This is a genomic window from Roseibium denhamense, from assembly GCF_009711415.1.
GTDB lineage: Bacteria > Pseudomonadota > Alphaproteobacteria > Rhizobiales > Stappiaceae > Roseibium > Roseibium denhamense.
Genome location: NZ_SMLZ01000109.1, coordinates 115344 through 215984, shown reverse-complemented (window position 1 = coordinate 215984; position 100641 = coordinate 115344). Strand labels below are relative to the sequence as shown.

General features: G+C 57.1%; 99 protein-coding genes (1 of these 99 cut by a window edge). 59 read left to right on the top strand and 40 right to left on the bottom strand.

Features of this window, described 5'->3' with window-relative positions:
* Positions 1–203: 203 nt before the first annotated feature.
* The 19 genes from E1180_RS13380 (at position 204) to hypE (ending at position 19225) form a co-directional block, all read left to right on the top strand.
* A complete protein-coding gene (locus tag E1180_RS13380) occupies positions 204–1940 on the top strand; it encodes an ABC transporter substrate-binding protein (RefSeq protein ID WP_155191678.1) in 1737 nt (578 codons plus the stop codon).
* A 140-nt stretch (positions 1941–2080) separates the two neighbouring features.
* Positions 2081–3145 carry an ABC transporter ATP-binding protein gene (locus E1180_RS13375; RefSeq protein ID WP_155191677.1) on the top strand — a complete coding sequence of 355 codons (1065 nt, stop codon included), beginning with the start codon at positions 2081–2083 and terminating at the stop codon, positions 3143–3145.
* Between the two features lie 11 nt (positions 3146–3156).
* Entirely contained in the window at positions 3157–4245 is a 1089-nt protein-coding gene (locus E1180_RS13370) for an ABC transporter ATP-binding protein (RefSeq protein ID WP_155191676.1), read from the top strand.
* Positions 4245–5111: a carbohydrate ABC transporter permease gene (locus E1180_RS13365; protein WP_155191675.1), complete on the top strand. Its 867-nt coding sequence runs from the start codon at positions 4245–4247 to the stop codon at positions 5109–5111. The genes E1180_RS13370 and E1180_RS13365 overlap by 1 nt, the downstream gene beginning before the upstream one ends.
* Positions 5112–5122: 11 nt before the next feature.
* Positions 5123–5920 carry a carbohydrate ABC transporter permease gene (locus tag E1180_RS13360; protein ID WP_155191674.1) on the top strand — a complete coding sequence of 266 codons (798 nt, stop codon included), beginning with the start codon at positions 5123–5125 and terminating at the stop codon, positions 5918–5920.
* Complete coding sequence (locus E1180_RS13355) at positions 5920–6198, top strand: DUF2160 domain-containing protein (RefSeq protein ID WP_155191673.1); 279 nt, start codon at positions 5920–5922, stop codon at positions 6196–6198. Before E1180_RS13360 ends, E1180_RS13355 begins: the two co-directional genes overlap by 1 nt.
* Positions 6199–6308: 110 nt before the next feature.
* A complete protein-coding gene (locus E1180_RS13350; RefSeq protein WP_155191672.1) occupies positions 6309–6704 on the top strand; it encodes a BlaI/MecI/CopY family transcriptional regulator in 396 nt (131 codons plus the stop codon).
* Positions 6691–7842 carry a M56 family metallopeptidase gene (locus tag E1180_RS13345; protein ID WP_155191671.1) on the top strand — a complete coding sequence of 384 codons (1152 nt, stop codon included), beginning with the start codon at positions 6691–6693 and terminating at the stop codon, positions 7840–7842. The genes E1180_RS13350 and E1180_RS13345 overlap by 14 nt, the downstream gene beginning before the upstream one ends.
* A gap of 123 nt (positions 7843–7965) precedes the next feature.
* Positions 7966–10293: a carbamoyltransferase HypF gene (gene hypF / locus E1180_RS13340; RefSeq protein ID WP_244314054.1), complete on the top strand. Its 2328-nt coding sequence runs from the start codon at positions 7966–7968 to the stop codon at positions 10291–10293.
* Between the two features lie 187 nt (positions 10294–10480).
* Complete coding sequence (locus E1180_RS13335) at positions 10481–12361, top strand: NAD(P)H-dependent oxidoreductase subunit E (RefSeq protein ID WP_155191670.1); 1881 nt, start codon at positions 10481–10483, stop codon at positions 12359–12361.
* The gene (locus E1180_RS13330) at positions 12358–13086 is read left to right on the top strand and encodes a 2Fe-2S iron-sulfur cluster-binding protein (RefSeq protein WP_155191669.1); all 729 of its coding nucleotides are present in this window, start codon (positions 12358–12360) and stop codon (positions 13084–13086) included. The genes E1180_RS13335 and E1180_RS13330 overlap by 4 nt, the downstream gene beginning before the upstream one ends.
* Positions 13083–13667, top strand: coding sequence for an NADH-quinone oxidoreductase subunit B family protein (locus E1180_RS13325; RefSeq protein WP_155191668.1), 585 nt, complete (start codon positions 13083–13085; stop codon positions 13665–13667). The genes E1180_RS13330 and E1180_RS13325 overlap by 4 nt, the downstream gene beginning before the upstream one ends.
* 19 nt (positions 13668–13686) lie before the next feature.
* Complete coding sequence (locus E1180_RS13320) at positions 13687–15129, top strand: Ni/Fe hydrogenase subunit alpha (RefSeq protein ID WP_155191667.1); 1443 nt, start codon at positions 13687–13689, stop codon at positions 15127–15129.
* A gap of 10 nt (positions 15130–15139) precedes the next feature.
* Entirely contained in the window at positions 15140–15598 is a 459-nt protein-coding gene (locus tag E1180_RS13315; protein WP_196220591.1) for a hydrogenase maturation protease, read from the top strand.
* A complete protein-coding gene (hypA, locus tag E1180_RS13310) occupies positions 15591–15932 on the top strand; it encodes a hydrogenase maturation nickel metallochaperone HypA (RefSeq protein WP_155191665.1) in 342 nt (113 codons plus the stop codon). The genes E1180_RS13315 and hypA overlap by 8 nt, the downstream gene beginning before the upstream one ends.
* Positions 15932–16759 (top strand): hydrogenase nickel incorporation protein HypB, encoded by an 828-nt coding sequence (gene hypB / locus E1180_RS13305; RefSeq protein ID WP_155191664.1) that lies wholly within the window; start codon positions 15932–15934, stop codon positions 16757–16759. The genes hypA and hypB overlap by 1 nt, the downstream gene beginning before the upstream one ends.
* An 11-nt stretch (positions 16760–16770) precedes the next feature.
* Positions 16771–17040 (top strand): HypC/HybG/HupF family hydrogenase formation chaperone, encoded by a 270-nt coding sequence (locus E1180_RS13300; RefSeq protein WP_155191663.1) that lies wholly within the window; start codon positions 16771–16773, stop codon positions 17038–17040.
* The gene (hypD, locus tag E1180_RS13295; RefSeq protein WP_155191662.1) at positions 17037–18191 is read left to right on the top strand and encodes a hydrogenase formation protein HypD; all 1155 of its coding nucleotides are present in this window, start codon (positions 17037–17039) and stop codon (positions 18189–18191) included. Before E1180_RS13300 ends, hypD begins: the two co-directional genes overlap by 4 nt.
* Positions 18192–18235: 44 nt before the next feature.
* Positions 18236–19225: a hydrogenase expression/formation protein HypE gene (gene hypE / locus E1180_RS13290; protein WP_155191705.1), complete on the top strand. Its 990-nt coding sequence runs from the start codon at positions 18236–18238 to the stop codon at positions 19223–19225.
* Between the two features lie 69 nt (positions 19226–19294).
* On the opposite strand, the gene E1180_RS13285 is transcribed toward hypE, so the two are convergent.
* The 9 genes from E1180_RS13285 to E1180_RS13245 form a co-directional block, all read right to left on the bottom strand.
* Positions 19295–19564 carry an amphi-Trp domain-containing protein gene (locus E1180_RS13285; protein ID WP_155191661.1) on the bottom strand — a complete coding sequence of 90 codons (270 nt, stop codon included), beginning with the start codon at positions 19562–19564 and terminating at the stop codon, positions 19295–19297.
* Positions 19561–20916 (bottom strand): metallophosphoesterase, encoded by a 1356-nt coding sequence (locus E1180_RS13280; RefSeq protein ID WP_196220590.1) that lies wholly within the window; start codon positions 20914–20916, stop codon positions 19561–19563. Before E1180_RS13280 ends, E1180_RS13285 begins: the two co-directional genes overlap by 4 nt.
* Positions 20917–20936: 20 nt before the next feature.
* A complete protein-coding gene (locus E1180_RS13275) occupies positions 20937–21638 on the bottom strand; it encodes a histidine phosphatase family protein (protein ID WP_155191660.1) in 702 nt (233 codons plus the stop codon).
* Positions 21635–22735, bottom strand: a complete 1101-nt coding sequence (locus tag E1180_RS13270; RefSeq protein WP_155191659.1) for an HprK-related kinase B — start codon at positions 22733–22735, stop codon at positions 21635–21637. Before E1180_RS13270 ends, E1180_RS13275 begins: the two co-directional genes overlap by 4 nt.
* Positions 22732–23622, bottom strand: coding sequence for a GAK system ATP-grasp enzyme (locus E1180_RS13265; RefSeq protein WP_155191658.1), 891 nt, complete (start codon positions 23620–23622; stop codon positions 22732–22734). The genes E1180_RS13270 and E1180_RS13265 overlap by 4 nt, the downstream gene beginning before the upstream one ends.
* Positions 23615–25249, bottom strand: coding sequence for a phosphotransferase (locus tag E1180_RS13260; RefSeq protein WP_155191657.1), 1635 nt, complete (start codon positions 25247–25249; stop codon positions 23615–23617). The genes E1180_RS13265 and E1180_RS13260 overlap by 8 nt, the downstream gene beginning before the upstream one ends.
* Positions 25242–25727, bottom strand: a complete 486-nt coding sequence (locus E1180_RS13255; RefSeq protein ID WP_155191656.1) for an NUDIX domain-containing protein — start codon at positions 25725–25727, stop codon at positions 25242–25244. The genes E1180_RS13260 and E1180_RS13255 overlap by 8 nt, the downstream gene beginning before the upstream one ends.
* 190 nt (positions 25728–25917) lie before the next feature.
* On the bottom strand, positions 25918–26820 hold the full coding sequence (locus E1180_RS13250) for a glucosamine kinase nucleotide-binding domain-containing protein (protein ID WP_155191655.1): 903 nt from the start codon (positions 26818–26820) through the stop codon (positions 25918–25920).
* Between the two features lie 149 nt (positions 26821–26969).
* Entirely contained in the window at positions 26970–27848 is an 879-nt protein-coding gene (locus E1180_RS13245; protein ID WP_208997125.1) for a MurR/RpiR family transcriptional regulator, read from the bottom strand.
* Positions 27849–27987: 139 nt separating this feature from the next.
* Between E1180_RS13245 and E1180_RS13240 the strand changes: the two genes are divergently transcribed.
* The 7 genes from E1180_RS13240 (at position 27988) to E1180_RS13210 (ending at position 36049) form a co-directional block, all read left to right on the top strand.
* On the top strand, positions 27988–28782 hold the full coding sequence (locus E1180_RS13240) for an N-formylglutamate amidohydrolase (protein WP_155191654.1): 795 nt from the start codon (positions 27988–27990) through the stop codon (positions 28780–28782).
* Complete coding sequence (locus E1180_RS13235; RefSeq protein WP_155191653.1) at positions 28775–29371, top strand: TRAP transporter small permease subunit; 597 nt, start codon at positions 28775–28777, stop codon at positions 29369–29371. The genes E1180_RS13240 and E1180_RS13235 overlap by 8 nt, the downstream gene beginning before the upstream one ends.
* Positions 29371–30711 carry a TRAP transporter large permease gene (locus E1180_RS13230; protein ID WP_155191652.1) on the top strand — a complete coding sequence of 447 codons (1341 nt, stop codon included), beginning with the start codon at positions 29371–29373 and terminating at the stop codon, positions 30709–30711. The genes E1180_RS13235 and E1180_RS13230 overlap by 1 nt, the downstream gene beginning before the upstream one ends.
* A 138-nt stretch (positions 30712–30849) precedes the next feature.
* A complete protein-coding gene (locus tag E1180_RS13225) occupies positions 30850–31899 on the top strand; it encodes a TRAP transporter substrate-binding protein (protein WP_155191651.1) in 1050 nt (349 codons plus the stop codon).
* 150 nt (positions 31900–32049) lie between these two features.
* On the top strand, positions 32050–33417 hold the full coding sequence (locus E1180_RS13220) for a glutamine synthetase family protein (protein WP_155191650.1): 1368 nt from the start codon (positions 32050–32052) through the stop codon (positions 33415–33417).
* Positions 33418–33461: 44 nt separating this feature from the next.
* Positions 33462–34850: an aldehyde dehydrogenase family protein gene (locus E1180_RS13215; protein ID WP_155191649.1), complete on the top strand. Its 1389-nt coding sequence runs from the start codon at positions 33462–33464 to the stop codon at positions 34848–34850.
* 35 nt (positions 34851–34885) lie between these two features.
* Positions 34886–36049 (top strand): iron-containing alcohol dehydrogenase, encoded by a 1164-nt coding sequence (locus E1180_RS13210; protein ID WP_155191648.1) that lies wholly within the window; start codon positions 34886–34888, stop codon positions 36047–36049.
* A 205-nt stretch (positions 36050–36254) separates the two neighbouring features.
* On the opposite strand, the gene E1180_RS13205 is transcribed toward E1180_RS13210, so the two are convergent.
* From E1180_RS13205 to E1180_RS13190, 4 genes are read right to left on the bottom strand one after another with little or no spacing between them, the layout of a single operon-like run.
* Positions 36255–36731 (bottom strand): DUF6505 family protein, encoded by a 477-nt coding sequence (locus tag E1180_RS13205; protein WP_155191647.1) that lies wholly within the window; start codon positions 36729–36731, stop codon positions 36255–36257.
* A gap of 4 nt (positions 36732–36735) precedes the next feature.
* Complete coding sequence (locus E1180_RS13200; protein ID WP_155191646.1) at positions 36736–37437, bottom strand: biotin/lipoate--protein ligase family protein; 702 nt, start codon at positions 37435–37437, stop codon at positions 36736–36738.
* Positions 37434–38525, bottom strand: a complete 1092-nt coding sequence (locus E1180_RS13195) for an Mrp/NBP35 family ATP-binding protein (RefSeq protein WP_341873558.1) — start codon at positions 38523–38525, stop codon at positions 37434–37436. The genes E1180_RS13200 and E1180_RS13195 overlap by 4 nt, the downstream gene beginning before the upstream one ends.
* A gap of 1 nt (position 38526) precedes the next feature.
* On the bottom strand, positions 38527–38721 hold the full coding sequence (locus E1180_RS13190; protein WP_155191645.1) for a DUF6494 family protein: 195 nt from the start codon (positions 38719–38721) through the stop codon (positions 38527–38529).
* A 113-nt stretch (positions 38722–38834) separates the two neighbouring features.
* Between E1180_RS13190 and E1180_RS13185 the strand changes: the two genes are divergently transcribed.
* A complete protein-coding gene (locus tag E1180_RS13185) occupies positions 38835–39575 on the top strand; it encodes a hypothetical protein (protein WP_208997124.1) in 741 nt (246 codons plus the stop codon).
* Positions 39576–39591: 16 nt separating this feature from the next.
* Here E1180_RS13185 and E1180_RS13180 read toward each other — a convergent pair whose 3' ends face one another.
* Complete coding sequence (locus E1180_RS13180; protein WP_155191644.1) at positions 39592–41556, bottom strand: 4Fe-4S binding protein; 1965 nt, start codon at positions 41554–41556, stop codon at positions 39592–39594.
* Positions 41557–41723: 167 nt separating this feature from the next.
* Here E1180_RS13180 and E1180_RS13175 point away from each other — a divergent pair, with 167 nt between their 5' ends.
* The 9 genes from E1180_RS13175 to E1180_RS22645 all read left to right on the top strand — a co-directional run bounded on the left by E1180_RS13175 (position 41724) and on the right by E1180_RS22645 (position 50443).
* Positions 41724–42293 (top strand): DUF3305 domain-containing protein, encoded by a 570-nt coding sequence (locus tag E1180_RS13175; protein ID WP_208997123.1) that lies wholly within the window; start codon positions 41724–41726, stop codon positions 42291–42293.
* Between the two features lie 10 nt (positions 42294–42303).
* Entirely contained in the window at positions 42304–42996 is a 693-nt protein-coding gene (locus E1180_RS13170; RefSeq protein WP_155191643.1) for a DUF3306 domain-containing protein, read from the top strand.
* Positions 42997–43057: 61 nt separating this feature from the next.
* A complete protein-coding gene (locus E1180_RS13165; protein WP_155191642.1) occupies positions 43058–43666 on the top strand; it encodes a TorD/DmsD family molecular chaperone in 609 nt (202 codons plus the stop codon).
* Between the two features lie 61 nt (positions 43667–43727).
* Positions 43728–43928, top strand: a complete 201-nt coding sequence (locus E1180_RS13160) for a twin-arginine translocation pathway signal protein (RefSeq protein WP_155191641.1) — start codon at positions 43728–43730, stop codon at positions 43926–43928.
* 108 nt (positions 43929–44036) lie between these two features.
* Positions 44037–46931 carry a formate dehydrogenase subunit alpha gene (locus tag E1180_RS13155; RefSeq protein ID WP_155191640.1) on the top strand — a complete coding sequence of 965 codons (2895 nt, stop codon included), beginning with the start codon at positions 44037–44039 and terminating at the stop codon, positions 46929–46931.
* A gap of 12 nt (positions 46932–46943) precedes the next feature.
* Positions 46944–47549, top strand: coding sequence for a formate dehydrogenase FDH3 subunit beta (fdh3B, locus tag E1180_RS13150; protein ID WP_155191639.1), 606 nt, complete (start codon positions 46944–46946; stop codon positions 47547–47549).
* A gap of 131 nt (positions 47550–47680) precedes the next feature.
* Complete coding sequence (locus tag E1180_RS13145) at positions 47681–48907, top strand: formate dehydrogenase subunit gamma (protein WP_155191638.1); 1227 nt, start codon at positions 47681–47683, stop codon at positions 48905–48907.
* A gap of 85 nt (positions 48908–48992) precedes the next feature.
* Positions 48993–50318, top strand: a complete 1326-nt coding sequence (locus E1180_RS13140) for a c-type cytochrome (RefSeq protein ID WP_208997122.1) — start codon at positions 48993–48995, stop codon at positions 50316–50318.
* Positions 50315–50443: a hypothetical protein gene (locus tag E1180_RS22645; RefSeq protein WP_280115247.1), complete on the top strand. Its 129-nt coding sequence runs from the start codon at positions 50315–50317 to the stop codon at positions 50441–50443. Before E1180_RS13140 ends, E1180_RS22645 begins: the two co-directional genes overlap by 4 nt.
* A gap of 37 nt (positions 50444–50480) precedes the next feature.
* Here the strand turns inward: E1180_RS22645 and E1180_RS13135 are convergent, their stop codons facing one another.
* The 8 genes from E1180_RS13135 to E1180_RS13100 all read right to left on the bottom strand — a co-directional run bounded on the left by E1180_RS13135 (position 50481) and on the right by E1180_RS13100 (position 57929).
* Positions 50481–51431, bottom strand: coding sequence for an NAD(P)H-binding protein (locus E1180_RS13135; protein WP_155191697.1), 951 nt, complete (start codon positions 51429–51431; stop codon positions 50481–50483).
* Positions 51432–51610: 179 nt separating this feature from the next.
* Positions 51611–52447 (bottom strand): ABC transporter substrate-binding protein, encoded by an 837-nt coding sequence (locus E1180_RS13130; RefSeq protein ID WP_155191636.1) that lies wholly within the window; start codon positions 52445–52447, stop codon positions 51611–51613.
* A gap of 20 nt (positions 52448–52467) precedes the next feature.
* A complete protein-coding gene (locus tag E1180_RS13125) occupies positions 52468–53259 on the bottom strand; it encodes an ABC transporter ATP-binding protein (RefSeq protein WP_155191635.1) in 792 nt (263 codons plus the stop codon).
* Entirely contained in the window at positions 53252–53959 is a 708-nt protein-coding gene (locus E1180_RS13120; protein WP_155191634.1) for an ABC transporter permease, read from the bottom strand. Before E1180_RS13120 ends, E1180_RS13125 begins: the two co-directional genes overlap by 8 nt.
* A gap of 136 nt (positions 53960–54095) precedes the next feature.
* The gene (nagA, locus tag E1180_RS13115) at positions 54096–55247 is read right to left on the bottom strand and encodes an N-acetylglucosamine-6-phosphate deacetylase (RefSeq protein WP_155191633.1); all 1152 of its coding nucleotides are present in this window, start codon (positions 55245–55247) and stop codon (positions 54096–54098) included.
* Complete coding sequence (locus E1180_RS13110; RefSeq protein ID WP_155191632.1) at positions 55247–56275, bottom strand: SIS domain-containing protein; 1029 nt, start codon at positions 56273–56275, stop codon at positions 55247–55249. Before E1180_RS13110 ends, nagA begins: the two co-directional genes overlap by 1 nt.
* A 9-nt stretch (positions 56276–56284) precedes the next feature.
* Positions 56285–57043: a GntR family transcriptional regulator gene (locus E1180_RS13105; RefSeq protein ID WP_155191631.1), complete on the bottom strand. Its 759-nt coding sequence runs from the start codon at positions 57041–57043 to the stop codon at positions 56285–56287.
* Positions 57033–57929: a glucosamine kinase nucleotide-binding domain-containing protein gene (locus tag E1180_RS13100; RefSeq protein ID WP_196220589.1), complete on the bottom strand. Its 897-nt coding sequence runs from the start codon at positions 57927–57929 to the stop codon at positions 57033–57035. The genes E1180_RS13105 and E1180_RS13100 overlap by 11 nt, the downstream gene beginning before the upstream one ends.
* 149 nt (positions 57930–58078) lie before the next feature.
* Between E1180_RS13100 and E1180_RS13095 the strand changes: the two genes are divergently transcribed.
* From E1180_RS13095 to E1180_RS13070, 6 genes are all read left to right on the top strand, one after another.
* On the top strand, positions 58079–58972 hold the full coding sequence (locus tag E1180_RS13095; protein ID WP_155191629.1) for an N-acetylmuramic acid 6-phosphate etherase: 894 nt from the start codon (positions 58079–58081) through the stop codon (positions 58970–58972).
* Between the two features lie 47 nt (positions 58973–59019).
* Positions 59020–60273: an ABC transporter substrate-binding protein gene (locus E1180_RS13090; RefSeq protein WP_155191628.1), complete on the top strand. Its 1254-nt coding sequence runs from the start codon at positions 59020–59022 to the stop codon at positions 60271–60273.
* Positions 60274–60354: 81 nt separating this feature from the next.
* Positions 60355–61269, top strand: coding sequence for a carbohydrate ABC transporter permease (locus E1180_RS13085; RefSeq protein ID WP_155191627.1), 915 nt, complete (start codon positions 60355–60357; stop codon positions 61267–61269).
* A gap of 12 nt (positions 61270–61281) precedes the next feature.
* Complete coding sequence (locus E1180_RS13080) at positions 61282–62121, top strand: carbohydrate ABC transporter permease (RefSeq protein ID WP_155191626.1); 840 nt, start codon at positions 61282–61284, stop codon at positions 62119–62121.
* Positions 62118–63146 carry a Gfo/Idh/MocA family protein gene (locus E1180_RS13075; protein ID WP_155191625.1) on the top strand — a complete coding sequence of 343 codons (1029 nt, stop codon included), beginning with the start codon at positions 62118–62120 and terminating at the stop codon, positions 63144–63146. The genes E1180_RS13080 and E1180_RS13075 overlap by 4 nt, the downstream gene beginning before the upstream one ends.
* Before the next feature lie 4 nt (positions 63147–63150).
* Positions 63151–64149 carry an ABC transporter ATP-binding protein gene (locus E1180_RS13070; protein WP_155191624.1) on the top strand — a complete coding sequence of 333 codons (999 nt, stop codon included), beginning with the start codon at positions 63151–63153 and terminating at the stop codon, positions 64147–64149.
* 6 nt (positions 64150–64155) lie between these two features.
* Here the strand turns inward: E1180_RS13070 and E1180_RS13065 are convergent, their stop codons facing one another.
* Both E1180_RS13065 and E1180_RS13060 read right to left on the bottom strand, forming a co-directional pair.
* Entirely contained in the window at positions 64156–64866 is a 711-nt protein-coding gene (locus E1180_RS13065) for a copper homeostasis protein CutC (protein ID WP_155191623.1), read from the bottom strand.
* The gene (locus E1180_RS13060) at positions 64853–65779 is read right to left on the bottom strand and encodes an ROK family protein (RefSeq protein ID WP_155191622.1); all 927 of its coding nucleotides are present in this window, start codon (positions 65777–65779) and stop codon (positions 64853–64855) included. Before E1180_RS13060 ends, E1180_RS13065 begins: the two co-directional genes overlap by 14 nt.
* 323 nt (positions 65780–66102) lie before the next feature.
* Between E1180_RS13060 and E1180_RS13055 the strand changes: the two genes are divergently transcribed.
* Positions 66103–66783, top strand: coding sequence for a GntR family transcriptional regulator (locus E1180_RS13055; protein ID WP_155191621.1), 681 nt, complete (start codon positions 66103–66105; stop codon positions 66781–66783).
* Between the two features lie 51 nt (positions 66784–66834).
* Here the strand turns inward: E1180_RS13055 and E1180_RS13050 are convergent, their stop codons facing one another.
* Genes E1180_RS13050 through E1180_RS13020 form a run of 7 tightly spaced genes read right to left on the bottom strand, consistent with a single transcriptional unit; the run spans position 66835 to position 72763 of the window.
* Positions 66835–67710 (bottom strand): dioxygenase family protein, encoded by an 876-nt coding sequence (locus tag E1180_RS13050; protein WP_155191620.1) that lies wholly within the window; start codon positions 67708–67710, stop codon positions 66835–66837.
* 11 nt (positions 67711–67721) lie between these two features.
* Complete coding sequence (locus tag E1180_RS13045; protein ID WP_283404408.1) at positions 67722–69029, bottom strand: TRAP transporter large permease; 1308 nt, start codon at positions 69027–69029, stop codon at positions 67722–67724.
* Positions 69026–69586: a TRAP transporter small permease subunit gene (locus E1180_RS13040; protein WP_155191619.1), complete on the bottom strand. Its 561-nt coding sequence runs from the start codon at positions 69584–69586 to the stop codon at positions 69026–69028. The genes E1180_RS13045 and E1180_RS13040 overlap by 4 nt, the downstream gene beginning before the upstream one ends.
* A 36-nt stretch (positions 69587–69622) precedes the next feature.
* Positions 69623–70708 carry a C4-dicarboxylate TRAP transporter substrate-binding protein gene (locus E1180_RS13035; protein ID WP_155191618.1) on the bottom strand — a complete coding sequence of 362 codons (1086 nt, stop codon included), beginning with the start codon at positions 70706–70708 and terminating at the stop codon, positions 69623–69625.
* Between the two features lie 31 nt (positions 70709–70739).
* On the bottom strand, positions 70740–71198 hold the full coding sequence (locus E1180_RS13030; RefSeq protein WP_155191617.1) for an OsmC family protein: 459 nt from the start codon (positions 71196–71198) through the stop codon (positions 70740–70742).
* Between the two features lie 6 nt (positions 71199–71204).
* Positions 71205–71885, bottom strand: coding sequence for a malonic semialdehyde reductase (locus tag E1180_RS13025; RefSeq protein ID WP_155191616.1), 681 nt, complete (start codon positions 71883–71885; stop codon positions 71205–71207).
* Entirely contained in the window at positions 71882–72763 is an 882-nt protein-coding gene (locus E1180_RS13020; protein WP_155191615.1) for a fumarylacetoacetate hydrolase family protein, read from the bottom strand. Before E1180_RS13020 ends, E1180_RS13025 begins: the two co-directional genes overlap by 4 nt.
* Positions 72764–72868: 105 nt before the next feature.
* Here E1180_RS13020 and E1180_RS13015 point away from each other — a divergent pair, with 105 nt between their 5' ends.
* Positions 72869–73255, top strand: a complete 387-nt coding sequence (locus E1180_RS13015; RefSeq protein WP_155191614.1) for a YciI family protein — start codon at positions 72869–72871, stop codon at positions 73253–73255.
* Positions 73256–73363: 108 nt separating this feature from the next.
* On the opposite strand, the gene E1180_RS13010 is transcribed toward E1180_RS13015, so the two are convergent.
* Positions 73364–74020 carry a GntR family transcriptional regulator gene (locus E1180_RS13010; RefSeq protein ID WP_155191613.1) on the bottom strand — a complete coding sequence of 219 codons (657 nt, stop codon included), beginning with the start codon at positions 74018–74020 and terminating at the stop codon, positions 73364–73366.
* Positions 74021–74159: 139 nt separating this feature from the next.
* On the opposite strand from E1180_RS13010, the gene dctP reads away from it, so the two are divergent.
* The 13 genes from dctP to E1180_RS12945 all read left to right on the top strand — a co-directional run bounded on the left by dctP (position 74160) and on the right by E1180_RS12945 (position 88500).
* The gene (gene dctP, locus E1180_RS13005) at positions 74160–75146 is read left to right on the top strand and encodes a TRAP transporter substrate-binding protein DctP (RefSeq protein ID WP_186009032.1); all 987 of its coding nucleotides are present in this window, start codon (positions 74160–74162) and stop codon (positions 75144–75146) included.
* Between the two features lie 68 nt (positions 75147–75214).
* On the top strand, positions 75215–75763 hold the full coding sequence (locus E1180_RS13000) for a TRAP transporter small permease (RefSeq protein WP_008195858.1): 549 nt from the start codon (positions 75215–75217) through the stop codon (positions 75761–75763).
* Positions 75763–77079 carry a TRAP transporter large permease gene (locus E1180_RS12995; RefSeq protein ID WP_155191612.1) on the top strand — a complete coding sequence of 439 codons (1317 nt, stop codon included), beginning with the start codon at positions 75763–75765 and terminating at the stop codon, positions 77077–77079. Before E1180_RS13000 ends, E1180_RS12995 begins: the two co-directional genes overlap by 1 nt.
* Positions 77076–78353, top strand: a complete 1278-nt coding sequence (locus E1180_RS12990; RefSeq protein WP_155191611.1) for a malonyl-CoA decarboxylase — start codon at positions 77076–77078, stop codon at positions 78351–78353. Before E1180_RS12995 ends, E1180_RS12990 begins: the two co-directional genes overlap by 4 nt.
* On the top strand, positions 78334–79851 hold the full coding sequence (locus E1180_RS12985; RefSeq protein ID WP_155191610.1) for a malonate--CoA ligase: 1518 nt from the start codon (positions 78334–78336) through the stop codon (positions 79849–79851). Before E1180_RS12990 ends, E1180_RS12985 begins: the two co-directional genes overlap by 20 nt.
* A 260-nt stretch (positions 79852–80111) precedes the next feature.
* On the top strand, positions 80112–81095 hold the full coding sequence (locus E1180_RS12980; RefSeq protein WP_155191609.1) for a tripartite tricarboxylate transporter substrate binding protein: 984 nt from the start codon (positions 80112–80114) through the stop codon (positions 81093–81095).
* 113 nt (positions 81096–81208) lie between these two features.
* A complete protein-coding gene (locus E1180_RS12975) occupies positions 81209–81703 on the top strand; it encodes a tripartite tricarboxylate transporter TctB family protein (protein ID WP_155191608.1) in 495 nt (164 codons plus the stop codon).
* A 1-nt stretch (position 81704) separates the two neighbouring features.
* Complete coding sequence (locus E1180_RS12970) at positions 81705–83222, top strand: tripartite tricarboxylate transporter permease (RefSeq protein ID WP_155191607.1); 1518 nt, start codon at positions 81705–81707, stop codon at positions 83220–83222.
* A 25-nt stretch (positions 83223–83247) separates the two neighbouring features.
* Complete coding sequence (locus E1180_RS12965) at positions 83248–84441, top strand: CaiB/BaiF CoA transferase family protein (protein ID WP_155191606.1); 1194 nt, start codon at positions 83248–83250, stop codon at positions 84439–84441.
* Complete coding sequence (locus E1180_RS12960) at positions 84438–85217, top strand: citryl-CoA lyase (RefSeq protein WP_283404407.1); 780 nt, start codon at positions 84438–84440, stop codon at positions 85215–85217. Before E1180_RS12965 ends, E1180_RS12960 begins: the two co-directional genes overlap by 4 nt.
* Before the next feature lie 154 nt (positions 85218–85371).
* Positions 85372–86043, top strand: a complete 672-nt coding sequence (locus E1180_RS12955) for a response regulator transcription factor (protein ID WP_283404406.1) — start codon at positions 85372–85374, stop codon at positions 86041–86043.
* Entirely contained in the window at positions 86036–87436 is a 1401-nt protein-coding gene (locus E1180_RS12950) for a sensor histidine kinase (RefSeq protein WP_155191605.1), read from the top strand. Before E1180_RS12955 ends, E1180_RS12950 begins: the two co-directional genes overlap by 8 nt.
* Positions 87433–88500, top strand: coding sequence for an ABC transporter substrate-binding protein (locus E1180_RS12945; RefSeq protein WP_155191604.1), 1068 nt, complete (start codon positions 87433–87435; stop codon positions 88498–88500). The genes E1180_RS12950 and E1180_RS12945 overlap by 4 nt, the downstream gene beginning before the upstream one ends.
* A 12-nt stretch (positions 88501–88512) precedes the next feature.
* Here the strand turns inward: E1180_RS12945 and E1180_RS12940 are convergent, their stop codons facing one another.
* From E1180_RS12940 to pdxR, 7 genes are all read right to left on the bottom strand, one after another.
* The gene (locus E1180_RS12940; RefSeq protein WP_155191603.1) at positions 88513–89811 is read right to left on the bottom strand and encodes an NAD(P)/FAD-dependent oxidoreductase; all 1299 of its coding nucleotides are present in this window, start codon (positions 89809–89811) and stop codon (positions 88513–88515) included.
* Between the two features lie 10 nt (positions 89812–89821).
* On the bottom strand, positions 89822–91444 hold the full coding sequence (locus tag E1180_RS12935) for a GMC family oxidoreductase (RefSeq protein ID WP_155191602.1): 1623 nt from the start codon (positions 91442–91444) through the stop codon (positions 89822–89824).
* 8 nt (positions 91445–91452) lie between these two features.
* On the bottom strand, positions 91453–92313 hold the full coding sequence (locus tag E1180_RS12930; RefSeq protein WP_155191601.1) for an ABC transporter permease: 861 nt from the start codon (positions 92311–92313) through the stop codon (positions 91453–91455).
* Between the two features lie 11 nt (positions 92314–92324).
* The gene (locus tag E1180_RS12925; RefSeq protein WP_155191600.1) at positions 92325–93191 is read right to left on the bottom strand and encodes an ABC transporter permease; all 867 of its coding nucleotides are present in this window, start codon (positions 93189–93191) and stop codon (positions 92325–92327) included.
* On the bottom strand, positions 93191–94312 hold the full coding sequence (locus E1180_RS12920) for an ABC transporter ATP-binding protein (RefSeq protein ID WP_155191599.1): 1122 nt from the start codon (positions 94310–94312) through the stop codon (positions 93191–93193). Before E1180_RS12920 ends, E1180_RS12925 begins: the two co-directional genes overlap by 1 nt.
* 144 nt (positions 94313–94456) lie before the next feature.
* Entirely contained in the window at positions 94457–95533 is a 1077-nt protein-coding gene (locus E1180_RS12915) for an extracellular solute-binding protein (RefSeq protein WP_155191598.1), read from the bottom strand.
* 111 nt (positions 95534–95644) lie between these two features.
* Positions 95645–97132 carry a MocR-like pyridoxine biosynthesis transcription factor PdxR gene (gene pdxR / locus E1180_RS12910; protein WP_155191597.1) on the bottom strand — a complete coding sequence of 496 codons (1488 nt, stop codon included), beginning with the start codon at positions 97130–97132 and terminating at the stop codon, positions 95645–95647.
* Between the two features lie 131 nt (positions 97133–97263).
* On the opposite strand from pdxR, the gene E1180_RS12905 reads away from it, so the two are divergent.
* Together E1180_RS12905 and E1180_RS12900 are read left to right on the top strand one after the other, a co-directional pair.
* Positions 97264–98370 (top strand): mandelate racemase/muconate lactonizing enzyme family protein, encoded by a 1107-nt coding sequence (locus E1180_RS12905; RefSeq protein WP_155191596.1) that lies wholly within the window; start codon positions 97264–97266, stop codon positions 98368–98370.
* Between the two features lie 3 nt (positions 98371–98373).
* Complete coding sequence (locus tag E1180_RS12900; protein WP_155191595.1) at positions 98374–99867, top strand: aldehyde dehydrogenase family protein; 1494 nt, start codon at positions 98374–98376, stop codon at positions 99865–99867.
* A 74-nt stretch (positions 99868–99941) separates the two neighbouring features.
* On the opposite strand, the gene E1180_RS12895 is transcribed toward E1180_RS12900, so the two are convergent.
* Positions 99942–100641: the 3' portion of a GGDEF domain-containing protein gene (locus E1180_RS12895; RefSeq protein ID WP_155191594.1), read on the bottom strand. It continues 224 nt past the right edge of the window; only the last 700 of its 924 coding nucleotides appear in the window; the start codon falls outside the window, past its right edge; its stop codon occupies positions 99942–99944.

The window sequence follows — 100641 nt, the reverse complement described above, 5'->3', positions numbered from 1 at the left end:
AAAGAAGGCCCTCTGACCTTCGAAAACTTGACTTTTTCTGCGGCGTATTTTTTCAGAAAAGTCAATAAAAACAATATTTTGATCAATCTTGCCTCTCCCTTGTCCGTCTACTAAAATTTTAGTTTGACAACCCTGTGACATTGTGGCCATCTAGTGGCAGCCGTTGAAATGCGGCGCGATAATCTCACGGGAGGAGACTTAAGATGCGTAAGTATCTACTCTCCGCAGTAGCAGCTGGTGCTGTGCTTGCGGGTGTCGGGTCTGCTTTTGCCGACGAAGAGGCGGCAAAAAAGTGGATCGACCAGGAATTCCAGCCATCCGTACTGACCAAAGATGAGCAGCTTGCAGAGATGCAGTGGTTCATCGAGGCGGCTGAGCCGTTCAACGGTATGGAAGTCAATGTCCTGTCCGAAGGTATTCCGACTCACTCTTATGAGTCAGAAGTTCTGACCAAGGCATTTGAAGAAATCACCGGCATCAAGGTGAACCATCAGATCCTCGGTGAAGGTGAAGTTGTTCAGGCTGTGCAAACCCAGATGCAGACCGGCCGGAACCTCTATGATGCATATGTCAATGATTCCGACCTGATCGGTACGCACTCCCGTTTGCAGCTCGCCGTGAACCTCACCGACTGGATGGCAGGCCCTGCAAAAGACGTGACCAATCCTGGTCTTGATCTTGACGACTTCATGGGCACCCAGTTCACCACCGGTCCGGATGGTGACCTGTATCAGTTGCCTGACCAGCAGTTCGCGAACCTTTACTGGTTCCGCAAAGACTGGTTCGACCGTGAAGATCTGAAAACCGCTTTCAAGGAAAAGTACGGTTATGATCTGGGTGTTCCGGTCAACTGGTCCGCATACGAGGACATCGCCGAGTTCTTCACAAACGATGTGAAGGAAATCGACGGCGTCCAGATCTACGGCCACATGGACTACGGTAAGCGTGCTCCGGATCTTGGCTGGCGCATGACCGATGCGTGGCTGTCCATGGCAGGTGCTGGCGACAAGGGTGAGCCGAACGGCATCCCTGTCGACGAATGGGGCATCCGCATGGAAGAAGGCACCTGTAACCCGGTTGGCGCATCCGTGTCCCGTGGTGGTGCCGCAAACGGTCCGGCTGCGGTCTACGCGATCCGCAAATGGGACGAGTGGCTGCGCAACTATGCGCCTCCAGGCGCTGCAAGCTTCGACTTCTACCAGTCTCTGCCGGCGCTCAGCCAGGGCAACGTTGCTCAGCAGATCTTCTGGTACACCGCGTTTACCGCGGACATGGTCAAGCCGCAGTCCGAAGGCAACAACACCGTGGACGAAGAGGGTGCTCCGCTGTGGCGTATGGCTCCGTCCCCGCATGGTCCTTATTGGGAAGATGGCCAGAAGGTCGGTTACCAGGACGTGGGTTCCTGGACTATCCTGAAGTCCACTCCGGAAGACCGTGCAAAAGCTGCTTGGCTCTACGCTCAGTTCGTGGTTTCCAAGACAGTTGACACCAAGAAGAGCCACGTGGGTCTGACGTTTATCCGCGACAGCACCGTCAACCACGAGTCCTTCACCGAGCGTGCTCCGAAACTCGGCGGCTTGGTTGAGTTCTACCGCTCTCCTGACCGTGTTGCCTGGTCCCCGACTGGCGTCAACGTTCCGGACTATCCGAAGCTGGCCCAGATCTGGTGGCAGCAGATCGGTGACGTGAACTCCGGTGCCTTCACGCCGCAAGAGGCTATGGACCGCCTCGCTCAGGAAATGGACACCGTCATGTCCCGCATGCAGCAGGCTGACGAACGCGCCAACGTCTACGGTGGTTGCGGTCCGCGTCTGAACGAGCCTCAGGATCCTGAGTACTGGCTGTCCCAGCCGGGCGCTCCGAAGGCGAAACTTGCTAACGAGAAGCCTCAGGGCGAGACCGTTAACTACGACGAGCTGGTTGCCCGCTGGCAGCAGTAAGCTCCTCGGAAACCTAAACTCTACACAAGAACCGGACCGGGGCATGTGTCCCCGGTCCACTACCGATCCGAAAGTGGCAGACCTGCGGAATCCATAGGTTCCGCCTGAAGAGGTGCTGCCCGGACGCGGGCGCGATATCCATGTCTTTAGAATTAAAAAACGTCAGCAAACGCGTGCGTGGCATTTGCCATGTCAAAGAAACCAGCCTGACGCTCAAGCCAGGCCACTTCAATGTCTTGCTGGGTGAAACAGGCGCAGGCAAAACCTCGCTTATCAAACTGATGGCTGGCCTCGATGGCTTGGCATCCGGTCAAATCATCCTCAACGGCAAGGATGTCTCCAAACTGTCGGCGCAAAAGCGCAACATTAGCCTCGTGCACCAGTTCTTCGTGAACTATCCGCACATGTCGGTGTTCGACAATATTGCCTCCCCGCTCAAGATTGCCGGGGTCGCCAAGTCGGAAATCGCAGGGCGTGTTGAAGAAGCTGCCGGCTTGATGAAGCTCGCGCCCTATCTCAAGCGGAACCCGCATGAGCTGTCCGGCGGACAGCAGCAACGGTGCGCGCTTGCCCGCGCCATTGTGAAAGAAAGCGATGCCGTTTTCCTGGATGAGCCGCTCGCCAACCTCGATTACAAGCTGCGGGAAGAGCTGCGTGATCAGCTGCCCGAGCTCTTTGCCGGGCGCGGTGCCGTGGTTGTTTACGCGACTTCCGAGCCTGAAGAAGCGTTGCTCCTCGGCGGTCACACGGCCCTGATGACCGACGGAAACGTCGTCCAGTTCGGCCCGACCTCGGAAATCTACCGCAACCCGAAAGATCTCGACGCGGCGAAGGTGTTCTCCAATCCGCCGATCAACACGGCGAATGTGGTCAAGCAGGGCGATACAGTTGTCCTCAGCGATAGCGTTCGCTGGACGGCGACGGGGGCCGTGGCAAGTCTGAAGGACGGACCCTACACCCTTGCAATCCGCCCGCATCACGTTCTACCGGTCGAAACGCCGGAATGCTCGGTGCGCCTTGAAGGCCACGTGCAGGTGACGGAACTCAGCGGTTCTGAAAGCAGCGCGCATTTCGATATGGGCGGCCAGTCCTGGGTGTCCCTGTCGGCCGGTGTGCATCCGTATTTCGTCGGCGAGGTTCACGCATTTTATCTTGACCCGACCCACTGTTTCTTCTTCGGCGCCGACGGCGCGTTGGCCGCATAAGGAGAGGACCTATGGCACAAATCAAACTCTCAAACCTGCGGCACAGCTATCACCCTGATCCGAAGGGTGATGCAGACTACGCCTTGAAAAAAATCGATCTGACCTGGGAAGATGGCGGAGCCTACGCGCTGCTCGGGCCATCGGGTTGCGGCAAGTCCACGCTGCTTAACATCATCTCCGGTCTACTGGTCCCGTCCGAGGGCAAGATCCTGTTCGATGATCAGGATGTCACGACCCTACCGCCGGCCAAGCGGAATATTGCGCAGGTGTTCCAGTTCCCGGTGATCTACGACACGATGACCGTTTACGACAATTTGGCGTTTCCACTTCGTAACCGCGGCCGCGATGAAGACATCATCAAGAAGCGGGTCACCGGCATTGCCGAAATGCTCGAAGTGACGGACATGCTGAATGTCCGGGCAGCCAACTTGTCTCCCGACAACAAGCAGAAAATCTCCATGGGCCGCGGGCTCGTGCGTGAAGACGTCAATGTTGTCATGTTCGATGAACCGCTGACCGTGATCGATCCGCATTTGAAATGGAAGCTCCGGTCCAAGCTGAAGGAACTTCACCAGCGGGTGAAGGCCACAATGATCTATGTGACGCACGATCAAACCGAAGCGCTGACATTCGCTGACAAGGTCGTGGTAATGCAGGACGGCGAAATCGTTCAGATGGGCACACCTGTCGAGCTGTTTGAACGCCCGACCCATACATTCGTTGGCCACTTCATCGGATCGCCGGGCATGAATGTGCTTCCGTGCGATGTCAAGGAAGGTGCTGCCTTCTTCGGCGATGCGCAGGTCGCCTTGGAAGGGCCTGCTCAAGGTGTCGCGAACGGAGCTGCCGAAATCGGTATCCGCCCGGAATTTGTGACCATTGAAAAGTCCGGTGCCGGAGTGTCTGCCCAAGTTCGGAAAGTGTCCGATGTCGGCCGGCACAAGGTCGTCGAGGCGATTGCCCACAATCAGCGCATCCATGCGATCCTTGAAGGGGAAGCGCCGTCTGCTGGCGAGGCCGTCACCCTGTCGTTCAAACAATCCCAGACGCGTCTTTACAAAGATGGCTGGCTGGCGAGCACTCCGGGGGAGGCAGCCTAATGAAAACGCAAAATCAACGGGCGTGGTTATTCGTTCTGCCGGTTCTGTTCCTGGTGGCGTTCAACGCGCTCATCCCGATGATGACCGTTGTGAACTACTCGGTTCAGGAGACCTTTGGTGACAACCTTTTCTTTTGGGAAGGCCTGCGCTGGTTTGAAGAGGTCCTTCGGTCGGAACGTTTCCATAACGCGCTCGGACGTCAGTTCTTCTTCACTTTCATGATCCTCATCATCGAGGTTCCGCTTGGTGTGGCGATTGCGCTTGCGATGCCGCGCAAGGGACCTTGGGTTCCGGTCTGTCTGGTCCTCATGGCCTTGCCGATGCTGATCCCGTGGAACGTGGTTGGCGCGATGTGGAACATCTTCACTCTTCCGGACATCGGCCTGCTCGGCTACTTCCTGAACCATGTTGTCGGAATATCCTATGACATGACACAGGATCCGGTGGCGGCTTGGGTAACCATCATCGTCATGGATGTTTGGCACTGGACGTCGCTGGTCGTGCTGCTTGCTTATGCTGGTCTCGTGTCGATCCCGAACGCCTATTACCAGGCTGCCGAGATTGACGGGGCTTCCAACTGGGCCGTCTTCCGTTTCATTCAGCTGCCCAAGATGAAAACGGTTCTGACGATCGCTGTGCTGCTCCGCTTCATGGACAGCTTCAACATCTATACCGAACCGTTCGTTCTCACCGGTGGTGGTCCGGGCAACTCGACCACGCTGCTGTCGATCGACCTCGTGAAGATCGCCCTTGGTCAGTTCGACCTTGGTCCCGCAGCTGCCATGTCTCTCATCTACTTCGCCATCACGTTGTTCGCCTCCTGGCTGTTCTACACGGTGATGACGAAAGACGATAATAAAGCTTGAGGAGAACCATCATGAGAATGAGAAGCCTGGTTCCCATCCTGTACATCCTCTTCCTGATGCTGCCGATCTACTGGCTCGTCGCGATGAGTTTCAAAACCACGAACGAAATCCTGTCCGGATTCTCGCTCTTTCCGCAAACGTGGACGTTCGATAACTATATCGAGATCTTCACGGACCCGACCTGGTATTGGGGTTACATCAACTCCATTATCTACGTGACGCTGAATACCGTCATCTCGGTGACCGTGGCGCTTCCGGCAGCGTATGCATTCTCACGCTATTCTTTCGTGGGCGACAAGCATCTGTTCTTCTGGCTGCTGACAAACCGGATGGCACCGGCAGCGGTCTTTGCCCTGCCGTTCTTCCAGCTTTATTCGGCCGTTGGCCTGTTCGACACGCACCTCGCCGTCGCACTTGCTCACTGCCTGTTCAACATTCCGCTCGCGGTCTGGATCCTGGAAGGCTTCATGAGCGGGGTGCCGAAAGAACTGGATGAGACTGCCTATGTGGATGGCTATTCCTTTCCGCGGTTCTTCATGACCATCTTCCTGCCGGCGATCAAATCCGGCGTGGGTGTGGCGGCATTCTTCTGCTTCATGTTCTCCTGGGTGGAAATGCTGCTTTCCAAAACGCTGACGGCGGTTGAGGCCAAGCCGATTGCCGCAGTGATGACCCGGACAGCATCATCGGCTGGATACGAACTCGGGCTTCTGGCCGCCGCCGGAACGCTCACCATTATTCCGGGCGCGATCGTCATCTATTTCGTGCGTAACTACATTGCCAAGGGCTTTGCCCTGGGGAGGGTCTGATGTTTGAATGGATGGCTTGGACCTGGCCGACAGCGCTCTTGTTCGTCGGCATCTTCTCGGCAATTGGCCTCTTGACAGTGCTTGAAGTTCGCTATCCCGGTGGGCATGAACGGCAGGGTGTTCTGGGGCTCACCACGACCCGGGGCGACCGTCTCTTCATCACTTTGCTTGGCACAGCCTATATCTTCCTCGCCTGGCTGGCGTTCATAGGCGGACTTCTTTGGTGGCCATTGGCCATCAGCATCGCCTGGGGCGTGTTCTGCTTCTGGAAAGTGTAACCAAACACGGGCCAGCCCTTCTGTGCGGAAGGGCTGGCTAAATTCTTTGCTTTCGTGCAAATCTGTCAGACGTAAGCCCGTATCAACATCGCAACTGGTGCAGCAGGGAAATGGCAAAGCGGAAAAGTAACGAGTTTCTGACCGAAGTCGAACTTGAGTTCATGAGCGAGCTCTGGAAGATCGGCGAAGGGTCTGTGCGGGATCTGCAGGCATGCCTCCCGCCTCAGCGCAAACTCGCATACACCTCTTGTGCCACAATCATGCGTATCCTCGATGAAAAGGGCTTCGTGGACAGCCGCAAAGAAGGCAAGACATTCATCTATTCCCCTCGGTTGACCAAAGACACCTACCAGTCCCGTTCTCTCAGAAATCTCTCAGAAAAACTGTTCGATAGTACGCCTGCATCCATGGTGGCGCGGCTTGTCGACGAATACGAGCTTTCGGAGAATGATTTGGAGGAAATTAGGGCGTTGCTGGACAGGAGGAGGACAGATGACGCTGACTAACCAGATCTTCGATATTTATATCGATCTGAACATAACACTTGGCCTTGCGGTGGTGTTGTGGGTAATCGCAAAGCACATCGGCAGCCGGTTGGGCCTAAAGCTCGCTTTTCCTGTTCAACTGTCGCTTCTCAACACTGTGCTTGTTCTCGTTTTCTTATCCCCGCTTGGGGTTCTGGCATTTGCGCATCTTCATTCGGAAGGCGCTGTTCCGGCCTATATGGCGGTGAACCTCTCCGATTATGCCGTGTCCCAGTATCTGCGCGGCGGGATTGCCCTTCCGGCAGAGGAGTTCCAATCTCTGCTCGGTTTCCGCGCCTGGTTGACTGAGAGTATCGTCACCGCTGCGCCGGGCATTGGATTGGGGATTGCAGCCGCCTTCGCGGCAAGTGTCGCTTTCGGGATCGGAAAACTCTTCTTGAGCCTGACCCGGCTTCGGCGCCTCCTGGCGGAGAGCCATCACTGGCGCAGCCATGGCCGTCTTGTGCTCAAGCTGTCCGACACCGTGGCAACACCGTTTTCAGCACGCGGGATCTTCAAGAACTATGTTGTGGTTCCAACCGAGATGCTGGCATCGCCGGAGGATGTGAAGATGGTGCTGAAGCATGAGTACCAGCACATCCGGCAAGGGGACCTCGTCTGGGAGATGGTGCTTGAGATCGTGCGCCCGCTCTTTTTCTGGAATCCAGCCTTCTTCTACTGGAAACAGGAAGTGGAAACCATCCGGGAGCTGGCGTGCGATCAGGCCGTTGCGGAACGGCGCGGCGTTGACCTTAAATCTTACTGCATGTGCTTGTTGCGTGCGGCCGAATTCGGCGTGCGCCGCCGGCAGGAACAACTTGGCGGCAAGCGGGTGGCGATCGCCACGGTCGCTCTTCTGGATGTTCATAAACGGCTCTTCCGCAAGTCGCCTGCGAACAAACTCCGGAGCCGGGTCGAGGCGCTTCTTGAAACACGCTCGCTGCGCCCGCACTGGAGTGTTCTGGCCTTGGTGGTCCTGCCTGTGGCCGGCGTCATCCTGATGGCCGGTGTTGCCTTGCAAAAGCCTGCGGACTGGAGCCAGGACCGGCTGATGCTGTCGGCAATCATCAATCTGGAACGCTTGGAAACGATCAATACGCTGGCGCAAAGACCGGACTGATTTCCTCCAATAGCCTGATCGAGCGCGCCTTCACGGCGCGTTTTTTTTGAAATCCATCTTGTAGCAGTCACGCCTTCTGAGAGACATTAGACATCGTTTTCGTGACCAGATACCGCGACCCCATTGACCGAACTTCAGACATCCATGCCAGGCATTGGGCACTCGATACGCGTTAGCGGGCTCGTGCAAGGTGTCGGGCTCCGTCCCTTCGTCTGGCGATTGGCCTCCCGGCTTGGGCTTAAAGGCTCCGTCTTGAATGACGGTTCGGACGTTTTGATCGAGGTTTTCGGGTCCGAAGCCAATTTGAAGCAATTCAGCAGCTTGCTACTCGAGGATCTACCGCCATTGGCCCGGATAGATGCGGTCTCGGTTTCGGCTAAGACTTGCAATCCACCTGCAGGGTTCACCATTGCTGCAAGCGTGGACGGGAGCGCGCCTACGGGCGTGGTGCCAGATGCTGCGACATGTCCTCAGTGTCTTAAAGAGATTTTTGATCCGGCAAACAGGCGCTTCGGTTATCCGTTCACAAACTGCACCCATTGCGGGCCAAGGCTCTCCATCCTGCGCCAAATCCCATATGACCGCCCGTCGACATCGATGGCCGTGTTCGACATGTGCCGCAGGTGCCGGACGGAGTATGAAGATCCGGATGACCGGCGTTTTCATGCGCAGCCAAATGCGTGTCCGGATTGCGGACCCAGGCTTTGGTTTGAAGATCTTAAAGGAAACCGCGACGGGCAGGATGTCTTTGCCAAGGTTGCGAGGCGTTTGAAACAGGGTGATATCGTCGCAATCAAGGGTTTGGGTGGTTTTCAGATTGCCTGCGATGCGGGAAATTCAGAGGCGATCAAACGGCTTCGCCTTCGAAAGAACCGGCCACGCAAGCCGTTTGCTCTGATGGCGCGGGATATTGCCCAGGTCCGCCAGTATTGCCGTGTCAGCGAGAGCGAAGAATACATGCTCGCCGGCCCTGAAGCGCCCATCGTTCTCCTCGAAAAGGAGGGCGCGTCTCTGCCCAATGAGATTGCCTTCGAACAGCCGCGGCTCGGCATGATGCTGCCAAACACACCTTTGCATCATCTGCTTATGACGCAGCTTGACGTTCCGATCGTGCTTACGTCCGGCAATCTGTCCAACAATCCGCAGGAGATTAGTAACCATGGCGCAACACAGCGCCTTGGCGCCCTGGTCGACGGATTTCTCATGCATGACCGGGAGATCGTGAACCGGGTTGATGACAGTGTTCTTCAGTGGGAGAAGCGCGGGCCGGTCGTGATCCGCAGAGCGAGAGGATTGGCTCCAAGCCCGATAAGGCTCCCGGATAGCTTTGCGAATGCGCCAAAAGTGCTTGCGATGGGAGGGGAGTTGAAGGCAGCCTTTTGTCTTTTGAATGGCCGGAATGCGGTCTTGTCCCAACATATAGGCGATCTTGAAAATGCCGCTACATTTAAGGACTACAGGAAGGCTCTTCGGCTTTACTTGGAGCTCTATCAATTCAAACCTGACATCATCGCGGTTGACCAGCATCCCCAGTATCGTTCGACCGAATTTGGCCGCGAGCTTGCGGACGAGCTGGGAGCTGAGCTCGTAAAGGTTCAACATCACCATGCACATCTGTGCGCTGTCTTGGCTGAATGCCAAGCTGCGACCGAGCAGTGTCGGCCCGCATACGGCATTATCCTGGATGGATTGGGGTGGGGTCTGGATGGAACGGTTTGGGGTGGTGAGATTCTGCAAGGTGATTTCGCGAGCTTCCAGCGCCTAGGCCACCTCCAGGCGGTGCCAATGCCCGGAGGTGCTTCTGCAAGCGTGGAGCCTTGGCGCAATCTTCAAGCCCATCTCAGGAATTGTTTCGGAGTGTCATGGCGCGAGGTTCTTGCAGACCCTGTGTCTGTGGATCTGTTTTCCAGCCGGAGATCGGCTCTGCTCGACACGATGATGGAGAAGGGCGTCAACGCACCCGTTTCAACTTCTGCCGGACGCTTGTTCGATGCTGTTGCAGCGGCTCTGGACCTTTGCGTTGATCGCCAGAGTTTTGAAGGTGAGGCGGCCATGTTGCTGGAGGCAGCCGCTGCACCGTATGTGCCAGATGAAGCCGGTTATAAGGTGTTCCTAGAGCAAAAAGCGCTTCTGGAGATCGGTATGAAGCCCCTGTGGGAGCAGCTCTTGCAAGACAAGCGTAATCTGGTTGCAGATGGCCGGATCGCGGCACGGTTTCATTTGGGGCTAATTGATGCGCTTGAAAGTGGCCTCGCGGCGGTGTCCGGTTCGACACCTGGACATGTGGTTTTGTCCGGTGGTGTTTTTCAAAACCGTATCCTTCGGGAAGGCTTGAGGGATCGTCTTGAACAGGCAGGTTGGACCCTCCTCTTTTCCAAACAAGCGCCGTGCAATGACGGCGGGCTTGCTCTCGGACAGGCGGTTGCGGCTGCTGTCACCCGGGCGCACTGACCGCCGCCACGCGGTTCCACCGGCCGGCTGCCGGTACTTGATATGTCTCAAAGACGCTTCGGGCTATCTCTGCGACCTTTGGTTCAGGGAGTTTTGACAATGGCCTTCAGACTGCTCATGAGCCCAAAACGCGCGTATTCATCTGCCTTTGATGAATTGATCTGTGTTCAGGTCTGTGGGGTGCGTCATGGATAACGGGCAAGAACATACCAATGGCATTAAAGCTCCCTCATGTGATCTTGATCCTGCATCTGCGACGGTTATCGCAGAAATCTGCCAGCGCTTTGACAATGACAAACACCGCATGCTCGATATCTTGCGCGCCGTGCAGGATCGCTACAGGTGGATTGCTCCGGCTACAATGAACAAGATCGCCGAGGCCACAGATCTGACGCGGATCGAAGTTGAAGGTGTCGCGAGTTTTTATTCGTTTCTATCGCTGACACCAAAAGGCCGGGTCACCATCCGGCTGTGTGACGATATTGTCGACCGATACTCCGATCTCAAAGGGGTTACGGCCGCATTTGAAGAGGTTCTCGGGATCAAAGTGGGCGAAACATCTGCCGATGGTGCCTTTTCCCTTGAAGTGACACCTTGCATCGGCATGTGCGATCAAGCGCCTGCGGCCATGATCAATGATATTGTCCTGACCGGTTTGACACCTGAAACAGCGCGGTCCGCGGCAGAGGCCTTGCAGTCGGGAACTGCGCCTGAAACCCTTGTCAGTGACCGTTTCAATCACCTCAGCCCGCATGAACGGGCACTCCGGCAGGTGGACAACAATATTCGGCACGCCGGTGAGTGCCTGCTGGGCCCTGTTCCTGAAGACGCGGGCCTGGTCAAGGCGCTTTCGATGACGCCGGTACAAATCGTCAACCAAGTTGAGGCCAGCGGTCTTCGCGGGTGCGGCGGTGCCGGGTTCACTACTGGCCGGAAGTGGCGGTTTGCAGCATCCGAGACCGCCGAAAAGCATTTCATCATCTGTAATGCGGATGAGGGGGAGCCGGGCACCTTCAAGGACAGGGTTTTGCTCACCGAACGTCCGCACCTCTTGATCGAAGGCATGACAATCGCAGCCCGGGCTGTTGGAGCCAAGGAGGGTATCCTCTATCTGCGCGGCGAATATGTTTACCTGCGCGAGCTGATTGAACAGGTTCTCGAAGACCGCAGGTCACGCGGACTTCTTGGATCCGACATCATGGGCAAGAAGGGCTTCACCTTCGACATCAGGCTTCAACTCGGAGCGGGGGCGTATATCTGCGGTGAGGAGGGTGCGCTCATCAGTTCCTGTGAAGGTCTATCGGGTGAACCCAAAACCCGGCCACCGTTTCCGGTCAATCGCGGCTATCTCGGCTATCCGACAGTCGTCAACAATGTTGAGACCTTCTGCCATGCGGCGCGGATCCTCGACAAAGGAGCGGCGTGGTTTCATGACATGGGAACCGATGGCAGCCATGGGACCAAGCTCTTTTCCGTATCCGGTGATTGTCTGAACCCTGGCATCTACGAACTCCCCTATGGCCACACCATGTGGGAGCTTCTGGAGATTGTCGGCGGTGAGGACGCGACCGCTGTCCAGGTTGGCGGCCCGAGCGGTGCCATGATTGCCCGCGACAGCTTTCACCGCAAACTCACCTTTGACGATCTGGCAACGGGCGGGGCCATCATCGTCTTTAACGGTGAGCGGAACATTCTTGAGATCGTTGAATACTACATGTCTTTCTTCGTGCACGAGAGTTGTGGCTATTGCACACCGTGCCGCGTTGGAAATGTGTTCCTGCAAAAGGCGATTCAGAAATTCCAGAAGGGTCTCGCGAACCCAGAGGACATCGACTACCTCAAGGACCTGTCTGGCACCATCATCGAGACCAGCCGTTGCGGTCTTGGCATGACATCGCCCAATCCGATCTTGTCCACCTTGCAGAATTTTCCGCTGGTTTATTCCGCCGTTGTCAAGCCGAGCCAGGACGGCATCCGCGCCACCTTTGATATTCAGTCGGCTATTGAGAGTGCGCGCAAGATCGCTAAGCGCCGATCCTATATTTTTGACAGGGATTTCAGCCAATGAGCGATAACAGGCGTGAATCCAGTTTCGTCTTCACCATAGACGGTGTCGAGGTAAAGGCCTTTTCCGGTCAAACCATCATGGAAGCGGCTGATGAGGCCGGTGTTTATATTCCGCGCCTGTGTGACCATGAGGGCCTGCGTCATCAGGGCAGTTGCCGCGTGTGTACGGTCAAAGCCGGCGGGCGCTCGGTTGCGGCCTGTACGCAGCCTGCATCGCCTGGTCAGTCAGTCGACAATGAGACGGCCAGCCTTACCAAAATGCGGCGGGATCTGGTGGAGATGCTTTTTCATGAAGGCAATCACCTCTGCCCGATTTGCGAGGCGAGCGGAAACTGTGAGCTACAGGCCATGGCTTACCGGCTCGACATGACCGAGGCGACGCGGTTTCCGTATCTGGAGCCGTGCCGGGCGCTCGATGCCTCCCACCCGGATATTGCCCTTGATACGAACCGCTGCATTTCCTGCGGGCGCTGTATTCGCGCGTCTCAGGATGTCGATGGCAAAGGCGTCTTCGGATATGTCGGACGCGGCATTCACCGCCGGGTTGCCGTGAATGGAGAGAACCTTGCCGATACCGATGCAGAGGCGGCGGACCATGCAATGTCTTCAGAGGTATGCCCTGTCGGCTGCATCATTCGCAAACGGGTTGGATTTGTCACGCCGATTGGAGAACGTGAGTTCGACAAGGGGCTGATCGGTCACGAAATCGAGGAGAAGCGCAAATGAATGATCTTGCGCCGGCCCCTCACCGGAAGGCACGCATTGCGACGGCGTCTCTTGCCGGCTGCTTCGGGTGCCATATGGCCATCCTCGATATCGATGAGCGGCTCATTGATCTCATGAAGCTTGTCGATGTCGACCGTTCGCCCTTAACCGACAAGAAGCGGTTCACGGACCGCTGCGATATCGGGATCATCGAGGGCGGTTGCTGCAACGAGGAAAACGTTCATGTGCTGCACGACTTCCGCCGCAATTGCGATGTGCTGATTGCGCTCGGCCAATGCGCAATCATGGGCGGCCTGCCCGCGATGCGCAATGCGATCATGCACTCCGATGCGCCGCTTCGGGAATGTTTGGACGAGGCCTATATCACCGGAAAATACATCCGGAACACAACTCATCAGGTGCCGAATGACCCGGCTTTGCCGCTGCTGCTTGATGAGGTTTATCCGTGCGCGCAAGTCGTGGAGATCGATTTTCAGATCCCGGGTTGTGCACCCAGCGGCGACATAATTTTCGACACATTGGCCAAGCTGTTGAACGGCAAGTTCCGTGGCTTTGAGCCTGAGATGATCAAATTCGACTGAGGCGCGGGAGGAGACAAAAATGGGAGACCCCAGACTGATCGAAATCGCCCCGGTCACACGTGTTGAAGGCCACGGCAAGGTGACCATACACCTTGATGGCGAAAACAATGTCGACGAGGCCCGGCTTCATATTGTCGAATTCCGGGGTTTCGAACGGTTCATACATGGGCGTTTGATGTGGGAAGTGCCTGTCATCGTGCAGCGCCTGTGCGGCATTTGCCCTGTCAGCCATCATCTTGCGGCGGCCAAAGCCATGGACATGATTGTGGGGGTTGATCAGCTTACGCCGACAGCAGAAAAGATGCGCCGTTTGATGCATTACGGCCAGGTCATGCAAAGCCATGTCCTGCACTTCTTTCATCTGGCGGCGCCCGACCTCTTGTTTGGCTTCGGTGCTCCTGCGGAAAAGCGTAACATCTTCGAAGTTCTGAAAGAAAAGCCGGAGCTTGCAAAACGCGCGGTCCTGATGCGCAAATATGGGCAAGAGATCATTGAGGCAACGGCCGGTAAGAAGGTTCACGGTACAGGCGCGATTCCAGGCGGGATCAACCGCAATCTGCCCTTGGAGCGGCGGGATCATTTCCTCTCAACTATCGATGATATGATCGAATGGGCTCGCGATGCTCTGGCCCTTGCGCGCGGCTACACACTGGACAATGAAGAAATCGTCGCCGGCTTTGGCAATTTTCCATCCAACTACATGTCGCTTGTCCGCGAAGACGATGGTGCGCTCGATCTTTATCACGGCAACTTGCGTGCACTGACCTCAACCGGAGACGTGATATTCGATCAGGTCCCTTACACGCAGTATCACGAGCGCCTTGTCGAGGAGGTCCGCTCCTGGTCCTACATGAAGTTTCCGTTCATTGAGGCGTTGGGGCCGGAGGCCGGGTGGTACCGGGTCGGTCCGCTGGCGCGTATGAACACCGCAAGCTTCATCGATACGCCGCTTGCCAATGATGCCCACAAGGATCTGATGGGTGTCACGTCCGGAAACCCCAACAACTCAACATTGGCCAATCATTGGGCCCGGATGATCGAGGTGCTGCACTGCGTTGAAAAAATCCAGGACCTTCTTCATGACGAGGATCTTCAGGGCGACGACCTGATCGTGACCGGGGACCGCCGTGAAGAGGGTTTTGGTGTGATCGAAGCCCCGCGCGGAAATCTTATCCACCACTACAAGGTCGATCAGAATGATCAGGTCACCTATTGCAATCTCATCGTTTCCACGACCCACAACAATGAGGGCATGAACCGCGCCGTGAAGGATGTGGCGGTGAAGCACCTCTCCGGGCAGCCTGAGATCACGGAAGGTATGCTCAATCACGTAGAGGTAGCCATTCGGGCTTATGATCCTTGTCTGTCCTGCGCAACGCACGCGCTTGGCCAGATGCCGCTGCAGGTCGAGTTGTTCGGAGCCGATGGACACCTGCTCGACACCAAGGCCCAGTGCATATGAGGATCTTCAGATGCTTTTGATCGGATATGGAAATCCGGGGCGTGGTGACGATGGACTAGGCCCTGCCTTCTCGGAAAATCTCGAAGGACGCGGGATCAAGGGGCTGGATATCGATACCGACTACCAGTTGGTGGCCGAACATGCTCTGGCAATTGCAGACCATAATCTGGTGATCTTCGCTGACGCGGAGATGGGGTCGGAAACGGGGTTTTCATTCCGTGCGGCACGGGCATCCGCGCCTCAGACCCTTGGAAGCCACAGCCTTCATCCCGAAGCCGTGCTGGGCCTTGCCGAAATCCTTTATGGTGCGCGGCCCGAAGCCTATTTGCTCGGGATCACAGGTTACGAATTCGGCGCCGTAAAGGAGGGCCTATCCGATAGAGCGCAGAAAAACCTGAAGGACGCGGAGACGTTTTTCCTGAACTGGCTCGCAACAGAACGCCAGGAGAGGAAGTCCCGGCATGCATGAGGTATCGCTTTGCGAAAACATGCTGGAAATTCTCAAGGCCCATGCGGAAGCCGAGAGCTTCACGCGTGTTAAACGCGTATCGGTTGCCATCGGGCCGCTTTCCTGTGTTGAGCCGGAGGCCCTTCGGTTCGGGTTTGATGTGGTGATGAAAGGTTCGATTGCGGACGGCGCAGCACTTGAGATTGAGCAGACCCAAGCGGAGGCGCTCTGCCTGACTTGCATGGAAACGGTTCTCATTGGCTCCCGGCTTGACCCCTGTCCAGCATGTGGCGGAACCGAGCTTCACATGACGGGTGGAGACGGGCTGAAGATACGCGAATTGGAGGTGATGTGATGTGCACGGTCTGCGGCTGTGGCCCTGCCCATGATCAAGGTCATTATCACGGGAACAGCACCCAAAAAGGTGTCGACCTTCATTTCGGACACGGCACGGCCGGGGGGCATGTTCCCGGTGTCAGCCAATCGCGCCTTCTGCAGCTGGAAGCTGATATTCTCGGCAAGAACAAATCCTATGCAGAGAAAAACCGGGCGCTGTTGGCTCAGTTGGGCGTATTCGCGCTCAACCTCCTGTCCAGTCCGGGGTCTGGCAAGACGGCGCTCCTTGTTGAAACTCTGAAGCGCCTCCATGGCAAAGAGACCCTGGCCGTCATCGAAGGGGATCAGCAGACAGCCAATGACGCGGACCGGATCCGTGAGACTGGTGTCGCCGCCATTCAGATCAACACCGGCAAGGGCTGTCACCTGGACGCGCACATGGTGGGACATGCGCTTGAAAGCCTCCCGCTCCAGGACGGCGGCCTGCTGTTCATTGAAAATGTTGGCAATCTCGTCTGCCCGGCGGGCTTTGATCTGGGGGAGGCCCATAAGGTCGTCATCCTTTCCGTGACCGAAGGAGAAGACAAACCGCTTAAATATCCCGATATGTTCGCTGCCGCCGATCTTATGATCCTCAATAAGATCGATCTGCTGCCGCACTTGGACTTTGATGTGGCTGCTGCAATCGAAAATGCCCGGCGGGTCAATCGGAAGATACAGGTTCTGGAGGTGTCGGCGCGGACCGGTGAAGGTCTAGACGGATGGTTTACCTGGCTTGACCAGGCACGGACGAGGCAGATGGCTTTGAATTCCGGGCATTCGCAAACCGAACTTGCCGCTGAATAGGGGGCTCGCAGATGTGTCTTGCAATACCTGCCCAGGTTGTCTCCGTTGACAGCGAGGACATGGCGACCGTCGCGCTTGAAGGCATCAAAAAGCCTGTGTCGACCGCTCTTCTCGATGACGTCACAGTCGGTGATTACCTCCTGGTCCATGTCGGTTATGCTTTGCATAAACTCTCGGAAGAGGAAGCTGCCAGAACTCTTGAGCTGATGGCTGAGGCGGGAGTACTTGCCGAGGAATTGGAGGAATTGGCTTCATCCCAAGGTGCGGAGCCGGCGCAATGAAGTACATTCGCGAATTCCGGGATGGGAAACTGGCCCGCAAGCTTGGCAAGGCCATTGCTCAGGAGGCTGACCCCGGCCGCCGCTATAATCTGATGGAGTTTTGCGGCGGTCACACGCACGCCATTTTCCGATACGGCGTCCAGAATCTGGTTCCGGACAATGTGGAATATGTGCACGGGCCCGGCTGTCCGGTCTGTGTGCTGCCGGTCCGGCGCCTGGATGATGCGGTGGAACTGGCGCTCCGCCATGACGTGATCCTGACCACCTACGGCGACATGATGCGGGTGCCCGGCACCAAGCAGAAGAGCCTGATCAAGGCCAAGGCAGAGGGCGCTGACATCCGGATGGTTTACTCCACGCAGGATGCTCTCAAGATTGCACGGGAAACTCCGGACCGTGAGGTAATCTTTTTCGCCATTGGCTTTGAGACGACGACCCCGCCCACGGCCGTGGCGATATTGCAGGCAGAGGCGGAAGGCCTTGCGAACTTTTCGGTGTTTTGCAATCACGTGCTCACGCCGCCTGCAATCGCGCATATTGTCAATGCACCTGCAAAACCTGGCGAAGAGGCGGTTCGGATTGACGGGTTTCTGGGGCCTTCCCATGTGAGTTCCGTCATTGGCTGGGCCCCTTATGAACCGGCAGCGCATATCTTCAAGAAGCCGGTGGTGATTGCCGGGTTTGAACCGCTCGATGTCATGCAATCGACTTTGATGCTGATCCGTCAGATCAATGACGGCCGGCACGAGGTCGAAAACCAGTATACCCGTGTGGTGACGCGGACCGGAAATCAGAAAGCACAGGCATTGGTCGGAAAGGTGTTGGAACTGCGCGAAACATTTGAATGGCGCGGTCTTGGCAGCGTGCCGAAAAGTGCGTTGAAAATCCGCGATGCCTTTGCTGAATTTGATGCTGAGAAGCGCTTTTCCTTGACCCCGAAACAGTCTCGGGAAGTGAAATCCTGTGAGTGTCCGGCGATTTTGCGCGGGGTCAAGAAACCAACAGATTGCAAACTGTTCGGGACGGTTTGTACGCCAGACAATCCGATGGGAGCGTGCATGGTGTCCTCGGAAGGTGCCTGTGCGGCGTATTGGAGTTTCGGGCGCAAGCGCTCGGCAGGAAGTGCTGCGGCTCAAGGAGCCGCCGCGTGACCAAGACGCAGAAGCGGGATGGATTGCTGGCGGGGCAGGTCGACATGACCCATGGCGGCGGCGGGAAGGCGACCTCCGACCTGATTGAAACTCTGTTCTACAAGCATTTGAGCAACCCGGTTCTGGACCAGGGTCATGACGCGGCAGTGTTCGATGCGCCGCCCGGGCGGCTGGTCATGTCGACGGATGCACACGTCATTTCGCCGCTGTTCTTTCCAGGCGGCGATATTGGATCCTTGAGTGTGCATGGCACCTTGAACGATATCGCGATGGCTGGTGCGAAACCGCTCTCACTCACCGCAAGCTTTATTCTGGAAGAAGGTTTTCCCCTGGCTGATCTGGAACGCATCGTGATTTCCATGGCGGAGGCTGCGCAAGCGGCTGGGGTTCCGGTCGTCTCGGGAGATACAAAAGTCGTCGAAAAGGGAAAGGGCGACGGCGTCTTCATTACCACAACAGGTATTGGGGTCGTTTCCGAAGCGGTGGAGATTTCACCCCGTGCTGCGGTCCCGGGACAGGCCGTTCTCGTTTCAGGCCCGATTGGCAATCATGGCGTTGCGATCCTGTCGAAGCGTGAGAATCTGGAGTTCGAAACGGAGATTGTCTCTGACAGTGCAGCCCTGCATACCATGGTCACCGACATGGTTAAGGCCGTTCCCGGTATTGCGGTTCTTCGTGATCCGACAAGAGGCGGCCTGGCGACGGCACTTAACGAAATCGCGCATGCCTCAGCGGTCGGGATTGAGCTTTTTGAAGAGGATCTTCCGGTCGATCCGGACGTGGAAGCAGCGTGTGAGATACTTGGGCTCGATCCGCTATATGTGGCCAATGAAGGCAAATTGATCTGCATTTGCAATGCCGGCGATGCCGAAACACTGCTTGGCATTATGCACGCACATCCCAGTGGTCGGCAGGCAGCTGTTATTGGAACGGTCATCGGGGACCCGGACCATATGGTGGTCATGCAGACAGCGTTTGGTGGAAGCCGTGTTGTCGACTGGTTGTCCGGAGAACAGTTGCCGCGGATTTGTTAAAAACCAAGACTGGGTGCTTCCACGGGCAATGGGCTTGGCGGTCCTTCGTTTTGTGGCAGCGGCTCCCAGTCACTTCACTTTCAGTTTGCCACTGTCTCTCTTGTCGGACGTGTCGTTTGTCCAGGTGATCCTGAGATCAAGGCGCGACTGATCCTCTTCAGCCGTTGCCGTGACCCGCAGGTTTAAAAGACCGTTGGGTTCGAGAGTTATGCCACCCGTATCGTCCCCGAACTCCAATTCGCCTTTCTGTATGCCGCGCTTGATGGCATCGAGGAGCTTCTGGATCGATTTCTTGTCCTGAAGGGAATGATGCCGGAACCGGCCTTTGCGTTCCATCATGTGAGTGGCCTCTGCACCAGATGCAAATGTTCGGGATTAAACAGCTTAGCGTACGGATAGTCGCAACTGATCCCGAGGATATTGCCATCAGGATGAATGATTGTTGCCCCGGTGCCGATGCCGTCGAGCCCCTCGCTCTCGCGGGAATGCCGGTCAAGTGTGATATCGGCTTCAAGGTGAAGGAGGCCCTGTTTTGCAGACAGTTCCTGGCCATGATGGCGGTTCACGTGTCCATGGACCAGCATGCGAACGCCGCAGCTGTGCAAGTCACGGACACCGGCTTCGGTGAGCGGATGGTCCACAGGCCGGTATTTGGTGCGCATGAGATTGGCAAGACTGCCGGAGTAGAAGGTGAACGGTTCAGCGCGGCTTTCGGTGATGAACTGGGAGTTGATTTGTGCCGGTCCGCTCTTAGACAGTTGCCTTGCCATGTGATCGTCGATCCCGGCATGTACGAAGAGCAGGGACCCGGACCGGTGGACTGCCTTCATGGATTGGTAGAACCATGCATAGTCACCATGAGGGTCTACAAACAGCTCCCTGCATTTTAGTGCAGCGGCATAGAGTTCGCGGGCGCTAAGGCCAAGGTCGGATGCATTTTGAAAGAAGGTCTTGGTCTTTTTCCGCAGCCGGTTCAGTTCCTTGTCGATAGCGGCCGGTAGAAGGTGTTCAGCTGCTGCCTTTGGAAATGTCTTGAACCACTTTTTGCCGGGCAACATCTGTTTCCGGCATGTCTCTTCATCAGGCAAGTGCTTCAGATCCGTTTTGGGATCAACATGGAGATCAAAGACTTCCTTCATCAGCGGCAGGACCTTTTTGCCCATGCGCACGAACATGTGGGCACTGAGCGATCCGCGCTTCGCACCGAGTGACGCTAGTCCAAGCAAAAGGCGAAGATCATGGTTCCCAGCAAGCAGAACTGTGTCCGCACCTTTGTCCATCAAAGCCTTCAGGCTGGCGAGAAGGTCCAGATTGCTGGGCCCTTTGTCGAGGCAATCCCCGCCAATCACCACCTGGCAGGCCAGGCCGAAATCGGTGAGATGAAAATCGTTCAGCCCCAATCCGTAGCGGTGGGCGATGCCGCTTGCTTCAAGAGATCGAAGCAGGCTCTCCGCGTCCGCATGGACATCGGAGATAAAGACAATCGGCTTCTTGGGCCAAGTCCAGGGCCCCAGCGAGTTTGCCTCCGCCAAGCTGGAAATAAAATCGGAGGCAAGGGTTCCGCAGTCGTTGTCTGGCTCAGGCAAATCAAGTGGCCATGGAGTAACACGCGCAGGCAAAGTGTCCGGCAGACCCGGCCGGAACGACCGCGCTGGTATGAGCTGGTCAAGAGAACTGTCGATATTGGCCATGGATCATGTGTCCGTTGTGCTTAATCAAGTGGCGCTGCTTTGTGCGAACGCTGTTTCCAGTCTCCCGCTGCGTGGCTCCAGCCATTGTCCCTGGAGAACCGCAGCACAACCGGACGGGCGTGGTGCATGCTCAGGCTTTGAATTTCTTCAGGCCTTAGAACGTCAAGGTGGAGTGCCGCATGGCGGATTGAAGCGCCGTGCCCAACGAATATCTGGGCATTGGCACTCGTATCAGCGGCCAAGGTCTCAACCTCGGTCTCCAGCACCGCCGCGACGCGCCGCCCTGCCTCAATAAGGCTTTCGGCACCTTGAACCGGTAACTTGAAATGACTGTCTGATTTCCAGTTGGCCGGTGGCGGGGTAAAGCGCGGGTCGGTATCCAGGATGTCTTCAATCTCGCTGAGGGTCAGGTTCGCCAGCGCACCAACGCTTCGTTCCGCAAGGGCTTCCGTTTCCTCCACAATGAACTGAGATCCTGTCCCCATTGAAAGTGCAGGCAGCATTTGTGTTGCCGTTTGCCAGGCGCGCAATTGACGGGAGCACAGAACTTTCGTGCTCAATTGCCAGCCGTTTTCTTGAGCCAGAGACGCGATTTCAGCCCCGCAGGCTTCGGCCTGTCGGCTGCCGGTTTCGGTCAGGCCGTAGGGTTGCAAAGCGCTTGGTGTGTCCGGCCGCTGATGATAGTCGCCATGGCGGACCAGAATTGCGAACCGGTCTGTCATTGCGGCGCCCCCAGGAGCGCCCTGCCGGCATTAAAGAGACTGTCGAAGTCGATCATGCCGGTAACTTCCCAGACCTGAATGTTCTTGAGGGCTGACAGATAGGTCTCTGCCTTCAAATCCTGATCGTCTTCCCAAAATGTGCCATCGGGTTTTTGAAAAAATGGCCCCGGACTTTTCATGATGGCGGACAGCAGATCCGGCCGCTGGTTCAGGTCAACCTTTCTAACGTCCGTTGCCGAGGCGCTGTCACGCGACCAGTTCAGGACCCAGAAATCCGTGAGAACAGCGTTGTGCGATATCCGGCCCGGACCATAGATATCATCGATGAACAGGTCGTACTTTTCCTCCAGGTGCCAAAGTTCATCCGGCTCCATGTTCCGAAGTTCTTCTTCACGCTCTTCGTCCAAGATTCCGGAAAGGCGGGCATTGGTGACAATCGTACCTGGGTTGATGCGGGGCAGCTTCGGAACCCCGAGGGCATCTGCGTACTCCCCGCTGCTGCGGACGAGCAGCCGGTCGTTGGTGACGTATTGCGTACCGGCAATCTCCATCAACCGGAGCATTGTGGTCGATTTTCCGCCGCCTGACAGCCCTGAGATCGCCAGTCCTTTCTGCCGGGTGCGCACGGCGGCTGCATGACAGGCGACCCAGCCTTGACGCTGATGATGATTCAGGATTTGCGTGTTGACGAAGTTGATTACCTGATTGGGATGAGCCTCCGTTGGACCAAACGCGATCGCCCAATTCTCGGACTGCAAGAACTGTATCCCGGTTCGGATTTTCAGGATCAGGCGTCCGGCATCAATGTCGGCAATGGCATCCTTTCGTCCCGTTTTTCCTGGTTCGCGGGCCCAATCCCGGTATTTAACCGCGAAGGGAAGTTCGGCTTCTCCAAGGACGTAGACGATGCAATCTGGGTCTGCCGGCGGGACAATCACATGCTGAAAGTAACGGAGCAGTTCGGCAAGAAGCGTTGGAGAGACACAGCGGATCTCGATCACGAAACTGCCGGTTTTCAAACAGACAGCATCTGCATTTTGCGTCGATTGCACCGGCGCCAATGCATCCACCACGTCTTGGGACTGAATTCCACTCATGTTTGAACCTTCTTGATCACATGCTCCGCGTAAAGGCCGGCGGCATCGATTGAGGCGCCCTCCAATGCTCCCTTGAAGCCGCCAAATGCGGACACTTCGAATATGATCGGTCCGTCTTCCGTCAGGCCGACATCGACGGTCGTGAAGTCCAGGTCGAAGGGGGCTTGCGCCTTCCGTGCGAGTTCGATCAGGTCGGCGTCCGGTTCGAATGGTTCATACTTCCCGCCATGAAGAATGGTCGTGTTCCAGCTGTCTGTCTGTGCTACTCGCGCATAGGTGCCAAGATACTCGCCGCCCAGGAACACCATGCCGAGGTCACGGCCCGACAAATTGACCTTCTTCTGAAGATACATGACCGGATTGTGCGCCTGGAATGCGGTGATCCGGGCTTTCAAATCTGCCTCTGGAGTTGCGGCCTCCATAAGCGTCATGCCCCGGGCCTTGGTCGAAAAAAGCGGTTTGGAAACGGCGTTGCCAAACCGGTGGACCGCCGCCATGGCTTCGTCCGGGCTTTCGGTCACGACCGTTTCGGGCATTGGTATACCGGCATTGGACAGCGTGACCGTGCAGCTGAGCCGGTTGACGAGGCCGAGAATGGAAGCCGTCTTCGAGAAGATTTTGACGCCGGACGCTTCTGCAACGCGCAGCATTTCCAGGCGGTCCAGAGTTGCCGGGCTATACTCCTGGCTGATCTTTTTGATCACCAGCCCGTCCAATTCACACAAGTTCTGCCCGCCTGCCATCAGCGCCCGGCGCTGCAGATCAAGTGCTGTATCCGCCATGTCAACGACGCAGCGGAACCCAGTCCGCTTCTCAAGTGCATCTGCGAGCACTTCGGTGGACCATTTTCCGGGGATGCCGATCACGCCGATCCTGGGATTAGTCAACGAATATCTCCTTTATTCGAAGCCGAAACCGGGCTTCGTCTCCCAAGGGACAGTTAAGCGCCTGTTCAATAAGGTATTGGGCCCGAAGCCACATGCGCCGGGCATGCGACTTGTCGAAAATGAACCGGGTAGACGTTGCAAAAGACCGGGCGAGGCCAAGCGCAAGCCGGAATTCAAAAGTTGCATCGCCCTGCTTGCGCGCAAAGTTGCGCACCGAGGTGAAGAACGCTTGGCTGACCGTGTTGATCCTCTGCCGGGTTTCCTGTTCCAGCACCTGCAGCCGGTAGTTGGACACCATGAATACTGAAACATCCTGCACGTAATCCATATACCTGGACCGGTGCAGATCGATGAAATGGATGCGGTTCTCACCCGGATCGAAAATGATGTTGTCGATATTGAAGTCGCCGTGAATGTAGACCGAGAAGGGGGCTGCGACATGTGCTTCCCGTTCCGCTGCTTTTTCAATCAGCTTATCGAGGGATGTTAAACGCGCACCCGCGAAGTTGATCTCGCTATCCCGGAATTCCGGATGAACTCGGCGCACTTCACCCAGCCGCTTGGAAAGTTGTTGCATGCTTCCGAGGCCGGCAGGCTCTTTCGTCTTTGTCTGCTTCCACACATCTTTCAAGGTCTTGGACAGGGTCCTGAGCGCCTGTGTGCACAGGGCATCGGACTCGTTCAGGACGATATGCTCGAAGGTCAGGCCGGGAAGGTGTTCGATCAAAAGCGCCGCCGACTGGTTGCGTTTTTGATAGGCGAGAATTTTGGGCGCCAGGCCCGGATAGATGGAGTGCCAGCTTTCAACGCCTTGGCGTTCCTCTTTCACCTTGCTTTTTTCGCCGTCCTTGAAAACGGCTGCGACGGCTTCTGTCTTGCGGTCCCTGATCGCCGAAATGGAGCTTCCCGAACGGGTCTCCGCAATCGTCTCTATCTTTAAGTCCGAACCGGTAGCCTCAAGATCGGACATCAGGTTCTGAAGGGAGAAGTATCTCTCGAAATTGACCGCTTGCCCGATATTCGCTGAGATGAGTGCTTCGCTGATTGACTTCAGCGAGTCCCCCATCCGGCGGAACTCGCTTGCCACCAAAAGACTGTTAGCAATGTCGGCAGGCGCCTTGTCCGGATTGCGCATTTCATCCGTGTAGGTCTTGAAGAGTTTCTTGTATCCCGCTTCGATGCGGTCTTGTTGTTGTCCAATGGAAATCGCGGTTTCGCTGTCGCTTTTGACAAGCGCCTCTTCAACCTTGCCGACGCCGGTCCGGACATTGGTCACCAGCGCGGGATATCGCTCCGGGACAAGTGTCGAAAACTGATCGATCCGCTCAACATGGCGGAGGCACTGTCGGCACAGGTTCGCCAGTCTTTGGAGATCCGTCGCAATAAACTCCAGACTGCGCAGCGTAAGCTTTTTTCTGTTTTGCTTTTTCGCCGTGCCCATCTGGTAAAGGCATGCGGTGTGAATGCGGGTCTTCAGATTATGGGCATATCCCGCGCGGTCCATGATCCGGCGCGCTGTAGCAGCGGTCGGTTCCTTGAAGAAGGCTTCAAGTTGCAGAAGCTGACCATCGATTTCCGCGCACAGAAAATGTAAATTTTCCCGGATAGTCTTTGGGATATTAGTCATTGTAGTGTCCGAGATAGACCTTGTGCTCCCGCGTATCGCCAAGTGAAAACAGTTTTGTGACATACGCTGGCCGCAACTGTTCAAAACGATCCACTGGCAACCAGCATGTCCCGACCTGATGAGGGTCCGGATCTGGCCCAACGACTGGCCGGTATGACGGATCCACGGTGCACAAAAAGACAAAATCGAGCTGATGTTGTTTTTCCGGAGTGGCCGATTTTTGGCGGAAAACCTCAGCAACATGAATAAGATCGCCAACCGCGACCTCGGCGCCGATTTCTTCAACGCATTCGCGCTTCAGAGTTTCGTCAAGCCGCTCGCCCGGTTCTTGTTTGCCACCGGGGAGAGTGAAAAAATGACCTTTTTGCGGATGCCGTTTTTCTTGAACCAGCAAATAATTATCCTTGAGGATAAAGGCGCGTGGGGTTGCCCGGATGAGGGGACGGAACTCGGAGGGCCGTTGGCGTCTTTGGGCCATGTCAGGTCTCCTTGGGTTCCGTCTGGCGGCTGTTGAGTACCTTGTCCGCCTTAGCGGCAAGGCCAGTTTGTGCCGGTACTCGCCGCTCCTATGACCTCACATTAGATGAGTCGCGCAAAGCGTGCCATTTGAAGAGGTGCGCATGATGACCCTGTTGATAGCCCGCTTTACTCTGCGTGAAATGCTCAGGTCACGATGCCACGGATTTCCATTCGTCCGTCTGAGTGACGCTCAGCAATGCTGCCAACTCAAGGGCGCCATCGATTGCGGTTCCCTTTGCGTCCGTAAGATCCCGTGTGATTGTTTCCGGCAGGTAGGGCAAGTAGACCGGAGCGATGCTGTCGATCAGGCAGACCGGGTCGCCTTGCCTGTGCTGCAATGTTTCAAAACAGCGTTTTATATAAGTCGCGCCCAGCCGGAGGATGTATTTCGCATTCGCGTCATCTTGGGCAGCAGCATCGATAACGCGAGGTGCGAGCGCCGCGAAGTCGATAGGGCCCGCACTGCCGGAGAACTCCAGCAGCTTGGCAAGGTCACCGTCGAAGACATCCCAGCTGTCGAGGATCAACGGCGTCGCGCTGACAAAACCGTCTTCCGATTGCAGCATTCGGCGGAGCAGCTGCTGACCCAGCCAACAAGCCGATGCTTCCGCGCCAAGAACATGGCCGTACCCCCCGAGAAGCCGGACTTCCTTGTTGATCTGCCGTGCGGCAAAGGATTCAATGCCCACACCAGCAAGGCTGCCGTCATTCTCTCCCAAAGCGCCGATAACTGCACTGCGCCTTTCATCTTCGATAACGACATTGCTGAAAGGAAGGGCGCTTTTGATGGCATCCGCGATTTCCATATTGCGGACGCCGGCAAGCGCAATATAGGTGGGCACTCCTTGCAGTCTTGCTTCAAGCAAGCCGGATTTTTCAGACAGTGCCTTTAGTCCGCGCCGTATGCGGTCCACCGTCAGAAACAAACCGCGCCGGAAGTCCGCGCCATCGGCTTCATGATCAAAACGTCGGTCGGGTGTTTGCAGCGCAAAACGGCTCGAGCTACCGCTTACTTCGATTGCCAGACGGCTGGAATTATTGGCTGCAGACATAAGAGGGTTGCTAACTCACGGCTATGAATTTCTTACGCTGGGTCATTTTCTTAATCTGAAAACCTTGTGGGAGCGTTAAATCGGGCCGAACATCAAGTTTTTTGTTTATTGATATTTTTTGCGATGCGCTTCCTTCGCCCAGAGCACTTTCAGATGTCCGGTTGACCGGTTCTATGCTTGGTTTCCGGGTCATGCGTGTCGCGCAGCGCCTCAAGAGCGCGCATGCGCTCTAAGGAACGCTCTTGATTTTGGCGTGTCACTCCGGCGATCAGCACCTCTGCGATCGCCATTAGGGCGAGCGAGGAGTCCCATGGAGACGGGACCGCGACCCTCGCGGGCAACACGAAACTGGCAATCCGGCCAACCGGGTACATCCAGCTGTCAGTGATCAGGGCGACTTTCGCACCTTGCCGGGCGGCAGCCTCTGCGAACTGGATGATCTCAGCTTGGTAACGCCGGATGTCAAACACGACGATTACGTCTTTCGGCCCGATCCCCAAAAGCTGATCGAGCCAGTTTCCCTGCTGTCCTGCCACATGAATGACATTCGGGCGGACAATCCGAAGATGGGCGGCCATGTATCTGGCAAGCCCATCTGTGAACCGGCCGCCGATCAGATGTACGGTTTTGCGTTCATCTGCCAAAAGGCTGACAAGAGCGTCCAGCTCTCCAGCCGGCAGGTGGGCAAACGTTTCTCTGATGTTATCGAGAATCTGTTCCACATGAGGGTCGCCGGCCGGGGTTTGCGGCATTTGGGAGCTGCGCGCCAGCGGAGAGTTGAGCTGGCTTTCCAGCTCACTGCGGAGCTTATGCTGGAACGATGCAAAGCTGGAGTACCCAAGTCTTCCAACAAACCGCAGGATCGTCGGTGAGCTGACACCTGCTGCGTCGGCAAACTGTGCAACGGTCCCAAGGCCCTGGACCGGATAGTTTGCCATCAGTGCGTGGGCGGCTTTCTTCTCGGTGGCTGTAAACTCTTCCAGACGGTCGCGAATGTCGTCCAGAAGAGGCCTGTCCAGGTCCGCCATAATCTTTTTCCCACTGCGGCCAGAAATTCGTTTGACAGCGCCGCAAGCTGTGTATCAGATATTACAAGTTTTGGAGCTGACTGCAATCCTGTAACAAACGTTACAGATCAGATCTTGGCAGTTTTACGGGGAGCAATTTATGGGATCAGGCCACCAGTCCGGCGGAGTGACCCGTTTTGTGCAGGTCGACAACCGGCTTGGATCCAGTCCGCTTGTGCTTCTGTGCGACCACGCCTCCAATGCCATGCCTGCTCCCTACGACACGTCCCTTGGCATTCAAGAGGCTGACAAGACGGCCCATGTCGCCTGGGATCCGGGCGCGCTGGGCGTTGCCAAATGTCTTTCTGAACTTCTCGACGCGGCCTTAATCTATCCCACACTTTCGCGCCTGATTATCGACTGCAACCGGGATGAGAAGCGGGTGGATCTATGTCCGCCTTTGAGTGAAAACACGGTCGTTCCCGGGAACCAGGATTTGTCCGGAGATGAACGCAAGCAGCGGCTGGATCTCGTGCATCGCCCGTTCCACCGCGAGATTGCAGGGCTGCTTGATCAAAGAAGTGCTCAAAACCGGCCTGCCGCGGTTGTTTCAATTCATTCCTACACACCGGTTTTCAAAGGGCGGCACCGCCCCTGGGAGATCGGGTTGATCTATGACACGGACACGCGGCTGGCAGATCCAGTCTTGGCTGCGCTGAAGGCGTGTACCGGTCTGTCGGTCGGCGACAATGAGCCCTATGCGCCCTCAGATGGCGTCTACTATACGATCGACCGGCATGGCCAAAGCCGTGGGCTTCCGTGCCTCATGATCGAAATACGCAATGATGAAATTGCCTCTAAAGATCAGGAACGTAAGTGGGCTGAACTGCTTGCTCCCATGCTTTCAAGCGCTGTGAATGCGGCGACGGTGAAGGAGGCGCGAACAAATGCTTAGAGCCGCCCGTGCCTATGTCCGCGTCGTCGACGGCTTCAACAGAGGTCTTGGCCGGATCATCATGTGGGGCATCTTCGTGATGGCCGGGATCCTTCTGTGGTCCTCAGTGTCCAAAACGTTTTTCAATCCCTCCCTCTGGACCTTGGAAGTCGCCCAATTTGCGATGGTCGCCTACTATGTTTTGGGCGGTCCGTACTCGATCCAGCTGGGATCCAATGTTCGAATGGATCTGTTCTACGCCGAATGGAGCCCAAGGAAAAAAGCCTGGTTCGACGCCTTCACCGTGTTTCTGCTGATCTTCTATCTCGGCGTCCTGCTCTATGGCGGGTTGAGCTCGACAGCCTATTCGCTGGGATATTTCGGCAAGGAATTCATGAGTTTCTATGGCGAGCTGATCACCGCTTTTTTCACCGGCGGGCCGTCGGCAGCGGGTGAGGTCATCGGCTTTATCGAGCGGAGCCCGACCGCGTGGCGTCCGGTCTTGTGGCCTATCAAGGTGATTATGTGTTTCGGTTTTTTCCTGATGCTTTTGCAGGCGGTTTCTGAACTCATCAAGGACATTGCGACCATCCGGGGAGAGACAATCTGATGTCTTACGAGATGATCGCCATCCTGATGTTCTCATCGATGATGCTGATGCTGCTCACCGGGCAGCGGGTTTTCGGCGCCATTGGCGGTATTGCAGCCCTTGCAGCTCTTTTTCTGTGGGGCGGCGGCGGGCAGGACATTCCCTTTTCGGCCGCAATGAAGCTCATGAAGTGGTATCCGCTGCTGACGCTGCCGATGTTCATTTTCATGGGCTACGTTCTGTCTGAATCCCGCATCGCCGACGACCTTTACAAGATGTTCCACGTGTGGATGGGGCCGGTTTCAGGCGGGCTTGCCATCGGCACCATATTCCTCATGGTTTTGGTGTCCGCCATGAACGGACTGTCGGTCGCCGGTATGGCGATTGGGGCAACGATTGCGCTGCCGGAATTGCTCCGGCGCGGCTATGACAAGCGCATGGTCACAGGCGTCATCCAGGCAGGCTCGTCGCTCGGTATCCTTGTTCCGCCATCCGTTGTGCTGGTGCTTTATGCGATGATCGCCCGAGCCCCGGTCGGTCAGCTCTGGCTCGCTGGTGTCATCCCTGGCCTGATGATGGCAGCCATGTTTGTCGTTTACATCGCCGTACGCTGCAAGCTTCAGCCGAACCTGGGACCGGTCCTGCCGCCGGAGGAGCGGGACATCTCAAAGGGTGAAAAGTATAAACTCCTGCTTGCTGGCTTGCTGCCGTTGGTAATCTTCGCGGCCATGATGGTTCCGTTCGTGAATGGCTGGACCAGCCTGGTGGAGAGCTCGGCAATCGGTGCTTTGACGGCCTTCATGGCGGCGGTTTTGAAGCGGCGCATGACCTGGACCGTTTTTCAGACTTGCATGCGCAATACGCTCGGCATCAGCTGCATGTTCATGTGGATCATCTTGGCAGCCCTGGGCTTCGGCGCCGTTTTCGATGGGCTTGGCGCAGTAAAGGCGATTGAAAACCTGTTCACAAATCAGCTCGGTCTGTCGCCGTGGACAATCCTCATCCTGATGCAGCTGTCGTTCCTGGTTATGGGCACGTTCCTGGACGATACCGCGATGCTGGTGATTGTGGCGCCGCTTTATGTGCCACTTGTTGCTCGCCTCGATCTAGGGCTTGCTCCGGGCGATGTCCTGATCTGGTATGGCGTGCTCTACACCATCACGACCCAGATCGCCTATATGACGCCGCCCTTCGGCTATAACCTGTTCTTGATGCGCGCGATGGCGCCCAAGGAAATCACCATGCGCGACATCTACGGGTCTATTACCCCGTTTGTGCTGGTGATGATGCTTGCGCTTGCGCTCGTCATGGCTTTTCCGCAAATCGCCCTGTGGCTTCCAGACACCGTCTACGGGAAATAGGAGGACCGTCAGGCGCTGGTCGATGCGTGGACAATAATAAGAATTGCCTGGAAAACCGGGCTTCTGACAGCGGTTGAACAAGAGCCGGAAACCGGCCGGACCGCGAGGGTTGAACAGCAAACTTAAAGGGAACATGAGATGACCAACAGACGTGATTTTCTCAAAAAGGCCGGGATGGGAACCGCAGCGGCCGCTGGCGCAGCGACCTTGGCAGCACCTGCTGTCCATGGCCAGTCGCCGATTAAGTGGCGCATGCAGACCTATGCGGGTCCGGCGCTCGCTGAACATGTGATCAAACCGCATATCGACATGTTCAATCAGGCCGCTCAGGGCCAGATGGAAATCGAACTCTTCTTCGCAGACCAGCTGGTGCCGACGGGTGAATTGTTCCGGGCGATGCAGCAGGGCACGATTGATGCGGTGCAGTCCGATGACGACTCCATGGCCTCGCCGACAGAAGTGACGGTTTTCGGTGGTTACTTCCCGTTCGCATCGCGCTATTCGCTCGATGTGCCGGTGCTCTTTAATCAGTATGGCCTGAAGGAAATCTGGGAAGAAGAATACGCCAAGGTTGGCGTGAAGCACATTTCCGCAGGCGCCTGGGATCCCTGCCATTTTGCTACCAAGGATCCGATCCGGTCTTTGGAAGACCTGAAAGGCAAGCGTGTCTTCACGTTCCCGACCGCTGGCCGGTTCATGAGCCAGTTCGGCGTGGTTCCGGTCACCCTGCCATGGGAAGACATTGAGGTTGCGGTTCAAACCGGCGAACTTGATGGCATTGCATGGTCCGGGATCACCGAGGACTACACCGTTGGCTGGGCAGACGTGACCAACTACTTCCTGACCAACAACATTTCCGGTGCCTGGGCAGGGTCCTTCTTTGCCAATATGGAAAAGTGGAACGAGCTGCCGGATCACCTGAAAACCATGCTTCAGCTCGCAATGGACGCATCTCACTACTACCGTCAATGGTGGTATTGGGGCGGCGAAGCGGCTCTGCGCGTCAATGGCACAAAGATGGAGCTCACCTCCATTCCGGACGCCGAATGGCAACAGGTTGAAGATGCCGCAATGGTCTTCTGGGATGAGATTGCAGCGGAATCGCCGACCAAGGCGAAGGTCGTCGAGATCTTCAAGAAATATAACCAGGATATGCAGAAGGCAGGCCGTCCTTACCGCTATACCTAATGCACGCCCGGATCGGGTCTGGCCTTTACAGCCAGCCTGATCCATCAACTACCGGCCCGGATAAAAGCGTTTTGCAAAACGCGATAGAACCGTCCGGGCCGGGATTTTCCAATATAATATCAATATAACCGCCCGAAACGGACCTTCAGCATGTCTGGCAACCTGACTTTTGATGATCTGAAATCTCTGACTGCAGCCGGCGAAATCGATACGGTTCTTGCCTGTATCGTCGATATGCAGGGCCGCTTGATGGGCAAGCGCTTCCTCGCGCAGCACTTCGTTGACAGTGCTTATGAAGAGACGCATTGCTGCAATTATCTGCTGGCGACCGATCTGGAGATGTACACGGTTGAAGGATATGCGGCGACGAGCTGGTCCGGTGGCTACGGCGATTACGTGATGAAGCCGGATCTGTCGACCCTCCGCCGGCTGCCATGGCTGGACGGAACGGCGATGGTGATTTGCGATGTTCTGGATCACCACACGCACAAGGATGTGCCGCATTCGCCGCGCGCAATGCTGAAGGCTCAGGTTGCCAAACTGGAAAAACTTGGTCTGACGCCGATCATGGCGACCGAGCTGGAGTTTTTCCTGTTTGAAAAAAGCTTCGATGACATGCGCAAGAGCGGGTTCCGGGATCTGGAGCCAATCTCGGGCTACAATGAAGACTACCATATCCTGCAAACGACGAAGGAAGAGGAGGTCATGCGGCCGATCCGCAATGGCCTTTACGCTGCCGGTATCCCTGTCGAGAACACCAAGGGGGAAGCTGAGACCGGTCAGGAAGAGCTCAATATCAAGTATGCTCCGGCCCTGGATACGGCCGAGTATCACACCATTGCAAAAAATGCCGTCAAGGAGATTGCCTGGTCGAAGGGGCGTTCGGCGTCCTTCCTGGCAAAATGGCGCAGTGACAAGGTCGGTTCGTCGTCCCACGTGCACCAATCCCTTTTCGATAAGGAGGGCAACAACGTCTTCTGCGATGCAAATGGCGACCTTGGCATGTCCGAGACGATGCGGCACTACCTTGCCGGTCTGATCAAATATGCACCGGATTACACTTACTTTCTGGCGCCTTACATCAACAGCTACAAGCGGTTCCAGAAAGGCACATTTGCGCCGACAAAGACCGTTTGGTCTGTCGACAACCGGACCGCCGGCTTCCGCCTGTGCGGGGAGGGCACGAAGGGCCTCAGGATCGAATGCCGGATTGGCGGGTCCGATCTCAATCCGTATCTTGCCCTTGCCGTTCAGATTGCGGCGGGTCTCAAGGGAATTGAAGACAAGCTTCCTTTGGATCCACCGACCTCTGGCGATGTCTATGAAGCGCGGAAGGCCAAGGAGATCCCGCACACATTGAAGGAAGCGCGCGAGACCCTTCGCAAGTCGAAATTCCTGCGGGAAGCCTTTGGAGATGCGGTCATCGACCATTACGCCCGGGCGGCGGAATGGGAAATCGAGGAGTTTGACCGCGCTGTCACCGATTACGAGATTGCCCGCGGTTTCGAACGGGCGTAACAGGATCAATCTCCTCCAAGAGGATTGTTTAAAGAGAGCCAAACATGTCTGACGTGATCAAGTTGATCTCGCCGATCGATGGATCGGTTTACGCCGAGCGTCCCGCGCTTGCCGAAGCAGAGGTCGAAAGAGTTGTTTCCGCCGCAAAGACAGCCCAAATCGGCTGGTCGGCCCTGCCGGTTTCCGAGCGGGTTGCCTATTGTCTGAAGGCTCTTGAGGCGCTCAAGGCCATGAATGACGAGGTCGTTCCAGAGCTGGCCTGGCAGATGGGCCGCCCGGTCCGTTTCGGCGGCGAACTCGGCGGCACAATTGAGCGCACCGAGTACTGTGCCAACACCGCCGCAGAGGCGCTGGCCGATATCGAGCGGACTGACAAAGCCGGTTTCAAACGCTATCTGAAGCGCGTTCCGCTTGGCATCGTCATGGTGATCGCGCCATGGAACTATCCTTTCATGACGGCCATCAACACCATAATGCCGGCTCTCATGGCAGGCAATGTTATCGTGTTGAAGCACGCCGCTCAGACGTTGCTCGTCGGCGAGCGCCTCGCCAAGGCCTTCGAGATCGCGGGTTTGCCGAAAGGCGTGTTCCAGAACATCGTCCTGACCCATGCGGGAACTGAAAAGCTGCTCGGCTCCGGCCTGATCGATCATGTCAACTTCACCGGTTCCGTAGGCGGTGGACGTTCCATCGAAAAAGCGCTGGCGGGCACCTTCGCGACCCTGGGGTTGGAACTTGGCGGCAAGGATCCAGCCTATGTCCGTGCAGATGCGGATTTGGGCTATGCGGTTGAAAACCTTGTCGATGGCGCGTTCTACAATGCAGGCCAGTGCTGCTGCGGCATCGAACGCGTCTATGTGCATGAGAGCCTTTACGACAAGTTTGTCGAAGGCTTTGTGGACCTCACCAGCCAGTACAAGCTGGGCAATCCGCTGGATGAGGCGACGACGCTCGGCCCGATGGCGCAGGCCCGTTTCGCGGCCTGGGTGCGTGAACAAACCCAGGAAGCTGTGCGCAAGGGCGCTAAGGCGCATATCGATACGTCCAAGTTCGAGATGGACAAGGACGGCACGCCCTATCTCGCGCCGCAGGTTCTGACGGACGTCAATCACCAGATGTCGGTGATGCGCGAGGAGAGCTTTGGCCCGGTTGTTGGCATCATGAAGGTGAAGGACGATGCCGAGGCGCTCCAATTCATGAATGACAGTCCTTATGGCCTGACCGCGTCCATCTGGACCGAGGATGTGCAAGCCGCTGCCGAGATCGGAGACAAGATCGAGACCGGCACCGTCTTCATGAACCGGTGCGACTATCTGGACCCCGCGCTTGTCTGGACCGGCGTCAAGGACACCGGCAAGGGTGCAGCGCTTTCCGAAATCGGCTTCCACAATCTGACCCGGCCGAAATCCTTCCACTTCCGCGTCGACCACTGACGCGGCCCTTTCAGTCTCTGTTATCTGGTGCGCATATGAGCTCACTTCCTTCCGTAAACTGGTCATACCCAACCTCGATCCGTTTTGGTGCTGGCCGCATCAAGGAACTGCCCGAAGCGGTCAAGGCAACGGGCATGAAGAACCCGCTTTTGGTGACCGATCCGGGCCTTGCAGGGCTGCCGATGGTCGCCGAGGCCATCGAAAGCCTGAAGGCTGCTGGTCTTGAGGCCGCAGTCTTTTCCGATGTCAAACCGAACCCGCTTGGCAGCAACATTGAGGCCGGTGTCACCGCGTTCAAGGCAGGCGGCCATGACGGTGTGATCGCCTTCGGTGGAGGCTCCGGCCTGGATGCGGGCAAGGTCATTGCCTTTATGTCCGGCCAGACCCGGCCGATCTGGGATTTTGAAGACATCGGCGACTGGTGGACACGCGCCGATCCGGCCGGGATCGCGCCGATCGTTGCGGTGCCGACCACGGCCGGCACCGGTTCTGAAGTCGGCCGGGCGGGTGTCGTCACGAACGAGGAAACCCACACAAAGAAGGTGATCTTTCACCCGCAAATGCTGCCGGAAATCGTTATCTGCGACCCGGAGCTGACCACCAAGATGCCGCGCATCATCACCATCGGCACCGGCATGGACGCGCTTGCCCACTGCCTGGAAGCGTATTCCGCGCCGATGTATCATCCCATGTCCGAAGGGATCGCGCTGGAAGGCATGCGGCTGGTTCTGGAAAACCTGCCGAAAGTGGTGGCCGACCCGAACGACCTGGAAGCGCGCGGCCACATGATGAGTGCGGCGGCGATGGGTGCTGTCGGTTTCCAGAAGGGGCTTGGCGCGATCCACTCCCTGTCGCACCCGGTCGGCGCGCTCTACGACACGCACCACGGCATGACCAATGCCGTGTTCATGCCGTATGTGCTGCAGTTCAACAAACCGGCAGTCGAACAGAAGTTCGAGCGGCTTGCCGGGTTCCTCGGGATTTCAGGCGGCTATCAGGGTGTGCTCGACACGGTCCTGAAGCTGCGCGCCGATCTCGATGTGCCGCACACGCTGGAAGGCCTGAATGTGGGTGACGAAAAACGCGATCTGATTGCGGACATGGCGATTGTCGATCCGACCGCCGGCGGCAACCCGGTTGAACTCACCAAGGACGGCGCGCTCGAAATCTTCGACAAGGCAATTTCAGGTACAGTCTAGATCAGATTTGGGCGTTTCCTCCGAAACGCCCGATCATCCAGGTGGTCTGTTTTCAGCGTTTGAAGACGGGGCCTTTCCGGCCCCGTTTTTGTCTTTTATGAGGGCGTCACCACCAGAAGCACCGTGCTGCCGTCCATAGAGTCCTTGGTCATCCGCGATCATTTGCGAAGGGAGCTGCCAGGGCCAACCTCAGATGCCATCAGGATCAGTTCATGTCACCATGGACGGCGACAAGATCGAGTTCGGCGGCTTGCGGGGCAATCGCCGAGTAGCTCTCACGAACACCTTCCCCGGCAAGCTCGCGCTGAACTGCCAGAATCGTGTTTTCCGCATGATCCGCGCACAGGTCCGCCATATAGCTGAGTTCTTCCGCAGCAACACCCCTTGCAGCATCCACGGAAGGTGCTCCGTAAACATCAACAAAGTGCTGGGCGAGGCGGTCAACAAGCGAGCTGAATTCGGCTTCGCTAATTGGGGTCACGGCAACCAAGGTAACGCGGCCAAAAGTTTCCAACCCGAGCCAGCCGTTTGAAAAGGCCTGCTTGGCTTTTCCGGACAGGTCGGCATCTGTCCAGTCGGAAAACTCGAAGCCGCCGGACAAACACCATTCGCCCGTCCGGGCTGGAGAGAAATAGACATTCTTGTCGCTGTCATCGAGGTGGATCGCGCGGGCAAGGTTCATGGGTTCAGGTCTCCAGACGGCTTGAAAGCGGGATCACGATCGTTGCGTCACGCGTGCGCAACAGCATGCCGAAATGCTCATCAACACCTGTAAAAGTTCCGGTTTGATCGTCAATGTCAACAGGTTCGCCAATCTCCTGAACGAGACCCCGCCACTCTGCATGCACCGGGCGTGCACCCTCGTCCAGCCAGCGGTTGATCCAGTAAAGCGTATGGCGGACCCATGCTTCCAGAAGGTGGTCAGCGCTGACTTCGGCACACCCTTCTTCCGTAAGAGATGTCCGGTTCGGATCGTATCCCGGATCGGATTTTGACGCAGTAACGGACAGTTCAAGACCGACAATCAGCCAATCCGGTTCTGCTGCCGGGTCAGCCGTGGACGCTTTGACCCGGAACCGGCCGCAAACCGCCCCGTTTACGCGAATCTTGCCATCCCACCCCAAATGGACCGCCACTTCCGGAGGAGCTAGTGCACCAAGGGCTGCCTGGAACCCGAGACCGCATACCGGCAGCGCGGTCATCGCTTGTTCCAGCGGCATCTCGGGCGCAAAGACCATACTCGCTTTGAGATCCGGACCGGTCAGATTGTAAACGACCGTTCCTGAGTCCGTCCCGACAGTGGCAAGCGCAACGGCGCGCTCAATCGGGTCGGCCTGTCCCGTGACAGCCTCCCCCTGGAACAGCGGTGGAAATTGTAGATCGGTCATGCGTGCCCCTGCTCGACCAGCCGCGCCGCCAGGTCACGGAAAACACGTCCGTCTGCTGCCTCCGGATCAGCAAGTGTAGCCGGTGTGCCGCTGTCACCGGCCGTCCTGATTCCAAGGCTCAAGGGAACCTCCGCCAGCAAGGGCACACCAAGTTTGCCAGCTTCGGCTGCAACGCCGCCATGCCCGAAAATATGTTCCTCATGCCCGCATTTGGAACAGACATGGGTCGACATGTTTTCAATCATGCCAAGGATCGGGACGTGCATCTGGTGAAACATGTCGATGCCCTTGCGTGCATCGAGCAGCGCGATGTCCTGCGGTGTTGAAACGATGATCGCGCCGTCGACTATGAACTTCTGGGACAGGGTCATCTGCACATCGCCGGTGCCGGGCGGCAGATCAACAATCAGTATATCGAGCGCGCCCCACTGCACCTGTGACATCATTTGTTGCAGCGCGCCCATCAGCATCGGACCGCGCCTGAGAACCGCCTGGTCGCCCGAAGTCATAAGTCCGATTGAAATCAGCGTAACGCCATGATTGCGAAGCGGCAGGATCATCTCCCCGTCTGGTGACGTCGGCCGTCCGCTGACACCCAGCATCTTGGGTTGAGATGGCCCATATACATCCGCATCCAGAAGTCCAACTCTGCGGCCCTGTGCCGCCAGCGCACAAGCGAGGTTGGCAGCGACGGTGGACTTGCCGACGCCGCCTTTACCAGAGGCGATTGCCACCACCCGGTCAATGCCGGGAACCCGCTGCGGTCCGGATGTGCCGGGTGGCGCAGGCCGCTGTTTGATCGGCACCGGTTCGCTGGGTGCCGAGGGCTGCGCGGGCGCATCGCTATGGGCGGTCAGGACCACCTGCACGCTTTCGCAGTCTGGCAAATCCTGGAGTTTTTGCTCGGCTTCGCGGCTGAGTTCTTCCATTTGAGGCATGCGGCTTTGATCAACTTCAAGAACAAAGCGGACCGATTGATCGGCGACCCTGAGTGCCCGCATCATTCCCGAAGAAACAATATCCTCTCCGGTCATCGGATCCTGAACCGTTTTCAGGGCCGCCAGAACGGATTCCCGTGTGAGTGTCACGTCAGGACTGGCCTCCGATCTCTCCGCTTACCTCATGTTCGAGGCCGAGCTCCTCGATGGTTATAACGGCCTTGACCTTGTAGGTCTTGCCGTCGGAGCCCTGGTCTTTCCTGACAGCTTCTTCGATCGCCTGCTGCGAAGTAACTCCGACCTGCTTCAGAAACTTTCGCATCGACATATTGAAATCGTCGCTCATCTTCTCTCCCTTGTCATTGATGCCTGCATTGACGGCTTTGTGTTTGTGATCCTACCATTACGGTGCTGTTCAGCATCGTGAAGGAGGAGCGCGTGTGCTGCCGGATTGCCATTGTGGCCGCAGTTTTTGCCGTCCTTGTGCCGCTATTTGCGGTGCCTGCGCAGGCAGCATCGTCGTTTACATTAAGTGCGCCTGACAGCCTTGTCGAAAGCGGATTCTTGAAACATCTTCTGCCGCGTTTTTCGCTCAAGGCGAATACGCGGATAGAACTCGTCCAGGAAGACCAGCCGGCACAAGCTTCCTTGGCGTCTGATGGGAAGGGCAAGCCTGTCTTTTCAGGGCTTGGTACGACCTGGTACCTCCTGATCAATGATCCGGAGAGCGATGGGTTAGCAAAGTTCGCTGCATGGATTTCAAGCGATGTCGGTCTATCGACAATTGACGCCTTCAAACCTGCCAACGGCCAGGTTTTCGCGGCGGTTGTGCCTGACGATACGAATGAAGAGGTCGTTTTCCTGGAAGGTGATAGCGTTGCCGGGGAGAAGCTTGCGGTCGCCCATTGCGGACGCTGCCACATGGTGAACGAAGCGACCCGCCTCACCACGATTGGCTCTTCCCCCTCGTTTGCGGTCTTGCGTACGTTTAAAGACTGGCAATCGCGGTTTGAGACGTTTTTCGCTTTGCGCCCCCATCCCGCATTCACAATTATCGAAGATGTGACTGATCCGTTCGACCCAAGCCGGCCACCGCCGATTGCGCCGGTCCGCATGAGCCTGGAGGATCTGTTCGCGATCCTGGCCTTTGTGTCTCGCATTGAACCGGCCGATCTTGGGGCGCCGATCCAGTACCAGTGAGGCATGGCAGCTTGTCTCAATGATCCCGCCGCTTGCTGATATAGTCGTCGGTGGTGCGCACTTTCGGGCGTTCGCCCATGGCAAATGGATTGTTTTCGGAGTGGTAGACCGCGTTTACCCGGCAATCGTCACACATTTGAATGAGCCTTGAGGCGTCTGCGTTCTGGAACATGGAATGTTTCCCGGCGAGCTTCTCGGTCATACGCTCAACGGTCGAGCGAACCCCGAATGGCTTGCTGCATTCAATGCAATGAAACGGTTCTTCTTCCTTCAGAACGATAGGCGACAGAGCCGTGTTGGACAGGTTCAGCCGCGGATCCAGTGACAGGGCGTTTTCCGGGCAAATGCGGGTGCAAATGCCGCATTGCAGACAGGCGTCTTCCTGAAACTGGAGCTGAGGTTGATCCGGGTTTGCTTTTAAAGCTCCGGACGGACAGAGCGAGGTGCATGACATGCAAAGGGTGCAGGCTGCCTCGTCGAAGGTGACTGCACCATAGGGTGCACCGGCTGGCAATGGGATGAGTTTGTCTTCGTCGTAAAAGCTCTTTGCTGCAAGGCGTGTGACCTGCCTCCGTGTCCCCATTGGGAGCACGGGTGCTGAGCCAAGGGTAGTGTGAGGGTCGCGGTAAAGAAGCTCATCCAGCTGATCCGGGTCCACGGGATCGATCAAGCCGATCCGTTCGTCACCCGCAATTGCATTCGCCAGGTCAAGCTGTGCTGGCAAACCGTCTCTTTCCGTTGTTGGGGAAACCAGTATGGCCACACTCGCAAAACCGCTCGCGACAGCCGCAAGCGCTTCCGCATGTCCGAAAGAGGCAATCGCCTCGGTTTCGAAAGGAATTACATCCGCGGGCAGGCCTTTGCCGTAGCGGGCGCTCAACCGGATCATGTCTGCCCCATGTTCCTGATCGTGGACAAGAAGTCTTGGGGCTTTTTCGGACAGTTTACGCCATGCGCCAGAGAGCGTACTCAGGCGTTTCAAAGTCGCCGGTACCGGAGGGGCATCGTAGGAGATCGCACCGGATGGGCAGACCGCTGAGCAGCTGCCGCATCCAGCGCAGACCATCGGGTCCACGGCTATATGATCGCCGGACGGTGTGATCGCTCCGGTTGGGCAAAGATCAAGGCAGCGGGTGCAGCCGGTTTTTTGCGCTCTTGAGTGGGCGCACAACGCTTCGTTCAGTTTCACATAGATCGGTTTTTCGAACGTTCCGACCAGTTGAGAAGCCTCCAGCAGGGCCTTCGTGACGGATGGGGCATGGTGGGGGTCCGCCCGCAGATAGCCCTCCCGCTTGTGATCTGCGGGAAATAGTGGAGGGGCACGGCGCAGATCCAGCAAGATATCGCATTCGGTCCGGCCGCCGCTGCGCGGTTCCGTCCAGTTGAAGGGGCCGCGTCCACTGGGGATCCGCTCCTGGAGGCCGTTGAATGACAATTTGAAATGACCAAGGGCTCCGGAGGCCGATGCCAACGTGCCGAGGACGATGTCGAAGCGCCTGTCGTCGATCAAAGGGAGTTCTGCGTCTGGGGCAAGAAGAACAGTGACGCTGAGCAGCTCGCACAAATGCTCTGCTGCAGCTAGAGCAGGGGCCGCATCGCCAAGGATCAGGCAGGTTCCGGCCGAGGTGACATCAATAACTTTCGGGGCGTTTTCCGGCAGCAGTGCTTCAGCAATCAATGCCGCCATTTTTGGTGTTGGGCTAGCCGGATCATCCGACCATCCGGCCCGGTCGCGGATGTCGACAAAGCTGGGTGGAGAGACGACCAGTTCCGCAGCCAGATCTTCGAAAGTCTGACGCTCTTGCTGGCAAGCAATGACGACATCGCCGTTCTTCAGCTCGTTAGCCGCAGTGCCAATCTCTGCACGGCAAAGCTCGGAATAAACCCTTGAACAGCTGACACCGGTTGCCGCCCCAAGTTCGTCAGCAATGACCGATTGGGAACCACGGCAGTCACAAAGCAAAAGCCTTGTTTCTGTCATTTCAAATTTTCCTCTCCCCCCGCGGCCGGGCGTTCGTCTAGCGCACGTTTTCTTAATAGAAGAGGTCAGAAACCAGCCTCGTCAAGTACGACTTCTGCCGGGCTTGACGTTTGGGCTGCTTCCTGCACGTTAGCTACGCTAAGTAAAAACGGGTGGGAGGAGCGCCTGTGACAAAAGAACGTTCGGTCACGATGCCGATAGGCGTCGTGGTTCGGAAGGTGCGAGGTGTAACCCGATGGCAGAAATGGTCTTGGCGGCCGGTATCGGTTCTGCCTGGCGCAAGGCCCGCCAATTGGGACGTTTTGCGGACAGAAGGGGATGCCGTGGAGTATCATGCTGCAACCCTTTCGCTGGAACTGCATAGAACCGATACGGAAGCCTACCTTGCCGCGCTCGCCGATCGTACGCCGTCTATTTATGTGATCATGCGGCCGAGCGACGAAATCGAATCAGATGTCCCCCTTGACGTCATGCTCGTCACCGCCTCGGCCTTCGAGGGACAGGATTATGCCGACACGAGTGATGTGATGGTTGAGAAAGTTCCCATGCCGCCCGGCCTGATTGCCTGGGTGCAGGACTTTTGCGACCGCCACCATGAAGATGAGATTTTCACAAAACGGCGCCGAGACAAAAAGCGGGTCGATCTGGAAGAGGACGGCATTGGCGATCCCCGTATCCGCCAGCTCAGCGATGTCTACCGGTCCCCTGTCCGGACATCAAAGGATGTTTTGCAGTGAAGGGGGGAGCATGAGTGACGGCGAGACAAAGCCACAGGACTTCTGGTCCCGCCGTAAGGCAGCGGTTCGTGCCGCTGAAGCTGCCGAACAGGATGAAGCAGCAGCCGTAGCGGCTGCAGAAAAGCGGGCGGCGCTTAAAGACAAGCCGGATGCCGAAATCCTTGACGAACTTGAGCTTCCAGATCCCGATACCCTGTCCGATCAGGATGATTTCAAACCATTCTTATCGGACACCGTGCCCGAACGTTTGCGCAGACGCGCCTTGAGGCGCTTGTGGACTGTGAACCCTGTTCTGGCGAACGTGGACGGTTTGGTGGACTACGCCGATGATTTCACGGATGCGGCTACGGTCGTTTCAAACCTGAAGACCGTGTACCGGGTCGGAATGGGAATGTTCGACAAGTTCGCGGTGGAAGATCAGGTAGCGGCCGGTCCGGTTGAGGGCAGTGGCGAGGTTGATACACCACACCCAATGGAAGCTGGGCTCAGCAGCCCAGACATAAGTCTTTCTCAAGAAAATGCTGCGGCGCAAAAAGGCGAGGGACAAAATGAACCCGCATCTTTGCAATTGACGCAAGCAGATGCAATTGATCAAACTCAAAACGACGGTGCGGATTTATGTTATGATGCGCAATTAGAGCCAGTTGCAGAGACTTCAATGCTGGGCAATACTCGAAAGCGTATGAAGTTTGACTATTCATAAGACGAAAGTCTAGGTCAGGCGCATTAATGTGGCAGCTGCACCTTGGGGAGGACGGACACGGATGTCCGCAGCTTTAAAAGAATATGTGATAGATCCGGAGGACCGTGCGCGCGCGGACCTTTATGAATTCCTGGGTGTCCTGCTTGTTAAACCGGCGAGCAGCTTGCTCTTGGGCCAAGTCGCTAGCCTTGACGGAGATGAGACGGCCCTTGGCGAAAAGCTTACGGTGCTGTCCAAACTTGCTGCCGTTACCACAGAGCAGTCCGCGGAACGCGAGTTCAATGCGCTGTTTATCGGTCTCGGCCGCGGCGAGTTCCTTCCCTACGCCAGCCACTATCTGACGGGCTTCTTGAATGAGAAGCCGCTCGCCCAGCTGCGCGGGGATATGGCCGAGCTTGGTATCCAGAGAGCCGAGGGGCGCAAGGAGCCGGAAGACAACATAGCAACGCTGATGGAGATCATGGGAGGGATGATCCTCGGTCGGTTTGGACGTGTTGTATCTGTGGCGGAACAGAAGCGCTTTTTCATGACCCACATCGAGCCGTGGGCCGTGCATTTTTTCACTGACCTTGAAGCATCTGACAGCTCGGTTTTCTACGCGGCGGTCGGTGCGCTCGGGCGGCAATTCATGGAGGTCGAGAGCGAGGCTTTCTCCATGCTGTCCAATTAAACGTTCACGTTAGCATCTGAGGGCGGAACGATCCGTCCGATAGGAGAGGAGGATTGCTAAAATGAAACCACCTGAAAAGGCGGGGCCCCAAGACGGAGCCGATCGCCGTAACTTTCTAAAGCTGGCGGCGCTTTCAGCCCCGCTTGCGGCTGCCGCAACTGCGGTGGGAACAGCCGCCCAAGCTGCGGAACCTGATCTCACATCCGAAAAGATGCAAGACACGGCGCATACCCGCGCCTACTTCGACAGCGCCCGGTTCTAACTGGACCTTGTTGTTTATCCGGTCATGGTTGCGTGACGCCCGAGTGCCGGACACCAGACACACCAAACCCAGCCGTATCCAAAGGGATACAAGCAAGGTAGGGCCAAAATGCTTAGGAAAAAGACCAATGGGGTTGCGCGACGCCCCCAGGGTGCAAGTATCCTTAGAGACACTGCACATAAATCTGTCGACCGCCGGACATTCCTGAAGGGATCCGGTGTTGCCGTAGGCGGTCTCGCCGCCATCACCGCCACGGGCGGCTCCGTTACCCAAGCCAAGGCGCAAGCTGGAACCGGCGCGGTCAAGACTGTCAAATCGGTCTGTACCCACTGTTCCGTAGGCTGCACCGTCGTTGCTGAAGTCTCCAACGGCGTTTGGGTCGGACAAGAACCGGGCTGGGACAGCCCGTTCAACCTTGGTGCACATTGCGCAAAAGGGGCCTCTGTCCGCGAACACGCTCACGGCGAACGCCGCCTGAAATACCCGATGAAAAAGGAAGGCGGTGAGTGGAAGAAGATCAGCTGGGAGCAGGCGATCGATGAGATCGGCGACCAGATGATGACAATCCGCGAAGAAAGCGGCCCGGACAGTGTGTATTGGCTGGGCTCAGCGAAACACAACAATGAACAGGCCTACCTGTTCCGCAAATTCGCGGCCTATTGGGGGACGAACAACGTCGACCACCAGGCCCGTATCTGCCATTCGACAACAGTTGCAGGTGTTGCCAACACATGGGGTTACGGCGCCATGACCAACAGCTACAACGACATCCACAATTCCAAGGCGATCTTCATCATCGGCGGCAACCCCGCCGAAGCGCACCCTGTTTCGCTGCTCCACGTTCTGCGGGCAAAAGAGCAGAACAACGCGCCGATGATCGTGTGCGATCCGCGCTTCACGCGGACGGCGGCACACGCGGACGAGTTCGTCCGGTTCCGGCCTGGCACGGACGTTGCCCTCGTCTGGGGCATTCTCTGGCACATCTTCGAAAACGGCTGGGAGGATAAAGAGTTCATCCGGACCCGTGTTTGGGGCATGGATCAGATCAAGGAAGAAGTGGCCAAGTGGACCCCGGAAGAGGTCGAGCGGGTGACCGGCACCCCAGGCAGCCAGCTGAGGCGCGTTGCGCGGACGCTGGCAAACAACCGTCCGGGAACAGTCATCTGGTGCATGGGCGGAACGCAGCACACCAACGGCAACAACAACACCCGTGCTTACTGTATCCTGCAGCTCGCCCTTGGCAACATGGGCACAACAGGAGGCGGAACCAACATCTTCCGCGGCCATGACAACGTTCAGGGCGCGACCGATCTTGGTGTCCTCTCGCACACCTTGCCTGGCTACTACGGTCTCAGCGCGGGCGCATGGGGGCACTGGTCCCGCGTGTGGGGCGAAGATCTCGACTGGCTGAAGGGGAGGTTTGCAAAAACCACCGGTTCAGACGGCAAGGAGAAAAACCTGATGAACCTGACCGGGATACCGGTCAGCCGCTGGATCGACGGCGTTCTGGAGGATCCGGCGAACACGGATCAGCCTGACAAGGTCCGTGCAATGGTTCTGTGGGGTCATGCGCCGAACTCTCAGACACGCATGACGGAAATGAAAACCGCCATGGAGAAGCTCGATACGCTCGTCGTGATCGATCCGTTCCCGACCGTGTCTGCGGTCCTCCATGACCGGACCGATGGCGTGTATCTGCTTCCGGCATCCACGCAGTTCGAAACCTACGGGTCTGTCACGGCGTCCAACCGCTCCATTCAATGGCGTGAGAAGGTTGTTGAACCTCTGTTTGAATCCAAAACGGATCACGAGATCATCGGCCTCTTTGCGAAGAAGTTCGGATTCCACGACCGTTTCTTCCGCAACATCGCGCTGGAAGAAGACGGTATTACGCCGAACATTGAAGACACGACCCGCGAGTTTAACCGCGGCATGTGGACGGTCGGTTATACCGGTCAGTCACCGGAGCGGATCAAGCTCCATATGGCCAATCAGCATACGTTCGACCGGACGACACTGCAGGCCAATGGCGGTCCGGCGGACGGGGACTATTACGGCATGCCTTGGCCATGCTGGGGCACTCCGGACATGAAACATCCGGGTACACCGAACCTTTACGACATGTCCAAACCTGTCGCGGAAGGTGGTCTGAGCTTCCGGGCAAGGTTCGGCGTTGAGCGGGATGGTGAGAACCTTCTTGCCGATGGCGTGTCCAACCCGGGTGCGGAAATCCAGGATGGCTATCCGGAATTTACCATGCAGATGCTGATGGATCTGGGTTGGGACGGCGATCTCACGGATGACGAGCGGGCCGCGATCGATGCGGTTGCAGGACCGAAAACCAACTGGAAGACCGACCTTTCCGGCGGTATTCAGCGGGTTGCCATCAAGCATGGCTGTTCCCCGTTCGGAAACGCCAAGGCGCGCGCCGTCGTGTGGACCTTCCCGGATCCGGTGCCGCTTCACCGCGAACCGCTCTACACCAATCGCCGGGACCTCGTTGCGGATTATCCAACCTACGAAGACCGCAAGTTCTACCGTCTGCCGACGCTTTATGCATCGATCCAGAAGCAGGACTTCTCCCGGGATTATCCGATCATTCTGACATCAGGACGTTTGGTCGAGTACGAGGGCGGCGGCGATGAAACACGGTCGAACCCGTGGCTTGCCGAGCTTCAGCAGGACATGTTCGTCGAAATCAATCCGCGGGATGCAAACAATCTCGGGGTGCGGGACGGCGCTCAGGTCTGGGTGGAAGGCCCGGAGGGCGGCAAGGTCAAGGTGATGGCTATGGTGACCGAACGGGTCGGGGAAGGCGTTGCCTTCATGCCGTTCCACTTCGGCGGTCATTATCAAGGTGAGGACCAGCGGTCGAAATATCCAAAAGGAGCCGACCCCTATGTCCTCGGTGAGAGCACGAACACCGCTCAAACCTATGGCTATGACTCCGTTACCCAGATGCAGGAGACCAAAGCCACTCTCTGCAAGATCTCGGCAGCGTAAGGAGGAGACGCAATGGCACTTGGACAAGCGAGGGCTAAGTTCCTCTGCGATGCGGAGCGGTGCATTGAATGCAATGCATGTGTCACCGCATGTAAAAACGAGCATGAGGTGCCGTGGGGCATCAACCGCCGCCGGGTCGTGACCATCAACGATGGTAAGCCTGGGGAACGGTCGATCTCCGTGGCCTGCATGCACTGCTCGGACGCACCCTGTATGGCGGTGTGCCCGGTCGACTGCTTCTACCAGAACGAAGAAGGCGTGGTTCTTCACTCTAAGGACCTTTGCATTGGCTGCGGCTACTGCTTCTACGCCTGTCCGTTCGGTGCTCCGCAGTTCCCGCAAGCGGGGAATTTCGGGTCGCGCGGCAAAATGGACAAATGCACCTTCTGTGCTGGTGGACCGGAAGAAACGCATTCTACGGCTGAATTTGCCAAGTACGGCCGCAACCGGATTGCGGAGGGCAAACTGCCCATTTGTGCTGAAATGTGCTCGACCAAGGCTTTGCTTGCAGGTGATGGCGACGTGGTCGCGAACATCTATCGCGAGCGGGTGGTTGCGCGTGGCTTCGGTTCCGGCGCCTGGGGCTGGGGTTCAGCTTACGGTCAGAACGGCGGCTAAGCCCCTGACGGGGCCCGGCGACAAGCGGGGCCTTGTCACACAGTGCTTTCGGCATTTTGCGAACCACGTCGAGGGCGGCCCAGTTGCCGCCCTTGTCATTCTAAGCCCTTGGACTGGATGGGGACCTTTATATGATACGCTTTGCGCTCGTCTTGATGTTTTTGTTGGGATTGGCCTTTCAGGCGTCTGCTCAGGAGCTGCCAGCGCAACCGCCGGCACTGGCTGACCGGTCAGCAACCGGCGGCGCCCAGACACTTGAAGATATCTTGAAGCGCCAGCGCGGTGAAAAGGTCGACAATACATTCCGGAGCGGTGCAACCGGCGATCCTGATTCCGCCGCTGAGATGACCGGTCAACTCGGAACTCTGGGTGGCGTGTCCGATCCGGAGCTTTGGCGCGCGCTCCGGTTTGGCTCGGCGGATATTACCGTCACGTCCGGCGGTCTTCCTGCAACGGTTCTCATTCAGGATGGCGGGATGCGTTGGCTGCAATGGCGGGAAGGGCCAGTTGCAATCTACGGCGCATTTCTGCTCGCCGCGACGATTGCGTTTCTGGTCCTGTTTTATCTTTTGCGCGGTCGCATCCGCATTGACGGTGAAAAAACAGGTCAAACGATTACGCGCTTTAAGGCGGTGGAGCGGTTCGGCCATTGGTTGCTTGCAGGATCGTTCATCCTACTTGGGGTCACTGGCCTCATTACCCTGTTCGGACGGACTGTGATCATTCCGCTGATCGGACATGAAGCATTTTCACCAATCGCGATCGCGTCCAAGTGGATCCACAACAATGTGTCCTGGGCATTCATGCTGGCGCTGGTCATGGTTTTCGTTATGTGGGTTGTTCACAACATTCCAAGCAGGATAGACCTGAAATGGATTGCAGTTGGTGGCGGGCTCTTCAGCAAGGGAGTTCACCCGCCCGCCCGGAAATTCAACTTTGGCCAGAAGATGATTTTCTGGGGCGTGATTGTCCTTGGCACCTCTGTTTCAGCCTCCGGTCTTTCGCTGCTGTTTCCGTTCGAACTGCCTATGTTCGCCGCGACCTTCAAACAACTGAATGCTTTTGGCTTGCCTCAGCTTGTCGGGTTGGGTCCCTTGCCGGAGGTGCTGGCGCCGCATGAGGAAATGCAATACGCGCAGATTTGGCACACAATCGTTGCCTTTGTGATGATGGCCATGATCATTGCCCATATCTATATCGGCTCAGTCGGCATGGAGGGAGCCTATGACGCCATGGGGTCCGGCGAAGTTGAACTTCAATGGGCACGCGAACACCATGGTCTTTGGGTGAAGGAAGTCGAGGAGGCGGAAAACGGCGCCAAGGCCTCCCGCCCAGACGGCGCGGTTCCAGCTGAATAGCGTCACGACCGCCATGTGGATCCGTGTCACTTGCCGAAAAAACCTCCCTGGAAGATCAGGGTCGCTGCTGCCTGGGCTTCAGGCAGTGGCGCTCGGTTTTTCACTGGCCTGCGCCGCTGCCTCAGCGCCCGCGCGTGCCGCTGAGTTCTCCACGCTGAAGGGGCATGGTGGACCGATCATGGACATTACGGTTTCCGCCGATACCGGAATCGTCGCGACGGCGAGTTTTGACAATGCGGTCGGTATCTGGACCGGTCGGGATCCGGAATGGCTAGATGGGCACGAAGCCGCAGTTAAAACTATCCGGTTCCTCGGACAGACGAAGGCTGTTTCAGGGGCAGACGATAACAAATTGATCTTGTGGGATCTTGAAACTGGCCAGAATACCAAACTGGAAGGTCATACTGCCAAAATCATGGGTCTTGCCGTGTCACCGGAGTCCGGCTTGATCGCGAGTGCGAGCTGGGACGCGAAAGTCGGGCTTTGGAATGTGGAAGATCTAACGCCGGTCTTCCTGTCCGGTCATTCCGCGGGCGTGAACCAGGTCGCTTTCTCGATGGATGGAGCGTGGCTTTATTCTGCGTCGGTTGATGGCTCGATCATAGAATGGGACGTTGCCGCGCGCGCCGAAAAACGCGTGGTGGACCGCAATGGTTTCGGGATCAACGTTTTAGTATTGGGCGGGGAAGACTTCGGCTCGATCCCTTGGATTGCCTATGGCACGCAGGATGGTGTAACCCGTGTGATCGACCGGTATTCTGGTGCCCGCCTGCATGAGTTCACCATGGAGCGGCGGCCGATTCTTGCCATGGCACTCAGCCCGGACGGCAAGAAACTCGCAACGGGGGACGGGCATGGCTACATTACTGTCTATGACACCCGGACATGGTCCATCGAGACAGATTTTAAGGCAGCCTTGAAGGGTCCGATCTGGGCGCTTGCCTTCTCAAAGGACAATGCCGTTCTGCATGCCGGCGGGATTGAGAATATTGTTTATTCCTGGCCGGTGGACGGTCTTTCCAAATTCGATCCAATGGCCACCAAAACGCCGGATTTTTTGAAACTTCCGGAGACCATGTCCAACGGCGAACGGCAATTCGCCCGCAAATGCTCGGTCTGCCATACCCTGACAGCTGATAGCGGCCGGAAAGCCGGCCCGACGCTTTATCAGGTTTTCGGCCGCAAAGCCGGTGCCCTGCCGGGATACAGTTATTCTGAAACACTCATCAGGTCTGATATCATCTGGTCCGAAGATACGATCAACCAACTGTTCCTTGATGGGCCGGATCATTACATCCCCGGATCCAAGATGCCAATGCAGCGAATTGTTGAGCCCAAGGACCGGACGGATCTGATAGACTATTTGAAAGCGGCTGCAATGCCGAACACGTCTTCGGGAGACCTGGAATGAAAGCCATGCTGGCAGCCTTTGCGGCCACTTTCGTGATTGCCATCGGAGCGAGCCAAATGCTGGGGAACATGGGATTTTCCAGCGCGGAACAGGCAAGCAGCTCCTCCGTCCGGTTGAGCGACTAATTTTTTCGCGGGATCCTGCCCGATATCCGGTGAGGCTCTAAAAGACCGCGTGGTCGCGGCGTTCGTCAGCAATTTCCCCGGATACAAGTCTCTCGTAATGGTCAGACAGCGTTTCCGTGCCATATGCTTGCGTGGCATTTGCGTCATACCGTCGGGTTTTCTCATCCCATACCAGCATGGATTCCGTTGCGTAGTAGTGACCAATGCGCGCCAGCTCCGCCTTGGCCTTCAGGCTTGGAACGAGATATCCGCCCAATGACAAGCCGTTAGCAATGGTGGTGAGCAGCTTCGGCGGGACTTGCCGGAATTTTGGCGCCAGCTTCAGCTTTTCAAACAAGAGTTCTCCCTGATCCAGCGGTGTAAGGGCGTCTCCCGGCCCGCCAATTGGCAATATCCGGTCCTGCAGGGCGGGCTTGATCAGGCAGTCCGATATGAAAGCCGCCAGATCCCGGTTGCTGATTGGTTTGCAGGCTGTCAGGCGGCCGTTGCCAAAAACCAGAAAAGGTTTTCCCGCTTTCAGACGGTTGAGCTGACCGGACAGTGACTTGAAATATGCGGTTGGCCGGATGATTGAGTAGGTCAAACCGGAGGTGGTCAGTTCTGCCTCAAACGCAAGCTTTGCCTTCTGGAATTCCAGTTTTGGCTTTTGGACGCAGATTGCGGACAGAAGGATGAATTGGGGAACACCCACGTCCTTTGCAATCTTCAAAAGTGTTGAATTTGCCTTGTAGTCAATTGCCCAGGCATCGGCCGGGGTTCCGGTCCGTGATGCCAGGCAGGAAATGACGGCATCGAACGGCTCACTATTGAATATCTGATTGCGAAGGATTTCTTCGTCGCTGATATCGGCAGGGAGGAGTTTTGTGCCGGGCGGCATGGCAGCATCGGGTTGCGCGGAGCGCGGGCGTCCGACACAAGTTACCTGATGGCCCCGCGCCGACAACTCGGACAGAACCGCTTGGCCAATTGTCCCGGTCCCGCCGAACAACAACACGCGCGCGGGCGTGCTGATCTGCGGCGCTGAAGGCCGCGCATCTCCGGTGTCGACGTCCACTCAAGACCTCCGCGTGATGGGGTGGTCAGCATCAACGCGTCCGTCCGGTCTTGTCAAATGCCCCTAGCTGTTAAGAGCAGCAGCCTTGGATAACGCTATGCGACCTTGACCCTTCAGCTGGCGCCGCCGGTCGCATTTGGAAAAAAGAGCTGCTGCCCGTCGATTTCGAAGTCCGCAATCGCGGCCTGCCCAGCTGATGACAAAATCCAGTCGATGAAGCGCTGCCCATGGCCGGACTTCACATGGGGATGAACTTCCTGGTTCACCAGAATGATTCCGTATTGGTTGAATAATTCCGGGTCCCCTTGAAAGACGATCTTGTGGCCGCCCTTGTTACCGAAAGCGGTCCAGGTGGCCCGGTCGGTCAGAACATAAGCCCCCATGGCCGTTCCCGTGTTCAAGGTCGCCCCCATGCCCGATCCGGTCTCGCGGTACCACGTTCCGGAGGCCCCCGTCGGGTCCACACCGGCGGCCTGCCAAAGCCGGAGTTCCGCCTTGTGCGTTCCGCTGTCATCTCCGCGCGACGCAAACGGCGCTTTTGCTGATTCAATCTTGCGAAGGGCGTCAGCCGCAGTGTCCGCGTCTTCAAGGTTGGCGGGATCTTCTGCCGGGCCGACAATAACAAAGTCATTGTACATGACGTTTGATCTGGAAACGCCAAATCCGTCCGCCACAAACTTTTCTTCCGATGATTTGGAATGGACAAACAGGACGTCGCCATCGCCATTGACCGCATTGCGTATGGCTTGTCCCGTTCCAACGGCAACGACACGGACTTCAATTCCGGTCGCCTCCTGGAACTTGGGCAAGATATGATCGAACAGTCCCGAGTTCTGTGTGGAGGTGGTTGATTGGACCACAATGAAGTCTTGGTCGTCAGCTGATGCTGCAGAATGGAGCTGGCCCGCCAGCAACAAAGTGGCCAGGGCCCGGAGTGCGGTCTTGATCATTTAATCGTCCCCAATTCTGTTCAATAGCCTGCTTTGCTGCCGAGATAGATCCGGCCGTCGACCCAGGCTTTCACTGGTTCACTTTGCGGTGCTGTCAAAATGGTTTGCGCTGGCCCTGTTTCCGCAACTTCGCCGTCCTGCAGGAAAACCAGATCCTCGCCAAGGCGTTTTGCCTGCCCCTGATCATGGGTCACAAGCACGATTGTTACCCCCCGAGCGCTGGCCTTCATGATCAGTTGTTCAATGGCGGAGGTCGATGCCGGGTCAAGGTTCGCAGTCGGCTCGTCCAGGAACAGGATCTCGGGGTCGGTGGCAAGTGCACGGACAAGGGACAAGCGCTGCTGTTGGCCGCCGGAAAGGACGCGGGCAGGGCGCGTTTCAAGGTGGGCGAGGCCTGCATCATGAAGCGCTGCACGGATTTTGTCGGCTTTCAGTTTCCCGCGCAGACCGTGAACGCCGAGCGCAAAACTCAAATTTGCAAAGACCGACCGCCGCAGCAAAACGGGCCGTTGAAACACCATCGATTGGAATCTGCGGGCCTCAGAAGCGTTTGCCCTGCCTTTCCAGGTAATTGTGCCGGCGTCAGGTTTGATCAGGCCGTGCATCAAACGCAGCAAGAGGCTTTTGCCAGCGCCGTTCGGGCCCATAATCAACGTTCGCGAACCCTCTCTGATGTTCAGACTGACAGCGTTAAGAAGGACGGTCTTTTGAGCGGAGAATGTCAGGTCCTGCACCGTCAGAATGGGCGGACTGTGTGCCAAATGCGGGGCCGTTGACATGCTGCCTTCGGTTTCCGGAGAAAGATCACGCATAGGCGGTCCTCACGGCAGAAGCCCGCAGTGCCATAACCGCGGCATTCACGGCAAAGGCGATCACAAGGAGAATGAACCCCAAGGCGAGCGCCAGCTGCAAGTTCCCCTTGGAAGTCTCCAGCGCAATCGTAGTCGTCATGACACGGGTGACATGATTGATGTTTCCGCCAACGATGATCACGGCGCCAACTTCCGCAATTGCGCGGCCAAATCCGGCAAGTGCTACGGTCATGAGAGCATAGCGGCCGTCCCATAGGAGCGCAGCTAAACGGTCAGCTGCTCTGACGCCCATGGAAGCGAATTGCTCCGCATATTCGGTGTTCAGGTCTTCGATCACCTGCCGTGTCAGGGCCGCAACGATTGGGGTGACCAAAACCGTTTGCGCGATGATCATGGCCGTTGGGGTGTACAATAGCCCAAGCGGGCCCAGGGGCCCGGAAGCCGACAGTGTTAGGTAGACCAGCAGCCCGACCACGACAGGCGGTAACCCCATCATGGCGTTGAGCAGAACAGCCAGAAACGTTCGGCCCGGAAAACGGAAAGCTGCGACCGCCGCCCCAATGGGAAGTCCGATTAGGCATGCGATTGAGACAGCCGTAATGGTCACCTGCATGGACAGGCCGATGATCTCCAGAAGATCCGAATCGAGTGTGATGACCAGATGAAGCGCCTCAAGGAGTGCGCTCCAGAAGCTGTCCATTATTGTATTTCCTCCCAGTTCAAGGAAAAAATAACAGAAAAAGACAGAGATTGCATTCTGTTTTGGCCGGAGAATTGCCCCGGTCCGTCATTAAGCAAGAATGAAGAAGGAAAAAGGGCTGCGGGAGTTTCGGAAATTAGCCTGGTAAACCAGCCCGAAAGACGCTGCGAAGCTCCAGATCCGAAGACAGGTGGACAAAGTCTGCATTTGCGCCGTGCCGGAGCGTACCGATTTGTTCGCTCCTGCCGATCAAGGCAGCGGGACCGCTTGTGGCCATTGCGAGTGCTGTCTCAAGCGGAATACCGCACAGGTGAACAAGGTTCCGGATTGCTGTTGTCAGATCCAGGTGGGCGCCGGCCAGTGTACCGTCTTGTAGGGTCAGCCGGTTGTCCCGCCGTTCGATCTTCCGCCCGTTGAGAAGAAAATCGGTGATGGTCGAGCCCGCGGTTGCCATGGCGTCGCTCACCAGGAAAATATGCCCTGGGCCTTGTTTGGCCCGGATGGCACTTGCCATCGTGGCCGGATGAACATGGATCCCGTCAGCAATCAGTCCAGCAGACAAATCCCCAAGCTGAAGGGCAGCCCCCACGACACCAGGTTCGCGGTTTCCGAGCTGGCTTTGCGCATTGAACAGATGTGTCACGCACCTGGCACCTGCTGCCACGGCCTCTTGGCAGTCTGCAAAACGACTGTCCGTATGGCCGAGCGACACCAAAATGCCTGCTGCGCTTAAGGCGCGGATTTGCTCAGGTTTGACGCTTTCCGGCGCTACGGTGACCTTAAGGACAGGAAGTGACTTGGCAGCTGCCAGCAAGCTCTCAAGATCCGCAGGCTCCATTGGACGGATCAGATCGGCATCATGGGCACCTTTCCGGGCAACTGAAAGATGAGGGCCTTCAAGATGAAGCCCGGCAATGCCCGGGACGCCCTCCGAGATGGCTTGTTGCACAGCCTGAATGGCTGCCGCCGTCGTCTCACGTGTATCGGTGATCAGCGTTGGCAAAATCGATGTTGCACCAATCGATGCATGCGCCTCTGCGATTGTCTTCAGCGTTTCCAAAGCCGGGGCGCTGTTGAACATGACGCCGCCGCCGCCATTGACTTGCAGATCCACAAAACCAGGGGCAAGAATACCGCCGCCAAGATCTGTCACTTCCGCGCCCTCGGGAAGGTCCGCGGTAGCGCATATGCGAACGACCTTGCCGTCATGGACGCACAAAGCAGCATCGTCCTGAAAGCTCATGCCGTCGAAGATACGGGCGCCCTGGAAGGCATGGACCTGTTGCATCAGACCGTTTCCGTGACTTTGTTAAGATGCCTCGGGGCATCCGGGTCAATCTGCCGGGACGTCGCGAAGGCTTCGACCATGCAATAAAACGAAACGATCAGACTCAGGGCATCAGTGAGTGGGTGTCCGGTCCGAACCCTTTCAATTGAGGTTGCGGCCGAAACGGCCGAGGTTGTCGCGAACACTTTCGCGCCTTTTTCAGCCACGGCATCGGCTGTCTGGGCCAGCGCTGCCTCCGCCGCATCGTCAACGGCAAAACACAGTACTGGGAACCCTTCGCCTACAATGGATACCGGGCCGTGAAGCACCTCTGCAGACGAATAGCTTTCCGCATGAAGCTGGCAGGTCTCCTTGAATTTCAGGGCTGCTTCGTTGGAGATTGCAAGGACCTGGCCACGGCCGAGGGTGAAGAGAGAGGCGTGTGTGCCGATGGCGCTGCGCACTTCCGGCCAGGATATGTTGGTCGCCTGGTCCAAATGAGCTGGGAGGTCATTTATCGCGCGCAGCAGAGCGGCATCTTTTTTCCAGTTGGCGAGGAAAATGAGGCCCGCGACCGCCGATGTCACAAAGGTTTTTGTTGCCGCAACACTCAGTTCAGGGCCTGCGTGAATATCAAGCGTGTGATCACTTGCCTTGGCGAGGTCCGACCCTGGATGGTTGGTCAGGGCAAGGGTCAACGCGCCGTCTTGGCGCGCAGAGCGCGCCATTTCGACGATGTCCGGGCTCGTGCCGGATTGGGAAACGCCGATGCAAAGGCTGCCGGACAGCTTCAGGGGGGCTTTGTAAAGGGACGCGATCGACGGGCCAATGGACGCAACCGGTGTTCCTAGAAGGACCTCGGCGGCATATTTCAGATAGGTGCAGACATGGTCTGACGATCCGCGTGCCACAGTCACGATGAACTGCGGGTCGAGCGTCCGCGCAGCTTCAGCTGCAACTTGGATATCTGCAGACCCCATGGTCAGCAACCGGTCGACGGCCGAAGGGATCTCCCGGATTTCACGGTACATTTTGGTTTGGGAGGACATGAGGCGCTCCTAGGTGTGAGCCAGCTGCAGCTCTGCGACAAAGTCGTAGGCGTCGCCGCGGTAAATGGATCTGGTAAATTCAACAACACGCCGGTTGGCGAGGTAGGATGTGCGCTCAATACGCAGGCCTGCCGCGCCAATAGGGACGCTTAATAGCTCCGCATCATCCTGTTCCAGATTGATTGCCGAGATCTTCTGGATCGCACGCTCGGGCCGGTTCCCATCCTTGTCGAGCACTTCATAAAGCGATTTTTCGACGAGATCCGGATTGGGCAGGATATCGGCCGGCAGGGATGCGCGCTCGATCGCCATCGGTTTGTCATTGGCTGTCCGCAATCGCGACAAGCGGGCTACCTGTTCGCCAGATGACAGGGCGAGGGCGATCACTTCATCCGGGGATGGCGTGAACAGGCCGCGTGTCAGCCATTCGGCCCGGGAGGAAAGACCGCGCCGGGCCATGTCTTCAGTAAAAGAAGTGAGCCGTGAAAGAGATTGCTCGACTTTGGGTGTGCCATCTGAGACGAAGCTGCCCGATCCCTGGCGCTGAACAATGATGCCCCGGTCAACGAGATCCTGCATGGCGCGCCGGACAGTTACTCTAGAAAGGCCGGTCAAGGTCGCGATTTCGCGCTCCGCTGGTAACGGCGCATTTGCCTTCAAGAGGCCGGATTGAATGCTGTCCTCCAGACGCCGGCGCAGCTGCACATATCTCGGGCCCTGTGCATTTTCCATCCAGCTTTCCGGATTCAGAAAGTCCTCAATGCTCATGGACCCGTTCCTCCCTGATCGGTTCAAGCTGGCCTGCCAAGTGCAGGCATCCATCGAGCGCGGATCCTTCCGGCTGCGCAAGGTTTGCGGCAATGTGTGGCGGGAGGTAGGGCCGGTAGTGGCTGGCAAGACCTCCCAGCAGACATACCTTTTCTCCCTCTTGCCAGCCGAGAACCCGCAGACTTTGAATAATGTACTGGGCGCCCGCTTCCATGAGCGCCAGCGCGTTGGGATCTCCGCTGGTGGCGGCGTCGACAATCTGCGGTGCGAATTTGGCGAAATCGGCAGGCCGGGCTGATTGGCCGAAAGCGAGAACGGTTTCAAGGTTGCTGTCAAAGCCGGACCAGACAGTCTCCAGAAGGGCTGAGGGCGCGACGGCATTGTCCCGCCAATAAAGAAGGCGCTTCAGGAGTTCCTTGCCGAGCCAGCATCCAGATGCTTCATCACCGAGGTCGGCACCATACCCGCCCATAAAGCGGATGCCAGTCTGGTCCTGCCGCGCCAAGAACGAACCGGTGCCGACGCCGGCAACATACCCGTTGCCGTTTTTCAAAGCGCCGGCAACAGCGCTGCGTCTGTCGTCTTCAACACTGAGCCGGTTGAGTTTTACGGCGCCCGCGATCTGGTCTGCCTTCTCTTGGGTGGTCACTCCGGCCAATCCGGCGAATGCCGGAATATTCCAGAAGACATCGGGCTGCAGATCCGCTTTTTCAAACAGCTCACTCAGGCCAGCATTCAGGACATTAATTGTTGCCTGCAGATCAGAATGAGCATTTGCGCTCCCAAGGGATGTGCGAAGCACCTTGTCCGGTAATTGCAGGGCAAAGCGGCAGGTGGTGCCGCCGCCATCTATGCCGATGCGAATTGGGTTAACTGGTCTGCTCATAAAAATACCTTTACAATACCAATAAGAAATTTGAAACCCATAAATTGCTCGATAAGCGCGATTTTCGAACAAAAATGTCTTTCTGAAAATTAAATGGTAGACAAAAGGTATTTTAAAGGTATTTAATGGTCCCATTGAAGGAGGACTTGATGGCCGTGAGTGACTTGCCCGAAACCGAAAAGCTGCATGAGGACGCGCTCGGAATAGATGTGCGTCCTGCGCTTGATGTCGCGGGTGGTCTTCTGGCTGGTCAGCAAGAGGCGGTCCGTGCCGTGGCCGGGGCGTTGCCTCAATTGGTGGCTGCTTCCGAAGCAATGGTTCACGCAATCCGTGGGGGTGGCCGCCTTGTCTATGCCGCCGCAGGGTCGTCCGCACTTATGGCGCTTGCGGATGCAGCTGAGCTGCCTGGAACATACGGTCTCGATCTCAGCCAGGTTCGCTTGTTTATGGCGGGCGGTGTTCCTGTTAATGGATCGATGCCCGGCGGGACTGAGGATGATCATTCTGCGGGCGAGCAGGATGCGGGCGCCGTGACGCCCTCTGATCTTGTAATCGCACTAACGGCGAGCGGGACGACGCCTTATCCGATGGCATTTGCCAAAAAGGCCCGTTCCATCGGTGCGAAGACGATTTGCATTGCCAATAATCCGGACGTGCCGATTTTCGAATTTGCCGATGTGGCGATTGCTTTGCCGACACCGCCGGAAGTGGTCGCCGGTTCGACGCGTATGGGTGCGGGGACAGCGCAAAAGGCGGCACTCAACATCATGTCGACCCTGATGGGAATTGGCCTTGGGCACGTGCATGACGGCATGATGGTCAATCTAATTGCAGACAATGCAAAACTGCGTGAGCGTGCTGCCGGTATCGTTTGCCGGATTGCCGGGGTGGATCGGGCGCAGGCGCAAAGAAGTCTTGAAAAATCGAATTGGGCAGTAAAGCCGGCCGTCTTGTTGGCGTCGGGTGCGACTTCCCTTGACCAAGCTGAAAATCTGCTCGCCAGAACAAACGGACAATTGCGGGCCGCTTTGCAGCATATCTGACGCTGAGGCCTTCCGGGAACGGGCCGCAGGAATAGTAGGAGGACACTATGTCAAACAAATCCCTGATTGTTACGCTACTCGCAACCACGCTTTTGAGCGGCCCAGCCTTCGCTGAAGATGTCACCTTGACCATCGAGAGCTGGCGGAACGATGACCTGACCCTCTGGCAGGACAAGATCATTCCGGCTTTTGAAGCTTCTCATCCGGGCATCAAGGTAAAGTTCACGCCGTCCGCTCCTGCGGAATACAATGCCGTGTTGAACTCCAAACTGGATGCGGGCAGCGCCGGTGATCTGATTACCTGCCGCCCGTTTGATGCGTCCCTGGCGCTTTACGATGCTGGCCATCTTGCCGATGTCTCCGGTCTGGAGAACATGTCCAACTTCTCCGACGTGGCAAAGTCCGCCTGGCAGACGGATGACGGGTCGGCGACCTTCTGTGTTCCGATGGCCTCCGTGATCCATGGCTTCATCTACAACAAGGAAGCCTTTGAAGAAGTCGGTGTTGAAGTTCCTCAGACCGAGACGGAGTTCTTTGCAGCGCTGGACAAGTTCAAGGAAGACGGCTCCTACATTCCCCTTGCCATGGGCACAAACGACCAGTGGGAAGCGGCAACGATGGGCTACAACAACATCGGGCCGAACTACTGGAAAGGTGAGGAAGGGCGTCTTGCGCTGATCAAGGGTGAACAGAAGCTCACTGACGATCAATGGGTCGCGCCGTACCGCACGCTTGCCAAGTGGAGTGACTATCTCGGGGACGGCTATGAAGCCCAAACTTATCCGGATAGCCAGAACCTGTTCACACTCGGACGCGCCGCAATTTATCCGGCGGGTAGCTGGGAAATCACTGGCTTCAACGCGCAGGCTGATTTCGAGATGGGCGCATTCAAGCCGCCGGTCCAGAATGAAGGGGATACCTGCTACATTTCGGACCATACCGACATTGCCATCGGTTTGAACGCCAAAAGTGAGAATGCGGATGCTGCGAAGACCTTCCTGAACTGGGTCGGTTCTGAAGAATTCGCGACGATCTATGCAAACGCGCTGCCGGGCTTCTTCTCCCTGTCCAGCTTTGATGTCGCGATGGAAGATCCGCTGGCTCAGGAATTCGTTTCCTGGCGCGGTGAGTGCGAGTCCACCATCCGCTCCACCTACCAGATCCTCTCCCGCGGCACGCCGAACCTGGAGAATGAAACCTGGGGCGCCTCTGTTGCGGCCATCAAGGGCACCAAGTCTGCTGAAGACCTCGGTAAGGAACTTCAGGACGGCCTTGCCAGCTGGTACGAGCCGCAGCAGTAACCGGCCTTCACGCAATAAGGCTCCGGACGGTCCGTCCGGAGCCATTTTATTAGCCAGCTCTTAGTTGAGTGGGGGAGTGGCATGAAATCGCCTCGCATAAAAAGCCATGTGATCGTGTTTCTGGCGCCAGCCGTGCTGGTCTACACGGCCATCATGATTTTTCCGCTGTTCAATACGTTGCGGCTCGCGCTCTACACGGAAGCCGATCAGGTGCGCATGTTTGTCGGACTTGAGAATTTCCGCACGCTGTTCGGTGATCCACGCTGGTCCGAAAGCTTCTGGAATGCGCTGGCGAACAATTTCTGGTTTTTTGTAATTCACATGCTGGTGCAAAACCCGATTGGCATTGCGCTTGCCGCCATTCTCAGCCATCCGCGCCTGCGCTTTGCCGCTTTCTACCGCTCCGCCATATTTGTTCCGACCATCCTGTCCTTTGTCATCGTTGGGTTTGCCTGGAAACTGATCCTGTCTCCGATCTGGGGCATTGCACCGGACCTGTTAAGCGCTGTCGGCCTCAAAAGCTTGTTCGCGCCTTGGCTGGGTAAGGAAGAATATGCTCTTACGACACTGGCTTTGATTTCCGTGTGGCAGTTTGTCGGCATTCCAATGATGCTGATTTACGCAGCGCTTCTGTCGATCCCGGAAGAGGTTCTCGAAGCGGGCGAGGTTGACGGCATTACCGGAATGGCCGCTTTCTGGAAGATCAAGCTGCCGCTGATCCTGCCCTCGATCGGGATCATTTCGATCCTGACCTTTGTTGGAAACTTCAACGCATTCGACCTGATCTATACAGCTCAGGGCGCGCTTGCCGGTCCGGATTTCTCAACGGATATCCTCGGCACTTTCATGTACCGCACGTTCTTCGGGTTTCAGCTGCAGCTTGGAGATCCGCATATGGGGTCGGCCATTGCGACAGCCATGTTCGGGATCATCCTGGTCGGCGTGTGCATCTATCTCTTCGGTATTCAAACGCGCTTGAAGCGCTACCAGTTCTAAGGAGGGCCTGACATGAACAAAGCCCGCCAAAACCCGCTGAATGCGGTTGCCGCGCATGGCGCGCTCATTCTCTACACACTGATTGCGCTGTTTCCGGTCTTCGTGATCCTGATCAACAGCTTCAAGACGCGGAAGGCGATCTTCCGGGAGCCTTTGGCGCTGCCCGATGCCGACAGCTTTTCAATGATCGGCTATGAAACGGTCATGAAACAGGGGGACTTCTTTCTCTACTTCCAGAACTCCCTGATCGTCACCGTCGTCTCCCTGTTTTTCATCCTGCTGTTCGGTGCGATGGCGGCCTTTGCGCTGTCGGAATACAGGTTTCGGGGCAATACGCTGATGGGCCTATACCTCGCGCTCGGCATCATGATCCCGATCCGGATCGGAACCGTCGCGATCCTCGACCTGATGGTCCAGACCGGTCTTGTGAACACGCTGATGGCGTTGATCCTTGTCTATACCGCACAAGGTCTGCCGCTCGCAGTGTTCATTTTGTCGGAATTCATGCGCCAGGTTTCAGAAGATCTGAAGAATGCTGGCCGGATTGACGGCCTCAGCGAATACACGATTTTCTTCCGGCTTGTTCTTCCGCTTGTGCGGCCCGCCATGGCGACCGTTGCCGTCTTCAACATGATCCCGATCTGGAACGATCTCTGGTTCCCGTTGATTCTGGCTCCGGCGGAAGAGACCAAGACGCTCACACTCGGGAGCCAGGTGTTCATCGGGCAGTTCGTAACCGACTGGAATGCGGTTCTGTCTGCCCTGTCCCTCGCCATTCTGCCCGTCATGATCCTTTACGTGATCTTCTCCCGTCAGCTGATCCGCGGCATTACATCGGGAGCTGTCAAATGATCTGGGTTCTCGTTATTGGTCTGGGGAATATGGGCTTGAGCCATGCTCTGGCCCACACGAAAGGAACTTCCAAACTTGCCGGACTGGTGGCGCGGGGCCCGCGCCCCGATCTACCGGAGGCCTTGAGCGATGTTCCATACTTCACCGATGTCGATCAAGCGCTAGCCGCGGCAAAACCCGACCTGGTGGTGATCGCGTCTTACACCGAATCCCACAAACCTTATGCGCTTAAAGCGCTGCGGTCCGGTGCGCATGTCTTTTGCGAGAAGCCATTGGCCGCTTCCGTGGACGATGCGCAGGAGATCGTGGATCTGGCGGTAGAGACCGGCCGCAAGCTGATGATCGGTTACATCCTGCGTCATCATCCAGGATGGGTGAAGCTGGTTGAAGAGGCCCGTGCGCTGGGCGGGCCGTATGTGTTCCGGATGAACCTCAATCAGCAAAGCAGAGGGCCTACCTGGGAAACTCACAAGTCTTTGATGAAGTCTGTCAGTCCGATTGTCGACTGTGGCGTTCATTATGTCGATGTCATGTGTCAGATCACGGACGCAAAGCCGGTCAAGGTTCATGGCATGGGGGTCCGCCTGTCCGATGAGATTGCGGCCGACATGTATAATTACGGCCATTTCCAGGTGACGTTCGAGGACGGCTCTGTTGGCTGGTATGAGGCGGGTTGGGGCCCAATGATGTCCGAGACCGCCCATTTTGTGAAAGACATCGTCACCCCGAACGGGTCGGTCTCTATCACCGACGTCAAGGATGAGGGCTCCGATGATGTCGATGGCCATACGTCTGCCGGCAAGCTTCTTGTCCATACACTGACAGGTGACCGGCTGGTCAGTTTGCCCGATGAACCGGGCCATCAGGACCTATGTGATGCGGAACAAGCCGCAATGATCCGGGCCATCGAAGATGATATCGATCTGACCCGCCACATGAATGACGCCGTGCAATCCCTACGCATATGCCTTGCCGCAGACGAAAGCATCCGCACCGGCGTTGCTGTAGACCTTTCTGGAGCTTGATCCCATGACCGCTCTTCAACTTACCGATCTCAACAAGTCTTTTGGCGCGGTGCATGTGCTCAAAGATATCAACCTGACTGTGGAAGAGGGCGAGTTTGTAGTCTTTGTCGGCCCGTCTGGATGCGGCAAGTCCACGCTTCTTCGCGTTATCGCGGGCCTTGAGGATGCAACCAGCGGCGAAATCCGGATCGGCGCGTCTGTGGTGAATGACACACCTCCAGCCAAGCGCGGCATCGCCATGGTGTTCCAATCCTATGCGCTTTATCCGCATTTGAACGTGTGCGAAAACATGTCGCTTGCGCTCAAGCAGGAAAAGCAGCCCAAGGCGGAGATCGAAGCACGTGTTGCGGAAGCGAGCCGCATGCTTTCCCTCGACCCTTATCTTGATCGCCGTCCTGCCGAACTGTCCGGGGGGCAACGCCAGAGGGTCGCGATCGGGCGTGCAGTGGTGCGCCAGCCGCAACTGTTTCTGTTTGACGAACCGCTGTCCAACCTGGATGCCGCATTGCGGATGAACACCCGCCTAGAGATTGCAAAATTACACCGCCAGCTTGAAGGTAGCATGATCTATGTGACCCATGATCAGACCGAGGCAATGACCCTTGCCGACAAGATCGTAGTGCTGCGCGATGGCCGGGTCGAGCAGGTTGGAAGCCCGATGGACCTTTACAACAATCCAGCCAACCGGTTTGTCGCAGAGTTTTTGGGCTCACCATCCATGAACATCGTTCCGGCCACGCGGCTTGGCGGCTCGGATGGCGAGCAGGTGGGCATCCGTCCGGAGTATGTTCATATTGGTGACGCCGGGGCGCTCGCAGGATCCGTCATTCATGTGGAGCATTTGGGCGGCGACACCAATGTGATTGTCGATATTGGAGAAGAGGCGCCGTTCACGGTTCGCCTGTTCGGCCAATTTGACATTGAGGCAGGCGCAACAGTTCAGCTTGGCTTTGATGAGGCGAAAACCTATCGCTTCGACGCGGCAGGGTCGCGCCTGTCGTAAAAAGGCTTAGCGGCATTTGTCCTTGAGTGCACGGACGGTGTGTTCACAGGTTTGCTCTACGCCGGTCAAACTGAAACCCAAATCGATCTCGGCCTTGGGAGCGTGTGCTAGGGGTTTTCCGGCAGATGCATGGAGTTCGCGCGCGCCGGTGTGTCTTAAAATCTGAGCCGCATTGTCCGGTGTTACGCCAGAGCCCGGCATAATCGACAGGCCGCTTGGTGCAGCGTGGACAAGATCCCGAAGGTCATCTAGCCCGTCCACAGCGCTTCGTACGCCGCCGGATGTCAGGATGCGCTCAAAGCTAAGGTCCCTTGCAGGGGCCAGGATGGCGGTTCTTGAAGGGAGAAGATCGACGACCCGGTGAAGGGTTTTGCCGAGATCACCCGCAGCAGCGCAAAGCCTTTGCAATTGGTCCAAAGCAAGGCCCTCAGATGACCCTGCACCGAACACGGCTCCGGCAAGCCCGAAGGCGCGAACCTGAGCGATTTCCTTTTCCATCCCGGCTAATTCCGCATCCGAATAGAGAAAGCCGCCCGCCCGGGGGCGGACCATCACGTAAACGGGTATGGGACTTTCCCTGGCTGCATGAAGCAGTGCGAGCGATGGCGACAAACCTCCAATCGCAAGAGCCGAGCAGAGTTCTATCCGGTCCGCACCTCCGCGTATTGCGGTTCGCAGGCCGTCAATTGTGTCGACACAAATCTCAAGTCTCGCCATGACGGACCATGCTCTTCTGATTATCCGCAACCATCTGTGAGGCATGAATACCGGCCCCGAGCAGGGCAGCTATTGAGCCGGTGGAGGCAGGCCGTATTCCTGGAGCGTTTCCGCCTGCAAGGCATCTCAGCCGAAGTTCCTGTTCAAGTGCGTTCAGCAGCCGGCTGTTTCCAGAAAGGCCACCACCCGCCACAATGATGGAGGGATCGAAGATGTTCACGAGATTAGCCAGCGCACCGCCGACAATATCGAGATAGACATCAAGGGTTGTTCCAGCATCTAGGTCACCTTGTTCCCAGGCTTTTAGGATCTCGAAAGAGGACTGCCGATGGGATGAGAGGTGGGTATGGAGGCGTTCCAGCCCCCGCGCGCCGCCAAAGACATCCAGGCAGCCGGTTTGCCCGCAGCCGCAGGACCAATCCGGCAGTGCGAAGCCGGTTCGTGCTGCGCTCGCAGGGCCGTGGCCCCATTCCCCGGCAATGCCCTGTTCGCCCTGAAAGCATCTGCCATTTATCACTAGAGCACCACCAATTCCGGTTCCGAGAATGATCCCCAGCACGATGTCGTGCTGAGCGTTGTCTTCAGAGTGTGCTTCGGCCAGCGCAAAAGCCTTTGCATCATTGATCAAAAACACAGGTTTGCCGGTAACGGCTTCCAGGTCTGATGCAAGCAGTTTGCCGGAGAGACAGGGAATGTTGGCCGCGCGGACCGTGCCTGCTTTTGGATCAACAACGCCGGCAATGGAAAGTCCAACTCCTGACGCCCCGGCGGCTGTCATCCGTGCCAGAAGACGGCAGAACTCGAAATAATCTTGGGTCGGGGTCGGTTCGGTCTCGATAGGGGAAACGCCTGACCCCGCCACATACGCGCTGCCGGCGACCTTTGATCCGCCAATGTCAAAGACGCTGATCATATTGGTTGGTGACTGCCTTCTGATACGTGCCGATGGAGTATAGCAGACAGCGTCCAATTATATGTTTTTAAATACGAAAACTCGGTTTTAAGGGTCAATTTTCAACAAGGTTCGTACCGACTGTTTATCTGAAGTTATGCGCTCTGTTTCCGAAACGAAGGCGCCGGGTGCGGGTAGAGGATGGCCCCTCTCTTAAATATCCCGATCAGACCGCATCAAAAGATGTTCAAGAGGATCGGCTGTACTGGAAATTACGTAGATGATGACCTAAAACAGATATAGGTAAAACTAGAATATCTGGAAGAAAATCGATATTATCTGATATGGCTATCGCAACGAATTCCGATACGACGCAAGAAGCTTCGGCAACGCACCGGGCCTACCTGATGATCCGCCGGATGATCCTGGTTGGCGAGCTCGCGCCTGGGGAGAAGCTGAAGATCGAAACCTTGCGCAAGATCCTAGATATGGGCGGTTCTCCCATTCGGGAGGCTCTGACGCTCCTGGTATCGGATCTGCTGGTCGAACGGCTCGACCAGCGTGGCTTTCGAGCGGCGGAGATCAGTGCACACAACTTTCAGGAAATTCTCAACCTGCGCTGCCATCTCGAGGAGATTGCCTTGCGGGAAAGCCTGAGGGAGGCCGATCACGCCTGGGAAGACCGCCTTGTGATCAGCCACCACCGGATGATGCGTGAACCGCGAACCAATGTCGAGCGCTTCGAGGAACTGCACAAGGCGTTCCATATGAACCTTTTGAGCGGCAGTCATTCGCCGGTCCTGCTCAAGTTCTGTAACCAGCTTTACGACCTGAATATCCGGTACCGCTATCTGGCGGGTAAGGATCTGAGTTACGCGAGACGCGATATCGGCAAGGAACATACGGATATCATGAATGCGGCCGTCGACCGGGATGTCGAGACGGCATGCCGCTTGCTGCTCGATCATTACCGCAATACTGGCGCATTCCTTGAAAAGCATTTCTCGCAGGAAGCGGCAGAGTAGCCGGCATCCAGCGGTCCGAACCATGAAAGATCGTCAGTTTGGGCACTAGTGTCAGACAGCTTCCCTCACAAGGACAAGATCGAACGCGGCTATCAGATAAGGGCCGTCGACCTTACCGGACAATTCGAAACCTTCCGGCGGAAACGAGCCTGCCGGTTGCTCGACATAGGTCATGATCAGATCTTCTCGGACGCCGAACACCGTGTCCTCATCAAGATAAGGGTCGTCGTCGGGAAAAATCTCGGTCACCAGAGGCGCATAACCAGGCGCGGTTACGATGTAGTGCAGGTGAGAGGGCCGCCAGGGGTGACGGCCGCTGGCCCGCAGGATATCGCCAACTGGTCCGTCGCTCGGAACAGTGTAGCTCACTGGCTTCACGGTTGTGAACGCATAACGGCCGTCCTGCCCAGTCGTTTGAATGCCGTGAAACGAGTAAGTGTCCTGGTCCGGATCCTGACTGGAGTAAAGTCCGTTGGGGGCGGTCTGCCAGATATCAATTTTTGCGCCGGCAATCGGATTTCCATCCGTGTCACGAACGGTTCCTTCTGCAAGGAGGACCTGTTCCTGGAAGTCTCCACGCAAGTCGCCTCCTATGGCCAGAGGAGGCGATCCCGTTATGTGAAATGGCCCAAGCACGGAAGACGAAGTTCCGTTAGGGCTGGAATGCAGCATATCGACGAGGGACGACAGGCCGAGCACATCGGACAGCAAAACAAATTCATGCCGTTCCGCATCGGAAATGGCGCCGGCTTTTTCCAGGAATTCAATGCCCATGCGCCATTCTGCGTGTGTAAGCTTGGTCTCCCGTGCAAAAGAATGCAGGTGCCGGACCAGACTTTCCAGGACTTCCCTAAGGCGTGGGTCCGTGTCCGGACCGAAATAGCTCATGAAAACGTCGGTGATGTTGTCTTTGGTGACGCGGCGCATGAGGTCCTCTTCTAGTTCAATATGGCCAGGCTGAGCGAGGGCCAGCGGATCAGGGCGATCAGAACAACGAGCATGACCAGGGCAAAGGGGAAGGCTCCGACAAACACGTCTTTCAACGAAATCCTGGGATCATTGAGGGTCGCCTTGATCACAAAACAGGAAATGCCGAGCGGTGGCGTCAGAAGTCCTATTTCCGCACCGACCACGGTTATTATGCCGAACCACACAAGCGACAGACCCATCGGCTCGACCAGCGGCAGGAACAGCGGCACGACAATCAGAATGATCGATGCTGTGTCCAGGATCGTGCCGAGAAAGATCATCATCGCCACGTAAATGACCATGATCCAGAAGAAGGTCATTTGTGTTTCGGTGAGCAATGTCCCCAATTCGTTCGGCAAACCGGCCAGACCGAGCATCCGGCTGTAGATCGAGGCGGCCGTGATCAGGAACAAGATGGACGCGGTAATGTGGCCGGTTTCCAAAAGCGCCTGCCAGGCCGATTGGAGCGTCAGCTTTTTCCGGATGGCCGCAATAATCAGGCCGAGCAGGGCGCCAGTCGCGCCTGCTTCCACAGGTGTCAGCCATCCAGTGTAGATGCCGCCGAGAACTGCCACGATCAAGATGAGTGTCGGCAGCGTCTTGTCGGCGATTTCAAGCGGCGACATCCACTCGGTTTCTTCGGCCGGGCGGCCGCCGACATAGTCTGGCGTCAATCGCCCCATCAGGAATATGGCCACCACATAGGCACCGGCCAGCATCAGTCCTGGAACAACCCCTGCCAAAAACATGTCGCCGACACTTTGCTCGGCGACAAACGAATAGATGATGAGCATGGCGGAGGGCGGTATGATCATTCCGAGGACGGAGGAGCCCGCGACGACGCCCACGGCAAAGCGCGGGTTGTAGTCGAATGCCAGCATTTGCGGCACGGACACTTTGGAAAAAACCGAGGCTGAGGCAATCGACGATCCGGTAACGGCCGCAAAGACCGCGTTGGCGCCGACGGTCGCCATACCGATACCGCCTTTAACGCGTTTGAAGCCGCTGTTCATGACTTGATAAATATCGGCGCCGAGCCCTGCCTTTGAGACGATCAGGCCCATGAAGGTGAAGAGTGGGACGGTGGCAAACGTGTATTCCATCACGCTGTCGCCAATCGCGATCTTCAATAGGTTTACGGCAAGGTCAAAGTTGTCCCGCATCAAGATAATGGACACAAACGAGACCAGTCCGAGCGCGATCGGGATGTAGACACCGAGGTAGACCAGGACGACAATCGCAATGACCGAGAGGGTGCCGATTTCAAAAGGTGTCACGCGTTATCCTCGGATGGTTCGCTGGGCTGTGCAGCGCCGGTCTTCGTATCGGGCACAAGAACTTTCAGTAAAAACATCAGTGTGCACAAAACGGCACTGAGATAGATTGCCAATTTGATCGGCCACCAGGGCGCGGTGAAGATGCCTGGAACTCCGAAGAAATCCTTGGTTTCATACATTTCCAAGAACTCCGGCCAAATCGCATAGGCGACGAGGGCCATGAAGATGGCGGAAGCTGTGTTGATCACCCGCCGGATTGTTGCGGCGAGTTTGGGCCGGGAGGCTTCCAGTAGGATCAAAAAACCGTCCGACCGGGTTAGACGGTTTGTTCGCACCACGTCCGGCAATTGGAGAAAGACGATCAGGACCATAGAAAACTGAACGACTTCGACCGCGCCGCGGAAGGGCGCGTTGAAGAAGCCTCTCGCGACCACGTCATAATTGATCACCATGACGAGGGCGAGAACGATCAGGGTTCCAATCGCGTTAGCCCCGATCGCAACCCAGTTGGCCGCTGAAGATAGGGCGCGAACGCCAGAAGTTATTAAACGCAGCATTCCGGCGCTCCCTCCCCCTGCTCAGTCAGGCTGCTGCTACTGGGTCAGTTCAGCCGACCAATCGCGCACTGGAGTGAAGCCCGCCTCCGAAAGCTTTGCCATGTAAGCCTTCAGCATGTCGCTGCCGGGTTCTCCCTTTGCATCCAGACCCGCTGCCCATTCCACCGCAATGTTCGGCATGGCCTGTGCCCATTGAGCGCGTTCTGCCGTGTCCATTTCAACCACTGTGCCGCCGGACTCCACGTAAGCCGCCCGGCTCGCCTCTGCACGATCCATTGCAATTCCGGCCACGTGATCCCGATACGCAACCGCAACGTCCTGGAGTACGGACTTTACTTCATCGGGGAGGCCGTCCCAGTAGTCCTTGTTGACAGTGATTGTCTTGGAATTCACGGCACCGAGGTCTGCTTTGAGCATGTACGGGGCAACTTCCGCGATCTTGAACGTTTTGGCGGCTTCCGGCCACAGCATGGCGTTGTCGACCAAGCCGGTCTGCAGCATGTTGTAGAAGTCGGTCAGTCCCCCGCGCACACCGGCTGCCCCTTCGATCCCTTCCAGATAACGCAGGTTCATACCAGCCCCAGCGACTTTGCTGCCTTCCAAAGCGGAGAGCGACTCAATCGGATCTTTTGAGAACACTTGATAGGTGTCGAGGACAACTCCGGTCGCGAGATACACCTGGTTCTGCGCTTCAAACTCCTTCTGCATGGTCGGGAATTCCTTGGCGATTTCGTCAACCGCCTTGGCGACTGCCCTGGAATCTGGTGCAATGAAGGGAGTTACGGCAGCCAGGGCCTGACTGGGGAGCTTCGATGAATGGAAGATCGTGGTTACGATCCCGATGTCCCCGAGCCCGAGTTTAACCCCTTCCAGAACGCCTTTGGGCTTGACGATTGAACCGCCGTAGCTCTCCTGCCAATCCATCTTGTAGTTGCCCGTTTCCGCCAGGCGCTTGTCGACTTCCGGAATAAAGAAGTTCGTGAACTCCTGAACCCACATGGCGCGGGCCGGATAGCCATCTATGACCACCGCCTTGATGGTTTCTGTCGCGAAGGCCGGCATCGATACCGTGCTGAGCAGCGCAAATGCCAAAGCGCTGCGGCGTGTCAATTTTCCAATCATGGCATTCTCCTCCCAAAGAAAGCGAGACCGGTCAGGCTTTTTGCCAGATCGTCTCCAGGGCTGTCCCGGATTGCTCGAAAAGCTTCGACAATGGACAGTATTTGGCAACCTCAACACCGACTCGCTGCAGATCCTCCTCTGCAATGGAGCCGTCGCTGACAACAACCTGGCGCAGTGCGACAAACGGGACGTTGATCTCCTCCTCAAGAGTTACGCCCCTGCGGTCGAATTCGCAGGTGATTTCGATGTCCAGATGTCCGATATCGACACCCAGTTGACCGGCGCATTTGTGGCCGATGACATTTGTGCAGCCGGCGAGCGCGGCGAGGGCCGTTTCTGTCGGTGCGGGCCCAAGGTTTGTTCCGCCTCTGGCGGCTGGCTCGTCGATGGTAAATGACAGATCACGAAGACTGATATCCGTTCTGGAGTGGCTCACGCCCCGGCCATGTGTTCTTAAGGTGACAACGGTCTTTTCCTTGAACGCTGGCATGATCCCTCACAAGAATTTGCAGGCCGTCTCGAAGGGAAGGCGCGGAAGTTTTTGAAACAACGCGCTTTCGTCCGCATAACCGAGATTGCAAAGGAAGTTTGACTTCAAGGTCGTACCGGCAAAGAACTCCGCATCGACGATAGCATTTGAAAATCCGGACATGGCCCCGACATCGAGGCCAACGGCGCGGGCCGCAATCATGAAATAGGCGCCTTGCAGTGTCCCGTTCCGGAAAGCCGTTGTCTCGCAATGCTCAGGTTTTCCCTGAAAGAAAGGCCGCCTATCTTCATGAGGAAACAGGAACGGCAGTTTGGTCCAGAAGTCGAGATCATGCGCGATAATGACCGTGACCGGTGCTGACATCATCTTGTCGATGTTTTTTTCCTTCAGCGATTTTGCAAGCCGCTGCTTTGCCTCAAGCGTTTCGATGAAGAAGAACCGGGCAGGGCATGTATTCATGCTGGTCGCGCCGGCCGCGGTTATCTCATAAATCGTCTCGAGAAGTTCACGGGGGACGGCTTTGTTTTGCCATGCGTAGTGAGACCGTGCACCGCGCAAGATCAAATCAATCGCGTCATCATCCAAATTCTGAATGCGTTCCCGCAAAGCCCGCACATCGTTCCGCGCCTCCTCCCGGAGTTGTGCCAACGCATCGCCAGTGGGCGCGGATGTGGCTGCTTGCGTCATTCCGCAGCCTCCGTCGCTGACATGTCTTCTTCGGCGATAATCGGGTTCGCGCAAATGCCGATGCCTTCAATTTCCACTTCCACCGTTTCGCCTGGGCGAAGCCACCGCGGCGGCTTTTTCGCATGTCCAACGCCAGGCGGTGTTCCCATCGCCAGATAATCTCCCGGTTCCAGTGTGGTGAATTCGGAAACGGTTGCGATGGTTCTTGCAACGCTCCACAGCATGTCCGAAGTGGTCGCGCTCTGAAGGATTTCCTGTCCGACACGGGATTCGATCTTAAGACCATTCGCCCCTTCCGGAAGTTCATCCGGCGTCACAATGACAGGGCCGACAGGACCTGTGGCGTCAAAGTTCTTTCCGGGGGTCCACTGGTGCGTCTTGCGCTGGTATTCGCGCACGGACCCATCGTTAAACAGCGTATAGCCGAACACATGGCTCAAGGCGTCCGCTTCTGAGATGTGCTTTCCGCCCTTGCCGATGATCACCATCAGTTCGGCTTCGTAATCGAGCTGTTCGGAGCAGGTTGGCCGCACCATGGGAGCGCCTGCCGGGATCATCGAGGAGTTGGTGCGGATAAAAAGTGCAGGGTAGTCCGGAATGTCGTAACCGCCTTCCTTGATGTGGTCGACATAGTTCAGTCCGAGACAGATGATTTTGCCCGGAAGGGCGATGGGCAATCCGGGTGTGAGACCTGCAACGGGCTCTGCCGGGACCGAGGTTTTACGTTCCGCAAGAGCGTTCACGTCAACATGGCCATCGATTATGGCGCGCAGATCCGGTCCGACCTTGCTGTCCAGAGCTGTCAGGCTCCAGGCCTGTGTGCCTTCAACAAGATAGACGCCCTGACCTGCTGCCCCAGTCCCTACAATGAAACGCATGTTCGCCTCGGTGTTTCCCAATTTTTTATTACTTTGACGACGATTTTATCGATTGTCAAATAATATCGATTTTTTTAGAGTGAAGGAAATTCGGAGGAACACACAATGCCCGCGTGGAACGATTACAAGAAGATCGCCAAGGATCGCGGCGCCCTGGCGCTTGAGCTATATGCGGTCTCCACATCACCTGCCGGGCCGGACGCAGACTTGCCTGGGAACCTTCCCGACCATCTGGCCTACCAGGCAAGATTGGAGTCTGACGGCAAACTTGCATTTGCAGGACCTGTCTCAGATGAGACCGGCGAGCACATGACAGGTGAAGGCCTGATCATTTACCGGGCTGCCTCCCTTGAAGAGGCCAAGGCGCTTGCGGATGGAGATCCGATGCATGCGCGCGGCGTGCGCCGTTACACAATCCGCCGCTGGCTGATCAATGAGGGCAGTTTCACACTCTCGGTCGGTTTGTCGGGCGGCCGCACGGACTTTCGATAGCGCCGTTAATGGGAATTGGTTCCTCAAAGTCTCGCGCATGGACGTTTTTCTGGGAAGTCTCGGCCAACCGAGACTAACTCCAATAACTCGCGCTGGGTTTTAAGAGTTTCACTCAGCTGCGTGTTTCAGGCTGGCCATGAGATGGTGGAATTTTTCGCCCTGAACTGCGACGTGGCCCCGGATGGCCACAGCCGCAGCTTCGCCATCTCCTTTTTCCAGGGCAGTCACGATGGCCTTATGCTCGGCCATGGATTGCGGCAAACGGCCTCTTGCCCTGAGCTGCATCCGGCGGAAGGGTTGAAGGCGCCGGTAGAGACGGAGGCATTCCTGCTCCAGAAAACCGTTTCCCGATTGCCGGTACAAAATGGCGTGGAAGCGTTCGTTTTCCAGGTAATAGCCATCGGCGTCCTGGGCCGCGACCGCCTCATCACAGCGTGAGTTGGCCACGTGAAGATCCGATAAAGCTTGGTCTGAGATACGGCTTGCGGCCAATCGGGCACTTGCGGCCTCCAACTCGGCCATGACCTCGAACATCTCGAGAAGCTCGACCGGACCCGGCTGGCGCACAAAGACGCCACGCCGAGGGATCTGCTCCACAAGACCGGACTGAGAGAGACGCTGCAAAGCCTCCCGGACCGGGGTGCGTGAGACTTCAAACCGCTCGGCGAGCTGGACTTCATCCAAACGCGCGCCATCTTTGTAAGTGCCCTCCAAAATCAGGCCCTCCAATTCGTCGGCGATCAGATCTGCACGTTTCCTATCCATGCCACTGACATAAACACACCTATTCTCTGCACGCAATAATTTCCATCTTGTATACAAAAAATTTGACGGAGAATACATTCGGTGCAAGGATGCCTTCCGAGCTTGACCAAACGTCACACGCTCTTTGGGAGGAACAACAATGACAATGAAACTGACATCCGCCGTTGCAGCTGCCGCGCTGCTCGGTTCGGCTTTTGCCGCCAATGCCACGGAACTGCGCCTGTCGCACCAGTGGTCCACCAGCGATGTGCGCCACAAGGTGGCTGAAATCGTTGCCAATGAAGTTGCCGCTGCCGACGTCGATCTTGAAATCAAGATCTTCCCGTCAAAATCCCTTTTCAAGCCGCGCGAGCAGTACAAGCCGCTCAGCCGCGGTCAGCTGGATATGACTGTGTTTCCGCTGAGCTATGCCGGCGGCCAGCAGCCCGCCTACAACCTCACCCTGATGCCGGGTCTGGTGAAGAACCACGATCACGCAGCCCGTCTCAACGAAAGCCCGTTCATGGGCAAGATCGAAGAGATCATGGCCGGCGATGACGTGATGGTTCTGGTTCACGGCTATCTTGCTGGCGGCTTTGTCGGCAAAGACAAATGCATCACCGCCCCGGAACACGTGAAGGGACAACAAACCCGCGCAGCCGGTAAGGCATTTGAGCAGATGCTTGCCGGTGCCGGCGCCTCCATTGCGTCCATGGCATCGTCTGAAATCTACAACGCCATGCAAACCGGCGTTCTGACAGCTGCGAACACCTCGTCCTCATCTTTCGTCAGTTATCGGATCTACGAGCAGGTCAAGTGCTACACACCGGCCAGCGACTTTGCCCTATGGTTCATGTATCAGCCGCTGCTGATGAACAAATCCGCCTATGACGGTCTGAACGATGCCCAAAAAGCCGCGTTGCAGGCAGGCGCTGCCAAGGCTGAAGCGTTCTACCTGGAGGAAGCCAAGAAACAGGATGCGGCTTCTGCCGATATCTTTGCAGAAAATGGCGTCGAGATTGCGCAAATGAGCCAGGAAGAGTTCGACGCCTGGCGGGCCCTTGCGCAAGAGACTTCCTACAAGGCGTTCATCGAGCAAACCCCGGGCGGCCAAGAGCTCTTGGATATGGCTCTGTCAGTCCAATAAGTCTTTGACCGGGGCGGTGTCACACCGCCCCGTCTCTCGCTACCCTTTTTCTTTTTCGGGAGTTTCCCATGGCGGGTCACAGCTCGGCAGCCGTAGCGCATGCCGGTAATAACCCCTTTTTGCGCGCTGTCGCGGCCATTTCAACCGTTGCGGGATGGTGTTCGGCGGCCATGATCGTCGCCGCCGTTGCGATCACCTGCCAGATGATCTTTGTCAGGTTCGTCTTGAACGGATCGACGGTCTGGCAGACGGAAGCGGTCATCTATCTGGTGATTGCCGCGACGCTTGTCGGCTTGCCCTATGTCCAGCGGTTGCGCGGCCACGTGAATGTGGACCTGGTGCCGCTGTCGCTGCCGCCACGGGCTCGGTTTTTTCTCGCGCTGATTACCCTCTCGCTGTCAATCCTGATTGTTGGGATCATGCTGTTTTATGGCTTTGAGTACTGGCACTTTGCCTGGGACCGCGGCTGGCGCTCGGACACGGTGTGGGGTGTCCGGCTTTGGATCCCATATCTCTCCTTGCCCGTAGGGTTCGGCCTGCTTCTCCTGCAGCTGATTGCCGATCTGGTAGCTGTGATCACACGGGTTGATCGCCCGTTCGGCCTGGAGGACGCATAATGGATCCGCTTCTCCTCGGTGCCTTGGTCGCCTTCTTCACCATCTTCGTCCTGTTCTCCGGTGTGTCGGTCGCGCTGGGGCTTCTGATTGTCTCAGCCGGTTTCCTAATCATCTTCGACGGCATGCGGTCCCTGGAACTGATGCCGGAAATCCTGTTCGGCAAGCTCGACAACTTCGCGCTCCTTTCCATCCCGATGTTTATCATCATGGGCGCTTCAATCGCCTCCACCCGCGCTGGTGCCGACCTTTATGAGGCGCTGGAACGGTGGCTCACCCGCGTTCCAGGCGGGCTGGTCGTCTCCAACCTCGGAGCCTGCGCGCTGTTTGCCGCGATGTCCGGGTCCAGCCCGGCAACGTGTGCGGCGATCGGCAAGATGGGCATTCCGGAAATGCGCAAGCGCGGCTATCCGGACGGCGTTGCGGCCGGCTCGATCGCCGCTGGCGGAACACTCGGGATTCTGATCCCGCCATCGGTCACGATGATCGTTTACGGCATTGCGACCGAAACCTCGATTGGACGCCTGTTCCTTGCCGGTGTCATTCCAGGCCTGCTCCTGGTTGGCCTCTTCATGGCATGGTCACTCTATTCCACCTGGCGTTCCGGGGATGCCTCTGTCTTGAGTGCCGGCAGCTACACCTGGAAAGAGCGTTTTGAGATCCTGCCTCGGGTTCTGCCCTTCCTCGCGATCATCGTCGGCGTGCTTTACGCCATGTATGGCGGCATCGCGACACCGTCGGAAACGGCGGCCGTCGGCGCGCTGATGTGTCTGGTCATCGCGATGGTGATCTACAAACTCTGGAATCCCGGAGATCTTTGGGTTGTCCTGCGCGACAGCACTAAGGAAAGCGTGATGATCCTGTTCATCATCGCAGCTGCCGGTGTCTTTTCTTACATGCTGTCTTCGTTGTTCATCACGCAGGCGATTGCCGAGTGGATCGGCACTTTGGATGTGAACCGCTGGGTTCTTATGGGCGCGGTGAATATCTTCCTGCTGATCGCCGGTTTCTTCCTGCCACCGGTTGCCGTGATCCTAATGGCGGCCCCGATCCTCTTGCCAATCATCACAACGGCTGGATTTGATCCGATCTGGTTTGCGGTTGTCCTGACGATCAACATGGAGATTGGCTTGATATCGCCTCCGGTCGGCCTCAACTTGTATGTCATCAATGGCATTGCACCGGATATCTCGCTGAAGACCATTCTGAAGGGCTCCTTACCCTTTGTGGGATGTATGGTCGTCGCGATCATCCTGTTATGCATCTTCCCAGGACTGGCAACTTGGTTGCCGGATGCTGTGATGGGACCAACACGATGACCCTTTTAGCTGATCTGCTGTCTTCAATCTTTGACCGCCGGTACCGGACGTTTCTTCCCGGAAGCTCCGACAACCGGCCCATGGAGGAACTCACCGCCGCGCTTTTGGGTGCGTCGGGCGAGGTTTCGGGCAGCACGATCGCCCGGATTATCCTCGACCGTTATGAAACAGCAGAGGAAGACGAAAAGCTTTCCTTTTTCAATCACTTGGCCGAAGACATGGCTGTCTCGCCTCAAGATCTTCGCGCGGCACTTGAAACCTATGAAAAGGGGCAGACCAAGACGAGCTACGAAACCCTGGTCCGCGCTGCCGAACCACGCCGGCAGGAGCTGATCCGCCGTCTCAACCAGGTGCCGGACGCCACCCGGTCCCTCGTTGCCATGCGCGCCGATCTCCTGCGCTTCAGCAAGGAGGATGACGCTCTGCAAGCCCTCAACGTCGACTTTGGCCATCTGTTTGCCAGCTGGTTCAACAGAGGGTTCCTCGTGCTCAGACCGATCAACTGGGAAAGCCCGGCCAATATCCTTGAAAAGATCATTGAGTATGAAGCGGTCCACGCCATCGACAGCTGGGATGATCTGAGACGGCGCTTGCAGCCCGCCGACCGGCGCTGTTTCGCCTTCTTCCACCCCACCATGCCGGATGAGCCACTGATCTTCGTGGAAGTCGCCCTCACCAAAGGTGTTCCCTCGTCCGTCCAAGGGCTTTTGAGCGAAGAGCGGGAACACATTGAGGCCGAAGACGCGAACACGGCGGTCTTCTATTCCATCTCGAACTGCCAGAAGGGGCTGGCGGGGATTTCCTTCGGCAATTCCCTGATCAAACAGGTTGCCGCAGATCTTTCTCTGGAATTGCCGAGCCTGAAAACCTTCGTGACGCTGTCACCAATTCCGGGTTTCCTGAACTGGATCGAGAAAAACGACCTCGGTCCGCTCCCCGACGATCCAAAGCAGCTCAAGGCGCTCGCGGCGCATTATCTGATCGCAGCGAAACGCAGGAACGGATTGCCGCTTGATCCAGTGGCCCGCTTCCATCTCGGCAACGGCGCGCAGGTTTATCAAGTTCATGCGGACGCCGACCTTTCTGAAAAGGGTCAACAGCAATCCGCCGGCGTGATGGTCAACTACCTTTACAATCTTTCGAAGGTCTCGCAAAACCACGAGCGCTTCGCGACCTCCCATGAAATTGCGGCCTCTTCGGATATCAAGTCGCTCAGCGCGGCCGCTGAAAAAGCACTCAACAGGAGCCCGACCGATGGCCAACCCGCTCTTTGATCAGCTGTTCGGCAAACATGCCGGCAAGACGACGCCTTTTCTGCATCTGGCAAGCGGGGCCATCCTCACCCATGCCGAGTTCCTGGGACAAGCAGCGCAGATTGCCCATGCTCTGACCGAATTCGGATTGAAGCCGGGAGACCGGCTCGCAGCGCAGATTGAAAAGTCACCTGAAGCACTTGCACTCTATGCGGCCTGTGCGCAGGCCGGTGTGATCTTCCTCCCGCTCAACACCGCCTACACCGTGGATGAGCTGACCTACTTCATTGAAAACAGCGGCGCTGCCCTTGTTGTCTGCGATGCACGCAGCGAAGCCGCTCTCACGCCGATCGTAACCGGCCTTGGAGCCAGACTCGCTACACTGAATGCCGATGGCTCCGGATCGCTAACGGCGACTGCAAAATCCAAACCATCCACCTTCGATATCGTCGACCGGTCCGCCGATGACCTGGCAGCCTTTCTCTACACTTCCGGTACGACCGGGCGGTCGAAAGGTGCGATGCTGACCCAGGCGAACCTTCTTTCAAACGCTGAAACCCTGGCCGATTGCTGGAGGTTCACTGATGCTGATGTGCTGCTACATGCCCTGCCGATTTTTCACACGCACGGTTTGTTCGTGGCCACGAATGTAAGCCTGATCGCAGGAAGTTCCATGATCTTTCTGCCCAAGTTCGATCTTGATGCCATGATTGGCAACCTGCCGAAGGCGACCGCCATGATGGGTGTCCCGACCTTCTACACCCGGCTTTTGGACGACGACCGGTTCACCAGAGACCTGACTAGCCACATGCGCCTGTTTGTTTCCGGAAGCGCGCCTTTGCTGGCCGAGACCCATGTCCGTTTTGAAGAGCGCACTGGTCACCGGATCCTGGAACGCTACGGGATGACGGAAACCAACATGAACACTTCGAACCCCTATGAGGGTGAGAGGCGGGCGGGAACGGTTGGCTTTCCCCTGCCAGGCGTTGAGCTCAAGATCACCAATCCGGACAACGGCGCGGCTCTCCCGGAGGGCGAGGTGGGGCAGATCGAGGTACGCGGCCCAAACGTCTTTAAAGGCTATTGGCAAATGCCGGAAAAGACTGCCGCAGAACTGCGTGAAGACGGGTTCTTTATTACAGGCGATCTCGGCAAGATCGATGCTGATGGCTATATCCATATTGTTGGACGGAACAAGGATCTGATTATTTCCGGCGGCTACAACATATACCCGAAAGAGATCGAGCTTATCCTTGATGAACAGCCGGGCGTTCTGGAAAGCGCTGTCATCGGCGTGCCGCATCCCGACTTTGGGGAAACGGTTGTCGGGGTGCTGGTCGGCAATGGCGGGGGCGAAATCCGGCTGCCGGACATTGAAGCTGCGATCTCGGCAAGCCTGGCCCGCTTCAAGCACCCGCGCAAGCTGATCGTCATCGATCAACTGCCCCGCAACACCATGGGCAAAGTGCAGAAAAACAAGCTCCGGGACATGTATCAGGACCTGTTTGTTCCGGCCTAGAAAGCTTCAAATTCATCGACCGTCTGATGCTGAACCACCTGATTTTGCCTTTGGTCGCGGTCCGCAATGGCAGTGCTGACGGAGATCAAGCGAAGGCTAAAAAGCCTCCTAAAGATTTCCCAAAACTCCAATCCGCTTCGTGACAGGTTGGTGACAGGGTTTGACGTTACGCTCCACCCAAGCCCGCCGGGAGGAACCGCTCATGCGGTCCGGTGGCTCTTAACCTGTCTTTCCAATGACCGGACTATGTGGAGGAAAACATGACACTCATGAAAATGACCCGCCGGGTCGTTCTGGCTGCTGCTGCGGCTTCAATGACATTCGCAACGCCGTCGTTTGCTGCGGGCCAGGTTGTTGACTCGATTCACTTCCTGATCCCCGGTGGTGCTGGTGGCGGCTGGGACGGCACAGCACGCGGCACAGGCGAAGCACTCACCAAGGCAGGTCTTGTCGGCACCGCGTCTTATGAAAACATGTCCGGCGGCGGCGGCGGCAAGGCCATCGGCTACCTGATAGAAAACGCTGCGTCCAATCACGGCACGCTGATGGTCAACTCGACCCCAATCGTGATCCGGTCGCTTACAGGCGTCTTCCCGCAAAACTTCCGTGACCTGACGCTCGTTGCAGGAACCATCGGCGACTACGCCGCTGTGGTCGTTGGAAAAGACAGTCCGATCAACTCCATGACCGACCTGATCGCAGCCTATAAAGCCGATCCGTCCGGTACCGCCATTGGCGGCGGTTCCGTTCCAGGCGGTATGGATCACCTTGTTGCAGCGATGGCCATGGAAGCTGCCGGTGAAGACCCGACAGCCTTCAAATACATCCCCTATGATGCAGGCGGAAAAGCGATGGCGGCGCTTTTGTCCGGTGAAATCGCGGCTTTGTCCACTGGCTTCTCCGAAGCGGTTGATCTTGCAAATGCTGGCGAAGTGAAAATCATTGGTGTTACAGCGGATGAACGCGTTGCGGCGTATGAGGACGCTCCGACCATGAAGGAGCAGGGCATCGACACCACCTTTGTCAACTGGCGCGGTTTCTTTGCAGCTCCTGACCTGCCGGAAGAGCAGCTGGTTGCCTACCAGACCGCGCTGACCAAAATGTATGACACCCCGGAGTGGGAAGAGGTCCGTGCGCGCAACGGCTGGGTCAACATTCACAACAATGGTGATGACTTCCGTGCCTTCCTGGAAAACCAGGAACAGGTGATCGGCGATCTGATGAAGAAGCTCGGCTTCCTGTAAGACAAAAGACTGGCGGCGCAGCGGAACAGCTCGCGCCGCCTTTCCCGTGTCAGGCGCATACCGATCACACCGGCGCGGGCACTTAACCAGAAAAATTTCGCGGGGAGGAGCCCATGGCGCTCGATCGTTGGATCGCCATGATCATCTTGTTGATCTGTGTTGCCTATGGCTATGCAGCCTTTTTCACAATGGACGACACGCTGGCGCCCTTTATGCGGCGCAATCCGATTTGGCCGTCGACTTTTCCGAAAATCCTGTCGATCATGGCGATCGTCTGCGCCTTATTGATCCTGCTTGGATTTGAAAAAAGCAGCGGCGAACCGAAGCCATCCGAAATCAACTACCGGAGATTGACGGATTACAAACTGGGACAGGCAATCGCCTTGCTCGGTTTGATGGTGGCCTATGCGCTCTTGTTGCGGCCGGCCGGATTTCTCCTGTCCACTGTTAGCTTTCTGTTCATCGGGTCGTTCATTCTCGGCGAGCGCAAATACCACATCATGATTTTGGCCTCGGGAATTGCTGCAGGCGTTGTCTGGTATCTGGTCGACCGGGTTCTCGGGATTTTCCTGAGCCCGCTGCCCGTATTTCTCGCCAACGGAGGGTGACATGCTCGAAGGAATTCTCATCGGGCTGAGCACAGCCTTCTCCGTGACCAACCTTCTCATGGTTGTTGGCGGGTGCCTGATCGGCACCTTCATCGGCATGCTGCCCGGTCTCGGACCGATGTCGATCATCGCCATCATGATCCCGGTCGCCATTTCCATAGGGGATCCGTCGGCGGCCCTGATCCTGCTCGCAGGTGTCTATTACGGCGCGATCTTCGGCGGCTCGACGTCCTCTATCCTGATAAATGCCCCCGGTGTTGCTTCCACAGTGGCCACCAGCTTTGATGGCTATCCACTTGCCCGTCAGGGCAAGGCGGGCAAGGCATTGACCGTTGCGGCCATCTCGTCGTTTGCCGGCGGGTCGATCGGGGCGGTTCTTCTGATGATCTTCGCTCCGGCTCTGGCATCGGTCGCGCTCCTGTTCCACTCCGCCGAGTATTTCGCCCTGATGGTCGTCGGCCTGTCCGCCATTGCAGCCTTTGCCGGGACCGGTCAGGTGATCAAGGCGCTGCTTATGACCATTCTCGGGGTCATCATGGCGACCGTTGGCGAGGGTGCGCTGTTTAACATGCCGCGCTTCACCATGGGATTGATGGACCTCCAGTCCGGATTCGGCTTTATTACGCTCGCCATGGCGATGTTTGCCTTGCCCGAAGCGCTGTATCTCGTTTTGGATCCCAGCCGGTCGAAGACGGAAGGCGGTACCAACGAGATCAAGGATCTGCGGATCACAAAGGCAGAAGCCAAGGCGATCACACCCGTGATCGGGCGTCAGTCCATCCAAGGCTTTCTGATCGGTGTGCTGCCGGGAGCAGGGGCGACGATTGCCTCGTTCCTGGGGTATGCGGTGGAAAGGAACATTGCGCCCAAGGAAGAACAGGAGCAATTCGGAAAAGGCTCGGTCAAGGGCCTGGCCGCGCCGGAAAGCGCAAACAACGCCGCCTGCACGGGCTCGTTCGTACCGCTTCTGACACTCGGCATTCCAGGCTCCGGGACAACGGCCATTCTGCTTGGAGCCTTGATTGCTCTAAACGTCTCGCCGGGGCCACGTCTGATGGTGGACCAGCCGGAGATCTTCTGGGCCGTGATCATTTCCATGTATCTGGGCAACGTGATCCTTCTGATCCTGAACCTGCCGCTGATCCCTTACATCGCAAAGATCCTGGCTGTTCCCCGCAATTTCCTGATCCCGTTCATCTTGTTCTTCACATTGATGGGCGCTTACATCGGGCAAAACAACTCGACGGAGCTTCTGATCCTGGTTGGTTTCGGGATTTGTGCAACGGTCCTCCGCTTTGCCGACTATCCGCTTGCGCCACTGCTGATCGGTTTCATTTTGGGCCGTATGCTGGAGGACAATTTCTCCAGGTCGATGCAGCTTTATGACGGCATCAGCTTCATCTATGAGCGCCCGATGACCTTGGGCCTCTTGGTGCTGGCCGTTATTCTCGTCGTTCTGCCGAGCTACCGTGCCCGCCGGGCACGCGCGCGGGCCGAAGGCGTTGCCGACGGCGATTGAGACTGAAGAAAGACGAGAACCCGACATGACAAGACCACTTGAGGGAATTCGGGTTCTCGACCTGACCAACGTCCTCGCCGGCCCCTTTGCCTGCCATCAGCTCGCCCATTTGGGAGCAGATGTCATCAAGGTCGAAGCGGTCGGTCGGGGCGACCTCGCCCGTAATCTCGGTGCCGACCCTGACCTGTCGGCCAAGGGCATGGGCATAAGCTTTCTCGCTCAAAATGCCGGTAAAAAGTCCCTGACGCTTAACCTCAAGGATCCGCGTGGCAAGGAGGTGCTCAAGCGCCTCGTTGCTGGAGTGAACGTTCTTGTCGAGAACTTCCGGCCCGGTGTCATGGACCGGTTGGGACTTGGCTATAACGTTTTGAAGAGTGAAGCACCGCATCTGATTTACTGCGCCATTTCGGGTTTTGGGCAGGACGGACCCTGGGCGCACCGGCCTGCCTACGATCAAATTGTCCAAGGGGCCTCGGGTGTCATGTCGATCACCGGTGATGCTGACAGTGCGCCTCTGCGCGTTGGCTATCCGCTGGCGGATACCGTCGGCGGGCTGACAGCTGCCATGGCGATCTGCGGGGCACTGAACGCGGACCAGCGGGGTGCTTTCATTGATGTCTCGATGCTGGAGTCGGTGCTTGCCACCATGGGCTGGGTCGTCTCAAATCATCTGATTGGAGGCGTTGATCCGTCACCCAACGGCAATGAAAATCCGACCTCCGCGCCATCCGGTGCGTTTCAATGCGCGGACGGATTGATCAACATCGCAGCGAACAAAGACGAGCAGTGGGAACTTCTGGCGAAGCATCTGAGCCGGGCAGACCTTATTGAAAACTCAGATTTCGCAACGCGCGAAGAGCGCAAGAAGAACCGATTGCGCCTGAAAGCAGAACTGGAGACCGTTCTGACAACACGTCCGGCGCGCGACTGGGCGCGGGAACTCAACAAGCTGGGAGTTCCGGCGGGCGCCGTGCTGACCGTGCCTGAAGTGCTTCAACACCCGCAAATCCGGGATCGCGAATTTCTGGCGCGCTTCGATGAAACGCCAGGTGTCGGCAAGCCCATAGACCTGTTGCGGATTGGGACGATGATTGACGGAAAAAGGCCGTCCGTAGACACGCCACCGCCAGCGCTCGGCGCGGATACTGACAGTATATTGTCCGGTCTGGGTTACGGCACAGACGAAATAGAGACCTTGCGCAAGGAGGGCGTGGTGTGAGCGAGAACACAGACGTTGCGGACTGGTGGCGCACCTCAATTATTGACATGGAGCCTGGCCGAATTTCTCTGCGCGGACACCCTGTCGAGAACTTGATCGGCAATCGGGGTTTTGCCCAGATGATCTGGCTTATGGTGACCGGGGAAGAAATCACCGGTCAACGGGCGGATCTGTTCGAGGCAGCGCTTGTTGCCGCCGTTGACCATGGACCGCAAGCGCCTTCCATTGCCGCAGCGCGCATGGCGGCCACCTGCGGGATCGGCTTGCAATCGGCCATGGCAACCGGGCTTAACATGCTCGGCGATGTGCACGGCGGCGCGGGTGAACAGGCCGTAGACCTTTACCGCGCCATTGAGGCCGCTGGTCTTGAGGAGCTCAAGGTCACACTCGACAGCTGGCGCACGCAGAACGGGCGTTTTATTCCAGGTTTTGGGCACCGGTTCCACAAGCCAGTCGATCCGAGAGCGCCCCGGCTTCTGGCACTGGTCGACGAGGCTGCGGCCTCCGGTGAGGTTACCGGAAGTTTTGCAAAAATCGGCCGGGCCATCGAAGCACATTTGACTGAAGAGCGCGGCAAACCGGTGCCAATGAACATCGATGGGGCAACCGCTGTCATCTATGCAGAACTTGGCTGTCCAGCCCCGCTCGCCCGCGGCTTTTTCGGCTTGTCGCGTTCGGTCGGCATCCTGGCGCACGCCTGGGAGCAGACAGAGCAGGGCGGACGCAACAAGGGGCCGACACCACCGCAGTACCGATGGACGTTTGACGGCAGCTGATTGGCAACCAGCGCCTCTGCTTTCGAACGTGTCTTGCGACACCAATTCCTTGCACATGTCCCGAAGTCTGCGCGCGAACTCAGGTCACTTGCCGCAAACATGCTTGCGTCCGCCTCTTTACCGGGTCATGACTCTCAAAAGGAGGAAACTGAACGTGCGCTTGTTATTGGTCGAAGACACCTTTGACATGGCTGAGGCAATCATGATCCGGCTCGACCGCTCCGGGGTGGCTTGCGACCTTGCCAAAACCCTTGCAGAAGCGCGCGCTTGCGTTGACGTGCAGCGTTACGACGTGATTGTTCTGGATATCAATCTGCCGGATGGGCGCGGTACGGATCTTCTCAAAGACTTGAGGTCGGTCGGCGACCGCACGCCCGTGCTTATGCTGACAGCGGAGTTTTCAGTTGATGACCGTGTGTCCTCTTTGAATTCCGGCGCAGATGACTATCTCGTCAAACCCTTCGATCATCGGGAACTTGAGGCGCGCATCCGGGCGCTGTACCGCCGGGATCAAGGTGACAAAGCCGAAGAGGTGACAATTGGCGCACTGATTTTCAATGCGACAGCGCGGGTTGCGCGCAATGCAGACGGGCCGTTGAACCTCACGCGGCGGGAATTCAGTCTTCTGGAATTGCTTGTCCGCAACCGCGGCCAAACCATGAGTAAGGAAAGACTGTTCGAGGGCCTCTTCAGTTTCGACGATACGGATGTCAGCATGAATGCGCTGGAGCTTTATGTCGCGCGGCTCCGCAAGAAACTGTCCGGATGCTCCGTCCGCATCGAAACCCAGCGCGGGCTCGGTTACAAGCTGGAAGCCGATGCCTGATTTCCTGCAGCGGTTTGATCGGTCGTCTCTAACGCTGAGGGTCGCATTCGGCGTGACGTTGCTTCTCGTCATCGGCGGCCTGCTGGTTTCGATTGCCGCTTTTGCCTACGGCCGCGAAGCAGCCCGAAGCGCCTATGACCGGCTGCTTCTGGGGGCCGCGAATGATATTGCCTCCTCCATTGCGATCCTAGACGGACGAGCCGTTCTGGAGTTGCCGGTGTCGGCATTTGAATTGCTGGCACTGGCACCCGATGATCGCATCGGCTACCGCATTATCGGACCGGATGGATCGACGCTGACCGGCTATGATGAAATCATCGTGCCGTCCGAGCGCGGCAATTCAAGGGACCGCTTTTTCGACGGTACTTTCTTTGGCGAGGACGCCCGCTTTGCAATTGTCACCAAACGTTTTGCAGAGCGCACACTGAACGGCACCATGCAGGTGATCGTCGGACAGACGCTGAAAGCGCGGGAAGGAATGGCCTATGAGATCACGCGTCAGGCTGTATATGTTTTGATTATCTCAGGCTTTGCCATGGCATGTCTCGCAGCGGTCGTCGTGTGGTCCGTGCTTCGGCCGCTAAAGACGATTGCCGGGGGTTTGAGGGACCGTGATCCGCATGACCTGACACCGCTCGATACGGCTGTTCCCAAGGAGACGGCCGTGATGATTAAGGCCTTGAATGGCTTCATGGCGCGGCTCGACCGCCAGATGAATTCGATGCGGCATTTGATCTCCGATACGGCCCATCAGTTGCGTACACCGGTCGCGGCGCTGCGTGCACAAGCGGATCTTTTGGCGGACGAGGCGGACCCAGAGCGGCGGGAGAAGATCGCAGAGCGGATCCAGTCGCGCTCGGCCGGGCTTGGCCGTCTTCTGGATCAACTCCTCAGTCAGGCGCTTGTCGTTCACAGGGGCGACAGTGCCCGCCGGGAGGAGGTGGATCTCAGGGACATCGCTTTGGAAGTCTTTGAGGAAGGCGATCATCGTTTGCTGTTCCCGGACAAAGATGTGTCGCTTAATGTGGGCGAAGTGCCTCTTCCGGTGCTCGCGGATGCGCCGTCGCTCAGCGAAGCTTTGAAAAACCTTTTGAACAATGCCTTGAAATACGGAGAGGCACCGATTGTGGTCGGCGCAGCGAAAGAAGGCGGTTCGCTATGCATATATGCCCAAGATGCTGGTGGCGGCCCCGACGCAGAAGCCTTGAGCCTGCTTGGAGAACGGTTCTCAAACGATACGCCGACACGCCAGAGCGGGAGCGGTCTTGGCCTGGCAATCGCCCATTCCGTTGCCTGCGCCTTTGGCGGAACACTGGACCTGGCCAATTTAGAGCAAGGTGGCTTCCGGGCCGCACTTGTTTTCAAGGCTGCCCATGATGGACAAAGCCAATGATGGGCTTGCTCCGTTCCCTGGTGCTGAATGCAATCATTTTTGCCGGCCTCCTCAGCGCGGGACAAGCACAAGAGCTGGTAAAGTCTTACGGTCCTGAAGATGCTTCTGAAACGCTGGTGCTGCGGTCAACGACTGACATTGAGGTGTTCGGCCCTGTCGTTGACGCGTTTCTGTCAACGCGCCCCGGCCTCAAGATCATCTATGAGCAGTGGGGGTCAAATGACCTTTATGAGCTTAGCCGCAAGGAGTGCCGGGATGGGGCTTCGGTCGCCGATCTCGTGATCAGCTCAGGTGTGCATCAGATGGTCAAACTTGTGAATGAGGCTTGCGCTGCCGCCTACAGTTCCCGTCAGACTGCAGCCCTGCCGGAGGCGCTGCGCTGGCGCAACGAGCTTTGGGGCATTACCCGCGAACCGGCCGTAATCATCTACAATCGTGATCTTGTTCCGGAGCAGGATGTCCCCCGGACACGGTTCGACCTTCTGGATTTGCTCCGGCCCGCTGGCTCACCCTATGCCGGCCGGGTTGCCACATATGATATCGAGCGGTCGGGGCTTGGTTACCTTTTTGCTTTTTCAGATGCCCGCGAAGCCAGCACATTCGGCGCCTTGCAGGAGTCCTTCGGGCGGACGCAAGCCGTCTCCACATGCTGTTCGGCAGATATTATCCGGAACGTGGCCGAGGGGCGGTATCTGCTGGCCTACAATGTTCTTGGCTCTTATGCCCAGGGATATCAGGTGAGCGATGACCGGATCGGGATCGTTCTGCCGTCCGACTACACGATTGTTCTGTCCCGCGCGCTGATGATCCCGAAAACAAGTACCCATTTTGAGCGCGCGGCCGAGTTTCTGGATTTCCTGCTATCCGATGCCGGCGTGTTTGCCCTTCGCAAAGCGCTCTTGATCAGCCCAATGCTCGATACGGAGGATGGCAGTGAAGCGGAAACCTTGAGTTCAACCGCTTTGCGGCCCATCAGTTTGTCGCCCGCGCTGATGGTGGCACTCGACAAACTTACCCGGGAAACGTTCTTGCGCCGGTGGCGCAGCACCTTTCCGGCGCCTTAGCGTTGGATTAGGTCAGATCCCGAACCGGTCACGCAACCGATAGACCATGACCGAGGGTGCTAAAAACCAGGGTGACCCGTGATAAAGCGGCCGGGTGGGGAAGCCGATCTTCTCAAAAGCAGATGTCTGGAGCTCCCGCCCAGCGGCTTTCTGGCCGATCCGCATACCGAGGTAACTCGCCATGCCGACCCCCGATCCGCAATACCCCATCGCGTAGTAGAGCCCTTTGTCTTCGCCGCAATGCGCGAGGGTATCGAACGTGTAGCCGACAAATCCCATCCAGGCATAGGAAAGCTTCACCGCTGCCAGCTCGGGAAACAGGGCGGACATGTCGCGGTGCAATTTCGCGGCACTGTTTCGGGGATCGGTTTCGCTCAAGGACACCCGCCCACCGAACAGGACGCGCTTCCGGTCTGGCGAGAGGCGGTAGTAATAGACCAGTTTGCGGGTGTCGGACAGGATGCGGTCTGTCGGAAAGAGACGGTCCAAAAGGTCTGAAGGAAGCTCTTCTGTTGCAATAACATAAGATCCGATCGGAACGATGCGCCTTTGGTGCCAGGACGACAGGGCGCCGGAGTATCCGTTTGTTGCCAGGATGACTTTCCCGGCCGTCAAGTTGCCGCGGCCCGTCAGGACACGAAAGCCTGTTCCCTGGCGCTCGATTGACAAGACCGGACAGGTTCCGATGACATTTGCCCCGGTCTTTAGGGTCTTGGCGAGCAGGGAGGGGTGATAGGTTGAGACATCGATACTGCAATGGTGCGGGTAAACGACCCCGCCAAAATAGGCGTCGGTCCCAAGCTCCTCAGCCATCTCGGATTTTGGGACCATGAAAGCGCCCGTCTTCCAAACCGGGTGGCCCGCCGCACATTCCTTTGCCAGCTTGCTGTAAAGATGGGGCATGTGCACCCCATGAAACCGGCCCGAAACCTTCAAGCCCATTTCAATGTCGGGCTCTTCTGCTAGAGAATGCATGTAGTCGAGGGAGGCTTGTGCCTCCTCGCAGAGCTCCGTGGCCAACGCTGCGCCGTACCGTCTGGCGAGGGTCCCAAAGCCCGGCTTGATGCTGGTTGAGAGCTGACCGCCGTTTCTCAGGCTGCACCCAAAACCGGGATCTGCGGCATCAAGCACCAGTGTTCCCAAGCCCTCGGCCGCTGTTTGAATGGCGGCGTTCAGGCCGGTGTAGCCTGCCCCAACAACAAGAACATCGACTTCGTCCGGCAGTTCAATGTCCGGAAGGGCCACCTTCGGAGCGGCCGCTTGCCAATAGGGCGCCGCTTGAAAATCTTCTGCAAACAGCGACGCACTCATGGTGTTCCCCTCAAGCCGCTCTTGTGTCTTCCAGGATAAGGTCGGCTGCTTTCTCGCCCACCATGATCGCAGGAGCGTTGGTGTTGCCCGAGGTCACGGTTGGAAAAACAGAAGCATCCGCAACCCGGAGTCCTTCGACCCCATAAACCTTTAGTCTCGCATCGACGACGTTCTCGCCTGGATCGCTGCCCATCCTGCACGTGCTGACCGGGTGAAACACGGTGGAACACCGGTTGCGGACATCATCGAGCATTTGCTCATCGCTCTGGACATCTGGACCGGGCGTCATCTCGCTCTCAATAACGTCCTGCATCGCAGGGCTTGCCGCGATCTGGCGCAACAGCCGGCAGCCTTCGATCATCTCCTTGCAGTCATGGTTGGTGCTCAAGGAGTTCGGGTGAATCGCCAAAGCTTCATAAGGATCTGACGATTTCAGCTCCACATGGCCACGGCTGGTGGGCCGTGTCGGCTGCATTCCGAACAGAAACCCGGGAAAAGGGTCCGGGTTCATCAATGGCCGCTGCCCCTTGGGGGCCTTGGTATAGCTGACAGGCGAGAAATAGAGCTGCATGTTCGGACGGTCGCAGTCCGGATTGGTTTTTACAAACCCGCCGGCCTGGTTGAGGCTCATGGCCAGCGGGCCACGCCGGGTCAAAACATACCGGATCCCTTGTGCCAGCTTGCCCCACCACGGATAGAGCTGCTGGTTCAAGGTGGGCACTTTGGACTTGTACAAATAGTCGAGCCCCAAATGGTCCTGCATGTTCTTGCCGACGGCCGCGCGCTGTATTTTCGCCTCGATGCCCTTGGCTTGAAGCTCAGCGCCATCGCCGATGCCGGAGAGCATTAGGATTTGCGGCGAGTTGATGGCACCTGCGCTCATGATGACTTCGCGGCGCGCAGTCACCGTCTGTTCCCGGCCGTCCTTGTCAAAGACAACGCCAGTCGCGCGGGTACCTTCCAAAAGGATCCGTTTGGTCAGCGCCTTGGTCAGGATCTTGACGTTGGCGCGTTTCCTGGCGCGGGAGAGATAGGCCCTCGCCGTCGACATTCGGAAGCCGTCCTTGGCCGTGATCTGGTAGTGGCCGACGCCTTCCTGGTCTGCGCCGTTAAAGTCCGGGTTGTAGCGGAAGCCGGCCTGTTCACTGCCCTTAATGAAATTGGAACACAGCGGATGCGTGTCAGGCCGCATTGTATGGACATGAAGCGGACCGTCAGCGCCGCGAAAGGCGTCCGCACCTGCATCATTGCATTCGGAGCGCTTGAAATAGGGCAGGACATCTTCCCATCCCCAGCCTGGATTGCCCATGGCTTTCCAGTCTTCAAAATCCGCATGCTGTCCGCGGATATAAACCATTGCATTGATCGAGCTTGAGCCGCCAAGCACCTTGCCACGTGGCCAGTAACCTTCCCGGCCATTCAGGCCTGGATCGGCTTCGGTGCGGTACATCCAGTTGATGTGCCTGTTGTAAAACGCCTTGCCGTAGCCGACGGGGACCCAGATCCAGAAATTCAGGTCCGATCCGCCTGCTTCCAACACACATACGGAATACTTGCCGTTTTCCGACAGCCGGTCCGCGACGGCGGCGCCGGCAGAGCCGGCGCCAACGATGACAAAGTCAAACTCTGCCATGTGGCCTCCTATCGTGCGGTCTTGTCGCGCTGGATGAGAACAGACATCAGGGCGAGCAATCCGGACCCAACCATCAGGAAGAACGAGACGGCGTTCAAGACCGGTGTCGAGCCGACTTTCGCCATACGATCATACATGGTGATGGTCAAAGGCGCCTCGGATCCGACAAGGAACAACGTGGTGTTGAAGTTCTCGAAGGAGACGAGGAAGGCAACGATCCCGGCTGCAATCATGGCCGGCCGCAAGAAGGGCAGGGTGATTGTCCGCAAGACCCGTGCCCGGCTGGCGCCCAGATTGTAAGCCGCTTCTTCCATGGTCTCATCGAATTTCTTCAAACGGGCTGTGATCACGAGGGATGTGATGGTCGCAATGAAGGAGAATTGCCCGAGCACGACAAGCAGAATGCCAGGCCGCAGGAATTCCAGTTCGATGGCAAACCGCCGTTCCATCATGTTGGCCGTGTCGCTTGCCAGCACCAGGATCGAGATGCCGAGGATGACGCCTGGAATAACCAGCGGAACAACCATCATGATGTAGAAGAAGTTCTTGGCCGGAAAATCTCCGCGGACAAACAGGAAGGCATTGGTCGTGCCGACAAACACCGACAGGGCCGCCACAAAAATCGCAATCACGAACGAGTAGTAGAGCCCTTGGAGCAGACGCCGGTCATGGAACATCCCGAGCTTGGGTTCGGTGTCGCCGAAAAACCAGTCCAGGGTAAATCCTTGCCAGGGCAGGGCCGGGAACAGGCTGTCATTGAACGCAAATGCGCCAGCCGAAATGAGCGGCGCCGCCAGAAAGATGAAAAAGGTGACGACATAAAGCCGATATCCGAGCAGGAACGGTGTGGTCTTGTTTTGTGCAAGCATGGTCGTCCTCCTCAGCTCTTGGCCACGGTGTTGGCGAGTGTCTGGCCGCTCAGCTTCAGGCCAAGCCAAATCACCAGGGATGTGAACAACAGAAGCAACATGCCGAAGGCGGCCCCACCCTCCCAGTTAAACCGGGTGATGAACTGGTTGTAGATCTGCTCGGTGAACCAGCTGGAGTTCTTGCCGCCAAGAAGGATCGGCGTGAGGTAGGACCCCGCAGTCAACATGAAGGTCACGATGCACCCGGCAACAATGCCCGGCATGGCGTAGGGGATTATGATCCGGCGTAGAACCGTGAAACCGTTTCCGCCTAGATTGTACCCGGCCTCAATCATGGAATTGTCCATGCCGTCCAGCGTCGACACAAGCGGAACGATCATGAACAGGATCACCGTGTAGACAAGGCCCACAATCACCGCTGCATCGTTGTACAAAAACTCCACCGGCGTTCCGATCAGTCCAGTCCATACCAGAAAGCTGGAAATGACGCCCGTTTCGCGCAGCAGCAGGATCCAGCCAAACGACCGGATCAGGTCGCTGACCCAAAGCGGGATGAGGCACAGAAGAAACAAGCCACCACGAGCGCGCGGCCCTGCGATCTTCGCGATGTAATATGCAATCGGGAATCCGATGATCAGAGCCAGGGCCGTCACAAGAAGCGACATGGACCCGGTGCGGATCAGGGTGTTCCAGTAGATGGGTTCATGCAGGAACTCCAGGTAGTTGCCAAACCCGAATTCGTAGACCCGTGGCGCTACCTTCTCCCGCAAGGACAAGATGACCATGCCGATATGCGGCAGAACGACGAGGAGAAGGATCCAGAGCGTGAAGGGGGCAAATAGCAGAATAAGCGAGAGGCGCTTGATGTCTTTTTGCATCACGCCCCCCCGTTCTGCGCAAAGCACATGGCTTGGCGCGAGGACCAGACCAGCTCCACATCTTCGCCTGGCTTGATGTCGTTGTTGCCGGTCAGGGTCACGTCAGCCTCAACCAGTTCCCCGCCCTGGGCCCGGACCAGCACGCGGCTGTTCGCGCCGTTGAAGAGCAGACTGTCCACGACGCCGCTAAGCCGGTTATCGCCATCGGCGGAGGACTTGTTTGCCCCGTTTGCCCGAATGGCGTGAATGAATTCGGGGCGCACAAAAATGTCGACCTTCGATCCCTCGTTGATCTTGGTGCCGCCCGCAGCGGAGAACGTCATTGGCAGGCCCTGATCGGTTTCGACCTGGCCACCTGTCCCATCGCTTGACGTGACCGTGCCGCTCCAGCGATTGCTGTCGCCGACAAACCCCGCGACAAATGCCGTTTTCGGGTGGTGGTACAGTTCCTGCGGTGTGCCGATCTGTTCGAACTCGCCCTGATTCATGATTGCGACATTGTCGGACATCACCAGCGCTTCGGACTGGTCGTGGGTGATGTAGATGAATGTCGTGTTGAACTGATGCTGCAGCAGTTTGAGCTCGATTTTCATCGCTTCGCGCAGCTTCAGATCTAGGGCGCCAAGAGGTTCGTCGAGCAGGAGAACGTCAGGATCGAGAACCATGCAGCGCGCAATTGCAATGCGTTGCTTCTGCCCGCCGGACAACTGATGGATTTCCCGTTCGGCCACATCCGGCAGGGCAATCCGTTCCAGAACATCATGGACCTTGCGCTTGATCTCGGCACTCGAGACACCGTTGCAGCGCAAGCCATAAGCAATGTTTTCGTAAACGTTCATCATCGGGAACAGTGCAAGGTGCTGGAACACCATTTTCACGTTCCGCTTGTTTGGCGGTGTGCCGAGAACCGACTTGCCCTTGATCCTGATATCTCCGCCAGAGGGGTCTTCGAAGCCCGCGATCATGCGCATCAGCGTGGTCTTGCCGCAGCCCGACGGGCCAAGGATGGAAAAGAAGGAGCCGCTCGGAATATCGAACGAGACACCTTTTACCGCCCGGAAAGAGCCGAAGTTCTTGGCGAGGTCTTGACACTCAAGATCATAGGTCGGGGTATGTTTCATGAACGCGTGCCCACTGGAATGTTTGGTTTTCGGGCCGGATGCCGCCTGGCGGGCATGTCCCGTTATTGTTTTTTGGGTCTTAAGAGCAGCAACTGCCAGGCACTCAGGTGCCCGGCAGTCTTAACAGCGTGTTATATGGCCGGATTAACCGCCTGTCGCTGCCTTGATTTTCTCAAGGGTCTTGCCTTCCATGTCCTCAACGCCCGGAGGAATGTTGGCAAAGAACTTGAGATTGTCGATGTCCGCATCTGTGAAGGCGGCGTTGACCGCTGCTTTTTTGTCCTCGGGGAGAAGATCCTTGCCGCCCTGAACGGCGGCAATGGCACCCGTGCTTCCGGACATCAGAGTGACGTTTTCAGGACGCAGAACGAAGTTGATCCACTTGTAAGCGGCATCGTCGGCCTTTGCTTTGCGTGGAAGAGCAAAGGTATCGATCCAGGCCAGTGCGCCTTCCTTAGGCGGAATGAAAACAATGTTTTCGTTCTGGTCGAATAGTTTGTAGGCGGTGGAGTCCCAGGTTTCTGATGCAACAATTTCGCCCGACAACATCATGGCGGAAAGGTCATCGCCGCCCTTCCAGTAGGCCTTGATGTTGGCCTTGCACTCGATCAGCTTGTCCGCGACCTTGTCCAGAATGTCCTGGTACTTCTCAAGATCCGAATAGGCTTCGAACGGATTCTCACCCATGGAGAAAGCGGTGCCTAGCAGAATGGTCCGCTTCAGACGCATGGATGTCTTGCCGGCATATTGCGGATCGCAAAGATCTGCCCAGCTCGAAAAATCCGGTGCCATTGTCTTTTCGGCCATCAAGCCGGATGTGCCCCACTGGTGTGGAACGGCATAGACCTCGCCGTCGATTGTTGTGTTTTCCTTCACACCGGCGAGCAGTTTGGCTTCAAGCACATCTGTGTTGATCTTGGACAGATCAAGCGGCTTGTAGATGTCGTACTCCAGCTGAGCTGCGTAGATACGGTCGTGGCTGGGCTGAGCAAGGTCGAACCCTGCGCCGCCGGTTGCGCGCAGCTTGGCAATCATTTCCTCGTTGTTGGAGAAGGTGACTTCAACGTCGATGTCCGGATATTCTTCTTCGAATTTTTGTACCAGTACATCCGGCGCATAGGAGCCCCAGGTCAACAAGCGCAGTGTTTCCGCCTGCGCGGAGCCTACCCCAGCCAGCATTGTCGCTGCCAAAAGACCGGCCATTGTCGTTTTGATATGCATAACGTCCTCCTAGAATGCATTTCTGTAAACGCACCACCAGAAAGCGTAAGATTGAATTGGCCTGTCAAATATATCCATTGCGAATATTTTAGCAGACCAATTTGCTTCGGTCTAACTTGCGCGGCATGCGGGGAGGATCGTTTTGAGCGTCTGGATTCCCTTGCGGATTTCATCGGCTGCGGCGCTGCCAAATCCAAGCACCAACCCGCGTTGTGGAAGACTGCGTAATGTATAGCGTGAGAGGGGCACCGTCGTGATCCCGTGCTCGGCCGATTTTGCAACCAGTTTTTCCTCATCCAAACTGTTGGACAAGAGACCGAGAGTATGGAAGCCGCTCGATGTTGCCTGCATGTCGATGTCGCCAGCCAAGCTGGCCGATTCCCGCATCAAGATCTCATAGCGTTCCTTGTAAAGCTGACGCATGGTTCGGATGTGAGTGGCAAACATGCCCTCATCCATGAATTCAGCGACAATCGCCTGGGTCACGGTTGGAACACCGCTGAGCCAAGTCTGGCAGACCCTTGCAAAACTCTCCACAAGGCCGTCCGGAACAAGTACAAACCCGAGCCGAAGCGCCGGAAACAAAGACTTCGAAAACGTGCCGACATAGATGACGCGGCCATGGGTGTCGATGCTTTTCAAGGTCGGTGGCGGCTGGTCGCCGTAATAGAATTCGCCATCGTAATCATCCTCGACAATCATGGCGTCCGCTTCGTTGGCGGCCTTCAACAAAGCCAGCCGCCTGGGCAGCGACATCACGCAGCCCATAGGTTGCTGATGAGACGGGGTGACGAACGCCAGCCGGAAATGCGGGGCCTTTGACAAACCGTCCTCGACACATAATCCCTCTCCGTCGACATCGACCGCGACTGGGTTCGCGCCAATTGCAACAAAGGCATTGCGTGCCCCGATTGCACCGGGGTTTTCGAACCAGATCGGTTCGCCCGGATTAACGAGCAGGCCGCCAACAAGCGAGAATGCACGCTGTGCGCCATTGGTGATGAAGATCTGGCCAGGGTCACATTTTATGCCGCGCGATGCATTGAGCTGGCGGGCGATTGCCTGACGCAGCGGTGCATACCCAAAGGCCTCGCCATAGCTGGTAATTTCGTCCCTCGTCTTGCGCCAATGCCGGGCGGAGAGCTTTGCCCATTGTCCCATTGGGAAGGCGTCAAGGGCCGGCAGGGCAGTTACAAATGCCTGGGATTTGTGAGGAAGGCGTGCGCGTGGTGTGAAGTCGGGGATGGCATGTTTGGAGGCATGTGATAGCCGCGGGGCAACCTGGGCAACGTCATTCGAGTTCGCCGCCGGTTTTGGGGCGAGCCTCGCCGTCAAAGCTTCGCTGACATAGGTCCCGGACCCGACCCTCGCCTCAAGCAGCCCTTCCGACGTCAAGCGGTCGACAGCGTCGATGACCGTTGTTCTGGAAACACCGATTTCTTGCGCCAGCGTTCGCGTTGCCGGCAGACGGTCGCCGGGCGTGAGCGCGCCCGTCAGCAGCAAATCGCGTAAAGCCATGTAAAGCTGGATTGAGCGTTTCTTCCCCGCGGCCTTGTCGATTTTTATCGACGATAGCACGGCGCCGGCATGCCGTTTCATTCAGTGTCTCCAAAATTGGTATGAGACTTTGCGCAAAACGGACCTTAATTCAAGTCCAATTATGAGTAGGGTGGCATCTAATGATGGACAACTGCGGGCCGAATGACGTCGGCTAAGGATCTGAAATAAATATGAAAATCCAATCCATTGAAACTTTCACCAATGAGTTTGTCTGTTTCGTCCGTGTGACCGGCGAAGACGGTTCTACCGGTTGGGGCCAGGTCGCGCCGTACTATGCCGACATCACGGCCGAGGTGGTTCACCGGCAAGTGGCGCCTTACGCGCTTGGAGAAGATGCGCTCAATAGCGCCCATCTCATGGACATCATTCCGGACCGGGAGCACAAATTCCCAGGTTCCTACCTGCGGCGCGCGATGGGCGGTCTGGATACGGCTCTGTTTGATCTGCGCGGCAAGCTGGAAGGAAAACCGGTCTGCGAACTCTTGGGCGGAACGCCTGGAAAAGTGCGCGCTTACGGGTCTTCCATGAAGCGGGATATTACCGCGAAGGACGAGGCTGACCGCCTGAAAAAACAACAGGATGACTTTGGATTTACCGCATTCAAGTTCCGGATTGGCGCTGAATGCGGCCGGGATCAGGACGAATGGCCCGGCCGGACCGAAGAGATTGTTCCGACCATGCGCAAGGCCTTTTCCGAAGACACTGCGCTGCTTGTTGATGCAAACTCCTGTTACTCACCAGGCAAAGCGATCGAGGTCGGCAAGTTTCTGCAGGATAACGGTATTTCGCACTTTGAAGAGCCCTGCCCTTACTGGCATTACGACCAGACAAAACAGGTCACCGATGCGCTTGAAATAGATGTAACAGGCGGCGAACAGGACTGTTCTCTGGTCGACTGGAAGCGGATGATCGATCAGCGCGTTGTTGACATCATTCAACCGGACATTTGCTATCTCGGCGGTATGATCCGGACGATGAAAGTGGCCCAAATGGCCCATGAAGCCGGTATCCCGTGCACACCGCACGCCGCCAACCTCTCCCTGGTGACCCTCTTTACAATGCACCTGCTCCGCGCGATCCCCAATGCCGGCAAGTATCTGGAGTTTTCCATCGAACAGGAAGACTACTACCCATGGCAGTACGATCTGTTCGTCAACTCGCCATTCGATATTGTTGACGGACATGCCATCGTTACCGATGCGCCCGGTTGGGGTGTTGAGGTCAATCCGGAATGGCTCGCAAAATCCATTTACAAAATCAGTTCCCTGGAGCGCTAATTCATGTCGAAATCTGCTGAGCTGATTAAGGAATACCAAGAAACCGGAACGTTAAGTGCCCTGCCGAGCGGGCACTTTATCGATGGCGTGTTCGTGGAGCCGTCGCACAACCGGACAATGGAGAGTTTCGATCCTGGCAAGGGGAAGGCCTTCGCCAGATTTACCGCAGGCGATGCGGGAGACGTCGACAAGGCGGTGGTTTCTTCCAGGTATGCTTTCGAAACGGTCTGGCGCGACCTTGCACCAGTCGAGCGGTGCCGGATCTTGCAAAAAGCCGCTAAATTGATTTTGGAAAACAGTGATCTTTTGTCTGTGGTTGAAAGCCTGGACAGCGGCAAGCCTCTTCAGGAAGCGGAGGGGGATGTGCGCGGCGCGGCGCGGACTTTCGAGTACTACGCCGGCGCTTGCGATAAGTTGCAGGGGGACAGCTTCCCGCTTGGGCCGGACTATGTCGGATACTCCATTCATGAGCCGGTAGGGATTACAGCGCATATCATCCCATGGAACTTCCCGATCTCCACGGCCGCACGCGGCTTTGCACCCGCCTTGGCAGCCGGTTGCACAGTTGTTGCGAAGCCCGCGGAACAAACGCCCTTCACAGCTCTTCTTCTTGCAAAGATTCTTAGCGATGCCGGACTTCCCAACGGTGTCTGCAATGTCGTGACTGGAACCGGCGCCGAAGTCGGTGCACCCCTCACCCAGCACCCGGGCGTCGACCACATCACGTTCACAGGTTCTGTTGAGACCGGAAAGCGTGTCATGAAGGCCGCTGCCGACGACATTACCCGTGTTGTACTAGAGCTCGGCGGTAAATCTCCGGTGGTCGTTCTGGCGGATTGTGACTTGGACCAGGCGGTTTCGGGTGTCCTGGGGGCCATTTATGAAAATGCCGGTCAGATCTGCTCCGCTGGTTCCCGGCTTGTGATTGAGCGCAGCATCCACGCCCCTTTCATGGAGGCGCTGGTGCAGCGGACCAAAGACCTGAAACTCGGGCATGGGCTGGACAAACCGGATGTCGGGCCGGTCAACTCTTCCGAACACCTGGCCAAGATTGCCGGGTTTGTTGAGCGGGCGAAGGCCCGCGGGGCCAAGATAGTTGCGGGTGGCAATGTGACAGGTGTACCTGGCACTGGCGATGGATGGTTCTTCGAGCCGACAATTGTGGATGCGGTCGATGCATCAGACGAATTGGCGCAGGAAGAGATCTTCGGCCCTGTCCTGACCGTGCAGATTGCCGAAGATGCCGAGCATGCGCTGCAGCTGGCCAACGACTCCCAATATGGTCTTGTTGCCGGGATCTACACCAAGGATTTCGCGAAGGCGCACCAGATGGCACGGAAGATTGATGCAGGCCAGATTTACATCAATGAATACTTCGCCGGTGGCATCGAAGTGCCCTTCGGCGGCAACAAGAAATCGGGCTTTGGCCGCGAAAAGGGAATTGAGGGGCTGAAAAGCTACTGCAAGACCAAAAGCGTTGCAGCGAAGATTGCCTAATTCGTCAAAGCGGGCAGCTTCGTAACTCAAAAGGCCGGTTCGTGTTCCCCGGGCCGGCCTTTTTTCTTTTGCCGCTAGCCTGTGAACACTTTGTTTCTGCCTGCCTGCTTTGCGCCGTACATGCGGCTGTCGGCGAGGCCGAATAGTCTTTCCGGATCCGTGGCCGCCTCATCGATGGCAGCACCACCGACCGAAACCGTCATGGGGATGATGAAGCTTTCCGTCACCATGGGGTTTTCTTCAACGGCCATGCGAATTCGTTCCGCGATTTCCTTCGCCCTTTCAAGGTCGATATCCATAAGAAGGACTGCGAATTCTTCTCCTCCATACCGGCAAACCGTATCACCGTTGCGGACGGCATCCTTGATCAAGCTCGCCACATGGCACAGGGCCCTGTCGCCGATCTGATGGCCGAATGTATCATTGAGCCTCTTGAAGTGATCGATGTCGACGATCAGCAACGCCAATCGTGATTTCTTTTTGAAGCGGTGATCATAGCAATTTTCCAGAACGTTCTGGAAATGGCGGCGGTTATACGTATCCGTCAAGCTATCGTAGACCGCAGCCCGGTACATCTCCTTCAAAAACTCGATTTCGGCACTGGTGAGCATCGAAAACCGGATCGAGACGTCAGACCCGATCTGCACGACATCATTGTTTTCAAGATACTGGCGTTCAACGGGGATGCCATTCACGTAGACCCCATTCCGGGACCGGAGGTCGATGACTTGAACACCATCATCCGCAACATCGAACATGACATGGCGGCGGCTG

Excerpts from the sequence above, each read along its gene's own strand:
- E1180_RS13380 (WP_155191678.1), top strand. The coding sequence starts at position 204 with ATGCGTAAGTATCTACTCTCCGCAGTAGCAGCTGGTGCTGTGCTTGCG.
- E1180_RS13375 (WP_155191677.1), top strand. The coding sequence starts at position 2,081 with ATGTCTTTAGAATTAAAAAACGTCAGCAAACGCGTGCGTGGCATTTGC.
- E1180_RS13370 (WP_155191676.1), top strand. The coding sequence starts at position 3,157 with ATGGCACAAATCAAACTCTCAAACCTGCGGCACAGCTATCACCCTGAT.
- E1180_RS13365 (WP_155191675.1), top strand. The coding sequence starts at position 4,245 with ATGAAAACGCAAAATCAACGGGCGTGGTTATTCGTTCTGCCGGTTCTG.
- E1180_RS13360 (WP_155191674.1), top strand. The coding sequence starts at position 5,123 with ATGAGAATGAGAAGCCTGGTTCCCATCCTGTACATCCTCTTCCTGATG.
- E1180_RS13355 (WP_155191673.1), top strand. The coding sequence starts at position 5,920 with ATGTTTGAATGGATGGCTTGGACCTGGCCGACAGCGCTCTTGTTCGTC.
- E1180_RS13350 (WP_155191672.1), top strand. The coding sequence starts at position 6,309 with ATGGCAAAGCGGAAAAGTAACGAGTTTCTGACCGAAGTCGAACTTGAG.
- E1180_RS13345 (WP_155191671.1), top strand. The coding sequence starts at position 6,691 with ATGACGCTGACTAACCAGATCTTCGATATTTATATCGATCTGAACATA.
- E1180_RS13335 (WP_155191670.1), top strand. The coding sequence starts at position 10,481 with ATGGATAACGGGCAAGAACATACCAATGGCATTAAAGCTCCCTCATGT.
- E1180_RS13330 (WP_155191669.1), top strand. The coding sequence starts at position 12,358 with ATGAGCGATAACAGGCGTGAATCCAGTTTCGTCTTCACCATAGACGGT.
- E1180_RS13325 (WP_155191668.1), top strand. The coding sequence starts at position 13,083 with ATGAATGATCTTGCGCCGGCCCCTCACCGGAAGGCACGCATTGCGACG.
- E1180_RS13320 (WP_155191667.1), top strand. The coding sequence starts at position 13,687 with ATGGGAGACCCCAGACTGATCGAAATCGCCCCGGTCACACGTGTTGAA.
- E1180_RS13315 (WP_196220591.1), top strand. The coding sequence starts at position 15,140 with ATGCTTTTGATCGGATATGGAAATCCGGGGCGTGGTGACGATGGACTA.
- hypA (WP_155191665.1), top strand. The coding sequence starts at position 15,591 with ATGCATGAGGTATCGCTTTGCGAAAACATGCTGGAAATTCTCAAGGCC.
- hypB (WP_155191664.1), top strand. The coding sequence starts at position 15,932 with ATGTGCACGGTCTGCGGCTGTGGCCCTGCCCATGATCAAGGTCATTAT.
- E1180_RS13300 (WP_155191663.1), top strand. The coding sequence starts at position 16,771 with ATGTGTCTTGCAATACCTGCCCAGGTTGTCTCCGTTGACAGCGAGGAC.
- hypD (WP_155191662.1), top strand. The coding sequence starts at position 17,037 with ATGAAGTACATTCGCGAATTCCGGGATGGGAAACTGGCCCGCAAGCTT.
- hypE (WP_155191705.1), top strand. The coding sequence starts at position 18,236 with ATGACCCATGGCGGCGGCGGGAAGGCGACCTCCGACCTGATTGAAACT.
- E1180_RS13285 (WP_155191661.1), bottom strand. The coding sequence starts at position 19,564 with ATGATGGAACGCAAAGGCCGGTTCCGGCATCATTCCCTTCAGGACAAG.
- E1180_RS13280 (WP_196220590.1), bottom strand. The coding sequence starts at position 20,916 with ATGGCCAATATCGACAGTTCTCTTGACCAGCTCATACCAGCGCGGTCG.
- E1180_RS13275 (WP_155191660.1), bottom strand. The coding sequence starts at position 21,638 with ATGACAGACCGGTTCGCAATTCTGGTCCGCCATGGCGACTATCATCAG.
- E1180_RS13270 (WP_155191659.1), bottom strand. The coding sequence starts at position 22,735 with ATGAGTGGAATTCAGTCCCAAGACGTGGTGGATGCATTGGCGCCGGTG.
- E1180_RS13260 (WP_155191657.1), bottom strand. The coding sequence starts at position 25,249 with ATGACTAATATCCCAAAGACTATCCGGGAAAATTTACATTTTCTGTGC.
- E1180_RS13255 (WP_155191656.1), bottom strand. The coding sequence starts at position 25,727 with ATGGCCCAAAGACGCCAACGGCCCTCCGAGTTCCGTCCCCTCATCCGG.
- E1180_RS13250 (WP_155191655.1), bottom strand. The coding sequence starts at position 26,820 with ATGTCTGCAGCCAATAATTCCAGCCGTCTGGCAATCGAAGTAAGCGGT.
- E1180_RS13245 (WP_208997125.1), bottom strand. The coding sequence starts at position 27,848 with ATGGCGGACCTGGACAGGCCTCTTCTGGACGACATTCGCGACCGTCTG.
- E1180_RS13240 (WP_155191654.1), top strand. The coding sequence starts at position 27,988 with ATGGGATCAGGCCACCAGTCCGGCGGAGTGACCCGTTTTGTGCAGGTC.
- E1180_RS13235 (WP_155191653.1), top strand. The coding sequence starts at position 28,775 with ATGCTTAGAGCCGCCCGTGCCTATGTCCGCGTCGTCGACGGCTTCAAC.
- E1180_RS13230 (WP_155191652.1), top strand. The coding sequence starts at position 29,371 with ATGTCTTACGAGATGATCGCCATCCTGATGTTCTCATCGATGATGCTG.
- E1180_RS13225 (WP_155191651.1), top strand. The coding sequence starts at position 30,850 with ATGACCAACAGACGTGATTTTCTCAAAAAGGCCGGGATGGGAACCGCA.
- E1180_RS13220 (WP_155191650.1), top strand. The coding sequence starts at position 32,050 with ATGTCTGGCAACCTGACTTTTGATGATCTGAAATCTCTGACTGCAGCC.
- E1180_RS13215 (WP_155191649.1), top strand. The coding sequence starts at position 33,462 with ATGTCTGACGTGATCAAGTTGATCTCGCCGATCGATGGATCGGTTTAC.
- E1180_RS13210 (WP_155191648.1), top strand. The coding sequence starts at position 34,886 with ATGAGCTCACTTCCTTCCGTAAACTGGTCATACCCAACCTCGATCCGT.
- E1180_RS13205 (WP_155191647.1), bottom strand. The coding sequence starts at position 36,731 with ATGAACCTTGCCCGCGCGATCCACCTCGATGACAGCGACAAGAATGTC.
- E1180_RS13200 (WP_155191646.1), bottom strand. The coding sequence starts at position 37,437 with ATGACCGATCTACAATTTCCACCGCTGTTCCAGGGGGAGGCTGTCACG.
- E1180_RS13190 (WP_155191645.1), bottom strand. The coding sequence starts at position 38,721 with ATGAGCGACGATTTCAATATGTCGATGCGAAAGTTTCTGAAGCAGGTC.
- E1180_RS13180 (WP_155191644.1), bottom strand. The coding sequence starts at position 41,556 with ATGACAGAAACAAGGCTTTTGCTTTGTGACTGCCGTGGTTCCCAATCG.
- E1180_RS13170 (WP_155191643.1), top strand. The coding sequence starts at position 42,304 with ATGAGTGACGGCGAGACAAAGCCACAGGACTTCTGGTCCCGCCGTAAG.
- E1180_RS13165 (WP_155191642.1), top strand. The coding sequence starts at position 43,058 with ATGTCCGCAGCTTTAAAAGAATATGTGATAGATCCGGAGGACCGTGCG.
- E1180_RS13160 (WP_155191641.1), top strand. The coding sequence starts at position 43,728 with ATGAAACCACCTGAAAAGGCGGGGCCCCAAGACGGAGCCGATCGCCGT.
- E1180_RS13155 (WP_155191640.1), top strand. The coding sequence starts at position 44,037 with ATGCTTAGGAAAAAGACCAATGGGGTTGCGCGACGCCCCCAGGGTGCA.
- fdh3B (WP_155191639.1), top strand. The coding sequence starts at position 46,944 with ATGGCACTTGGACAAGCGAGGGCTAAGTTCCTCTGCGATGCGGAGCGG.
- E1180_RS13145 (WP_155191638.1), top strand. The coding sequence starts at position 47,681 with ATGATACGCTTTGCGCTCGTCTTGATGTTTTTGTTGGGATTGGCCTTT.
- E1180_RS22645 (WP_280115247.1), top strand. The coding sequence starts at position 50,315 with ATGAAAGCCATGCTGGCAGCCTTTGCGGCCACTTTCGTGATTGCCATC.
- E1180_RS13130 (WP_155191636.1), bottom strand. The coding sequence starts at position 52,447 with ATGATCAAGACCGCACTCCGGGCCCTGGCCACTTTGTTGCTGGCGGGC.
- E1180_RS13125 (WP_155191635.1), bottom strand. The coding sequence starts at position 53,259 with ATGCGTGATCTTTCTCCGGAAACCGAAGGCAGCATGTCAACGGCCCCG.
- E1180_RS13120 (WP_155191634.1), bottom strand. The coding sequence starts at position 53,959 with ATGGACAGCTTCTGGAGCGCACTCCTTGAGGCGCTTCATCTGGTCATC.
- nagA (WP_155191633.1), bottom strand. The coding sequence starts at position 55,247 with ATGCAACAGGTCCATGCCTTCCAGGGCGCCCGTATCTTCGACGGCATG.
- E1180_RS13110 (WP_155191632.1), bottom strand. The coding sequence starts at position 56,275 with ATGTCCTCCCAAACCAAAATGTACCGTGAAATCCGGGAGATCCCTTCG.
- E1180_RS13105 (WP_155191631.1), bottom strand. The coding sequence starts at position 57,043 with ATGAGCATTGAGGACTTTCTGAATCCGGAAAGCTGGATGGAAAATGCA.
- E1180_RS13100 (WP_196220589.1), bottom strand. The coding sequence starts at position 57,929 with ATGAGCAGACCAGTTAACCCAATTCGCATCGGCATAGATGGCGGCGGC.
- E1180_RS13095 (WP_155191629.1), top strand. The coding sequence starts at position 58,079 with ATGGCCGTGAGTGACTTGCCCGAAACCGAAAAGCTGCATGAGGACGCG.
- E1180_RS13090 (WP_155191628.1), top strand. The coding sequence starts at position 59,020 with ATGTCAAACAAATCCCTGATTGTTACGCTACTCGCAACCACGCTTTTG.
- E1180_RS13085 (WP_155191627.1), top strand. The coding sequence starts at position 60,355 with ATGAAATCGCCTCGCATAAAAAGCCATGTGATCGTGTTTCTGGCGCCA.
- E1180_RS13080 (WP_155191626.1), top strand. The coding sequence starts at position 61,282 with ATGAACAAAGCCCGCCAAAACCCGCTGAATGCGGTTGCCGCGCATGGC.
- E1180_RS13075 (WP_155191625.1), top strand. The coding sequence starts at position 62,118 with ATGATCTGGGTTCTCGTTATTGGTCTGGGGAATATGGGCTTGAGCCAT.
- E1180_RS13070 (WP_155191624.1), top strand. The coding sequence starts at position 63,151 with ATGACCGCTCTTCAACTTACCGATCTCAACAAGTCTTTTGGCGCGGTG.
- E1180_RS13065 (WP_155191623.1), bottom strand. The coding sequence starts at position 64,866 with ATGGCGAGACTTGAGATTTGTGTCGACACAATTGACGGCCTGCGAACC.
- E1180_RS13060 (WP_155191622.1), bottom strand. The coding sequence starts at position 65,779 with ATGATCAGCGTCTTTGACATTGGCGGATCAAAGGTCGCCGGCAGCGCG.
- E1180_RS13055 (WP_155191621.1), top strand. The coding sequence starts at position 66,103 with ATGGCTATCGCAACGAATTCCGATACGACGCAAGAAGCTTCGGCAACG.
- E1180_RS13050 (WP_155191620.1), bottom strand. The coding sequence starts at position 67,710 with ATGCGCCGCGTCACCAAAGACAACATCACCGACGTTTTCATGAGCTAT.
- E1180_RS13040 (WP_155191619.1), bottom strand. The coding sequence starts at position 69,586 with ATGCTGCGTTTAATAACTTCTGGCGTTCGCGCCCTATCTTCAGCGGCC.
- E1180_RS13035 (WP_155191618.1), bottom strand. The coding sequence starts at position 70,708 with ATGATTGGAAAATTGACACGCCGCAGCGCTTTGGCATTTGCGCTGCTC.
- E1180_RS13030 (WP_155191617.1), bottom strand. The coding sequence starts at position 71,198 with ATGCCAGCGTTCAAGGAAAAGACCGTTGTCACCTTAAGAACACATGGC.
- E1180_RS13025 (WP_155191616.1), bottom strand. The coding sequence starts at position 71,885 with ATGACGCAAGCAGCCACATCCGCGCCCACTGGCGATGCGTTGGCACAA.
- E1180_RS13020 (WP_155191615.1), bottom strand. The coding sequence starts at position 72,763 with ATGCGTTTCATTGTAGGGACTGGGGCAGCAGGTCAGGGCGTCTATCTT.
- E1180_RS13015 (WP_155191614.1), top strand. The coding sequence starts at position 72,869 with ATGCCCGCGTGGAACGATTACAAGAAGATCGCCAAGGATCGCGGCGCC.
- E1180_RS13010 (WP_155191613.1), bottom strand. The coding sequence starts at position 74,020 with ATGGATAGGAAACGTGCAGATCTGATCGCCGACGAATTGGAGGGCCTG.
- dctP (WP_186009032.1), top strand. The coding sequence starts at position 74,160 with ATGACAATGAAACTGACATCCGCCGTTGCAGCTGCCGCGCTGCTCGGT.
- E1180_RS13000 (WP_008195858.1), top strand. The coding sequence starts at position 75,215 with ATGGCGGGTCACAGCTCGGCAGCCGTAGCGCATGCCGGTAATAACCCC.
- E1180_RS12995 (WP_155191612.1), top strand. The coding sequence starts at position 75,763 with ATGGATCCGCTTCTCCTCGGTGCCTTGGTCGCCTTCTTCACCATCTTC.
- E1180_RS12990 (WP_155191611.1), top strand. The coding sequence starts at position 77,076 with ATGACCCTTTTAGCTGATCTGCTGTCTTCAATCTTTGACCGCCGGTAC.
- E1180_RS12985 (WP_155191610.1), top strand. The coding sequence starts at position 78,334 with ATGGCCAACCCGCTCTTTGATCAGCTGTTCGGCAAACATGCCGGCAAG.
- E1180_RS12980 (WP_155191609.1), top strand. The coding sequence starts at position 80,112 with ATGACACTCATGAAAATGACCCGCCGGGTCGTTCTGGCTGCTGCTGCG.
- E1180_RS12975 (WP_155191608.1), top strand. The coding sequence starts at position 81,209 with ATGGCGCTCGATCGTTGGATCGCCATGATCATCTTGTTGATCTGTGTT.
- E1180_RS12970 (WP_155191607.1), top strand. The coding sequence starts at position 81,705 with ATGCTCGAAGGAATTCTCATCGGGCTGAGCACAGCCTTCTCCGTGACC.
- E1180_RS12965 (WP_155191606.1), top strand. The coding sequence starts at position 83,248 with ATGACAAGACCACTTGAGGGAATTCGGGTTCTCGACCTGACCAACGTC.
- E1180_RS12950 (WP_155191605.1), top strand. The coding sequence starts at position 86,036 with ATGCCTGATTTCCTGCAGCGGTTTGATCGGTCGTCTCTAACGCTGAGG.
- E1180_RS12945 (WP_155191604.1), top strand. The coding sequence starts at position 87,433 with ATGATGGGCTTGCTCCGTTCCCTGGTGCTGAATGCAATCATTTTTGCC.
- E1180_RS12940 (WP_155191603.1), bottom strand. The coding sequence starts at position 89,811 with ATGAGTGCGTCGCTGTTTGCAGAAGATTTTCAAGCGGCGCCCTATTGG.
- E1180_RS12935 (WP_155191602.1), bottom strand. The coding sequence starts at position 91,444 with ATGGCAGAGTTTGACTTTGTCATCGTTGGCGCCGGCTCTGCCGGCGCC.
- E1180_RS12930 (WP_155191601.1), bottom strand. The coding sequence starts at position 92,313 with ATGCTTGCACAAAACAAGACCACACCGTTCCTGCTCGGATATCGGCTT.
- E1180_RS12925 (WP_155191600.1), bottom strand. The coding sequence starts at position 93,191 with ATGCAAAAAGACATCAAGCGCCTCTCGCTTATTCTGCTATTTGCCCCC.
- E1180_RS12920 (WP_155191599.1), bottom strand. The coding sequence starts at position 94,312 with ATGAAACATACCCCGACCTATGATCTTGAGTGTCAAGACCTCGCCAAG.
- E1180_RS12915 (WP_155191598.1), bottom strand. The coding sequence starts at position 95,533 with ATGCATATCAAAACGACAATGGCCGGTCTTTTGGCAGCGACAATGCTG.
- pdxR (WP_155191597.1), bottom strand. The coding sequence starts at position 97,132 with ATGAAACGGCATGCCGGCGCCGTGCTATCGTCGATAAAAATCGACAAG.
- E1180_RS12905 (WP_155191596.1), top strand. The coding sequence starts at position 97,264 with ATGAAAATCCAATCCATTGAAACTTTCACCAATGAGTTTGTCTGTTTC.
- E1180_RS12900 (WP_155191595.1), top strand. The coding sequence starts at position 98,374 with ATGTCGAAATCTGCTGAGCTGATTAAGGAATACCAAGAAACCGGAACG.